Raw genomic sequence first — 115,343 nt, forward strand, 5'->3', positions numbered from 1 at the left:
GCTATTAAATCCCCCTCAAATGAGGGGGATTTTCTTTTTGGCGACCTGATAATTAGCAAGAATAATGACATTTTGTAAGGCGATACAAGCTTCTAAACTGCTTGATTGGCGCAAAAGTCTATCGTGATCTGTAGGAGAAATTTTCCCAGACGAGTTTGGTGCAAAATTCCCGCTTGTTATTACGTTGAACGACTAAAATCTATCGAAATAACGCTGAGGGGTAAATTTTTAGTCAACAAAACTGTAGGGGTAAATGTTGGGGTAAATCTCCCAAGAAGCAAAAAGGCCAATCTGCTGATTGGCCTAAGTCCTTGATTTTATTGGTCGGGACGGCAAGATTCGAACTTGCGACCCCGTGCACCCCATGCACGTACGCTACCAGGCTGCGCTACGCCCCGACGAGCCAAATATTATAGTGTATTAAAGCCATTTTTGCTATGGTTGGGTATTAAGCTTACAAGACTTTTCTGCGTTGAAAATATAAATTAATTTATTTTGCAAAATATGACTAAAATATTTTCATATTCTCTCAAAAACAGTGAGAATAGTGGTTCAAGGTCGCAGCGCAAATTCAATGCTATGTAGCGTTAAAAAGCGCTGCGGTACGTACAAAATAAAATACCTTTGGATACTATGACAATTAAAATCAGTCAAAATTTCGATGCAGGTTCTATTGAGGTCGTTAAAGCAGAGCAGGCCGATGCGATCGAATTGAATTTGCGCAAAGACTCTCTCGCAGATATTTGGCAATGGTTCTATTTCCGTTTGCAAGGTGCACGTGACCAGGAAACTGTCATGCGTGTTTTGAATGCGGGTAAGGCGACTTATGCTAAAGGCTGGGAAAACTATCGTGCAGTGGCGAGTTATGACCGCGAAACGTGGTTTAGGGTTGAGACCGAATTCGATGGCGAAGTGATGACCATCCGCCATACGCCTGAATCTGATAGTGTCTATTACGCTTACTTTGAACCATATAGCTGGGAACGTCATCTGGCGTTGCTGGGCAGTGTGGAGCATTCGCCATTGGCGCGTGTGGTTGATCTGGGTAATACCGTTGACGGTCGTGATCTGAATATGGTCGTCGTGGGTGACCCGGCTGCTGAAAAGAAAGTCTGGATCATCGCGCGTCAACATCCGGGTGAAACCATGGCTGAGTGGTTGGTCGAAGGTGTGTTGGATGCATTGCTTGACCCTGCAAATCCGATCGCTCGCAGCATTCTGGATAAAGCGGTGTTGTACATTGTGCCGAATATGAATCCAGATGGCGCTTATCGCGGTAATTTGCGAACCAATGCTGCCGGTGCTAATTTGAATCGGGAATGGATGACGCCGTCATTAGAAACCAGCCCTGAAGTGTTTCATGTAAAGAATAAAATTCATGAAACTGGTTGCGATTTGTTCCTCGATATTCATGGCGATGAAGCCTTGCCTTATGTATTTGTAGCAGGTAGCGAAATGCTGGCAGGGTTTACCGAAGAGCAAGCTCGCGATCAGCAGGTTTTTGTTGATAGTTTCTGTCTCGCCAGCCCAGATTTCCAGACTAAAGTTGGCTATGCAGCGTCCAAGTACAATGAAGACGTATTGAAACTGGCATCTAAGTACATTGGTCATACCTTTAAATGCGTGTCTTTGACACTAGAATTGCCATTTAAAGATAATGACAACCTGCCTGATGCAGAAGTGGGCTGGGATGGTGCGCGTAGTGTAAAGCTGGGCGAGGCTATGTTGCAACCAATTCTGGCTTCATTGAACGCTAAGTAATTGCAATTGCAATTGCGGTTTGACTGATTGAAGGTAAGAGGGTGTCAGAAATGACATCCTCTTTTTTTCGTCATTTTTTAAGCATGTAGTTTGATCGCATGTTTATGCGAAGTATCATGTGCGTCTGATATTGGCAAAAGAAGGAATAAAGATGGGTATAGAAATAGAGCGCAAATTTTTGGTAACGAATGATGCCTGGAAGGAGTTCGCTGTTAGCAGCTACCTCAAGCAGGGATATATTAGTTCTGAGCCAGGTCGTATCGTGCGCGTGCGTATCGAAGGGCAAGCTGCAATGCTGACAATCAAAGGTCTGAACTCTGGCATATCCTGTGGGGAATGGGAATACCCAATTCCTTTAAATGATGCGCAAATGTTGCTCGATACCGTGTGTCAGAAACCACTGATAGAAAAATACCGTTACCGGCTTCCTATGGATGGTTTGACGTGGGAAATTGATGAGTTCTTAGGAGCGAATGCAGGGCTGGTCGTAGCGGAAATTGAATTGCCTTCGGAGGGTTTCGAATTCCATCGTCCGGAATGGCTGGGTGAAGAAGTCAGCCATGACCGACGTTATGCAAACGCTAATTTGCTCAAACATCCGTACAAATCTTGGTAGGGAATGGTGAAAATTGGGTCTGAGCTTCAATAAAACACAGACCCAAAAAAAGGTTACACGGCTTTTACACCACGATTGGCTGCCTTGCGGTACAAAATTAAAGTCGCAGTCAAACCACACGCAGCAGCAAACGACATCCACATTCCTGGCGCTGCTTTGTCGTGCGTTACTTCAATCAACCACGTAGCAATCGCAGGTGTAAAACCGCCAAAAATCGCCGTCGCCAAACTATAGGCTAGAGAAAAGCCAGCGGTGCGAACTTCTACCGGCATCACCTCCGTCAGCGCCACGACCATCGCACCGTTGTAGCTCGCATATAAGAACGACAACCACAATTCTGCGATCAACATCTTTTGAAAACTCGGGTCGTTAGTCAGCCAGACCATGACAGGGTAGGCTGTCAGTATCGTTAAAATGGTGAAGGTCAGCAATAAAGGCTTACGACCAATTTTATCTGACAAATTCCCCATGACTGGTAACCAAAAAAAGTTGGAAATACCAATGCATAAAGTCACGATCAGACTGTCTGTTGTAGTTAATTTAAGGACGCTTTTACCAAATGTTGGTGTGTAGACGGTAATGAGATAAAACGACACCGTCGTCATCGACACCAACAACATCCCGCAAATTACCAGTCCCCAATTTTTAATCATAGACTGGAAGATTTCGCGCGCATCTGGTCTATGTTTGCGCTGCATAAACTCTTCAGTTTCCTGCAAAGAACGGCGAATGAAAAAGAGTACTGGAACGATCATGCAACCAATAAAAAACGGAATACGCCAGCCCCAAGCAGATATTTCGTCTGGTGAAAGGAATTTATTAAGTGCATATCCCAGGGCTGCGGCAACGATAATAGCCACTTGCTGGCTCGCGGATTGCCAACTGACGTAAAAACCTTTTCGCCCTGGCGTCGCCATCTCAGCCAGATAGACCGATACGCCACCCAACTCCACGCCAGCAGAAAAACCTTGCAATAAGCGTCCAACTAACACCAGAAAAGGTGCAAGATATCCGATGGTGGCGTAACTTGGAACACAGGCAATCAGAATCGTACCCAGTGCCATTAAGGCCAACGTGACAATCAAGCCTTGACGACGCCCAACTCTATCGACATAAGCACCCAGAAAAATTGCGCCCAATGGACGCATTAAAAAGCCAGCGCCAAAGGTCATGAAGGTCAGCATTAGTGATGCAAATTCATCACCGGCTGGGAAAAAAGCTTTAGAAATGTAGGTGGCGTAAAAACCGAACAGGAAAAAATCAAACATTTCCATGAAGTTGCCACTGGTGACGCGCAGTACAGTCCCAAGTTTAGAGCTGGGTTTGGTTGGAGAGTTTGTCATATTTAAATTTATAATAATAATGAAAACTACGCTGAAAAAATGAAGGCTGCGATCATTACTTGCGCAACATTGTTCATCAGGGCGATGTCAAAAAGAACGCTTTTAAAAATCGCTGTCTTGATCACTTCTGCTTGAAATACTTGTATAGCAGATTTTTTATTTTCTCTGCCGAGATTTATTGTCCCAAGTGAATGAGTTTAGCAGCTCTTAGCTCGATTCAACAATACGCAGGAAGTAACGAAAGTTTTTGTTTTAATTTCGTGCGCCCATGGGTAACTGAAACTTGTTGCTTTCAGCCACCCAAGTTTATCTGGCGAGTAGGGTAGTCGTTAATAACAACGAGCAATAGATTCTGCAACACATACTGGTTTATCTGAACCAGCTCGTTCTATGCTGACTTCCCAGGTCATTTGGGCTCCATCCTTGATGTCTTCAATCGAAAGCAATTTCAAATGGGCGCGCAATTGGCTGCCGACCGGAACCGGCGCGGGGAAGCGAACTTTGTTCAGACCATAATTGACACCCATCTTGACATAGCTGAGATGTATAGCATTTTGCATTAAAGCTGGAAGCAAGGACAAAGTCAGAAAACCATGTGCGATAGGTGCGCCAAAAGGTGACTCACGCTTTGCCCGCTCTACGTCTATATGTATCCATTGGTGGTCGCCCGTTGCTTCGGCAAACATATTGACCCGTTCTTGAGCAACCTCTACCCAATCGGAAGTGGCAACTTGTTGCCCAACCATGTCTTTGAGCTCTTGTAAGCTATGAATTTCACGCATCATCTCTCCTTAGTCTTGTGGACGACGACCAAACATACCCATGCCGTCAATCGTGCAAACGACTTGTCCGTGCTGATTGACTGCTTTCCAGACGGTATTAACGACGCCACGGTCAGGTTTGGAGGTGGATGCTTTGGCGCCGGTCGTTTCCGCTGTGACTGTAAGTGTGTCGCCGGGGCGTACCGGTGCTGTCCAACGGATGTTATCAATACCGGGGGATCCCATACTAGAGGAATCGCCAATAAAACCATCAACCACCATACGCATCATCATGCTGCAGGTATGCCAGCCGCTGGCAATGACGTCGCCGAAGATAGATTCTTTGGCCGCGACTTTGTCGATGTGAAAGGTTTGCGGATCAAATTGCTGTGCGAAGGCGATAATTTCTTCTTCTGTCACGGTACGCTGGCCTAGCTGTATCGATTCGCCTGGGATAAAGTCTTCGAAGTACCATTTAAATCTTTTATTTGTCATCATCAATTTCCTTTCGGTTCGTCCTTCTGATTGAAGCTACATAGCTACCTTAAGACCCCAAATTTATGACCAAAAAAATCCCGGTATTAGCCGGGATAATTCAAAAAGCTTAGTTGTTATGCGCTGACTTTAAAACCAGGTTGTGTGACAAAACGAGCCAGATGATGATCCGTATCACCCAGCGACAATTCTATTGTCGTCAAACGTTTGAACATATGTGCCACCGGTAACTCATTCGTGACACCCATCCCACCATGCAATTGCACCGCTTGCTGGCCGATATAACGTGCTGCTTGCCCGATCCGTGCTTTAGCAGCTGACAGAGTACGGCGACGTTCTTCGACATTGGCTGATGACACCTTCACCGCAGCTAAGGTTGCCATCGATCGGGCTTGTTCCATTTCCATAAACATTTCAGCCATGCGATGCTGCAAGACCTGGAACTTGCCGATAGGTACGCCAAACTGTTGCCGGGTTTTTAGATAGTCCAGCGTGGCTGCGGTGATTGCTTCCATGATGCCTATGGCCTCGGAACACAATAAAGAAACGCCATAATCCGCAGTTTCATCGATGAGTTCCCAGCCATCGTTTTCTTTACCTAGCATATTGATCGGTGCAACTTGGACCTGATCAAAACGGATATCCGCGGCACGATAGCCATCAATGGTGCGGTAATCCGTTCTATGAATGCCGATGCTGTTAGCGTCAACCAGGAACACATGGATGCCGGATTTGTCGCGCTGGTTTTCATTTGAACGTGCCGATACGATCAGCATATCGGCTTGTGCACCATGCAAAACGACGATCTTGGTCCCATTGAGTACAAAGCCATCATTATTGGGAGTGGCAGTTGTTGCGATATCAAACAAGTCGTAACGGGATTGCTTCTCGGCGAGCGCAACGGCGAGTTTTTTCTCGCCAGTGGCAATTTGTTCGAGCACATCAAAATGTGCTTTCGCTTTTTTTAAAAACTCCGCCCCCAACACCGTCGCAAAATATGGCTCGACCACCAATCCTCGCCCCAGCTCTTGCATGACCACCATCATATCAACGGCGGAGCCATTAAAACCGCCTAATTCTTCAGGGATTGGTAGTGCAGTTGCACCGAGTTCAGTTAATTCAGACCATGCCTTTGAGGATGTACCTTCGGCAGAGCCAATAATGTGCTTGCGCTGCTCAAAGCCGTAATCTTTTTCTGCCCAGCGACGGATTGCTTCAGCAAATTGTTGTTGTTCTTGCGTTAAATTGAAGTCCATTGCGTTTTCCTCACAGTCCCAAAATCATTTGTGTAATGATGTTTTTCTGAATCTCGTTCGAGCCACCGTAGATGGAAGTCTTGCGGTAGTTGAAGTAATACGAGGCGAGGGCAGCAGCGTCGTCGTCACTGACGAGACTATGTTCAGTTTCACCTTCGAGAAATTGTGGATCAAACGGAAGACCGTAAGGACCGACGGTTTCCAGCATCAATTCAGTCAGTCTTTGTTGAATCTCTGTGCCTTTGATTTTAAGTAAAGACGCTTCAGGACCAGGGCGGCCGCTATCTTGTGAGATCACGCGTAAGACGGTGATTTCCAATGCCATCAATTCGATTTCCAGGCTGGCGACTTTATGGGCAAAAACAGGATCATCGATCAAGGGTTTCCCGTTCTTTTGATGCTCGCCAGCGATGCGTTTTAAGAACAATAATTCGCGCTTGGCGCGTCCCACTGCGGCGATGTTGGTGCGTTCATGGCCTAACAGGTACTTGGCATAAGTCCAACCTTTGTTTTCTTCGCCGATCAGATTTTGTACAGGTACCTTGACGTTGTCGAAGAATACTTCATTCACTTCGTGGTCTTCATCGAGCATGATAATAGGGCGCACGGTAATGCCTGGCGTTTTCATGTCGATCAGTAAAAATGAAATGCCTTCCTGCTTCCGTGCCGCTGGATCGGTGCGCACCAGGCAGAAAATCATATCAGCGTGCTGTGCTAGCGTCGTCCAGGTTTTTTGACCATTGACGATATAAAAATCACCTTCGCGTTCGGCACGGGTTTTGAGTGAGGCAAGATCGGAGCCGGAGCCAGGTTCAGAATAGCCCTGACACCACCAGTCGTCACAATTCAAGATGCGTGGCAGGTAGTAATCTTTTTGTGCCTGATTGCCGAAGGCCATAATCACAGGGGCTACCATGTTCACGCCAAATGGCAGGATCGCAGGTGTGCCAGCGCGGGCGCATTCTTCTTCAAAAATATGTCTTTGCGTTGGCGTCCAACCCGTACCGCCGTATTCCACCGGCCAGCCTGTACCAACCCAGCCTTGTTTGGCAAGAATTTTATGCCAGCGAACAAAGTCTTCTCTGTTCATGCGCTTGTGGTTGCGAACCTTGTGCTGCAAATCAGCCGGAAGGTGCGCTTCTAAGTAGCTGCGGACCTCATCACGAAAAGCCAGGTCTTCGGTGGTGTAGTTCAAATCCATGTTGTCTCCTGAGATAAATGCCCATTGATTGGCAACCTGAGAGATTCATGCAAGGTCATGCATGATGCCTTGCTATATTTTTGTATCTCTAAGGGAGTAAAACTAAAAAAGCACGACCGTTCAAATCAATTGTACAACGGATTTAAATTTTAGGCAGAGTATTCATCTCAGTTATGTGGCAATTTGAAAAAATGCCCGGATTTGGCTTCTGGGAAGAGCCAAATCCGGGCATCTCAAGCCGTTCTTCACGCTTCGATAAATCAGTGAAAATGCGCTGTACCCGGGGTAGGGGTATCCTCTGGCATTTCAGGATGGACCAATTCTGCTTCTCTGTCGGCAAATAAAGGCGTTCCACAATCGTCGCAGAATTCCATCGCAAAAATTTCTTCCAGTTGGATGATGTCGGTGATCCCGCATTCGACCAAAATATCCGGGATATCACCACTCAGGCTTCCATTTTCATCCGTGCCCATTGCAGCGTCCTGGTCCTCAGCCTGATACAAGGGCCAGACCACGCCATATATCACCTCTGGCGCCTGACGCAGGCAGAAACTAATCCTGAACTCGTCGATTTGCCCTGGCGTTTCTTGTACACCGCAAGCGGCAATGACAACACTCAACTCAGTTGGCTCTTTACCTAAGGTTTGCGTTAAGTAAAATGCTGCCGAACGTATCGATGCAGGCCGGATTTTGATATCCGCCTCACGACAAGCTGTGTAATACGCCTCTGGTAACAGCAGTTCTACACCACAACCTGGTAACAGATTCTTCACCAAAGGCTCTACCTGTTGCTGCCATTCTTCTAAAGCGGCGCTTTTGGCTTTGACGCAATCATACGGCGCATCTAAGGTTTGCCACTGAAACATAGGCGTGTTCACAGGTACAGTAACAACACCTAGCAAATAACGAATATCTGCAAGAAACGGTACGGTTTGCGCACGTTCTGCCTCTACTGGATAGGTGCTGTTTTTGAGTAACGCCATCGCGTGACGCTCCATCAAGGCATAGGTTTCACTATGATTGCGTGGCAATTGATCGATGGAGTACAGGTTCGGTAATAAGCGCAATTTGGCTTGATCGACCAACAAATGCTGATAAAGATGCTTTGAAAGTGATGCGAGTACATCGGCTGGTATTGCGCCGGAGGCGATTTCAAAACGTGTCCACGCGAGAATGGGTGCGGCAATAAATAGGGCACAATATTTCTGCCCATGAACCTCAAAAATAGCGCTGGTACTGATGGTTTCCAGTGTTTCAACCAACACCTCGTAAGCATTTGCCTGAGCAGAGAATAAATTTTCTGCGGCGGCATCTAAAATCTCCTGATGATGTTGCTTCAGGTTTTTAGCTACATATAAATCCAACTTTTCTTGCCAGGCAAGGTCTTCAAGACGGCTGGCGGACTGGGCGACGGCCAGCGAGAGATTGACCAGTCGTTGACTTTCTGCTGCCAGTTTCAGTCTATTTCGTTTTATAGGACGGCGCATAATTGTATTTGTCAGAGATTGATCAAATGTTGAGCAGAAAATTGCATCCAGCAAATAGTGTTGAAATAGTGAGAAGCTTGTCGTAAAACACCAACCAGGGCGAGCTATCTCACTATTCATTTATCCATTCGACTAGCTAATTTGTCTGATTCACTTATTTTTTGGCATATTGCGTTTTACCAAACAATACCTCTTTCGCTTTATCATCAGTCAATGGTTTGCGTAGGTCGGCCAACACGGTCACCCCACGTTGCACAGCGGATCGCGCGCTGATTTCATCAAACCAGCGTTTCGCATGGGGAAAATCAGCCCAATCGATACCCTGATTGGCAAACGAGCGTGTCCATGGGAAGGTGGCGATATCTGCGATCGTGTATTCGTCACCGGCCAGATAAGGTGTATAAGACAATTGTTTGTCGATGACGCCGTATAAACGTTTGGCTTCATTGGTGTAACGATCAATTGCGTAATCTATTTTGTCTGGTGCATAAATGCGGAAATGATGCGCCTGACCCAACATAGGACCAACGCCGCCCATTTGAAACATCAGCCACTGCAAAGTAGTGTATTTTTCACGATCTGTTTTGCCGAGGAATAAACCCGTTTTACCTGCTAGATACACAAGGATGGCGCCAGACTCAAACAAAGAGATCGGTTTGCCATCCGGTCCATCAGAATCTACGATAGCGGGGATCTTGTTATTCGGAGAAATCGCCAGAAATTCAGCAGAAAATTGGTCGCCAGCACCAATATCAATCGGAATTGCCCGATAATCCAAACCACATTCTTCGAGCATAATGTGTACTTTATGACCGTTTGGGGTAGGCCAGGAATAGACATCTATCATCGCGATCCTCTTCAAAAGGTGAATAAAAATGCAGGATCCCATTATGCAGAGATTTCGGAGATTTTGCAGGTTTTAGTCAATACAAAAAATTATTTCTGGATTTTTATCAATTACTCGACCGGACTCAACGCTTATTTCATTTCCGGGAACTCTTAAAAGACGTATGCAAACCTCTCTATTTCGCTCTTTGTTATCCTTGCATCTCGCCGTCATGTTATTCGGCGCGGCTGGAGTCATTGGCAAATATATTGCCGTGGGAGCCTTAAGTCTGGTTTTTGGTCGCACTTTATTTGCAGCGGTGTCCCTGGCGCCTTTAGTCAATTGGCGCTGTGTCAAAGCAACTAAAAATCTTGCCAGTACGTTAGGAAATGGCGCCTTATTGGCCGTGCATTGGCTTAGCTTCTTTGCCTCGTTACAATATGCAGCGGTTGCCTTTGGTTTGATGGGATTTGCGACGTATCCCATTTTTGTGGCCTTGCTAGAACCGTGGATCTTCAAATTGCCTCGCCATCGCAGAGACGCTTGGATGGCCGTGATGGTGGTTGTTGGGCTGCTAGTGATGCTCAGTGACGCGCATTGGAAAGACGGCTCGGTGAAGGCGGTAGGGATGGGCATAATATCTGGCCTGTCCTTTGCGTTACTTACCTTGAATACGCGTGATCAAGGCAAAAGCCGAGCTTCGACGCAAGTCGCGTTGATACAAAATAGCGTCGCGTGTCTCTTGTTGCTGCCATTGGTGCTATATCAAGGTGAACTGTATTCGATCAACATCAAAACCTGGTTCCTGCTGGCACTATTAGGGAGTGTCTTTACCGCTTTGTCACATAGTCTGTTCGCTTATAGTTTACAGCGGCTACCTGCAACTCTTGCCAGCCTGACTGCTTCTTTAGAGCCAGTCTATGGAATGGGGTTGGCTTATATTTTCTTGGATGAAGTTGTTCCATTCCGGGCAATATGCGGCGCGGCGATTGTGCTCTCGACTACGTCAATCGCAACCTATCTCCATGCGACTCACACTAAGGAATAGTCGCTCTGAACTTTGTCTTATTTGTGTTTGTGCTTGAAATACAACATGAGTTCCATCTAGATAAATTAATCTAGACAAGTTGATCTAGATAAAATAGTCTATATCCATCTTTTGATTTTTCGATGGGGATGAGATGAAAAAAAATGCCGCACCAAAACCAACGACTGCTGAATTGAACATGTTACGTCTGCTATGGAAGTTGGGCCCATCAACAGCAAAAGAAGCTCACCAGGCAGCATTAAAAGATAGACCGGAATTAACCTCAGCAACTGTCTTGAGGTTGCTGCAGGTGATGCATGCAAAGGGGTTGCTATTAAGGGATGAAAGCCAACGATCACACGTCTACAGCGCAGCTCAAGCACAAAAATCCTTACAAACAAATCTCTTGAAGGATTTAATTCATAAAGCTTTTTCGGGGTCAGCAAAAGACCTGGTTATGGCAGCACTGCAGGGACATGTGAGTAAGGAAGAACGCGCTGAAATTCAACGTCTGCTGAATGAGGAAAAAACATGATTATGTACTCCATTCCAATTATTGACATTATTGGCCGCACACTGATTTGTTCTCTGTGGCAAATTGCTGTCATTGGTCTTTTTTGTGTGGCTTTGCAAGCTTTTTTGCAAAAACCAACTGCACGTTACCTCGTTCATTGTATTGGATTGTGCTCCAGTTTAATTATTCCTTTCGTTTGCGGCATTATTCAAGCAAATAGGTCAGTGGTTCAATCCGGCAATATGAATGCCATCGAGGGCGGCATGTTGTCGGCAGGCACCAACAATGCCGGAGATATCTTCGCCTTCTTTCAGAAACTGTTACATGAACATCTATCGACTATCGTGATGGTGTGGACTATCGGTATTTGCTTGTTAGCGATCAGGCGATGTGCTGGGTTATTATGGATTGACTCTATCCGGTCGCCATCCATGAGCTATGTTGATATGCCGTGGCAACGTCGCCTGGATGACTTGTTGCGACACGTAAAGATCAGCTATGCGATCGAGATGCGTGTCTGCCCGAGCATATCTTCACCCATCACCATAGGTATTTTCAGACCGCTGATTTTGCTTCCGACTAGTTTGGTGTCGGGAATGCCCGTTGAGCTCGTTGAAGCCTTATTGATGCATGAATTAGCTCACGTCAAACGCTGCGATTATGCAGTCAATTTATGTCAAAGCGTAATTGAAATGCTACTGTTTTATCACCCCGTCGTCTGGATGATGTCACGTCAAATTCGCATCGCACGTGAAGAAATCGCGGATGACCTAGCTTCAAAAAGCCTTGAAGAACCACGCCGTCTGGCCCTCGCACTTGCTGAGTTAGATCAAATTCAATTTTCACACAACCATTTTGCCCAAGCAGCTCATGGAGGAAATCTGATGTCTCGCATTCAACGCCTCGTACGTCCGGAATTAAAAAAGCATGAGTGGAAGTCTGCTCTGGCGATGTTATTGCTGGCGTTGACTTTCCTTGGTTTAAATAGCGGCGTCTCAGCGATGTCTGATTCTGATTCCGCTAAACAGTTGGCGGGTGTGTCAGCCTCCGGGAATAAATGGACGCAGAGTAAAGTTGATTTTCTGAAATGTACCCCTGAATATCCACAAAGTTCATTGCAAAATCAAGAAGCTGGCACGGTCATGTTATCCGTTCTGATCGGTGCCGATGGATCCGCGAAGAAAGGAAAAATAGATCGCTCAAGTGGATATCCTGCACTCGATAATGCGGTTATCGATAAACTTTTAAGTTGCGGAAAAATGGCAACACCAGCAACTAAAAATGGTAAGGCGATTGCAAGTTGGACCAAGGTCCAATATGTCTGGAAATTAGAATAGACGTCGAAGCGGAGGGGGGACGAATGGAAGTTTCCCCAATTTTCTAATAAAAAATACCTGATAATGATTAAATTAATCCATATTTTATTTTTATTGGCGGTGCCCCACTTTGTGAACGCCAGTTCTTTACCGACGTACCCATTCATTCATGCTAATGGTGTTTCTACGTTGTCAATTGCACCGGACATAGCGGAATTAGATTTCGATATCCGCAGTCTTGCGGCAACACCACAAGAGTCGAAACAGCAATTGGAGGAGGCCTCGCAAGAGATCGTCGCGTTTTTGGCATCTAATCATATCGACAGATCAGCCATCGACGCCTATGACACGAAAAAAATAGTTAGTGAAGATGAGACGTCAGCCAATGAAAAAACACCAGTACGATACAGGTTGCTGCGTAGCTTTCATTTTTTTGTTAAGGATTTAAATCAATGGGTGACCATTACTGATTTTTTGTTGAATAAATCTTATATCGGCAATTTATCGGCCACCTTTGGCAGATCTGACCTCGATAATATTCATCGTCAATTGGTGCTGGGGGCAATCAACAATGCCAAAGATAATGCCAAAACAATGGCGAATGGGCTTACAGTCAAACTGGGGTCAGCAACCGCTATTTCGGAAAGCCCGCTTGCCAAGCTAGGAAGTGTCATAGGTTTGGCATCATCGGCGATGACTTATGTGAGCAATACTGACCAGGAAAATACGGAGCGGGGCGAGCGTACAGATTTGGCTATCCCTGGCGCATTGCGTTACCAAAAGACCGTCGATGTGATATTCAAGATCAAGTAAAAATAAAAAACGGTGATTTCTTCATCACCGTTTTTTATATCTCAGCATTTCAAAGCAAAGGTCAACTCAAGAACGGGTAATCGGAAGACCCAGATCTTCATTAAGGCTGATATGTTTTGCCAGCTCCAGTTTAGCAATGGCGTTGCGATGTACCTCGTCCGGTCCATCGGCGAGGCGTAAGGTGCGATTGCCTGCCCATTGTGCAGCGAGAGGAAAATCACCGGAGACACCACCAGCACCGTGTGCCTGAATGGCCCAGTCCAGTACTTGTTGCGTGACGTTAGGTGCCAGCACCTTGATCATCGCGATTTCGGCTTGCGCATGCTTGTTACCGACCGTGTCCATCATATACGCCGCTTTAAGCGTCAATAGGCGAGCGGTATCGATTTGTATGCGGGACTCGGCAATACGTTCGCGCCAGATGCTTTGTTCAGAGATTTTTTTACCGAAAGCAGTGCGGCTATTGAGGCGTTTGCACATTAGCTCTAAAGCGCGTTCAGCGACGCCAATCGCGCGCATACAATGGTGGATGCGACCAGGCCCTAAACGGCCTTGCGCAATTTCAAAGCCGCGACCTTCGCCTAGCAGTATATTGCTCGCTGGCACGCGCACATTCTCAAACAAAATTTCACAGTGACCGTGTGGGGCATCGTCATAGCCAAAAACTGGCAGAGGACGTTTGACCGTGATGCCGGGTGTTTTGGCATCGACCAAAATCATTGACTGTTGCGAATGGCGTGCGGCGTTGAAGTCTGTTTTTCCCATCAAAATATAAACGGCGCAACGCGGATCACCAGCGCCTGAAATCCACCATTTATGACCGTTGATCACGTAATGCGCACCATCACGATCGATTCTGGTTTCGATGTTGGTGGCATCGGACGAGGCGACGCCAGGTTCTGTCATCGCAAAAGCGGAGCGAATTTCACCGCGCAACAAGGGTTCTAACCATTGCTTTTTGTGCTCTTCGGTACCGTAACGTTCAATCGTTTCCATATTGCCGGTATCTGGTGCCGAACAGTTAAAGACTTCGGGTGCCCAACTGACACGTCCCATAATTTCGCATAAAGGAGCGTAATCCAGATTAGATAAACCTTCCGGGGCACGTGCCGATTTAGGCAAAAACAAATTCCATAAGCCTTGTTCGCGCGCTTTGGGTTTGAGGTCTTCGATGATTTGTGTGGCTAACCAACGATTGCCCTTGTCAGTACCATTGTGGTCGATTTCTTCTTTGTATGCTTTTTCGTTTGGATAAATGTGTTCATCCATAAAGCGTAATAACTTTGCTTGCAAGGTCTGGCAGCGTTCTGAGTAGTCGAATTCCATGTTGTCTCCGGTGTGTTTTTATTGCGGTGAAAATCGATTTAATGCTGTGTAAGTTTCTTTAACGCAGGGTTTTGTTTACATAACTCCAACCTAATTCGGCCATCGGTCTTGCCGCTTCGCCGGATTTCTTCGCTTGTGCGCTCGACGCTGTACCATCGACGTAGCGCTTCATAATGCCTTGCAAAATACCGGCCATACGGAACAGGTTATAGGCAAGGTAAAAATCAAAATCTTCTGGACGTATGGCTTTGCCAGTGCGCTCACAATACTTGGCGATGTATTCTGCTTCACTTGGAATGCCTAGCGCCTTGTGATCCAGACCTTTGATGCCGCGGAACTGTCCCGGCGTGACGTGCCAGCTCATACAGTGATAAGAAAAATCTGCCAATGGATGGCCCAATGTCGATAATTCCCAATCTAAAATCGCCAGAATCCGTGGCTCGGTTTTGTGGAACATCATGTTATCAAGGCGATAGTCACCATGCACGATGCTGGTATCGTCTCCAGCTGGGATATGATGCGGCAACCAGGCGATCAAGTTGTCCATTGCTTCAATTTTTTCTGTCTCCGAAGCACGGTACTGCTTTGTCCAACGATCAATTTGGCGCGCAAAGTAATTACCTGGTTTGCCGTAATCTGAGAGGCCTATGGCCGCGTAGTCTATTGTATGCAATTGCGCGATAACGCGGTTCATTTCATCGTAGATTTCGGCGCGTTGCGTCGACGTCATCTCGGGCAGCGACTGATCCCACAATACGCGGCCGTCGACAAATTCCATGATGTAGAAAGCGCGTCCAATCACATCTTCATCGCTACAGAGTGCATATTGTTTGGCGGCGGGGAAACCTGATTTACTCAAAGCGTCCATGACTTTAAATTCACGCTCGATCGCGTGTGCTGAGGGCAGTAATTTAGCAACCGGACCAGGTTTGGCACGCATGACGTAATGTTGGTCGCCTGCACTGAGTTTGAACGTCGGGTTAGATTGTCCGCCTTTAAACTGTGTGACCACCAATTTGCCAGCCATTGCTGCATCAAAACCAGCGACGTGTTGACGCATATAGTCAGCGAGTGCGCCGATATCAAATTTCTGGCGATCGGCAACTGGCATGGTGCCCATGAATTCTTCAAACATCGATGTCTCCTCGCTTTTGCGGATTTTGAGTAGTGTTATGTTGAGTAATCTTAACGTGGCCTTGACCTGCCGAATCAAGAAGGCTTCAAAAGTATTTTAACTCAATAAATCGAACGTCCGTACTATTTTATTTTTTCGTGCTTTTTCTGCTTAACATTACTCATCATTCCTGACGATGCGTAAAAAAACGGCATCAGAGCTAAGTCAAGATGCCGTTTTTTAAACATTGATTTATAGAGTCTACTGCAAAATATTTAAGATGCCGTCTAATCCGACAAAATTCAGCGCCACGTTCGCCTGTGCTCTGACCACAGGTTTGGCGCGAAACGCCACAGACATACCGGCAACGCTCATCATTTTTAAATCATTTGCCCCGTCGCCCATGACAATGGCTTGCTGAGGTGTGATTTGCAATTCCTGGCAAATACGTTGTACCGTTCTTTGTTTTTCGTCGGCATCGACGATCGTTCCTATGACTTTACCAGTCAGTTTACCATTATCAATTTCTAAGACATTCGAATGACTGTAATCGAGATTGAGCATGTCTTTCATCCGATCAGTAAAGAACGTAAATCCGCCAGAAACCAATAAAGTCTTTAACCCCGCCTCCTGAATTGCCTTGAGCATCGGTGCTGCGCCGAGCGACAATTGCAGGCGTTCGTCAAAAACACGTTGCAAGGCGGAGGCATCCAAGCCTTTTAACAAAGCGACGCGGCGGATCAGGCTCTCCTGAAACTCAAGTTCACCACGCATGGCGGCTTCTGTAATCTCAGCAACTTGCGGCTTCAAGCCATGCATATCAGCGATCTCATCTATGCATTCGATGGTGATCAGCGTCGAATCCATGTCCATTGCGACCAGTTTAAAGTCGCTTAAGGAACGTGGCGTCTCAATTGCCGTAACATCCCATGCATTAGAAAAGCACTGTTGCTGAATTTCGTTGAAAGTTTGCGGCGCAGTGCCGACTCCTTCCAATCGTACAGCATGACTGTTAATGGATGTAATAGCGGCTGCTTGTGTCAGTGCGACGATGGTTTGCAGTTGCGGATGCTGGAGATTAATCTCTTGCAAAGACTGAATAATGAGGCTGGTAGTTGTCATGGGTAAAGGCAAGCGAATTATTGTAAGGCTTTTAAAGTACTCTTAATTTGGGCCACGCGGCTCGCAAGATCTGGCATGTTTGCAGTGATGCGCAATTTGTCCTGACCATTGAGTTTGATGTGCTTATTTTTTTGGATCAACTCAATAATCCGCATGGCATCGATAGGTGGTTGCGGTTCAAATTGCAGATTTGCTGCTTCGCTATGCACATCAATTTTGATGATGCCCAAAGGTTTAGCTGCCACGCGTAAGCGATGTGTCTCAAGCAAAGACTGTACTTGTTCAGGTAACTTGCCAAAACGGTCTATCATTTCTTCTTGCATATCATCAATGGCACTGGCTTTGCTGCAATTCGCCAGACGCTTGTAGATAGAAAGACGTTCATGCACGTCGCCGCAAAAGTCATTCGGCAACAGGGCAGGGATATGCAAATTAATTTCCGTCGTTGTCGACAAAGGTGCTGCCAGATCAGGTTCTTTACCGTTTTTCAATGCACGTACAGCCTCGCTGAGCATGTCGGAATACATCTGAAATCCGATTTCGTGCATTTCGCCAGACTGGTTATCACCCAGAACCTCACCAGCACCGCGGATTTCAAGGTCATGCATTGCCAGATAAAAGCCGCTACCCAGCTCTTCCATCTGTTGAATCGCTTCCAGACGACGATTCGCTTGTTTCGTCAAGCCTTGCACGTCATGTACCAACAGATAAGCATACGCCTGATGATGAGAGCGACCCACACGACCACGCAATTGGTGCAACTGTGCCAGGCCAAATTTATCCGCTCTATGCATGATAATCGTATTGGCAGTCGGGACGTCAATACCGGTTTCGATGATCGTCGTGCACAACAGAATATTATGGCGCTGGGCGACGAAGTCACGCATGACTTTTTCCAGATCACGTTCGTGCATCTGACCATGCGCCACCACCACACGTGCCTCTGGGAGCAGGGCTTCCAGCATGGCTTTGCGGTTTTCAATGGTTTCTACTTCGTTGTGTAAGAAATAGACTTGACCACCGCGCTTGAGTTCGCGCAAACAAGCCTCGCGAATCACTGAATTATCTTCGCTGCGCACAAACGTCTTGATCGCCAGACGTTTTTGTGGGGCGGTCGCGATAATGGAAAAATCGCGCAGGCCTTCCAGCGCCATGCCCAAAGTACGTGGAATCGGCGTTGCAGTGAGGGTCAGGACATCAACTTCCGCACGAAGTGACTTGAGTGCCTCTTTTTGACGCACTCCAAAACGATGTTCTTCGTCGATAATAACGAGACCTAATCGGGAGAATTTCACATCGTCAGATAAAAGCTTATGCGTGCCGATAACGATATCCACTGTGCCATCGCCCATGCCTTTGATGGCCTGATTGATCTCTTTGCCGGAGCGGAAGCGGGATAATTCAGCGATTTTGACTGGCCAATTGGCAAAGCGATCGGCAAAAGTTTGCGCGTGTTGCTCCGCCAGCAGCGTCGTCGGAGCAAGGATGGCGACTTGTTTGCCGCCCATGACCGCCACAAACGCGGCACGTAATGCGACTTCAGTCTTACCAAAGCCAACGTCACCGCAGATCAAACGATCCATAGGCTTGCCAGATGTCATATCGCCAATGACGGCAGTAATCGCAGCCGCCTGATCGGGAGTTTCGTCAAAGCCAAAACTTTCCGCAAAGGCTTCATAGTCTTTGCTGGAATATTCAAAGGCATGCCCTTGGCGCAAGGCGCGTCGCGCATACAAATTCAGCAACTCAGCCGCGGTGTCGCGGATTTGTTGAGCAGCTTTTTTCTTGGCTTTTTCCCACTGACCTGAACCCAGGCTATGCAAAGGTGCATCGTCCGGAGACGCGCCGGAATAGCGTGAGATAACATGCAATTGCGCCACCGGCACATAGAGCTTGGTTTCTTTTGCATATTCCAGATGCAAAAATTCGGTATCGCCTTCGCCCAAATCCATGCTGATCAAGCCCATATAGCGGCCGATACCATGATTACTATGCACGACAGGGTCACCAATTTTGAGTTCCGACAAGTCGCGTACCATGTGTTCGACTTGTGTGACTGCTTCTTGTTTCTTCCGACCTATACGTTTGCCGCTGCCTGCATATAATTCCGCTTCCGTCACAAACGCGATACCATCAGCCAGAATAAAACCAGCGTGCAGCGGTGCGACACCCAGCATCAATTTGGCATTCGCAGTTACAAAATCGGTGTAGCCATCGCATAAATTCAGCGAAATTGCATATTCATTGAAGTATTGTTGCAGCGTTTCACGACGACCTAAAGTTTCAGCACAGATCATCACCCGCTTATCGGTTTGCAACAAAAACGAGCGCAAATTGGTCAGTGGGTCATCGGCTCTGCGGTTAACCGCGATATCCGGCAGAAAGCTGGAGACTTCGGACGCGCTAGCGGCTTTATCTGCATTCGCAATCACCCAACGTGCCTGAGTTTTTAAAGCGCCGAAAAAGTCTTCATCGCGCAAAAATACGGTTTCAGGCGCTAAAACCGGACGTTCTCTGTCAGATTTTAAGAACTGGTAACGTGAGCGCGTATCCGTCCAGAAGCGTTGTATCGCTTCATCAATATTGCCGACTAACGCGAAATGCGCAGCTGGCGGTAGGTAATCAAACAGAGTCGCAGATTGTTCAAAAAACAGTGGCAAGTAATACTCAATACCAGCCGAAGCAATCCCATTACCTATGTCTTTGTAAATAGAAGAACGGGACGGATCGCCTTCAAAGGTCTCGCGCCAACGGCTACGAAAAGCTGCACGCGCTGGCTCGTCCATAGGAAATTCGCGCCCCGGCAACAAACGAACCTCTGGCACCGGATACAAAGAGCGCTGCGTATCGGCATCAAACGTACGTATGGTTTCTATCGTGTCGCCGAATAAATCAAGACGATACGGTAATGCCGACCCCATCGGGAACAAATCGATCAGACCGCCACGCACCGAATATTCACCTGGTGACATGACTTGATTGACATGGCTGTAGCCCGCCAAAGTCAGTTGCGATTTGAGCTTGGCTTCATCCAGTGTATCGCCTTTTTTGAAGAAAAAGGTATAGGCGGCCAGAAATGACGGCGGTGCCATGCGGAGCAAGGCAGTGGTTGCTGGCGCCAGCAGCACATCACAATTACCGTTTTGAATCTCATGCAAACTCGCCAGACGTTCTGAGACCAGATCCTGATGCGGAGAAAAAGCATCGTAAGGCAATGTTTCCCAATCCGGCAGCAAATGGCAGCGTAACTCTGGGTTAAACCAGGGAATTTCGTCACGTAATCTTTGGGCATCGCCGGGATTGGCGACAAACACCGTTAACATACGTTTTTCAGATTTCAGTGCCGTCGCCGCTTGCGCTAGTGCAAACGCATCGGCAGAGCCGTGCAGAGAAGGAAGTGCCAGTCTATGGCCGGGTTTTGCTAAAGATTTGTTGAAATCGAATGACATTGCGGCTGAAAATTGAAGATACCGTAAAAGCAGCTTAAGGAACCGCGTACAGAATGAAATACGCGGTTAAAATGAAGCCTTATTATAAACGAATGGGCAGTTTGGCATCAGGCAGCCTAATAAAGATGCATGAAAGATGTATGCAAGAAGAAATTAAACAACAATTGGAACCCCAAAAGAACGCGCAAAAGGGTGCGCCAAAATACGTCGCTTTAATCCCCGCTGCCGGTGTCGGTAGCCGTATGGGTAAGAATACACCCAAGCAATATTTAACGATTGCAGGACAGTCGATTTTGCAGCATACCGTCAACGCCTTCTTGAATTTTGATGGGGTTTCACATACCTATGTGGTGGTGAGTCCTGAGGATGCTTATGTGGATGATTTTTTACAGCCGTCGCCGCGCTTAAGCGTATTGCGTTGCGGGGGAGATACCCGACGCGATTCCGTGCGTAATGGTCTGGCCGCCATCGCAAAGGAAGCCCAAGGCGATGATTGGGTCATGGTGCACGACGCCGCCAGACCTGGCCTGAATGCCGGATTATTGAGCAAATTATTAAGCGAAGTTGGAACGAGCACGGTTGGTGGATTGCTCGCCTTGCCAGTTGTTGACACGGTTAAGCGCGTCGTTGACGGTAAAGTGCAAACGATATCCCGTGATGGAATGTGGCTGGCACAGACGCCGCAGATGTTTCGCTTCCAACTCTTGTGCGACGCCTTGGACGCGGCTGATCAGGTGACCGATGAGGCCAGTGCGGTTGAAGCGGCCGGGAATATTCCATTGCTCATTGAAGGACACGTCTGCAATTTAAAAGTGACCTTACCAGCCGATTTGGAACAGGTCAGCCAGTATTTGAAGTAATTTAAAATTACATAATAAAAGTATATAAAAGAAAGAAAATTTGATGAAAAATAATGTTCCTCCTTTCAGAATCGGGCAAGGTTACGACTGTCACGCTTTGGTGCCAGGCCGAAAATTGATTATTGGCGGTGTTGACATTCCGCATAAAACGGGCTTGCTAGGGCATTCGGACGCTGATGTCTTATTGCATGCGATCACAGATGCGATTTTTGGATCGGCTGGTTTGGGGGATATCGGACGCCACTTTCCAGATACGGACGCTAAATTTTCAGGAGCTGATTCACGTGTGTTATTACGTGAATCAGTGAAGCGCCTCAATGATGCAGGCTACGCAATCGGGAATTTGGATGCAACCATCATTGCGCAAGCGCCAAAGATGGCGCCGCATATTCCAAGCATGGTGCAACATGTGGCTGCCGATTTGCAAGTCGATGTATCGCAAGTCAACATCAAGGCAAAAACCAACGAAAAACTTGGTTACCTGGGCAGGGAAGAGGGTATTGCTGCCGAAGCAGTGGTGCTGGTGTATAAGCTAGACAATCAATAAGCAAAGATAGCGACATCAAACAGCGTAAGTTGGTGTGCGTCACTTTACGTCAATTTTGACATCTACAAAAAACGGAGAAATAAATGAACCAAGAACACGTCAAACAATTGCTGACACAATTGCATACTGAATTAGCAGGTACCGAAGAAGTTGATGGTGAATTGAAGTCTTTGCTACAAAATTTAAACAAAGACATTCACCAGGTATTGAATGGCGATCAGCAGCACGATGATCCAGTCTACGCGGCATTGAGTGAGCGCTCTGTGTCTCTGTCAGCCAAATTCGCAGCGGAACACCCTAAGCTCGAACCAGTGTTGCGTGAACTGGCGTCTATGTTGGCAAAGATTGGCGTTTGATATTTGGCGCTTAAATCAATTTAAAAAGTAAAACGAGATCATTGAAGGTGCCCGACACGGATGCAAGGTGATCGCTTCATGATTTCGTGACGGTTTTGTCTAACTCAAAAAATCAAATCTGAACGATTAATGATGCGCTTACTTACAATGCCATCTCTTGGCAATTCGGGATTCCTACTCAGGCCGATAGAATTGACGGATGTTCAAGCGTGGTATTGCTATTTGTCGATGCCACACGTCATTGAACATACGAGTTGGAATCTGAGTTCTGTAGATGACCTGAAGGCGATCATTACATCATCGAACACAGATGATGCCTATTCACCGCTACGTCTTGCTATCGTTGAAACGGCAACGAATAATTTTGTCGGGACAATCGGCTTTCCTCTTATTTCATCGGTCAATCGTACCGCGGAACTGGCTTATGACTTGCACCCCAACTATTGGGGTAAAGGGATTGCCAGCTTATGCGCAAAAGCTCTAGTACATTGGGCATTAACCGAAGGAAAGTTCGTACGTGTACAGGCGACAGTGCTCGATACCAATCTTGCATCGGCCAACGTATTGAAAAAAATCGGATTTGTATTTGAAGGGAAGCTGAAAAACTACCGCATTGTGCGTGGTCAGCCACGCGACTATGCTATGTTTTCAGCGACCTCTTAAAAATCGCCCCAGGTGTAAGTCGTGTTCAAAACGCATGTGTGCCGATGATGTCCATATGAATGTTTACATGCTTATTAAAGTATTGGAGTAGCAGCGGCTTTTGGCATGATCAATGTCATGTGGCTAGAGGTAAATCGCATGAATAATTGAATGCCAAAAAGACGACATAGCAGGCGTTTTTAAGCGCCAGTAGCTTAAAATACGGTCACGTCTGATTTTACGATGGCGTCTTGCTTGTCGGCGAGCTATTCAGTACAAGAAAAACCGCAATGTTTGTGCTGTTTTTTGATTGATAGTCGTTTTGGCAAAATATCACTTTTCAAAAGGAAATATCTTGGGCGACCATCACGATCACAAAACGCATGATCATTCGCATGACCACGAACACGATCATAGCGAAGGTCACGGTCATGAGCATGGAAACCATGGTCACTCGCACGCACCCAAAGACTTCGGCAAGATCTTTTTCTTCGGCGTTATCCTCAATTCTGGCTTTGTATTGGCTGAATTCTTCTTCGGTATTCTCAGTAATTCAGCCGCTTTGCTGGCAGATGCCGGCCATAACCTGAGTGATGTGCTAGGTCTCTTGCTTGCTTGGGGCGCCAGTATTTTGGTCAAAAAGCAGCCTTCAGGACGTTTTACTTATGGCCTGCGCAGTACTTCAATCTTGGCGGCGCTTGCAAATGCCGTAGTCTTGCTAGTAGTGACTGGTGGTATCGCCTGGGAAGCGATTTTACGTCTACAACATCCTGAACATGTAACTGGCATGACCGTCATTATCGTTGCCGCTATTGGTGTCGTCGTTAATTTGAGTACCGCATTGCTGTTTGTCTCTGGCAGACATGATGATCTGAACTTACGTGCTGCATTTTTGCATATGGCGGGTGATGCTGCGATTTCTCTGGGCGTGGTGATTGCTGGTTTTGTGATGATTTATAGCGGCTGGGATTGGTTAGATCCTGCGGTGAGTCTGGTGATTTCTATATTTGTCGTTGTAGGTACATGGGGTTTATTAAGAGATTCCATCAATTTGGCATTGCATGCGGTTCCTGCCAGTATTAATTCGGTCGAAGTTCATGCGTTTTTGACTAAACTGCCTGATGTGACAGAAGTACATGACTTGCATATCTGGGGCATGAGCACGACCGAAGTCGCGTTGACTGCGCACCTAGTTGTTTCTGGCACGTATCCTGGCGATGCATTCAGAAAAATGGTCACCGATGAATTATTAAAGCGTTTCAAAATCGGCCATGCGACTCTACAAATAGAACTAAATGATTCGGGCATCCCATGCGACTTAGCGCCAACTGACGTTGTTTAACGTATGACAATCTGTAGTGCGGGTACAATCCACAATACAGATTTACGCTACCGGCAAGGTGAACCAGAAGGTACTGCCTTTTCCAAAGGCTGACTCAAATCCAATATTCCCTTGCATTTGCTGTATTAATTTTTTACTGATATTCAATCCCAGACCCGTACCACCTTGTTGGCGGGTATTGGAATTATTCGCCTGAGCAAAAGCTTCGAAGATACGGCTGTGAAAATGTTCTGGTATCCCTTCACCCATATCAATCACCGCCACTTTAAAGCAGCTTTCTTCCTTAATCAGGCGAATTTTCACGACATCATCGTTATGAGAAAATTTTGCCGCATTCGATAAAAGATTTGCCAACACTTGTTTGATACGTTCAGGATCGCCTTTAACTAAAGCTACGGCCGACGACCCTGCGTATTCAAAACTAACGTTAAAGGTCGATGCAAAATCTTTATTCTCATCGACCGCTTGTTCAATAATATTACTTACGTTTACGGTCTGAATATCCATCAACATCTTGCCGGACATAAGCTTTTCCATGTCCAGAATATCATTGAGCAAGACAATCAAGCGTTGGCTATTTCTATGCGCCACTTTAATTAAATTCAAGGCTTGATCTGGTAGTTTGCCAAGCAACTCACTTTCAAGTAAACCGAGTGCCCCACGGATCGAAGTGACTGGCGTTCGTAATTCGTGGCTAACCGTAGACACAAATTCCGCTTTGAGTTGTTCGATGTTTTTGCGGTCTGAAATATCCGTGTGCGTGCCAACCATACGCACAGGCCTACCGTTGTCATCACGTTTAACGACCATCGCGCGATCATGGATCCAGATATAGCTACCATCCTTGCATCTGAACCGGTATTCGTGCGAAAAAGTGTTCGTCATTCCTTGAAAATTTGCTTCCACTGCAGCCATTAACTCTGCTTCATCTTCTGGATGAATACGGTCAGACCATTCCTTGATGCTATCGCTAATCTCGCTATCATCGTGGCCTAGCATCTTTTTCCATTGCGTTGAATAGATACATTTCTCTGCTGGAATGTCCCAATCCCAGACCCCGTCACCACTTCCTTCTAAGGCAAACTCCCAACGTTCTTCGCTAATTTTCAGCGAGGCCAGGGCTTTTGCCATTTCCTGTTCCAGACGAATTTTTTGAGTTATATCCATGCCGACACCACAAGTGCCTATAATTTCTCCATTAGCATCAAACAGGGGAGAGCGAATCACCAGATAAATGTGTGGACCATCGTCTCTTTGAACAATGTTTTCAGTGCGTCGCGGGGCACCTGAGGCAATCATCTCGCTTTCAACTTGATAGACATCATCCGCTAATTCTGGCGGCAAAACCTCGCGATAATGCGTGCCGAAAATCTCATCGTTTCTACACTTAAAAACAGTTTCATACTCTTTATTGACATACAGATAACGGCCGTTTAAGTCGCGGACATGAACGTAAGAAGCGGTACAGTCAATGACGGTTTTAAGTAAACTATTATTTTCTATCGCATAACGACTATCGTGCGCCTGATTTTGAATTTCAGGTACGATCGATTTTGGTTGCTGGTATTGAGTAACGATTGGCGAAGACAGTCGCAGTGTCTGGAGCAAACTGGCAGTAAGAGAAATACAGCCTCTAGTTTGGCTAACGTGTTTCAGAATTTCCGCTTCAGTCCAACTTGCAAAAGCAAGTAACTGTTGATTATCTGTTTCATTTTGAGTCAATTGCCCAGGGCAATGGATAATAAGGGCGCCAAGAATTTCACCATCTACCCATTTAATTGGAACGCCAGAAAATGACCCCGTTCCTTTTTCTTTTTGCGTTAATTTTGCAGGAATCACAGACGGACGAGTGCGCCATAGAGAGTGACAAAGTTCAATAATCTCTCTTGTCTGATGTTGCGCCCGCAAGCCTAGACATTCACTCACATCAATAGCGAGGTCGGGACGAAAAACAATCAGCACGCGGCAATTGCCAAACACTTTTTCTGCCGTTTGCAGTATCAGCACAAAGCACGATAAAGAAGACAGGCAAACAGAACCGGAGACGGGTAATTCAACGGCAGTCTGACTACCTTGCAAGGAAATGCTTTTTTCCATACGCGTTTATCCAAAGGTAGGTGGGCACGTTTGCGTACATTGATAATAAAACATCAATGAAAATAAATATTCACTGACATTTTATATGAGAAACATTTTTATGCGCGACAAATATAATTTCTTAAATTTGGCTGATTTTCATATGGGAAGTAATTTCCGAACATGTCTGCAAAACTCAAATGTTCGGAAAATTACTGCCAGGTGCTGAGCGCTCGGGTCGCAACACTCCACAAAGTACCAGTCCTTCGCATAATTTATATTATGTTAAATTGAAGGAAAAATAAGCGTCAAAAATAGCGCGCATGTTGCAGACATTCCGTGGGGGTTTTTACACTGATTAAACAGTGTGCGATATCTTACGGCTCTACGAGTCACCGCTTATACGCTTCTTAAACTTAAAAATCCCAAAACGCTTAAGTTTAACTTGTGGCCTCATAAGAATTGCTTTTGATAAATTCTTACGTTGCATAGCCATTTGTAACTCAGAAACAGAAGAAATCTGATATCTACGTGAATGACGATTTTTAAAATACAAATATATAAACGATAAAAACAAGAATAAACCAATACAAACGCTACCAGCTAAAAAAGAATAAATAACACCACCACCAACTTTAACACCCCATATATTTACAAAATCTCCATGCTTGTAAGTAACCAAAGAAAAAAGCTTTTTCGGTTGTGGAACAGGTTTTAAATCCATAGGATGACTTGGAGGATTAACGACGAGCTGTTGAGGTATAGACGACGAACTTGATGAGAAATTTTGAAGCGGAGACTGCACACGCTGACGGTCAATGTTCTGCGAACCAGGATTACAAGGAAGATCGCTATAAGTCTTCTTACCATCAACATCAACGCATAAATGAATTTCAGCGCGGGCAGATATTGAAAATAATAAATACAACAAAAAAAGCCAACGCATAAATATCAATTAGTAAACCTTGGGAATGAGACGTTAAGGCATTGATTGCATGTAAGTCAAGTATTCAGGGGCGGTTCTGGCAAGATGCAATTCTTCCGCGTGAGCCCTCATATAATAAATCCAGTTTTACTACTTATATTGAGCCCATCACGCGCTTGTGATGTCAACGCTCCGGCGGATAATGTGCCTCTGAACACTGATCCGAATCTTCGGGGTGTTGCCGTCTTCTTGCCCTCATTGCTAGAACGGGATGATCAAGGGCCGTTTGTTGATTTGATCAAGGTAATTAATAAGTATTACCCTGAGGGCAAGATCAGCATCACCATTGAGCCAGTAAAAAGAATTTATTCGGATATCAATAACCGGCGCGCGGATTTTGGTATGCCGACAATGAAATTAAATGATGCACAAGAAGCGACGCTGCCCACGCAATTTTCCCATGAATCGTTGGGAAAGGTGACTTTTGTCCTCTACAGCAATAAAAAGAGACCCGTTAGTAAATTGGATATGTCCGCGCGTTCAGTCAATACGTTGAACATTGAAGCGCCGCGGGTCGATTGGGACTTTCCGGTCCAAACTGTGGTCGATCTTGAGTTGTCAATGAAAAAGCTCAATGCGGGTCGTATAGACGCGGTTTTATGGGCGCAAGAGGAAGCGGATTACGAAATTAAAAAGCTTCATCTTAATAATATACAACGAGCCTATTTTAATGATTATCCCGATATGTTCTTTATGCCCTGCAGTAAACGAGGTGATTTTGTCAATCAAGCTATCAGTAATGCAATAAAAGCTGCTGCACTCAGCGTTGAATTACAAAAAGCCCATGACAAGGTGCATCATTCATATGTTGATTGGCAACCGTAAGGCAAACAGGCGCCGATCTAAAGCAGGACAAAAAAGATATTCGAACTCCCCTCCTCGCTTTGATGTGCAACTAAACATTTCGCTGGTATTTATTAACCACACCTTCGTATTTCGCATGTTTTTTTACAACAGCGTTTTTTTTGGTCTGGCGAGAAATTCTTGCCACCGCCAATACATTGCGTTACGGTAAGTCACTTAACGTTGCAAAAGATGGTGACGAAGACTATTCTCGCTTTTACTTTTCCGCAGAGTTAAACGAACTAGATTACCGACGCCCACGCCTGCATACGACACCCCGATGCCGGCCTTCAACGTCGGCCTTCCACACGATGGTAGTGCTTATTTGAGGAGACATTATTATGCAAATTAGTCTGGATTACAGTATGAAAGAATTAGAATCCATCCTTCAGAAAACAAACGAAATTATTTTGAATCAGTATAAACAAATTAAAGAGCAGCCTGGTTTTCGCTGTGCTAAACAAAAAGAAGTAGAAGCGTGGTTTGATGAACCATTACCCAAACTGGGAATGGATCCGATAAAACTTCTTGAGAAGGTCAAAGAAAAGGTTCTGGAGAATGCGAACGGAAATTTCGGTCCAAATATGTATGGCTACGTGATTTCCGGAGGCAATCAAATATCGACGATTGCAGATTTTTTAGCGTCGACCATCAATCAAAATGTCGCTAAATGGCACATGTCTCCTGTCATGACTGAGATTGAAAAGCGGGTCGTTGCATGGACAGCAGAAATGGTAGGTTTCGTCCCTGAGGCCGGTGGAGTCATGGTTAGCGGTGGCTCAGCGGCTACGCTCACAGGTCTTACAGTGGCGCGGAATATTTTTTTCAGACAGAAAAATATCAATAAACACGGACTCTTTGGTATCAAGCCCTTCACCGTCTATTGCTCAACCGAAACCCACAATTGTACCGACAAAAGTGTCGCCTTGTTAGGCTTGGGTACCGATCATTTGCAGCGCATTCCCGTCAAAGATGATTTCACTATTGATCTCTCCGCATTAGAGTCGAAGATTCTTGCGGATATTGCTGCAGGATATACCCCCTTTTGCGTCATCGGAAATGCGGGAACAGTGAATACGGGGGCGGTTGATGATCTGGTTGGACTTTCCGCCATTGCAAAAAAATATGGACTTTGGTTTCACGTCGATGGTGCGTATGGCGGGTTGGTTGCTTCCCTTCCGGGTTTGAAACATAAATATAACGGAATGCAACTCGCAGACTCTATTGGCGTGGATTATCACAAATGGCTGTATCAGCCGTTCGAGGTTGGTTGTACGTTGGTGAGAAACTGGGGTTTGTTACGGGAGGCGTATTTTAAACAGGCAGATTATCTAGACACTTCCTTTGAAAAAGAAGAACAAAGAGTTGAATTTAACGAGCATTATTTTCAACTTTCCAGAAACGCGAAAGCTTTTAAAGTCTGGATGTCACTCAAAGCCTACGGCTTCTCAAAGATACAGGCAATGATGCAAAAAGACATTAACCTCGCCCGCTATCTTGAAAACCTGATTAACACGTCCGATGACTTTGAACTGAAATCTAAGAGCGATTTAGGCATTGTATGCTTCCGCTACATCGGTTCACGGCTGACATCGGCTGAGATAACGGAAATTAATCAAAAACTTATCATCGCGCTCGAGTCGGACGGAAGGATTTTTATCACTGGTACCAGGCTGAACGATGAATTTGTCTTGCGCGCGTGCATTATTAATCACCGCAAATCAGAGGCTTCGATCGAGTATATGCTTGACACGATTCGTGATGTGGCTAAGAGCTTGGTGGGTTCAGAAACACAAGAGTGCTATGCGTGATTTTTTGTACCATTGATAAAAAAAAGCGAGATAGTTTGAACCATCTCGCTTTTCATTTTAAACATATAATTTTTGTGAAAATTCAGTACAACTCAGTACAACCTCAGTACGATGAAGCTCGACAAAAATTAACTGGCCCGCAGCCTAATTATTTACTAACTGCCGCCAGTTTTTGCCATGTATCAACAACAGAGTCAGGATTTAACGAAATTGACTCAATGCCCTCTTTCATCAACCATTCTGCAAAGTCAGGATGATCAGAAGGACCTTGCCCACAAATACCAACGTATTTATTCAACTTAGTACATGCCGCTATAACCTTAGACAACAAAGCACGCACAGCAGGATCGCGCTCATCAAAGTCAGCTGCCAGTAATTCCATGCCGGAATCACGATCCAGACCCAGCGTCAATTGAGTCAGATCATTAGAGCCAATTGAGAAACCATCAAAGAATTGCAAGAACTCTTCTGCCAGAATCGCATTGGATGGCACTTCGCACATCATAATCAGACGCAGGCCATTTTCGCCACGTTTCAAACCATTTTTCGCAAGTAAATTGACGACTTTTTCTGCCTGACCAAGTGTACGAACGAAAGGAACCATGATTTCGACGTTAGTCAGCCCCATGTCGTTACGAACACGCTTCATTGCCTGGCATTCCATTTCGAACGATTCAGCAAAGTCGGCTGCAAGATAACGCGCCGCACCGCGGAAGCCCAGCATTGGGTTTTCTTCGTCAGGTTCGTAGCGAGACCCGCCAATCAGTTTTTTGTATTCATTCGATTTGAAATCAGATAAACGAACGATCACTTTCTTCGGCCAGAAAGCAGCCGCAATCGTTGCGATGCCTTCAGCCAATTTGTCGACGTAGAAAGCACGTGGTGAAGCATGCCCGCGAGCTACGGATTCAACTGCCTTCTTCAAATCAGGATCAATATTTGGGTATTCCAGAATTGCTTTTGGATGCACGCCAATGTTGTTATTGATGATGAATTCCAGACGTGCCAGACCAACGCCATCATTTGGTACCGATTGGAAATCAAATGCCAATTGCGGGTTACCGACATTGAGCATGACTTTCAATGGCAACTTAGGCAATTCACCGCGCAGTTCTTCGGTGACTTCTGTTTCCAGCAAGCCGTCATAGATCTTACCTTCGTCGCCTTCGGCACAGGACACAGTCACCAATGTACCGTCCTTCAGCATATCAGTGGCATCACCGCAGCCAACGACGGCAGGCACGCCCAGTTCACGCGCAATAATCGCAGCGTGGCAAGTACGACCACCTCGGTTAGTCACAATCGCTGCAGCACGTTTCATGACTGGTTCCCAGTTGGGATCGGTCATATCAGCAACCAATACGTCACCCGGTTGTACGCGTTCCATTTCGGACGGATCGTGAATTACACGAACACGACCAGCACCGATTTTTTGACCGATGGCGCGGCCAGACGCCAACACTGTGCCGCTACCTTTGAGTTTGAAACGCTGTTGCGCATCAGTGGACTTTTGTTGAGACTTAACCGTTTCTGGACGTGCTTGCAAGATGTAGAGTTTACCGTCGCGACCGTCTTTGCCCCATTCAATGTCCATAGGGCGGCCATAATGCTTCTCGATAATAACGGCGTATTTAGCCAATTCCACGACTTCAGTATCGGTCAAAGAATAACGGTTACGCATTTCTACTGGCACATCAACCGTTTTAACTGAGCGCCCTGCTTTGGCTTCACCAGTAAATTCCATCTTGATCAGCTTTGAGCCAATGTTACGGCGAATAACTGGCAATTTACCCAGTTCCAGCATCGGTTTGTGGACGTAAAATTCGTCAGGATTTACCGCACCCTGCACCACTGTTTCGCCCAAACCGTAGCTGGAGGTAATAAATACGACGTCTTTAAAGCCAGACTCCGTATCAATCGTGAACATCACACCAGCTGCGCCCAGATCTGAGCGCACCATGCGCTGTACACCAGCAGACAAAGCAACTTCGGCGTGAGTAAAGCCTTTGTGAACACGGTAGGAAATCGCGCGATCATTGTACAAAGAAGCAAACACGTGCTTCATTGCTTCGAGAACGTTATCAATACCAACCACGTTCAAAAAGGTTTCTTGTTGACCAGCAAAAGATGCATCTGGCAAATCTTCCGCCGTTGCAGAGGAACGCACTGCGAACGACATTTCAGCGCTGGAGTCTGCAACCAGCTTGTTGTAGAACTCTTCGATTTCTTTTTGCAAACGTGGCTGGAACGGTGTGTCGATAATCCATTGACGGATTTCGGCACCGGCTTTTGCCAATTCTTTGACGTCGTCAATATTTAAATCGGCAAGACGATCTGCGATACGCTGCGCCAAAGGCAAGCCGCCATTTTCGCTATACGATAAAAAATCACGGAATGCTTGTGCTGTTGTGGCAAAGCCACCTGGAACACGAACACCTGCAGTGGCGAGCTGACTAATCATTTCGCCTAAAGATGCATTTTTTCCGCCGACGGATTCAACATCCGTCATTCGTAGATGCTCAAATGAGGCAACGTAAGTTGCTTCAGTATTTGCTGCGTTGGACATAACAACCTCTTTTTGATGGTAAGAAATCTTTGCTATTGACTGCGGTACTGCTTCGTCTATCGCTATTTTTTTGTTATTCTTGGTACGAATGACGTGCGTCGTGCTCTTGCAGCATTTTACATTGTGTCCTGCAGAATTTATCTATGCCAAAGAAGAATTTCCCTTCTTTTTTATTTGTTCGTTATACAAAAATTTTTCACTTGTATGTTTGTGCTGTGTTAAGAAAACGACATGCGGGCTACAAACAAGCAGGAATTGAAGTAAAACAAAGGAAATGGCTCTCGAATTATTTGATTTCCCTTTTTATTTCCTATTTTATTTCCGACTTTACTAATTACCACAAAGCAAAATAAAAAATGCCAGAATCCCAATCACATGCACTGCCAAAAGCTAATCGTACCGTGTTTTTTGTCTCCGACGGCACAGGTATTACCGCTGAAACCTTCGGACATTCGGTGCTGACCCAGTTTGATCTGAAATTTCGACAAATCCGATTACCATTTATTGATACTCTGGATAAGGCACATGATGCGGTCAGACGAATAAATGACGCCTTCACGCAAGACGGAGTGCGGCCTATTGTTTTTTCTACGCTGGTCAAAGCCGATCTGGCGGGCGTTGTTTTTAAATCCAAAGGATTGCATATGGATTTAATTCAAACATTTGTCTCACCACTTGAACAAGAGTTAGGCGTCAAATCAACGCACACGATAGGTCGTAGCCATAATATTGCAGATTCGGAAGAATACAAGAATCGTATTGAGGCGATTAATTTCTCACTGGCACATGACGATGGTCAATCAAACAAAAACTTGTCGACCGCCGATGTGATTTTGGTTGGTGTCTCGCGCTCTGGTAAAACACCAACCAGCCTGTATCTGGCGATGCAATATGGGATTAAGGCGGCAAATTATCCGTTGATTCCAGACGATTTTGAACGTGGCAAGCTGCCATCTGTACTACCAGAGTTTAAAAGCAAGATGTTCGGCTTGAGTATCGCGCCTGAACGCTTATCGGAAATTCGGAATGAACGCCGTCCAGGTAGTAAATATGCATCAATAGAAAATTGCCGTTATGAAATTAATGAGGCTGAAGCGATGATGAAACGCGAAGGAATTCGCTGGTTATCGTCAACCGCTAAATCTATTGAGGAAATCTCAACCACGATTTTGCAAGAAATTAAAGCGGACATAAAAGTGTATTAAACGACTCGCCATTCAAAGCATTGTTGTAGGGCAGGTGCAACCAGCGCTATCCTTTTGAGTAAAACGAATAGTGGATTGCACCTGCCCTACGAAATATCGTCACTGGCTTGAAATCAGGAGATGTTTATTTAAGTTGTTGACGCACTTGCTCAAAAAAACAAATCGCGGCACTGGCCGCCACATTTAAAGACTCGATAGCAGCTTGCTGGGGAATTGTCACTGTGTGTGTTGCCTTTGCCATCAAATTATCAGACACGCCCTGCCCTTCATGTCCAAATAGCCAGACTACTGCTTGGCTCAAATCTGCCTGATAGATCGTTTTAGTTGTGTGCGAACTAGTCGCTAAAACAGGGATATTCGATTTCGAAAGCACTTCTTCGAGGTCAATATTTTCAAAAATGTTCAACAGGAAATGTGCTCCCATTCCCGCACGCATAACTTTTGGTGACCATGCAAATGCAGTCCCGGGGCTACAAAACACGTTTTTGACACCCGCAGCTGCAGCACTGCGCAAAATTGAACCCAGATTACCAGGATCTTGCAAATTATCCAGAGCAACCGATGTTTCGCTAATCGCGTTTGGTAATACAGGTTCTGGTGTAGCGATTAAAAACATGATGCCCACACCGTTCTCAACCTGACTAATGGCTTGATACAACGCCTCAGGCAAACTAATGCAGCGCACATTCTTTTGTTCGCATTGGGCAAGGAGTGGGCTCACCTCATGATCATCGGTCGCGACTTCAGACACAATGCATAACTCTGGTTGTCCAAGATGCTGCAAATACGCCTCACACAAATGGACGCCATCAAGTAAAGTCCGGCCCGCTTTGCGGCGCGCCTGCGCGCTAGTGGCAATTAATTTAAGTTCTTTGTACTGCGGGTTATCGCGGGAAGTAATTGATTTCATTTCAACAAAGCCTTCACAGGCGCATAGGACTTACGGTGAAATGGCGCAACACCATGTTCACGTAATCGTTCAAGATGTAAAGCAGTCGGATAGCCCTTATGCTGATCCAACGCGTATTGCGGATATTGTTTGTGCAGCTCGTAGAGCGCATGATCACGTGCGGTTTTGGCTAAAATCGATGCAGCGGAAATCGCAGCCACCTTATCGTCGCCTTTAACTATCGCTTCTGAGCGTATCGCCATGACTGGACAACGATTTCCGTCAATCAAAGCCAGGCTTGGGGTTACCGACAACGCCTCAACAGCACGGCGCATGGCCAGCATAGTCGCTTGCAAAATATTGAGTTCATCAATCTCTTGTTCAGAACACTCAGCAACAGCCCAAGCCAGCGCATGCCGCTTAATTTCTATGGCTAAGGCATCACGTTTTGCTTCGGATAATTTTTTTGAATCTCGCAGACCCGCTATCGGGTGTTTTGGATCAAGTATTACAGCGGCGGCCATCACGGGCCCAGCCAATGGCCCACGACCAGCCTCATCTACGCCACAAATGACTTCACCTTCATAATCAAACAAATTTAAGCTTTCTTGCATATCAACCCTGAAAAAATGCCTTCAAGGCAGTGGTATCTAAATAGTAATGGCAAATTTTTCGGCTTGGTTGCCCCGGCTTGTTTCCAACCAAAACCGGAACCAATTCATCATAAAGACTCACCAGTTCGGCATCAGAATCAATGTCAATGACTTCTACCGTAAATTGAAAATCCGGAGTATGCGCTTGCAATTGCTCCAACATATCGTCGCAAAGGTGGCAGTAACTACGAGAATATAGGGTAAAAGATATCATGATTAACACCAATAAAATTTGCAGGGCTCGCACGAAGATGTTTGAGTAGCGGCACGGCTAGATCAACAACTTAAATACTGCCTGTTTCACATTGGCTTTTCAGCATAGCGTGAACGAATCGCAGCGGATGTGTTCATTATAAGTCCTGTGCCGCGCTACAACAAAATTTGTAGACGATAAAAAACCGTATCAGTAAAAACATTACTGATACGGTTCGTTTTGCAACCTATTCCTGAACGGTATGCAAATACCTACAAGTTTATTGCGCCTGAGGTTTGACCAAAATAAATTGAGACAGATTGCCACGACGAACAAGCAATGCAACGGCTTTTTTTCCATCCAATTTAGCAACCATTGCACTAAATTGTTTGACGTCTTTTACATCAACATTGTTCAGCGTCAAAATGACATCGCCCGGGAGTAAGCCAGCAGCAGCCGCTGCGCCATCTACTGTCTCAATGACGACACCCCCACCAGGAAAGTCCTTTTTCTGGGCATCGCTCAACTCGGAAGCGTAGACACCTAACACATTGGCCTGGTCTTTCTTGCTCTTCTTATCGGCCTTTTGCGCAGTTTTCTCCGCTTCGATCTCAGCGATGCTCACTCCCAGCTCACGCAGAGCACCTTTGCGCCAAATTGTGACAACGGCTTTTGATCCAGGCTTAATTGCACCAACAATACGTGGCAAATCTGATGACTTGCTAATTGGTTGGCCATTGAACTTCAAAATCACGTCACCATCCTGAATACCGGCTTTTTCAGCGGGTGAGCCTGCCTCGATATGAACGACCAACGCACCTTCTGCTTTGCTCAGACCGATAGATTCAGCAACATCTTTTGACACTTCGCCAATCTGCACGCCAATGCGTCCACGCGTGACTTTACCTGAAGTTTTTAACTGATCAGCTACCCGCATAGCTTCATCGATGGGCACTGCAAACGAGATGCCCATGTAACCGCCAGAGCGGCTATAAATTTGCGAGTTAATACCGATCACCTCGCCACGCATGTTAATCAGCGGACCGCCTGAGTTACCTGGATTGACGGCAACGTCGGTCTGAATTAATGGCAGATATTCGCCGGTATCACGTGCTTTCGCAGAAATAATACCCGCAGTGACAGTATTGTCTAACTCGAATGGTGAGCCGATCGCGATCACCCATTCGCCAGCGCGGATCTTATCGGAATCTCCGATTATCGCTTTTGGTAACTTGGTGCCTTCGATTTTAATCAAAGCAACATCAGTACGTTTATCGATACCAATCACTTTGGCTTTGAATTCGCGCTTATCAGTCAGCTTGACATAAATATCCGATGCACCATCCACCACGTGGGCATTGGTCAGCACAAAACCGTCCTGCGAAATGATAAAGCCGGAGCCAACGCCTCTTGGGATTTCTTCTTGTTGCTGTGGAACTTGTTTGCGCCCCCGAGGTGCTGGTGCCTGTTTAGGCATGGGCATTCCAAAAAAACGCTGAAAAAACTCTTGCATTTGCTGATCGTCAGCGCCCAGTTCACCCTGCGATTGTTGCGCTTTCTCAGTGGTACGAATATTCACAACAGCAGGTCCCACTTTATCGACCAAATCAGTAAAGTCAGGCAATCCTGTAACCACGGGTGCGGCTTGCGGCGCAGACGTGGCACTGAGTGCCACGGGACTAGCCATCGATACACAAAGACCAATAATCAACCCAGATAAAATTTTTTCAGTAGGAAAATATTTTTTTTTATTCATGGACTTACTCACTTTTATTGCGTGGACAAAATAAATTCAAGTTTTTACTATCGGCGCTGCATCAATCGATTTATTTGGATTTGAGTTCAATCGAATTGATCACTTGACGAATTGCTGTTACTGGCACCTCACCTATCACAGTCAGCCAGTAATTTCCTTGTCGTTTAGTCATAATCGCCATCGCTCCTTGTTGCAAACTTCCTTCATTACGGCGCTCCAGATCAGGTTCAATAAACACCGAGATAGTCGCCATGCCGTCGGAAAAGATCATTTGAATCACTTGATGCGATGGGACTGCCTTTTTGTCACTCAAGCTTGACGCAGGAGAGGAAATCACACGCTTCATTTCTTTGATCTTGATAAAACCCACAGGCAAGGACTTGACTACCCAGCCTGATACAATATTGGATTGAACCGTCAGATTTTCAATATTCCATTGATTCAGATTTTGAAAACTCGGCTTTAACTTGTTCTTATCAACGTCACCCAATTTCAATTGAGTAAAAGCAATTTGCTCAATCACCTCATCACGACTATTAACAGTCTGGACACGCAATAACAATCCCGATTGTTTTTCTGCGCAGAGCTTGTATCCGTAGCGACTCCCGTCTTTAGGAGTCAATGAATAGGTCTGACACTCAAGACCAGCAACCCGGTTTGGCTCGCCCTTCTTGAAGCTATAGACATCCGGTAATGATTGCGCGTTATGCGAGAACAAAGCAGGGAACACTTCCTGGGTCACGTTCTTTTCTACTTGTATGGTTTTACTATCAGGCAAATAACAGGATACTTCATCATTTTTGCGGATATATTCACGAGAATTGCCATCGAGAATTTCAAGCTTTTCCAATTCACCATTCGCGTCAGCATGGTGGGTAATCTTCGATGTTCTAATCTGGTTTGCTTGTTGATAAACGAACGTCCCAGAATAGTTCAATTTCTGCGGCGATGATTGAATCATACGTATAAGACCTTGCACTTCCAGCTTCTCATCTGCTGCGCTAGTTTGCGTGCCTGCCCAAGCTACACTTACCCCAATGCTAAGATACACCAGCAATAATGAAAATTGAACACGATTAAACCGCATAATGATTATTTCTCCGATGCGGATTTACTGCTATTCGGCCGATTTACGTATTGCGCTGCATTGCTAATGGCGGGAGAAAACCGTTGATGCGCCAGGAGATAACTGTCAATTCTCGGATCGCGAACCATGTCAATCTGATTCTGCGCATCCGCATCTTGAGCAACAGTTACGAAACGTGGCATATCGTCTGCCGAGGCGACTTCAGTAGATTCAGATCCAACTGACGCCGAGACGAGTTGAATCTGACGCGCAGAACTATCTGCCTTACTTACCTGTACCGATGAAAAACTATCGCGACCAAAATGGGATAACTGTGGGCCAAATGCGAATGCAAACACCGCTGCTGCAGTCGCACTGGCAATTGCCATATAAGAACGGAAGAACTGGCGTTTGCCTGTAGTCGACTGCTCCGCCTGATACTTAGCGTGCGCTTCCGGAACGAGTAAAACGGGTTCAGATGCAAAACGATCTGCAAAGCGTTGGCTAAAATCGCTACTCATCTTTACTGCCAGATCATCTGAATGCAGAACATCCGCGATCAAATGATAGGTATCCCATGCATCTTTTTCATGCTGAGATAAACTTTGTTTCAGCATGTGTTGCAGTTCGGCGTCGCTTATTTCGCCGTCTTGCATTGCTGATAGGCTTTCGTATTTTGAGATGTCGTTGTTCATTTTATTTGCCATGGTACTGCGAATTCTAATCAATATTTTTGGTGTGACGCGATTACCAGCGATTATCCAAAGTCGTTCCTAAAACTGGCCGCAATCGTTCTGCAATTGCCTCACGCGCTCGAAAAATTCTGCTGCGCACAGTGCCGATCGGACACAGCATCACTTCTGCAATTTCATCGTAGCTCAAACCTTCAATTTCCCTGAGGGTGATGGCATTTCGTAATTCTTCTGGCAATGCAGACATTGCAGCATTCACTGTTGCAGCAATTTGTTTGCTTGCCAATAAAGATTCCGGCGTATTGATATCTCTTAGTCCATCCGCATCGGAAAAAGTTTCGGCTTCTTCTACATCACTTTCCGTCGAAGTGGGCGCTCTACGACCTTGCGTCACCAAGTAATTCTTGGCCGTGTTAATACCAATTCGGTACAGCCAGGTATAAAACGCAGCATCTCCACGAAAATTCGGTAAGGCACGGTACGCCTTAATGAATGCTTCCTGCACCACATCTTCGGCCTCAGCCTGATCATAGACGAGCCTAGACACGAGCCGCAGTAATTTCCGTTGATACTTGGAAACCAGAAGCTCAAATGCCTTTTTATCACCACGCTGCACGCGCTCGACCAAAATTTGATCTATCTCGCGCTCTGTCGTCACTCAATCATCCTGTTTTTTTGCAAATAACTATTCTATAAAAAATTATTCTGCCTTCAAAGCACAATTCATACAAACCATAGAGTCATGTATAAACTTAAAAGTTCCCGCCTATTTGATTTTTCTGGTTACTCCCGCTCAAATGATGCTGACGCGCCCAAAGCAGACTAACACGCAAATGTTGAAAGCTCAGGGCATCAAGTGAATCCCTCATCACTATCAACGTTCGTCTAGATAAATCATTTTCCAGCATATGCAATACCATCAAATCATTCCAGATGACGGCACTAGCACTCAAACTCACTGCGATACTAGCTTTGGAGTGATTTTCTTTAGTGATCTGGCGCAGCACCATAGCGCCATCCGAGGCAATATCTAAACGCCAAAATCCAATAAGACGCCACTTGCGCAAAACGTAACCACAAAGGAGGCTAAAAAACAGAATAACGAACACTGGAAGGAATACGGGATTTGAAAAGAATGTTAGCTGCTGGTTGAATAGCAATAAGTAGAGAGCAAGACTCGCTAGTGCGCACATGCATAAACTTAACACCAATACAATGCGCGACGGTTTAATAACAACATTGAGGGCAATCGACATACATAGCAAAAAAGGCACTTCGATTCAAAAGAAACGAAGTGCCTTCTCTTTAATGCCAATGACTTATACTTTGGCGAAAATCAAAGTACCGTTCGTTCCGCCGAAACCGAACGAATTTTTCATCGCATAATCAATCCTCATATCTCTGGCAGTGTTTGCACAATAGTCCAGATCACATTCAGGATCTTGATTAAAGATGTTCATCGTCGGTGGAGAAACTTGATTATACACAGCCAACACTGTAAATAGTGATTCCAGACCACCTGCACCACCGAGCAAGTGCCCGGTCATGGATTTGGTTGAATTCACCGTTAACTTGTATGCATAATCACCAAATGCGGCTTTAATTGCATCAGTTTCATTTTTATCACCGAGTGGCGTTGATGTACCATGGGCATTCAAATATTGAATCTGATCAGCATTAATACCCGCATCTTTCAACGCATTGACCATGCTGCGACGTGGGCCATCCATACTTGGTGAAGTAATGTGATAAGCGTCTCCACTCATCCCAAAACCAAGCACTTCAGCATAAATTCTGGCACCGCGCGCTTTAGCATGCTCATACTCTTCCAGTACCATCACACCAGCACCTTCGCCCAGAACAAAACCGTCACGGTCTTTATCCCAAGGGCGAGAAGCGGTAGCCGGATCATCGTTACGAGAAGATAAGGCACGAGCTGAAGCAAAACCACCCAGACCCAAAGGAGAAATCGTCGACTCAGCACCACCAGCAATCATGACATCAGCATCACCGTACTCAATCATCCGGGCGGCAGAGCCCAAACAATGTAAGCCTGTAGTACAGGCAGTCACGATCGCCAGATTCGGCCCTTTCAGACCAAATTTAATCGATAAGTGACCAGAAATCATGTTGATAATCGATGCCGGAACAAAGAAAGGGCTGATGCGACGCGGACCGCGCTCCATCAGCGTCTCTTTCGTTTCCTCGATCAGTGGCAAGCCACCAATACCAGAACCGACGATAACACCGATACGTTCGGAATTTTCTTCGGTAACAGTCAAACCACTATCGTGAAACGCCTGCATCCCGGCAGCGATGCCATAGTGGATGAAGGTATCCATGTTACGAGCTTCTTTTGCCGGCAAGTATTCTTCGACATTAAAGCCCTTCACTTCCCCAGCAAAATGCGTGGAAAAAGAAGTTGCGTCAAATTTGGTGATCGTTGCAATACCAGACTGCCCGGCCTTAATTGCTTCCCATGCAGCAGCAACTGTATTGCCAACTGGTGAAATGCAACCTAATCCGGTTACGACAACACGACGTTTAAGCGAACGACTCAAGCGTTTCTCCTGGATTTGAAAACAAGGTAACTGAATTATGCCTTAACGTGCGCAGTAGCGTAGTCAATCGCTTGTTGCACAGTGGTGATTTTTTCAGCTTGATCGTCAGGGATTTCCATTTCGAATTCGTCTTCGAGAGCCATCACTAATTCAACGGTATCTAAAGAATCTGCACCTAAATCATCAACGAAAGAGGATTCAATTTTGATGTCTGCTTCAGCAACACCCAGTTGTTCAGCAACAATTTTCTTAACGCGTTGTTCGATATCGGACATTTGTATCTCCAGTGAAAAAATCAAAAATAAGGGCCTACAGAAAGTGCGCGCATTTTAGCAGGTTTGTACCTAAAAAAAGCAAGCTCTAAATTTTCAGCGATAACTCCGGCTAATTTCGGCGAAATCACTGACAATTAACAACAAAATAAATTATGCCAAATACATCCCGCCATTGACATGCAATGTAGTACCAGTAATATAACCTGCATCTGGCGAAGCTAAAAACACGGTAGCGGCAGCAATATCTTCCGGACGACCTAGTTTAGCCATAGGAATTTGCGCCAAAATTACCGCTTTTTGTTCATCAGTTAATGCTTTGGTCATATCAGTATCAATAAAGCCAGGTGCAATACAGTTGACAGTGATATTGCGGCTACCGATTTCACGTGCCAGCGCACGACTCATACCAGCGACACCCGCTTTAGCTGCTGCATAGTTCATCTGCCCCGGATTGCCCGACGATCCAACCACGGACGTAATATTGATGATGCGGCCATGCTTTGCTTTCATCATGCCACGCAATACTGCGCGTGATAAGCGTGCTACTGAATTCAGATTGGTAGAAATGACATTATCCCACTCATCTTCTTTCATGCGCATCGCCAATTGATCTTGCGTAATCCCGGCATTATTGACAAGAATAGACAGGCTTCCAAATTCCTTTTGAATTTCTTCAACCAGAGCACTGCAACGCTCAACATCGTTGACGTTAAATGCAACGCCTTTACCAGCATCGGCACCAACTTCGGATAAATAAGCCGAAATCGCCTCTGCGCCTGATTCTGTTGTTGCTGTGCCAATTACTTTTGCACCTGCATTTGCCAGAGCAACAGCAATTGCCTTGCCGATACCGCGCGATGCTCCAGTGACCAGCGCTACCTGATTTGCTAATGGTTTCGTCATTTTAAGATTTCCAGTACTTTTTCCAAACTTGCTGCATCAAAAATCGCATCACCCAACAGATCACCATGAATACGCTTCGTCAAACCGGACAATACTTTACCTGGCCCGCATTCAATCAAGTGCGTAATACCGCTCGCCTGCATTTCTTTTACAGTCTCAACCCAACGCACCGGACTGGCTGCCTGACGAACCAAGGCGTCTTTGATAGAGGCAGGATCCATCACGATTGCCACATCGACATTGTTAATCAATGGAATTGATGGTGCAGAAAAACTCACGCCTGCGAGATACTCGCGCAACTTATCTGATGCTGGCTTCAGTAATGAAGAATGGAAAGGAGCGGATACAGGCAAAACTAATGCACGTTTTGCACCTTTAGCCTTAGCCAATTCACACGCGCGCTCAACGGCTGCTTTCGTTCCGGCGATAACAACTTGAGCTGGCGCATTAAAATTCACAGCCTCCACAACACCCACAACAGAAGCCTCGTGGCAGACGGCAGCAACATCTTCATCGGACAAGCCTAGAATTGCTGCCATACCACCCTGCCCGACAGGAACTGCCTCTTGCATAGCCTGAGCACGGAAGCGGACTAAAGGAACCGCGTCTTTAAATGCGATAACGCCAGCGGCGACGAGTGCTGAGTATTCACCCAGACTATGTCCAGCAACAACTTTAGGGGCAGCACCACCAGCAGCAATCCAGGCCCGGTAGCATGCAACCGCTGCCGTTAACATTACTGGCTGCGTGTTAGTGGTCAAATCGAGGTCTTCTTTTGGACCTTCGGCAATTAATTTACCAAGGTCAAATTGCAACGCATCAGAAGCTTCGGCAACAGTTTGCTGAACGACGGCATTATCAGCAAAACCATTCAGCATCCCTATCGCCTGCGAACCTTGGCCGGGAAAAACAAATGCAAATTGGGTCATGTTTTATATGTCTCTCTTGGGTTATTTTGATAACTACATTTGAACGATGGCAGCACCCCAGGTAAATCCACCACCGACACCTTCCAACAAAATTTTGTGACCAGGCTGCACGCGCCCGTCACGCACAGCAGCATCTAAAGCAAGAGGAATGGATGCTGCCGATGTATTACCATGTTGATCAACCGTGACAACCAACTTCTCCATAGGCAAACGCATCTTTTTTGCAGTGCTTTGCATAATGCGGATATTTGCCTGATGAGGAATCAGCCAGTCGATATCTGCCGCTTTCAGTCCAGCAGCGTCTAAAGCTTCGTTTGCTACTTTGTCCAGCACTGATACTGCCAACTTAAAAACCGCCTGACCGTCCATATGCAAATAGCCGCTACCAGCGATCGCATCATTCTGTACCTGCCCTGGCACGCACAATATGTCGGCATAACTACCATCAGCATGAAGTTTGGTTGCCAAAACGCCCGGCACTTCTGAGCGAGACATGACGACTGCTCCTGCACCATCACCGAATAAGACGCAAGTTGTGCGATCTTCAAAATTCAAAATACGCGAGAAAACTTCAGCACCGATAACCAGAACATTTTTATGTGAGCCCGACTTGATCATGCTATCTGCAATCGACATCGCATACATAAAGCCGCTACATACCGCCTGCACATCCATTGCTGCAGCACCATTTTTAATGCCTAGCTTATTTTGTACGATGCAAGCAGTGCTTGGAAAGCCACCAATAAAATCCGGCGTCGAGGTCGCCAAGATAATCATATCAATATCATTTGGCTGCATCTTGGCTGCGTCCAGCGCTTGCTTTGCTGCAGCGACCGCGAGGTCACTTGAATTGACGCCCTCTTCAGCATAATGACGAAAAGAAATCCCGCTGCGAGAAACAATCCACTCATCAGAGGTCTCAATTCCCTTCGCAGCAAGCTGATCTGTCAAATCTTGATTACTAACTTTTCTGGATGGCAAGTAGCTACCGGTACCAATAATTTTGCTAAAAAATGTCATGCGATCTTCTGTGCCGTTTGGTCATTGTTATCTGGCGTCGCCGGGTCTGCCACCGGCATCAGTATTGCCATTGAAGTTGAAATACGCGTTAAAACATCATTTTTTGCAGCATCAAATGCGCGCTGTATCGCCCATTCGTAGCTGTATTTATCAGCGCTACCATGACTCTTAAACACGATGCCACGCAGACCAAGTAAGCTGCCGCCATTGTAGTTAGATGGATTCATGGTGCGGGAGATAGACTTCAAAGCGCCACGGGCAATAATTGCGCCCAGAATATTGAGTGGACTACTTTTAAATGCCTCGGTCAAGGTCGTTTTTACAAAGCGCCCCATACCTTCTGCAGCTTTTAAAGTGACATTCCCAACAAAACCATCGCACACAACGATATCTGTCGTGCCTTTGAAAATATCATTACCTTCTACGTTGCCATAAAAGTTCAATAGGCCGCGCTCATGATCAGCGCGCAATAATTGCGCCGTTTTTTTAACGACGTCGTTACCTTTGATATCTTCTTCACCGACATTAAGTAAACCTATGCTTGGTTTTTCTCTACCCTCGAGCGCCGAGACCAGAACCGATCCCATAATTGCAAATTGATGTAAATGCAAAGGTTCGCAATCGACGTTTGCGCCAAGATCGAGCATGTATGTTGGCTTATTTTTTTGATTTGGCAACATCCCGAAGATGGCCGGTCTATCGACGCCCTGCATTGTTTTTAATACGTAGCGCGAAACTGCCATCAGCGCGCCGGTATTGCCAGCCGATACGCAAGCTTGTGCGTTTCCTTCTTTTACCTGGGTGACGGCAACGCGCATGGAAGAATCCTTTTTGCGCCGCAACGCCACTTCGATAGGGTCATCCATTTCCACGGTTTCAGATGCGTGAATAACTTTAATTCTTGGATGCTGGCTAGCGTGATTCTTTTTTAGTTCAGCGTGAATATTTTCCTCAAGCCCAACCAATAGAAATTCGACGTCGGGCTCACGCTTTGCGAAGGCAACCGCCGCCGCCACGGTAACTGCAGGTCCGTGATCGCCGCCCATGCAGTCTATGGAAATTTTTATTGTCATGTGGTGTTACGAAACTTCTATGCGAAACAGCTAGTGTACCAAATTAGAGGAGTATTTCAGTTATTTTCATTGCCATTTAGTAATGAAATAAGAAAAAAACTGAAATTCTTTAGGTTTAGAACGGAAAATTTCCCCTCTACGAACCGCGATTTACAAATAAAAACCGCTTAAAGACATCTCCCAGCGAAACTTAAAGACGTAAAAAAAGCGGCGCCAAGTCTAAGACTCGTTACGCCGCTTTTTTACTAAAAAACGAGATTACTCGTCGTTTTTAGTTTTCAATACTTTACGACCACGGTAAAAGCCGTTAGGGCTGATGTGGTGACGCAGATGTGTTTCACCAGTTGTTGGCTCGATACCTAACTGTGGTGCAGTCAGGAAATCGTGGGAACGGTGCATGCCACGTTTGGATGGGGATTTTTTATTTTGCTGAACTGCCATGATAACTCCTAATACTTCAAAAAATGTTTCTAAAAATTTACACACCTGGCTGAAGAGTGCGAACATCACCAACCAAGAATCCCTAACAATACTTCGACCTGAGTGTTTTTTCAGAATAATGCCACTAGGTACGCCCACTTATCTTCTTCAGCACAGCAAAAGGAGATACTTTTTCACTGCTTTCTGCGTCAACCCGTGCAGTAGAATCTGCTGAAGCCAATGTTACATCTGGGCATACTGCATGTTTGGGCGATTGGGGTATTGCGAGTAGCGCTTCATCCTCTATCAATGCAAAGACATCGAATGTTTTGCTACCTACTACAACATCGACCTCGTCATCTTCAAGCAATGCGTCTATTTCATCGGCATTTTCTTCGTTTTTGGCGAGTATCAATACTGATTCTGAGTCTATTTCAAATTCAAACGGCGTCAGGCAACGCTGACACATCAAATTCACACTACCTGTCACCGTCAATACCAGCTCTGCGTGACCTAATTTGTCTTTTCCACCTGACAAAGTCCAGTTCAACACACCTGCAGTGTTGGCACTTTCCTCTGTAAGACGCGGAAAATCTGCTACCGGAATGCTACCGGACCGCTGCTCTTCGAGCCGACAAAACGTGAAGGCGTCAATCACAAAAGCTTGCATAGGATTATTTGAACCCAGAAAACCTGCGATAATAACAGCACTTGCCATTATTAGTCAAAGGCTTAGACTCACTTTTTAGGCTAAAACAAGGCAAAATCGCAATTTAAAGCAAAATTAACACGATGACTACGCATCTATCTACGCAACAAGCCAATATCAACAGCAATCCAAGCCTCATTTTAGCATCTAGTTCAGCCTATCGCCGCGAGCTGCTAAGCCGCTTGCAACTGCCATTTGCATCCATGTCGCCAGACATCGATGAAACACCTCTGGCCGCCGAAACACCACCAGCGACGGCACTGCGACTGGCTCGACAAAAAGCAGAAGCCATTGCCACGCAACTCAATCAACATGAGCCAACTCTGATCATAGGCTCAGATCAGGTCGCAACCTTGGATAACTTGCAAATTGGCAAACCAGGTAATCACGACAACGCGCTAAAGCAGTTGCAACTCATGCGCGGGCGCGAAGTGGTCTTTCATACCGCACTTTGCTTACTCGACACTCGCACCAACGCTACGAACCCACTGCAGATTCGCGATATCGAAACGGTCGTTCGCTTCCGCGATCTGAGCGATGCCGAGCTGGATGCGTATTTACGGATAGAGCAACCGTACGATTGTGCAGGAAGTGCCAAAAATGAAGCACTGGGAATCACCATTTTGTCTTCGATAAAAAGCGACGATCCGAGCGCATTAACTGGTCTGCCATTGATTGCCTTAACAGATATGCTGCGCAACGCTGGTGTTAGCTTTTACAAATAGTGGGGGAGTATCCTTATTTTTCACCAAATTCTCATAAGAAAATAGAAGCCGTTGAAAAATACTCCCTACCAGTACTTTAAAATATCACGAATAAACAATAACACAAACGAAAAATACACCATGACCGGCACACTTTTCCTCATTCCAAATACATTGGGATACTCCGAAGGCCAGCAAGAAGGCTTATTGGCAAAAATTATCCCCGATACAGTGCAAGCGATGACTGCACAACTCAACTATTTTGTCGCTGAAAACGCAAAAACCACCCGTGCTTATTTAAAGTTGTTGGGTCAGCACCATCCACTAAAACTTGCAATGCAAGAAATCCAGATTAGCGAATTAAACGTTAATACGCCAACTCAAGCATTAGAAGGCTTGCTTCAGCCTTTATTGCAAGGTCACGATGTCGGTTTGATCTCTGAGGCCGGCGTTCCAGCCGTTGCAGATCCTGGCGCAAACCTGGTGCGATTAGCGCATCAAAACGACATCACTGTTCGTCCGCTTGTTGGCCCCTCCTCTCTTTTATTGGGTCTGATGGGCAGCGGCTTGAATGGCCAGAGCTTTGCATTCCATGGCTATCTTCCTACGGATGCTGCCTTACGTGCGAAACGTATCAAAGAATTGGAAGATCGCTCCAAAAAAGAAAAACAAACGCAATTACTGATTGAAACACCTTATCGCAACACTGCCATGCTGGAAGCCTTAGCAACACATTGCAATCCCAGCAGCCTGATCTGTGTTGCAACAGACCTGAGCCTACCTACCGAATCAATCATGACACTTAATGCCGCGGATTGGAAAAAGCGCATCTCAAGCAGTCAATTACCGGATTTTCATAAAAAACCAACGGTTTTTTTATTCCTGGCAAATTAAACAACAACCCTCCGAAAATAACAAAAATCGAACGAACGGTTTGTTTTTTCGATTTGCGCTACTATGTCTTTTTTCGGAGGAAATACCCATGTTGAATTTTGATTTCTACAATCCCACCCACATTCTTTTTGGCAAGGGGCGTATTGCCGATTTGAACAAGGTCATCCCAGAGAACGCCAAAGTACTTTTACTCTACGGTGGCGGCAGCATTAAGCAAAACGGCGTTTTTGACGAGGTCATTGCAGCATTAGGCACACGTTCTGTTACCGAATTTACTGGAATAGAACCAAATCCCAGTTACGAAACGCTCATGCAAGCGGTGGAAGTCATCAAAAATGGACAAATTGACTTCCTGCTAGCAGTGGGCGGCGGCTCAGTCATTGACGGCACCAAGTTCATCGCTGCAGCGGCCTTATTTGAGGGCGGCGACCCATGGTCAATTCTGGAAAAACGCGGCAGCAACATCACAAAAGCCTTGCCTTTCGGCAGTGTTCTGACCCTACCAGCAACGGGATCGGAAATGAATGCGGGAGCTGTGGTAACACGCAAATCAATCAAAGCAAAAATGGCCTTCTCCAGCCCACATTGCTACCCGAAATTTTCAGTACTCGATCCAACCAAAACCTACACCCTGCCTGTTCGCCAGATTGGCAATGGTGCGGTCGATGCTTTTGTACACGTCATGGAACAGTACATGACCTACCCGGTAAACTCACCAGTCCAGGACAGATTTGCTGAAGGTTTATTAAAGACCTTAATCGAAGAAGGCCCGAAAGCACTGAAAAATCCTGAAGATTACGACGTCCGTGCCAACCTGATGTGGTGCGCCACGATGGCACTCAATGGATTGATCTCAGCAGGCGTTCCGCAAGACTGGGCGACCCATATGATTGGCCACGAACTAACCGCATTGCATGGCATTGACCATGCACAAACTCTGGCGATCGTATTGCCAAGCATGCTCAGAGTACGTAAAGAATCAAAACGTGCCAAACTCTTGCAATACGCTGAACGTATCTGGGATTTGCGCGATGGCGATGAAGACACACGCATTGAAACAGCAATTAGCCGCACGCAAGATTTCTTTGAGCAAATGGGCGTCAAAACACGCTTAAGCGATTACGCACTCAATGCAAGCAACATCGATCCTATCGTCGCCGCTCTGGAAACGCATCGCATGGTTGCCTTAGGTGAAAAACGCGATGTGACGTTAGACATCAGTCGTCAGGTGTTAGAACTAAGCCTTTAAACAGCATCCAGAAAAAATCCGGCACTTTTGCAATGCCGGATTTTATATATAGGGCGAGTGCAACCCGCTCGGTTAGGTAGTGAATTAGGGATCAGCAAGGAATCGGGATGTTGCAGCCACCTGCCTTGATTACTTGCTACCTGCTTTTTGCACATGACAATGTAAAGCAAGAAACCGCATTGCGCCGCTGTACGTCGTATCCCAATCATCAAGCAAGTAATTATTGGCTTCTTCGATAAAGTTAACCCAATCTTCCAATAAACCCTCTTGCTTTTCATGTGGCGCAGAGTCTGTAATCCACGCCGTCGCCAACTCATGCGGAAAACCATCGTTTCTGAATTGCTTAACAATAGACTTCGCAATTTTTTCCGATATGCTGGTTTTTGGCGTAATCCCCGCAGAAATACAAACGAACAGTGTCATCAGCGAATCAACGTCAGTCTTCCCCTTGGTTAATCGGCTCCATTCTTTCGAAACCAGCGCATCATATTCTGACGTATCTTCAATCTCGTGATCACCGAGGTAGTATTTATCTTTTAAATTAAAAACAAGACGATCAAGAGATGACTTCTTATCTTGCATCACCAGGATGTCATGCGTCTTAATTTCTTCGATTATGCGCAGTACGACAGGCAAAAACTGCTCTGGAATTTCGGACAAATCAACATTAGCAATCGCCTTATTACGTTTTGCCGCCGGCATCGCTCGTATAGATTCAATCAAAGTCGCAAACTCAAGTTGATTGGCCAGATTATCATCAGGACCACCAAACATCATCACCAACAAAGCAGAACGAACAACACTAACCGCTTCGACATCTTCATCTTTCAAATTCTCGGCAGACAGTCCAAGATATTCTCCAAACCAATAGCCAGCCGCGATCTCTAAGGCATTTAACTGACGATGCTCTAAGGTGTTGCGGTATTCATGCGGCTTTTCTTTGAGCGACCACGCTTCGAGAAAATCCTCCACCCGACCTTTCGCCTCGCGACCGAGCAATGCGTACTCTGGCAGCGCAAATAAAGTTTTCAGCAGGCAAGAGCCGCCGCGGGATAAGCTCAAAAACGTATTATCGCGGATAAGCTTTGCGGCAATTTCTAAATCGCCCCTGGAACTTTCAATCAGATAAAGACTGGCAAGGTTGACGATGCGTTTGCGCGCAGCTTCAATTTCCGGGCGCAAATATTTACTACCGAACGTATCAGCAATCTGCACCAAGCCTTTTGGCGCTTCGGCCTCGATAGCAGCGATTTTACTGCTGGAAATAATCGCCCGCTGCACACCGAAACGCAAGGCGGATTCAAAAAATGGACGGTTATCGATCAGGGCAATATCGTAGGGTGTATCAGACATGGGATCTTTACTCGTTTAAATTTTCAAGGGAGACAAGCAAAAAATGCAGAACGCTACACGCGTCCTGCATTTCGACCAGCAATCAAAAGCAAGCACTACAACGCCGACTCTTCGTCATCATCCTTATCGTCGCCATCATCATTATTTTTTGGACGATCATCTTCCTCTTCGGATTCAGCTTCGCCACCTTCAAGCTCATCCGATTGAAGATTAGCCAGGTAAGCCTTATAACGCGCCCGCAATTTCATTAACACTTCACGGAAAATCTCTGGCAACTCATAGCGTAAGATGTAAGTCACTTGCATCCAGTCGCGATCTTCCAGATTTGCCATATCCAGAGGCGATGCCAGACTTTCGGTATCGCGATCCAGATTCATCAAATCATCTTCTTGCGCCTGCGTTTTAGCACCATCACCATACTCATACAGATCAAACGTAGCATAGCGATAGAAATGCTCGACCATTTGCGTACGATCCAGCAAATAATCGACCAAAGCATCGTAGCCGCCGTCGACTTCGGCGATTTCATACAAAAATTCCGCCGGATCAGCACCTTCACGGAAGATCACAGAATTGATCATGCCGCGCAATTGTTCATGGGTCTGGTCGCCATAACGACGCTCCAACACCACCGCTTGGGCAAATTGCTCTGGCGTTACCAACAAGTTCACCAATGACTCTTTTGAGGCATCGTATTCGCGAATAATCGCTAACAAATCCTTCGATGGAAAATCATCCAGCGCGGCTACCAGCGCCTTATCCCCCTGAGTTTCTGCGATATTTGCCAATGCAAATTCAGCACCGGCAATATCGCCCGCCAGAATCAGATTTTGCGCTTCAATTAATGCAGGTAATGTCATAACTATCCTTAATCTTTGCGATCAAAACCTTGCTCAGCAAGCCAATCAGCACCAGCTTCATCAAGATCATAATCATCGCCATCATCACCGTCGTCGCGACCGTGGCGGCCGTAATTGCCATCGAGGTCACCGTTTTCTTTCAGTTCTTCTGCTTCCTCGTTGGCTTCGCTATCCTCATCATCCTCAAGGGTATTAGTCGAACTATGTTTACGTGCTTGCTGACCACGATTCAAATATTCAAGTGCAGCAGCAATCACCATAAAACGCTCTCCGCCTTCTGCATTAAGAACAATTTTACTTAATGGCTCAGCCCAAGGTTCAAGCTTGACCGCTGTAGACAAACTTTTCCAGGTTGGCAGCTTAGACTCTTCTTTGGTACTTAAGGTTTCCATGACCAGTGGATTCATAAAAATGAAACCAGAATGAAAAGCCGACGCCAGCATCTCTGGATTACTTCCCATCATTGGCAATAACAAAGGTAATTGCTCTGCTTTTTCGCGCAATCTGGTCTTGAGTATGTTCTTACCCTCGGAATCTGACTTTAAATCTTCAATTTCTGCATTGTAAACCGAGGTCAAGTCTTCAAAAAAACGTGACAATTTCACTTCAATACTCCTGATAAATAGTGCTTCCAGATTTCTGTCGCCGTTTCTAGTGGCGAATCCAGCAAATTCCGGCGACGATTCTCGTCGTAAGCAGTGCGCGCCGCATCGTCCGACAGAATGTCGTAGGCTTCTTTCACTGCATGGAATTTTTCCGGTGCCAATTCCGACGTGTTACGGTCGGGATGAAATTCGGCAGCTTTTTGACGGAAGGCTTTCTTAATATCGGCCAGTGTTGCATTCGGCGCGATACCCAGAATGACGTAGTAATCTTTCATAGACTCTTTGAAAAAATTAACGGAATTCTGCGCTACATTGCCGCATTCGCCGCATGTTGAAACAAAAACATTCACGCAAAAAGCGCGACTGTTTTTGCCAGGCTTTGGACTGCATCAACACTTAAATGTCAGCGTTGGGTCAGATGTAACGATATGGATATTTTTTTAGCAATACATCACTCCGGCGGCGTATTCGCGGCTCACAACTTCATTCAACACCTGAAACCGCAAAAACAAAGGCCGGAGCTATCAAACCATAAATTAATGTTGATGACCGTGCTCATCATGCACATGGCCATGTACGATTTCTTCATCAGATGCTTCACGAATTTCTAATACTTCAGCATCAAAACGGATTGTCATACCAGCTAAAGGATGGTTGCCGTCAACAGTAACCACGCCAGCATCGATCGCTGTTACGCGGAATTGCATGGTTTCTTCTGTTTCTGGATCGCGAGTTTCAAACATCATTCCAACTTCGATATCCGGTGGAAACAAGCCGACATCTTCTTGACGAACATACTGTGCGTCGAATTCACCAAAACCTTCTTCCGGTGTCAAAGTGACAGAAACTTTATCCCCTACGGATTTGCCATCCAATGCAGCTTCAACTGCTGGCAAAATATTATCGTAGCCACCATGCAAATAAACGATAGGGTCGTGATTTTGATCGATGATGTTGCCCTCAGCATTAAACATAGTGTAGTTCAGGCTGACAACAGAATTTGGAGTAATTTGCATAATGATAAATAAGAGATAAAAATAGGTAAATGAAAGAGATCATTGAAATTGAAGCACAAACAAGGCATCAAGTGTTCATGGACAGCGTACAGCAATGCAGCATTTACTTCTTTTTGCAAGCAGAACAAATTACTAATCTGGTGCTTCTCAGGAAATCACATTCATAACTGGGGGTGTATTGTAGCAGAGCGCGCCGTTTCTCTCAGCTTTAGCAACGCAAAGGTGAAATAATTCAGCAGATTCAGTAAGCCACGGAAAAAAGACTAAGCATTAATGGCTAAAACAGAGTATATTCCGCAGCCTTCATAAAATCCTCGAAAGAGACTTTCTCCATGCTAATCATTACAATTAAACAAGGTAAAGAAAAAGCACTCCTGGCGGGAGAACCCTGGGTTTATCTTTCAGCAATATCCAGAATCGATGGTAAGTTTGAAGAACGATTAAAATCCGGTGCGACCACCCTCATCCGATCTTCTTCCGGTCAGTTCTTGGCTCGCGGCGGCTGGAGCCCTAAATCGCAAATTCGGGCAAGAATTTGGACTCTAGATGAAAAAGAGGCAGTTGATCACGCCATGATCAAACGCAGAATCCACCATGCCCTTGCAAAACCACGTTCAGTTAAAAATTCAAAGACAGCAGCACAGCGATTGATCAACGCTGAAGCAGATCAATTACCTGGTCTTGTGGTCGATTATTACGGTGAAAATCCAGGTTATCTGGTTTGCCAGTTTCAAGCTGCTTGTGTCGACGCCTGGAAAGTAACCATCGTTAAAGCGTTGATCGCTGAAACCGGATGCCCGAACGTTTATGAGCATGCTGACGAATTGATACGTGCCGGCGAAGGCCTTCCGGCAAATTCCGGCTCACTTGCAGGTAATGAGCCGCCAATAGAATTTCAGTTTGAATAACGCACGTTATCAGCGACACCAACAATTTTGGGTGGATCGGAAGAAGCAGAGGTAAGTAATATTCGAGTTATAGCTCTTTTATGGACTTGATTTAGTGAGCAAGCCAGACATGGCATTTTCGGCAAACTGATCGGCCTCCTCAATATATCCCTGAACCGTGCCATCAAACCGCCAACCACCTTGTCGCTTGATATCGCGAAAATTCGCTCCCGCCCGGTATGCACTGGTTGCCATGCCGCGTCGCAAACTATGACTACTTAATTTTAATAGGTGATCCACGCCTGCCTGTTCGGCGCAATCGCTCAAAATGGCATTGACAGATGCAGCATTTAAGCCAGTGTTTGCGACTTGCCCCCATTTATTGATGCCACGAAATAGATAACCATCTCTAATTTCGGCGGAGTCCAGCCATTTTTTCAAAGCTGCGCAGGGACAACAGACACCTTTTCCATACGGTATTGCTTTGCTGATCCCCGCACCAGTTTGGTCAGTTTTAGATTTAGGAAGCAGAATAAGAACACCGTCACGCTCCCACTTAAGATTTTCTAGCTTAAGATTAACCAACTCGGAGCGGCGAAAACCCCCAAAAAAGCCAATTTGCAACAAGGCATTATCACGCAGGCTTTTCAGAGAATTGGCCGTCTGCAAAAACAGCACGATTTTCTCAAGATCTTCATGAAGCAAAGCACTCGCCTTCTGTTTTGGCCGTCCACACTTGCGTTCAATCCCCAATAATATCTTTCTGAGCTGCGGACTGACGCAAGGATCATTAAACCCCTGATGTTTATGCCACTGCGAGATAGCGGTTATTTTCAAGCTCAATGTGCGCGGATTGAGTGTCCCAGAGAATTCAATCAAGTAGTCAATTATGGTTTCTTGATCCGAAGGTAGATGACCTCCCCAATTCAAAAAATGCCGCACCGCGGAGCGATATGCGCGACGTGTGTTGTCTGACGTAGCCGCAGCAATAAACTCGCTCTGTAATTCCCGCCTAACGCCAATAGCAGCACGAGACATAACGATATTAGCCTCCTCGCTTGCCACCTCTTTGCTATGGACTTCTATCAGATTTTGCTTTGCCATGGTTTTTCACGCTTTTTTAAAACTGTAATGCTTATTTGAAAGGATAAGCTCAATACCAATTTATAACCTTCGATAATATACATTATCACATGTTATCTACTCACTTTATTTTTAGACCTTATTTAATATTTATAGTGTAATATTACGTAATACGTTTCACGTTACCTAATTGGAGTAAGTCATGGCCCGTTCTGGAGTTTTGTTTTCCGATGTATGTAGAGCAGCCCAAAAAATTCACCAGTCTGGCGCCATTCCAACCGTGGATAGCGTACGTCAGGCAATGGGCAATACCGGCAGCAAAAGTACGATCAGTCCCATGCTAAAGCGCTGGAAAGAAGAAAACCAAGAAGAACTCATGGCCGTCAGCTCTGGGCTACCTGAAGCAATCCTCAACGCCGTGCGCGGCGTCTATGAACTCACTCAAGCCGAAGCGGCTAATGAAATAAGCGAGATGAGGATTCAACACCAGAAAGAATTGGAAGATGCAAGAACAAACCTCGCCCAACTAAAAGCTGAGGCCGATGATTTATCAAATTGCAATAAGAATCTGGCTCAACAGTTAAAAGATATAGGCGCAGAAAAAAACAAGTTAACAGTAGAGCGCCAAAATCTCCAACTCCAACTTGCAACAATGCAAAGTGACAATGTTGGTATGCAGGGCCGCGTCTCTGATAGCGAAAATCAACTTAAAGCACTACATCAACAGCTTCACTCCTCCCGCGCACAGTTTGAACATTATCAACAGGCAAGTACAAACCAGCGAAATGAAGAACGCGAGGCCTTTAATTTACGCATCAATCGCTTAGAGCAAGATTTAAAACTCGCAAGAATGAGCAATGCCGAATTGCAAAATCACAATACCAAGCAAACAGCAGAGATCCAACAACTCCTTACCAGCCAGTCCCGGATGAAAGAAATCGCTCAGGTGCAACTGGAAGAATTAAGCAGGATAGAAAATTTGCAGAACAAGACTCAGTTCATGCTCGAAGAAATGCAAGCCGTCAACAGCAAATTAGCGCAAACATTAGAGACCAGTCAGTCAAACCTGCATGAAACACAGATCTCGCTTGCGATCTCGATCGAAAAGCAAGAATTACTCAAGCAGCAATTGCACGAGATTCAACTGAAAGATAATAAATCGGAACGAGAACAACTCGAACTGCTTAAAACGATCGTACTTCAGCAACAAATTGCCGCAAACAATAGCAAGCCACAAACAATGAATCAAACAGAAGTTAAATAGAAATGACGATGAACATGCTGGACGATCGATCAATTAGACCGAGTCGCAACAAGCTAACTCAGGCTTAAGCTAAATCAACTTAATGACTCAAAATCAAGGATATCAATTGAATGCCGACCCATATTGATATATATTCTCATTATCATTTAGAATCACAAAAATCAATATAGTCTGGCGCCATGAGTAGTCAATCCGCAAACTTTTCCCTCGATACCACACTGAATTGCCTTAAGGTTGGCGAAACAGCATTGGTTAATCATGTCACACCCCAATTCCAAGGTGAATCAGGAGGCGTGAGCGATATTTCGCGTCGATTGAAAGAGCTCGGCTTCGTGCAAGGCGAACAGGTACAGATCTTGCACAAGGGCTATTTTGGCGGTGAGCCACTAGCAGTGCGGGTTGGACAATCAACTTTTGCATTACGTAACTTTGAGGCAGCTTTAATAGGTGTTACAAAGATAAGCGCAACTGCGATGGGTGCAACGAAGCTTGGATCAATTTAATGACTGTCAATACACTTTTTTCACCTCGCATTGCGCTGGTTGGCAACCCCAACTGTGGTAAAACCGCCCTTTTTAATCGCTTAACGGGCGCCAGACAAAAAGTTGCCAATTACGCTGGTGTAACAATAGAACGCAAAGAGGGAAAATTTACGTCGGCAAGTGGAAGGCACTGGCACGTGCTCGATCTTCCTGGCACCTATAGCCTTCAAGCAATTACGCCAGACGAAAAAATTACGGAAGAAGTGATCACCGGCCAAAGGGCAAATGAAGCCTTACCCGATGCCATTCTTTGCGTCGTGGATGCTACAAACCTAAAACGCGGCTTACGTCTTGCCTTAGAGTTAAAAAATCTAGGCTTACCGTTGGTTCTTGCAATCAATATGATGGACGTCGCCAGAAAACGCGCTATTCATATCGATGTTCAGGCTATGCAAGCAGCCTTAGGCATTCCCGTGGTCGAGACCGTTGCGGTCGACACCAAAGGCGTGGACACGTTACTGTCTGAACTTGAATCTCTGGCGAAAACACTCAAGCAAAGCAATGACACCCATACCATCGAGCTACCCCAACATTCGCCCGAGGAAATTCAGGCTGCAGCAAATGCGATTTTAAAAGCCTGCGTGCAATCAACCATTTCTGACGGCGATCAATTGCCGTTAAGTTTTCGCATCGATAACTGGGTTTTACATCCAGTTATCGGACCATTAATTTTTGCCAGTTTAATGTTTCTCGTGTTTCAGGCGGTATTTGCCTGGGCTCAACCACCGATGGACTTTATTAAAGGCTCAATAGAGTATATCGGCGCGCTGGTCGAGAGTTCACTGCCAGAAGGTATGCTGCAGGGCTTACTGGTGAAGGGTGTCATTGGCGGCGCGGGCAGTGTGCTGGTGTTTTTACCGCAAATTGTTATTTTATTTTTCTTTATCCTAGTGATGGAAGATTCAGGCTATTTGCCGCGTGCGGCGTTTTTACTGGATCGCATAATGGGAAAAGTTGGATTATCTGGCCGAGCATTCATTCCGCTACTGTCTAGTTTCGCCTGTGCGATTCCTGGCATTATGGCGACCCGGACGATACAAAATCCGCGCGACCGCCTGGTCACAATTATGATTGCTCCGCTGATGACCTGCTCAGCCCGTCTGCCAGTGTATGCACTAATTATTGCCGCTTTTATTCCGGAACGTACCGTATTTGGCATCCTGAGTTTACAAGGCGTGGTGCTGTTTGTTCTATATGTTGCTGGTATTGTTTCAGCAATGCTGGTGGCACTCGTGTTTAAGCGCTTGTGGGGCAAGGCTGAACAACATCCTTTAATGCTGGAACTGCCTGATTACCGCTGGCCTAACTTGCGCAATCTGACAATCGGCTTATGGGAACGAATTAAAATTTTTACCACCAGGGTTGGCACAATTATTCTGGCACTAATGATATTGCTATGGTTTTTGAGCAGTTTCCCAGGAGCGCCAGAAAATGCCCCTCACCCGCCAATTTACTACAGTTTTGCAGGCTACCTTGGTCGCCTGCTTGAATATCTGTTCGCGCCGATTGGTTTTAACTGGCAGATTTGCATCGCTCTGGTACCTGGTTTGGCAGCACGTGAAGTGGCGGTTGCCGCTCTGGGAACTGTCTATGCACTATCCCAAACTGGTGAAGAATTAAGTCACTCACTAGAACCACTAATCTCGCACTCATGGAGCCTGCCAACCGCCCTCTCTCTATTAGCTTGGTATGTCTTTGCACCACAGTGCATCGCAACGCTCAGTGTAGTTAAACGAGAAACCAATACGCTACGTTACCCAGTTTTGATGGCAGCTTATTTATTTGGTCTGGCTTACTTTGCCTCACTAATTACTTACCAGGTAGCGAAGCTTTTTACAGGAGTTTAAATATGCAAACAGCCATCACTATTGCTATTCTATTGCTCGCAACAGTTTATCTATTTTTCAAATGGATACCCGCCTCTTTACGCAAAAAAATACATGCAGGATTAGCAGAGCGCCACCCACAATTAGCAAACCAGTTTGACAGCACTATAAAAAAATGTGCGAGTGGCTGCTCTTCGTCGTGCAACAGCTGTGAAACGTCAACAATTGTTAAGTCCAGTCTTGATGTAAAACCAATTAATTTCATTCGTAAATAGCAAGTAAAATACCAACAAGACTACGATTTAATACAAATTAAGCTATAGCTTACAATGATAAGCTCATGTATCCTTTTGCCGTATTAACAAAAGCCCATTCTGGCTCAGAGATCATTTTCAGGAACGCGCAAAAACATGCTTAGCTGTGCATATGATAAGACCGAAAAAGGCCGCGAAGAAATCGCAACCAGGAAACATCAATTAGCGAATCGATTACGCACTTTACTAGTCATGATTGATGGAAAAAAAAGTGCTGCGGATTTACTTAAAAAGTTGGCTGCAATAGGTTTAGATGAAAACAGTATTCAGGAGCTGATTGATCTGGAAATGATTGCTCCCACGCCTGAGCTTGAGCTTGAGCCTGCACCTGCATCAGAAAGCGACGAGTCAGACGTGGTATTCAAGGAGGAAGATCAGCCCCCCATCGCCCAATCAGATAACGCCTCTACTGAGGAAACAGAAGCCGAACAATTCCAGGCAATTTACAATTTCTTTAACGAAACCATCAAGAGCGCTTTAGGATTTCGCGGCTTCACTTTACAGCTTAAAGTCGAGCGAGCAAAATCGATCGATGACTTTAAAAACCTGCGTCACGCATACCTTGAGGCAATACTAAAAGTCAAAGGCCGTGAGATGGCGCGCAGTTTACGGGATAGGCTTGATCTCTTGCTGCATGAGAGTGAAAAAATTAAGCGAGATAGTCTGAGTACGGATACCATCTTCGATTACAAGTAAGTAGTGATTAATGAAAAAAGCCCGGAAAATTATCCGGGCTTTTTCGTATCACAAAAAGCTTATCACTCTTATTCGATGCCTTGGCTAGCCAGATATTCTTCATAGCTACCTCGGAAATCAATGATTTCGTTTTCTTTAATTTCCAGAATACGGTTCGCCAAAGAAGAAACGAATTCTCGGTCATGTGAAACGAAAATCAAAGTTCCAGCGTATTTTTCAAGCGCAATATTGAGAGACTCAATTGATTCCATATCCATGTGATTGGTTGGCTCATCCATTAACAATACATTGTGACGACCCAACATCAATTTACCGTACATCATGCGGCCTTTTTCACCACCAGATAATACTTTGACGGATTTTTTCACATCATCGCCGCCAAACAATAAACGACCCAGGATAGAACGTACCGCCTGATCATCATCACCTTCTTGCGTCCATTGACCGATCCAGTCCGTCAGATTTTTATCTGTTGCAAATTCTTCGGTCGGATCTTGCGGCATGTAGCCGACATTTGCGTTCTCCGCCCATTTAACGGTACCGCGATCCGCATCTAAGCCTGCGATTTCCTTGCCACCGATGCAGCGCAGCAAAGTGGTTTTACCGACACCATTGGAGCCGATAATTGCGATGCGCTCACCAGCCTCAACCATGAGCTCAACATTTTTGAACAAGGTACGATCGTAAGCTTTGGTAATTCCCTGCACTTCAACGGCAAGGCGATGCAATTTCTTCTCACCATCAAAACGCACAAATGGATTTTGGCGACTAGATGGTTTAAATTCTTCAATTTTGATCTTATCAATCTGTTTCGCGCGTGAAGTTGCTTGACGCGCCTTCGACTTGTTTGCAGAGAAGCGACGGACGAAGTCTTGTAATTCAGCGACTTTGTCTTTTGCCTTGGCATTATTGGCCAACTGTTGAGCGCGCGCTTGGGATGATGCGAGCATGTAATCATCGTAATTGCCTGGATAGATTTTCAACGTGCCGTAATCCATATCTGCCATGTGCGTACATACCTGATTCAGGAAGTGACGATCATGGGAAATGATAATCATGGTCGAATTACGCTGATTCAAAATATCTTCTAACCAGCGAATCGTGTTGATATCGAGGTTATTGGTCGGTTCATCAAGCAGCAAAATGTCTGGATTTGAGAACAGCGCCTGCGCCAATAAAACGCGCAATTTCCAGCCAGGTGCAACTGAACTCATCGTCCCCTGATGTTGGTCTGTCGGAATGCCTACGCCCAGCAATAACTCGCCTGCGCGAGCTTCTGCAGTATAGCCGTCATATTCAGCGAACTTCGCCTCTAAATCGGCCGCCTTCATGTAATCGTCGTCAGTTGCTTCTGGGTTGGCGTAAATCGCGTCGCGTTCAGCCATAGCAGCCCACATTTCAGTATGGCCCATCATGACGACATCAAGCACACGCATATCTTCAAATGCAAACTGATCCTGGCGCAATTTACCGAGACGTTCGTTTTGATCCAGCATGACGGTACCAGAGGATTGCTCGAGGTCACCACCCAGAATTTTCATGAAAGTCGATTTGCCGCAACCATTGGCACCAATTAAGCCATAACGGTTGCCTTCGCCAAACTTGACGGAGATGTTTTCAAACAGCGGCTTAGGGCCGAACTGCATGGTAATGTTAGCGGTAGATAGCACAGAAAACCTTTTGCGATAAAGATATGAATTAACCTTAAATTATAACATCGCTTGCAGCCAGGATTTTAGTCCCCCAAAGGAGAGTGGCAAAATAAAGCCGTGATTTGAAATCGCTCAACGTTTTATCTTAAGTGAAGTCGACTCAAATTCAAGTATCGACAGGAAAACACTGAGACCCTGCCGCAATGCTCAAGCAATCCGTGGATTTACTACAAAAATATTATCTAAATTGCAGTTAAAAACCTCATCACCAGTTTGATTCGAGCGTTGCCTGATGCTTTGCCTGAGCTTTTCTTTGAGCGCGATAAATTCCTGTATCGCCAGAAAATAAATAACTAACAACACAAGCCAAGGCGGCGTAAACGCCAATATCAGCACCAAATAGTTCTATCGCCATAAATGTGGATGCAATTGGCGTATTCGCAGCACCAGCAAAAACCGCCACAAACCCCAAACCAGCCAGTAAGGCAAACGGTAAATGCAGGAAAGGCGCCAGAATATTTCCCAAGCTAGCACCAATGTAGAATAAAGGCGTCACCTCACCACCTTTAAAACCGGTTCCAAGAGAGGCGATGGTAAATAAACCTTTAACCGCAAAATCGTACGAGGCAAGCGGATGCGCAAACGCATCAACAATGCCCGGTATTCCAAGACCAATAAACCGATCAGCGTTAAAAAAAAAAGCTACGCTGGCAACAACGATACCGCCAAGAAACGGTCGCAATGGCGCATAACCGATTGAGTCTTTCATCAAGGCACTCAGACCATGCGTCAGCGTAGCAAACACGCGTCCAGTCAAACCAAACACCGCTCCGGCAAATAATATTGCCAAAACAATCCAGGCGTTAAAGCCAGGAATATTAGCGATATGATAATGCGTATGATGAACACCCCATAATAAACCTACCTGGTCGGCGACCACGGCAGCGATCAGACAAGGCAACAAAGAATCAAATCGCAATCTGCCAATCGCCAACACCTCAAGTCCGAAAATCGCACCGGCCAGTGGCGTACCGAAAACCGAAGCAAAACCTGCACTAATCCCAGCCATTAACAAAATTCGCCTGTCCTCGGACTTGAGCTTAAATACATGCGTCAGCTGATCTGCTAATGCGCCGCCCATTTGCACGGCGGTTCCCTCACGCCCAACTGATGCCCCAAACAAATGAGAAATCACGGTACCTGCGAGCACCAAGGGTGCCATGCGCAAAGGAATCACTTTTTTGGGGTCATGGATTTCATCGATCAATAAATTATTCCCTGCCTCCACTTGCTGACCAAAACGCAGATACAGCCAACCGACAAAAAAACCAGCAAGAGGCAAAGCCAGCATCAATTCACGATGCGCAATGCGCGTGGCAGTCGCCCATTCCAGCGCAAACAAGAAAAACGCAGAAGCGGTGCCCGCCAACAAGGCAACCAAGGCTGCCATTGGTAGCCACTTAATTAAATAAATCAATAAATGGTGACGCTCAAAAGCTTCTGAATTTTCCATGTAATTTCTACAGACGATAAGGACTCACTGGCAGCAGCCTTGGTAGCCTTGATTAAGATTGAAGTATCACAGCCAAAGCGGTCGCAACAGATAAAAGCAACGCTAATTCCTTTTCAATAAACATATTTTTTGAAAAAGCTTCGGAATCAATAATACCTATCACACTACCATCATCGGCCAATAGCGGCAAACAAGCTTCTGACTGCACTTTGGGATCGCAAGTGTAATACTCGCCCCCTGCAGCCAGATAAACGCCAACGTCGTTAATAATCCGTGCTGTTCCTGTCATACCAACTGTGCTGTTATTACTCATTGCTGCAAACTCTGGCGTCAAAGGAAATTCAGCACGTGAAGCTGCTCCGAAATAAGCCAGCTTCACCAAGACCGTGTCACCTTGTTGGTTCTGACGCTTCTGGTAAACACCAAACCATTGACTTGCACTTTGCTGCTGATAGAAATCGACGATACTTTGCAATTGACCAAGCATCTGGACGTTGGCTGCTGTTTTACCGCCGAGTATCACTGACAAATCATAAGGCTCCGCTGCCAATTGATCGAAGATAGAACAAGAACCGCCCTCACCCAATTCTGGCACCTGGTATTGCCATTTGATGTTCTCTGGCGACGCTTGAGCCAAGTTATTTAATTGACTCTGGTATCCGGCAAATAGCGTAGAAAAATCTGAAGGCAAGTCTTGTTTTTGAATCCCGCTCCGGGAGAGGTATTGGTCGATTAACATAGGGGTTCCGGCAACTAAAATGCGAGTCAGTTTAGCAGATAGACGCAACGCCGTCAGAACATCTCGCGCGATGCGTAGTTGGATAAAAAAACGCGGTACTAAGACCGCGCTTTTTAAGGCAACACATCAATATATCAGGGGGCGACTTGAAAAACTCGCTCATCTCGCCAGATCAGTTAAACGTTTTCCCTTCCTCCGCCAGCCTTGCCAGTAATGGCGCAGGCTTCCAGGCGTCACCATGGCGTCCTTTGGCATATTTCGCCATTGCCATCACCACATTTGGCAAGCCAACTGTATCGGCATAGAACATTGGACCACCAGTATGCAATGGGAAACCATAACCAGTCAGGTACACCATATCGATATCAGAAGCGCGTGTTGCAATACCCTCTTCCAATATATACGCAGCTTCATTAACGAGTGAATAAATCAAGCGTTCAACGATTTCCTGGTCAGAGATTTTTCTGCGCGTAATTCCCAGATCTGCTGAGTGTTTGACGATCATATCATTCACGACTGATGATGGATAAGCCTTACGGTCACCGGGTTTATAGTCATACCAACCGGCGCCAGTTTTTTGCCCGAAACGCCCCATCTCACACAATAAGTCGGCCGTTTTGGAATAAGTTATTTGTGGCTTTTCGACATAGCGACGTTTACGGATATACCAGCCGATATCGTTACCAGCCAGATCACCCATGCGGAAAGGACCCATAGCGAAACCGAGTTTTTCAACTGCCTTATCAACTTGTTCAGGCGTACATCCTTCTTCCAACAAGAAGCCCGCCTGGCGGCTGTACTGTTCTATCATGCGATTGCCAATGAAGCCGTCACAGACACCAGACACCACCCCCGTTTTTTTGATTTTCTTGGAAATGCCCAAGATAGTCGCCAGAACGTCATTTGCAGTTTTTTTGCCGCGGACGATTTCCAGCAATTTCATCACATTCGCCGGACTGAAAAAGTGGGTGCCGATGACATCCTGAGGACGCTTAGTGAAATCAGCGATTTTATCCAGGTCCAAGGTTGATGTATTGGAGGCCAGAATCGCGCCCTGCTTCATAACTTCATCGAGTTTTTTAAAGACTTGCTCTTTGACGCCCATGTCTTCGAACACCGCTTCAATCACTAAATCGGCTTGAGCGATTTCTTCATACGAAAGCGTGCCGGTGATCAAGCCCACGCGCTGCTCGAATTTTTCCTGCGTGAGTTTGCCTTTTTTGAGGGTGTTTTCGTAATTCTTGCGTATCGTTGCCAGACCTTTATCCAAGGCCTCTTGCTTCATTTCCAAAATTTGCACCGGAATGCCCGCATTAGCGAAGTTCATTGCAATACCGCCGCCCATGGTACCAGCACCAATGACTGCGACTGATTTAATCGGGCGAACCGGTGTATCGTCCGGTACGTCAGGCAGCTTACTAGCGGCACGCTCACCAAAAAACGCGTGACGCAACGCCTTGGATTCCGTCGATTGCACCAGCTCCAGGAACAAATCACGTTCCAGCTTCATACCGTCGTCAAACTTCTTGGTAACGGCAGCGGCAACGGCTTCGACACATTTCAGAGGTGCGGGGAAAGGCCCTGACATGGCGCGCACGGTATTGCGAGAAAATTGCAAAAAGGCTTCGTAATTTGGATAATCGACTTTGATGTCGCGCACCTTCGGTAACGGACGAACTGCCGCAATTTTATTCGCGAATGCAAAAGCGGCTTGCATCAGATCGCCCTCAACCACCTCATTAAAGAGCGCGGTTTTTGCCAGCTTCTCGGAAACTATTGGCGTACCGGAAACAATCATATTGAGTGCCAGCTCCAAGCCAACAACCCGTGGCAAACGCTGCGTACCGCCAGCGCCCGGCAAAATGCCTAATTTCACTTCTGGTAAAGCGATTTGCGCACCCGGGCTGGCAACCCGATAATGGCAACCTAACGCCAATTCCAGACCGCCGCCCATACAAACGCTATGAATCGCCGCAATCACCGGCTTTTCGGATGATTCCAGCACGTTAATCACCGTGTGTAAACTTGGCTCAGCAAATGCTTTCGGAGAGTTAAATTCTTTGATATCAGCCCCACCAGAGAAGGCTTTTCCTGCACCGGTAATAACGATCGCTGTAATCGCATCATCGTTCAATGCCAGCTTCATGCCTTCAACGATCGCATGTCTGGTCGCAAAACCTAGTCCGTTGACCGGAGGATTAGTTAGGGTAATGACGGCAATATTGCCTTCTGCTTTGTATTCTGCGCTCATGTCTCTTCCTAAATATATGCAGTTTGAATACCGTGTTTGTCAGTCTAAAAACACATAAAGACGGTGATCAAACATGGCGGTGTACGCAAATCAGGTTTTACTATAACTCAAAATAGTACGATCGTATTATTTTTATTTGAAATCTGTTAAAAACGAGCAAATCTCTACGCAAAGATCCACTAAACTTCCAGCCACTCCTGCCGGATTTTGTCATTCGCCATCAGCTCTTCGGGAGTTCCTTCAAAAACAATAGTACCGTGCCCCATAACGTAGACGCGCTGGGAAATCTGTAAAGCGATGGCCAATTTTTGTTCCACCAGTAAAACAGAAATGCCCCGGCGACGCAGCTCCTCAAGATATTCAGCCACCAATTTGACGATCATCGGCGCCAGGCCTTCGGTAGGCTCGTCGATCATGATCAAATCAGGGTCACCCATCAATGTACGACACAAGGTCAACATTTGTTGCTCGCCGCCAGACATGACCCCCGCCACCGTATTTCTACGTTCTTTAAGGCGTGGAAACATCTGGTACATATCGTCGATACACCACCGCGCCGGTGTACGGGCAAGCTTACCGGTCTTCTGTCCAAGTAACAGGTTCTGTTCTACCGTCAGTGTAGGAAAAATATCGCGGTTTTCCGGTACATAGCCTATACCTTTATGCGCAATCTGAAATGCTTTAAAGCCGTTGATCTGCTCCGACTTAAAATGAATTGCACCTTGCGTTTGCACCTGTCCCATAATCGATTTAACGGTCGTCGAACGGCCGACACCATTACGGCCCAGCAAGCTAACGATTTCGTTTTCATTAACCTGTAATTTAACGCCATGCAAAACGTGACTTTTCCCATAAAACGCGTGTAAATCTTTGACTTCGAGCAGTGCACTCATGCGGCATTCTCCATCGGCGCGTGCCCGCCCAAATAAGCATCTTTCACTTGCTGATTTTGACGAATATTTTGCGGCGTATCGCAAGCAATGACCTCACCATAAACTACAACCGCGATTTTGTCGGCCAGACCAAATACCACGCTCATGTCATGCTCTACCATTAATAATGTCTTGCCTACTGTCATTTTACGAATTAACTCAACGGCGGCATCGGACTCTGAACGACTCATCCCAGCCGTTGGTTCATCAAGTAAAATAACCTCTGCGCCACCGGCGACAGTAATGCCGATTTCCAGTGCCCGCTGTTCAGCATACGTCAGCGACCCGGCAGTAACATTGCTGCGGGCTTGCAAACCAATTTGCGCCATCACATGCAATGCCAACTCATGCACATCTTTCAAACCGTTTAAACGTTGCCAAAATGAGTACTTGTAGCCCAAAGACCATAAAACGGCGCAGCGCAAATTTTCATACACACTGAGCCGATGGAAGATATTGGTGATCTGAAAGCTACGAGACAGACCACGCCGATTGATTTGATATGGCGCTAAACCATCGATGCTATTTCCATTGAGCAAAATCTCACCAGATGTAATGCCAAAACGCCCCGAAATCAAGTTAAACAAGGTCGATTTTCCGGCGCCGTTCGGACCTATTATCGCTACTCGCTCGCCTTTAACAACCTGCAAGCTTGCACCCCGAATAATTTCGGCCGAACCGAAGCTTTTGCGAACATCCTTTAATTCCAGCGCAAACTGACTCATTCATCCCCCTTTGAGGTAGCCACTTCTATTTCAGCGAGCGCGGTATTCCATGCAAACAGGAACCTGGATTGTGTATAGAGAAATCCCAGTCCTCCCATCAAACAAAAAAATGCAGCGATGAACCATGATCTACTTTCAAATGCGTTAAATGCGACTCCTGCGATCTTCACAACTGGATCCTGATCGCCTCCGAGTGAGCGTTGATACAACATCTCAATCGCCAGAATGCTGCCTGTAGTAATCAATAGCACAGCAGAAAATATCTTCCAGAACGAAGGCCAGATTTGTCGTAACTTCCCAAATTTAAACATGCGATAGTAAGACGCACAAATACCAGCAATACCGCCTGGCGCAAACATCACAATCAAAATGAAAAAGATTCCCAAATATAATTGCCAGGCTTTAGTAAAATCAGACAGCATCACCGTTAAGAAGACACCGACCACTGCGCCTATCATTGGTCCAAAAAAATAACCGATCCCGCCGATAAAGCTAAATAACAAAACGGCACCAGAGCGTAGAGCGCTGACATTCTCAGCCGTCACTATTTCGAAATTAATCGCCGACAATCCACCCGCAATACCAGCAAAAAAAGCGGAAAGTATCAAGGTAAGGTAACGCACCCATTGCGTATCGTAGCCAATAAATTCAGCCCGCTCCGGGTTATCTCTGACAGCGTTAATCATTCTCCCCAGTGGCGTATGGGTAAACGCATACATTGCCACCGTACTGATGAATAGCCAGAACGCGATTAAATAGTAGACCTCGATTTGTGGCCCGAAAGTAATCCCAAGAAAAGCATCGCCCATTACCCTATTCGTTGTGATTCCGCCTTCCCCTCCAAAAAATTTAGGGAACATCAAAGAGCAGGCAAATACCAACTCCACCATGCCAAGCGTGATCATAGAAAATGTCGTACCAGATTTTTTGGTCGTAACGTAGCCAAATAACACGCCAAAAAACAATCCCGCGACACCACCAATAAGAGGAATAAGACTTACTGGAATAGTCACCACACCGGCGGCCGCGAAATTCATCGCATGAATAGCGAAGAAAGCGCCTAAACCAGAATACACGGCATGCCCGAACGACAGCATGCCGCCTTGCCCCAATAACATATTGAAGGACAAACCAAAAATCATCAACGTACCCATCTGCGATAACAAGGACAGCGATGCCCCCTGATTAAATATTTTTGGGGCAAGGACCAGCAAAACTGCGAAACTAAACCACACCAACAACGTCCCGCCTACGCGAGAAAGTATGTGTTGTTTCATGATCTACCCCTCTCTCGTACCCAATAAACCACGTGGCCTGAAAATCAGGATCAGTACCAGCAACAGATAAGGCATTACTGGCGCTACCTGAGAAATGGTTAAACTTAAAAGGGAATACCATGGTGAAGTCATTTGCACCGCGACACCAATGACTTTCAGGACACTAGCGAGAGAATAGTCAAGAGCGACGGCAAAGGTTTGCAATATGCCGATGAGCAGAGATGCAATAAAAGCGCCACCCAAGGAGCCCATCCCACCAACGACGACCACAACAAAGATGATGCTACCCAGCGTTGCGGCCATGCCAGGTTCAGTCACAAACGCATTTCCGCCAACCACACCCGCCAACCCCGCCAACGCGCAACCACCGCCGAACACCAGCATAAAAACGCGCGGGACGTTATGACCGAGCGCCTCGACTGCATCTGGATGCGTCAGGGCCGCTTGAATAATTAAACCGATTCGGGTTTTAGTCAGCAATAGATAGATCGCAAGTAACATCACCATCGCAACCAACATCATAAATGCACGGTATTTAGGAAAGGTCGTTGTATAGAGCGTAAAAAGAGGACCATCGAGTTCAGCCGGAATCGCATATGGGATACTAGCTCTACCCCAGATGAGCTGTACGACCTCAAGAATCACGTATGACAAACCAAAAGTAAATAAAAGCTCCGGAATGTGCCCATATTGATGGACTTTACGCAATCCAAAACGCTCGACCAAACTCCCCAATATGCCGACGGCAACTGGCGCCAGGATTAATGCAGACCAGAACCCGAAATGCGCACTCAGCATTGCAGCAAAATAAGCACCCAGCATATAAAAACTGGCATGGGCAAAATTAAGCACCCCCATCATGCTAAAGATTAAAGTCAAACCCGAGGACAACATAAACAATAGCAGCCCATAGCTCACGCCGTTGAGCAAAGTAATCAGAGTAAATTCCAAGGTACACAATCCTCTTTAATGAACGTATCGCACATCGTCCGGAAACCGTCTGCACAATTGCAGCATCGACTGACAAAAAAAAGAGCGGCATTTTACTTCTGACGCCACCCTTTTTAGAATTGGACTTAGCCTGGTCGCTTCATCTGACAAGACGAAGGCTGTGAGGCAACATAGGAATCGATTTTAATATCTGTCTTCCACCCAAGGCCGGTATTTTCCTGATCAAACAAAACGTCTTTGCCGTTGGTTTTCACCCAGGTTGCGATGTACAAAGGTTGCTGCAATTGGTGATCCATTTTGCGCATGCTGACATCGCCATTGAGGCTCTTGAAATTTGCTCCCTCCAAGGCAAATGCTACTTTCACCGGATCGATTGATTTTGCTTGCTTTACCGCTTGCGACATGGCGGTCAGGATTGAATAGGTTGCCATCGAATAGTAGTCGTCTTTGTATTTGGCTTTGAAACCTTGAACAATATCCTTACCTACAAAGCCTTCGTTGTTGGTGTTCCAGTAGGCGACATATTTGACGCGATCAATACCCGCCGGACCCATTGCAGTAGGGACGCCAGTTGTGGATGCGTAATAAGTAAAAAAGTTGGCTTTTAGATCGGCATCTTTTGCAGCCTTAATCAGCAAAGCCAAGTCTGCGCCCCAATTGCCGGTAATAACAGTATCAGCGCCAGAGGCTTTAATTTTGGCGATGTAGGGAGAAAAATCCTTGACCTGCCCAATAGGATGCAGATCATCCCCAACTACTTGAATGTCAGGGCGTTTGCGAGCCAAATATTCTTTTGCAGCACGACTCACTTGCTGTCCAAAAGAGTAATTTTGCCCGATAACATAGACTTTCTTTACGTTTTTATCGTTGACCAGATAACTGGTTAAGGCTTCCATCTTCATATCAGAATTGGCATCAAAACGGAAATGCCAGAAACTGCATTTGCTGTTTGTCATGTCCGGATCAACGGCGGCGTGGTTCAGGTACACAATTTCTTTACCAGGATTTCGCTCATTATATTTATTCACTGCGTCCATTAAAGCCAGCCCTGCGCCCGATCCATTACCTTGAGTGATGTAGCGAAAGCCCTTGTCAATCACCGTTTTAAGCACGTTTAAGGATTCTTGCGGGCTAGCCTTATTGTCAAAGCCAACCACTTCAAATGTATTGTTACCAGCCCACTTTTCGGCATTCGCTTTATCAGCAACGTACTGGAATGAGTTCAGAATATTTTGACCAACTGGAGCAAACGGGCCAGATAAAGGATCGATATAAGCGATTTTGATCGTTTCGGCCATTGATACCGGGGCTATCAAGGTCAATGCAACTGCAACAATTGAAACACGAAGTGGGAAGGCCATTTGTTTCTCTCCAATGATGGTATTGTGGAAAACGATATTCACCCTGCTGTACTACTGACATCTACGATCTTCTATTCGCTACACTCCTGAAACTGAACATACAAACATACAAAAAAACAGGCGTTGCTGAAAAAAATGTAATTTTCTTGCAGCAACGCCTTTCAACCTTATGCCGTGGGCAATCGATGATCTTTAAATTGTTCCCTGAGTTTATTTTTTAAAATCTTCCCTGTCGCCCCCATAGGCAAAGCGTCGATGAACACCACATCGTCAGGTGTCCACCATTTCGCGACACGTCCCTCAAAAAATTCAAGTAAAGTTTCTTTCGTCAGTTCGGCACCAGATTTTTTGACGACCAATAACAAAGGCCTCTCGTCCCATTTTGGGTGAAACACACCAATACACGCCGCCTGCAATACGGCAGGATGTGAAACGGCCACATTCTCCAGATCAATTGTACCGATCCATTCGCCCCCGGATTTGATCACGTCTTTGCTTCTATCTGTGATTTGCATATAACCATCAACGTCGATGGTAGCGACATCCCCAGTCGGAAACCATCCGTCTTGCAATACATTTCCGCCCTCGCCTTTAAAATAAGAAGAAATAATCCACGGCCCCTTGACGAGCAAATTGCCGTAAGTCTTTCCATCCCAAGGCAATTCTTTACCGGCGTCGTCGACGATTTTCATATCTACGCCATAAAGGACGTGCCCTTGCTTTGCCAATATTACTTCTTTTTCCTCTTCACTCAGATCACTGTGTCGGGAGAGTAAAGTACATGCGGTCCCCAGCGGCGACATTTCGGTCATTCCCCAAGCATGCACAACTTCCACGCCATAAGTGTGGCGCAAAGTTTTCATCATGGCTGGCGGGCAAGCAGAGCCGCCAATAACGGTCCGTTTGAAACTAGAAAATTTCAAATCATTTTGACCGACATAGGTCAACAAGCCCAACCACACGGTTGGAACACCTGCTGAAAAAGTCACCTGCTCTTGCTCGAATAATTCGTAGAGCGATTTACCATCGAGATGTGGCCCGGGGAAAACAAGCTTAGCGCCGGTGAGTGGCCCGGAATAAGGCAATCCCCATGCGTTAACATGGAACATTGGCACCACTGGCAAAATTGAATCACGCGCTGATACGTTAAGGCCATCTGGCAACGCCGAGGCATAAGAATGCAAGATCGTTGATCGGTGCGAGTACAAAGCGCCTTTTGGGTGCCCCGTTGTTCCAGAGGTATAACAAAGACTGGATGCAGAATTTTCATCAAACATCGGCCAGACAAAATCATCATTATTGTCATTAATCAAGTCTTCATAGCACAAGAGATTCGCGATTTTGCCATCCGTTGGCATACGATCGCGATCACACATCATGACAAATGCTTTGACGTTTGGACAAAGCGGTGCGATGGCGTGAATAATGGGTAAAAAAGTCAAATCAAAAAATAGATACTGATCTTCTGCATGATTGACGATGTAAGAAATTTGTTCTGGATGCAGACGTGGATTCACGGTATGCAAAACCGCCCCAGAGCCAGAGACGGCATAATAAATTTCCAGGTGACGGTAGCCATTCCAGGCCAAAGTTGCGATGCGATCGCCGAGATGTACTTGTAATTTTTTTAGTGCATTAGCCAACTTTTTTGTACGCTGGTGACATTGCGTGTAGTTGTAGCGGTGTATGTCCCCTTCCACTCGCCGCGATACAATCTCATTTTTTCCAAAGTATCGATCTGCATGTTCGATAATGCTGGAGATCAGCATAGGTTTGTTCATCATCTGACCCAATACCGGACTCATTGCATGCACTGACATTTGCGCTCCTCAAAAAAAATGCTGCTGGTCTTTCACTCGTCTTTTTATCACGTTCCGCCATCATTCAAACCGTTCTCACAGCGCACCCACTGCAAAAGCCATATCAGCCATGGTATAAGTCAGAACGACTTACCGATTTTTGTACGACCGTTCTAATTCGTCAATCACTATTTTTGCCGCGCAGCAGCATTTCCAACTATAAAACACGCCACATACTGCAATTACCTCATTCAAACAATGATCATAACGATATTGCAACGCGCAAAAAAGCGTCTCAAAAAGTGCTCAAAAATGTCACATTCAGTTTAATAAAAGGTAAAAAGGCGAGAATAAAACGATATCGTATCGCTCTACCTCGCCTTTCTTAACGCAAAGATGACTTCACGCCTTTATCTGAATTTTAAGTGCGTTTCGGCCGCAAATTGGTGCCAGCGCCGGTGACTGGTGCCCCAGACTCCAATACAAAATTCGCCTCCTTATCTGTTCCTAAAGCCGCAACCAGATATGGCATGACTTCTTTCAAAGTCGCCATCAAGGTCCATGGTGGATTCAAAATGAACATGCCACTACTATGCAAGCCAAAACCATCTGGCGTAGGGCCACTGATGGATAAAGTAACGTTTAACCAATCCTTGCTTGGCAGGCGTTTTAATTTATCCGGCAATTGACGGGATTCCTGACGATTTAAGGATGGATACCAGATTGCATAGGTGCCCGAAGGGAAACGCTTTAATGCGTCTTCAAGTGCTACCTTGACGCGGCGATAGTCATCTTTGACTTCATATGGCGGATCAATTAACACCAAACCGCGGCGAGATGGTGGTGGCAATAAAGCTTTCAAACACTCAAATCCATCACCGTCAGAAATAATGACGCGTTTACCGCGCACCGTTGGACGACGGCCCTGCTCTGCAGCGTGCGCATCGAGTTTTCTGAAATTTTCACTCAGAATTTTGATTTCACTCGGATGCAATTCAAATAAACGTAAGCGATCCTGCTCACGCATGACTTTGTCGGCGCAGTAAGGTGAACCCGGGTAATACCGCATCTTGCCACTAGGATTTAAGGCTTTCACTAAATCCATATAGTCAGCCAAAGCAGGTGGCAAATCTTTTTTATCCCATAGCGGGGCAATACCGGTTTCAAATTCCGCGTTTTTGCTTGCATACCCGCTGTCGAGGGCATACAAGCCTGCACCTGAATGCGTATCCACATAGGTATACGCTGCATCCTTCTGATTCATATATTGAAGTAGTTGGATCAACACAAAGTGTTTGAGCACGTCGGCATGATTGCCAGCATGAAACCCATGGCGATAGCTGAGCATGATGAAATTCCTATAAAAAAATGAAAGGCAACTTGCTGCTGCGAGTTGCCGTGATAATAACGACTAAGATTTTTAAGAACTCAAACAAAATTGCAGCAAAGAAAGCTAAAAGACATAAAAAAATCTAGCTGCGGAGCTGCGTATTGGCGAGAGTTCTCCTTATTTTTATTGTTAAAAATGAAGTCAATCGACGCGTTTTCCAAGAATAATTAAATCTCGTTCAATACCATCCAGCGTTGCAACACGAGGCATATTTGCCCATGTGCCGAAGCCAAATGTTTCAAACAATTTAAGACTGGGAGTGTTGTGGCCAAAAATAAAGCCTAATAAAGTATGCACACCTATTGTGGGCGCATGAGCTATCGCCTGCGTCAGAAAGCGTCGCCCTAATCCCTGGCCACGCGCATCCTCATGCAAATAGATCGATAACTCAGCCGTTCCTGCATACGCTGGACGACCATAAAAATTGGAAAAAGAAAGCCACCCGGCGATTTTACCATCTCGCTCGCTCACCCAGAGCGGACGTCGGTCTGGCGTATGTTCATAAAACCAGGTGTGCCGGGATTCGACAGACACAGGTTCAGTATCAGCAGTCACCTGCCGCGATGCAATCGTGGAGTTATAGATTGCAACAATTGCGGGTAAATCCTCGAATCTGGCGATCCGGTAAGCAAATTCTTCAGACATCATGCATTAAATGGTATGTGTGGCCCGACTGGAACGCAAAGCACCGCCAAGGGCATCTTCAACACGCAAGCGTATACGTTTACCACTTTCGTCATCCGGAAAGTGAACACCGATACCTTGTGACTTGTTATTACCAGCACCTGCCGGCGTAATCCAAGCGACCTTACCAGCAATCGGGTACTTGGCTGGATCATCCAGCAAAGTCAGAATAAGGTAAATTTCTTCACCAATTCTGTAATTCTTGTTGGTTGGCACGAAAATCCCACCATTTTTCAGGAAGGGCATGTACGCGGCAAACAAAGCAGCTTTTTCTTTAATCGCCAGCGATAACACCGATGGGCGATTGGGAGCATTAGGGATACCTGAATCTGATGATAAATCGGACATTTTGTGCTTCCGCGGGGTTTAAGCGAAGAGTGCAGAATACTCCAGCAACATATCTTCTAAAAATAACTTGGCTGACAAAGGATGACTAGCAATTGCCTGGCGTTCATTTGTATTCTTGATGATTTTCAATAAAGAATCCGTATCAATCCTTGCTGCCAAGGCCTTTAATTCTCTTTCATAGCGAGGATAATACCGGATTCTGCCACTTTGTTTAAAAGAAAATATATCGTAAAGCCAACGCTGCATCCAGGCAATCGTGATTGGCATCTCCATTTTTTGCATTTTATCAGCCAATTTGAGACTATTGTCTGCACCTGGTTTGCTCAGTTGCCGCAAAAACTCATCTAACTCTGCACGATTATCAGATTGCGACATCTCCAGCGCAGCAAGTGGTGCTCCACCTTGCTGTGCCAGCCACATATCTGCATCTTTTGCGCCTTGCGCTTGCATCCACGCCAGCGCCTCCCCACGCTCGGGCATGCCCAAGGCAAATTTATGGCAACGAGACAGTATTGTCGGTAGCAACTTATCCAAACTATTGGAAACAAGAATAAATACAGTATCGGTACTTGGTTCTTCCAACGATTTCAATAATGCATTCGCAGCGGGAATATTCAACGCCTCTGCAGGATACAAAACGATGACGCGCTTGCCTTGCCTGTGAGTGGAAATATTCATAAAATCAGACAGACCTCGTATCTGATTAATGACGATTTCTTTTGAGGGTGTTTTACTCGTCTTGGTAGTCTTACTCGTCGTTTCGGATTCAGCTTCGTTTGATGATGCTTCTTCTTCATCCATTAACTCGGGACGAACCCGTCTGTAATCTGGATGGCTATACTGGCTAAACCAGCCGCAAGACCCGCATGTTTGGCAAGCATGGCCGTCAGTATCAGGATGATCACACAATAAAGACTGCGCCATGTGCTCAGCGAACAAGGTCTTACCTATACCCTGCGGTCCATACAGCAAAAAAGCATGCGGCATACGTGCGCGCAAGGACTGGAAATAATCCCATGCCTGATTTTGCCAGGTAAATAACGGGTTACTCATGCGACCTTCATGGAAGAAGCTAACAGAACATCGATCAGCACATCTAGCTGCTGGCGAATCTCAGCTATCGTTTGCGTCGAATCAATAATACGAAAGCGGTCAGGAAATTCTGCCGCACGGCGCAAATACTCATTGCGGGTATCTGCAAAGAAATCAGCCTTTTCTTGCTCAAATTTATCCAACTGACGCGTCGCATCCAAACGAGCACGCGCCACATCCAACGGCACATCAAACAACAAGGTTAAATCGGGCTGCAAATGCGGATGCACCCATTGCTCCAACGCGTTGAGTTTATCAAGGGACAAATGTCGACCACCGCCTTGATAAGCAAAACTAGCATCGGTAAAACGATCAGAAATCACCCAATCGCCGCGGGACAATGCGGGCTCTATCAATTGCGCAATATGTTCACGGCGCACGGCAAACATCAATAAAGCTTCTGTTTCCAGATGCATTTTTTGTTGCAGTAAAACTTCGCGTAGGGTTTCGCCTAGAGGTGTGCCACCCGGTTCACGAGAACTGAACACCTTCACATCATGCACTGCCAGGGCTTGTTGCAAACGTTCAGCGACGTAGGCAATATGAGTCGATTTTCCAGCACCGTCAATGCCTTCAAAGCTGATAAATTTTGCGGTAGGTTTCATTCTTGCATTCTATTTTTAGCGTTGATACTTGTTTACTGCCCGATTATGCTCACTCAGATTATCCGAAAATACACTAGTGCCATCACCACGTGCGACAAAATATAGCGCTTCACTTTGTGCTGGATTTAAAGCAGCAGTTAAGGAAGCCAGTCCAGGCAAAGCAATTGGCGTCGGTGGCAAGCCAGCTCGTGTGTAAGTGTTATAAGGTGTATCGGTCAATAAATCTTTTTTGTAAATTTTTCCTTGATAGCGCTCACCCATACCGTAAATCACGGTGGGATCAGTTTGTAACAACATGCCGCTTTTCAGGCGATTAGCAAATACTGCGGAAATCATACAACGTTCCGACTTTTGCCCGGTTTCTTTTTCTATAATGGAAGCCATGATCAAAGCTTCATATTTATTTTTATAAGGCAATCCAGCGGAACGTGCTTCCCATGCATCATCGAGGTGCTTCGATTGTGCCGCGTATGCTTGTTGATATACCTGAAGATCGCTGGTACCTTTTGCAAATAAATAGGTATCAGGAAAAAATAAGCCTTCGGGAAGCGCATAGTCGGCGTTGAGTTTTTTCATCAGATCACGGTCAGACCACGATTTGGTGTCATGCTTTAAGTCTGGACTTGCATCAATCGCTTTTCGCATTTGCGCAAAAGTCCAGCCTTCGATCACCGCTACTGCGCCCTGTGAAAACTCTCCATTGACGATTTTATCGAGCAGTTGCAGCGGTGTTTTTCCTGGATCCAATTCATACGAACCGGCCTTAAGTTTGCTTGCTTTACCACTCGCACGAGCTAACAACTCAAAAAAAATGGCAGGGACCGGAACGCCAGCTTCCTGTATTTGTCTTGATGCGCTACGCACACCGCTACCGGCTTTGATTGTAAATTCTACGGTTTTGCCATCTGTATCTAAGGCCTGACCTGACCAGTAGATCAAACCACTAACCATAGCCGCAAGCAACAACACCAGCAAAATAAAAAGATTTTTAATCAGACTCATAGAGCGTATTGAGGAGGGTTGTCGTTAATTATCGATATGCACGTTAATTTTTTACGAGCTGCGTACTAAATATTGCATATTTAAGCATCTTCTTTCGCGCTGACGGGATCAACTGTCCACGTTTAATTTTTTGAAAATAAACTAAAAGCAACGAAACATACTCACTAAATGATATATTTAAAAACAAAAGAAGCTGGCTTCAGCTAACTTTTCGGCGGGCTACTATAATTCACCTATCCTGGCGCGAGCGCTATTGTAAAGCCAACACATGATTAAGTTAAAGCACTTACGAAAAAGTGCACATTCTTATTATGGCCGTAAGTAATTATTGTCTTGTTGGTCTTAAGTTAATTCGAAAGTACTGCATTTATGTCGCAAAATTTTTTTACCGAACAACAGATTGAGCTGATTAACGGCAAAATCACTGGATTGACATCGATCTGGAACACGCCAACGTTTGCTAGTGGATACATCACGATTGTGGCCGATTCAGGCCTCATACTCGCGACAGGAGACGATGCAGCGAGCTTTTTACATAATCAATTAAGCAATGACTTTGAACATCTGAACACAGAAATAGTGCGACGCGCAGCCTATTGCACGGCAAAAGGCCGGATGCTGGCAAGCCTGCTTTACTGGAAGACGGAAGACGGTATTACATTGCAATTACCAAAAGAATTGCAACCAGCGATTCAAAGGCGCCTGACCATGTTCATCCTTCGTGCGAAAGCGAAACTGGCAGATGTCAGCGATCAGTCGATTTGCTTCGGGATTGGTGGTGCGCAAGCTAACGCAAGTTTGCACAAATACTTCCCGACTTTACCAGCACTGCCTAATACGAAAATCAGCAATCAGTTTGGCACATTGATACGTTTTCACAATGACGGTCAAAATCCTCGTTACGAATGGATATGCCCAATTGCGCTCGCCTCAGGGATTTGGCTGGAATTAAAATCTCTTTTACAAGTCACCAATACCGACGATTGGTATCTGGCGGAAATTGAAGCGGGCGTTCCACACATTACAGCGCGCACACAAGAAAAATTTGTACCTCAAATGATCAATTTCGAATTGATTGGTGGTGTCAATTTCAGAAAAGGATGCTACCCAGGCCAGGAAATCGTCGCGCGTAGTCAATATCTCGGCAAACTGAAACGTCGCATGGCGCTGGCAGAAATTGCCAGTTCAGAGTTAACAGAAGGCACTGAAGTGTTCAATGAAACAGATTCAGAACAATCGTGCGGCCTAGTCGTCAATATTGCCAGCATTGATGCACATCGCAGTCTTGCCTTGGTCGAGATGACATTAGCGGATCAGGAACAAGGAGGCATACATTACGGCAGCCCTGATGGTCCTGTCGTCAAATTGTTACCCTTGCCCTACGAAATAACAGACATTACACGCTAATCAGTCGATTATTTTCAACCGTGCCGTTGGCACGGAATTTTTGTGATGCTATTCGCATCCTGAATTTATCCAACGCCACAATCTTCACGATGAAGTTAAGCACATGAATTGTTACGTCTATTTCAAAGCAAAAATAGAGCACGAGGCTGCAATTATCATTGAAGAACGCAAGTTAAATGAAATTTTGCGTCAGCGTTTTAACTATATGCCGCGTTTAGAAAGAAGGCCGGATACCACGAATGGCTTACATACGTGGATGGAGGTTTATGAGGACATATCTGATACATTTGAGCAAGATCTGAAATTAGCTCTGATGCAAACAGATTTGCCCAATTTGCAGTACAGTGAACGCCATGTAGAATTTTTTTTGAATGTAGATGTATGTGCCTGATTGTTTTTGCCTGGAAATTACTCCCTTGCAGCCCATTGGTCGTGGCGGCTAATCGTGACGAGTTCTATGACCGACCCGCAAGTCCTGCAGAATGGTGGTCAGATGCGCCGCAGATTTTTGCCGGCCGCGACCTGCAATCCGGTGGCACGTGGCTAGGGATTCAAAGCGACCAAGATGGCAATCCAGCGAAAAAATTTGCAGCAATAACGAATATACGTGCACCATCAGAAAAACGCGATGATGCCCCTTCGCGAGGAGAATTAGTATCCAATTTTCTGCGCTCTGATTTATCAGCACAGGAATATATTGCACGCCTTCAAGGCAAAGTCGACGACTACAATGGATTTAATCTTTTAGTTGGCGATCAGAATGATTTGATCTGGTTTTCCAATCGACATCTCGACAACCCAAAAAATGGCGTACCATTACCGCCTGGCATTTACGGCATCTCCAACGCGGCCTTGGATACATGCTGGCATAAGGTAGTTCGTACCAAAGCAGAATTTGCCAGCCTGATTTGCCAGCTCGCACCTGAAGACGCGTTCTTTGAAATGCTGGCCAATACGACCCAAGCACCCGATTGTCGCTTACCAGACACGGGAATTTCATTTGAAATGGAGCGACTGCTCTCGTCGCCGTGTATCGTCTCAGATGGTTATGGCACCCGCGTTTCTACACTGGTGAAAATTCACGCTCATCACCCGGCAGAATTTCATGAGAAAATTCTGCGTTAGTTGAAGCTCTTCGTTTCTACAATTAAAACGATCTGATTGCCGATCGCCATAAGCGCAAGGCGGCGAGGCACTTCAATGCGCATGGCAAGATTGCATAAGCAGAAGATAAAGCGTGCAGTCCCTCGGGTGAAGTAGTTCCGGGCTCATAACCCAATACCTGCAAAAGGGGCAAAGCCAAACCTGCCGCTAATGCCAGATTCATTTTATTCGCCCAACTCCAGGCTCCAAAATAGCTTCCCTCATAGCGTTCGCTGTGCCCTGCTCTATGAATTACCGCAGCCAACAAAGCGGGGGGCAACGCCAAATCAGCCCCCAAAGAAAAACCAGTAAAGACGCAAATCACCGCGAATGGGATTAGATCGTATGAGGACAGGTTATATGCCCAGATAAAACTCCCTATGGTAATCAGCATCGACAACAACCATGCATCTCGTTCATGTGTTCGTTTAGCAAACGCGCTCCAAAAAGGCATAGAAATCGCCGCCGAAATGAAATAAATCAGCAGAAGATAGCCAGACTGCTCAGCAAGATGTAACTGATCTTTGGTATAAAACAAAAATAGTGTCGCGGGTATGGCAGCAGCGATACCATTGAGGACAAAAACGCTAAACAAATTACGAAAATCGGAATTTTTGAACATCACACGCCAGCTCAATGATGCGCTCACCACATCCTGACGATGTACAACAGCAGGTATCCATCTGAACAAACTAGCCGCGCCTATCAACAAGCTCAGACCTAGCAACAAAGATAGCCAGGTGAAACTAACTAGCTGCCCAAGCACAGCAACACTCAGAACGCCGAGCAAACCGCAGCATTCACGCACCGCACTCAAACGCATACGCTCGCCGGGCAACTGTGTCAAAGCCGCACCCCAGGCCTGATAAGCAATACTAGCAAGGCTAAATCCAGCGTAGACGACTATTAAAGAAACAAAAAACCAACTAAATATTGCCGCCCCCTGCTCTTCTGGTGGGTGAAATAAGGCAAAGAAGCCGATCAATAAAAGTGGAATCGCATACAAAATATAGCGTCCATAGCCCTGTCCTTGTGACCGCTTATCAATCAGCGAACCGATATACGGATCAAAAAAAGCGTCAGCAATACGCGAAATTAACAGCGCTGTTCCAACCGCACTTAAAGAAACGCCAAAACGTTCCGCATAAAACTGCGGGACATACACATAAATCGGCAAGGCAATAAAAGCCAAAGGATAGGCAAGCAAACCATAGGCTAATAGTCGTGAAAACGGCAAAGTCATCATTGGTCAGTGCTTTCTGAGAAGCCCTCATATACATTGCACAAAAAAATAAAAATTAAATGAAGGGGTAAATAATTGGAGATTATTTTTTGTTGAATAAACAAACGTTGAATAAAAAAAGCGCGTTCATTATTTCATGAACACGCTTTTTTTGTCGCTAAACGATTTTTGAGAAAATCTACCGCATAGGCACTGCGGCTTTAACCGCTAACTAAGCTCTTCCAATCGCAACTTAGTCACCTGTCCAAACACCGTCGACAACTGTTCAATCTTCTGTATCGCTGCAACGATATTTTTCTCTTTGGTCTGATGCGTTAGGATAATGATATCCGTGCGTGTTTCGCCATCACCAGGTTCTTTTTGCAGCATTGCGTCGATTGAAATACTCAGGTCCGCCAGGATGCGAGTTACGTCCGCTAGTACTCCAGGGCGGTCCTCTACATGCATGCGCAAGTAATAGCTAGTCACGATTTCTGACATCGGCAAAATTGGCAGATTGCTGATAGAACCCGGTTGGAAAGCCATGTGGGGAACTCTGTGTTCAGGATCAGCCGTTGCCAGCCGCGTTATATCGACCAGATCGGCAATCACTGCGGAAGCTGTTGGTTCAGAACCTGCGCCTTTACCAGAATACAACGTCGCACCGACAGCATCGCCTTGTACCAGAACGGCATTCATCGCACCTTCGACATTGGCAATCAAACGTTTTGCAGGAATCAAAGTTGGATGCGTACGCAGCTCAATACCATCGACCGTGCGCTTAGTAATACCTAGCAGTTTAATGCGGTAGCCCAATTCTTCCGCATAACGGATATCAACCGCTTGTAAGTTTGAGATACCTTCAACATGCGTAGCATCAAACTGCATAGGCACGCCAAATGCAATCGAAGCCATAATACTTGCCTTATGTCCAGCGTCGATACCCTCAATATCAAAAGTCGGATCCGCCTCAGCGTAACCCAATGCCTGCGCTTGTTTTAACACGGTATCAAAATCCAGGCCTTTATCGCGCATCTCTGACAGGATAAAGTTAGTGGTGCCATTGATGATGCCAGCGATCCATTCAATACGATTGGCAGTCAGCCCTTCGCGCAGCGCCTTGATGATAGGAATACCACCAGCGACAGCAGCCTCAAATGCGACCATCACGCCCTTTTGATGAGCGGCTGAGAAGATTTCGTTACCGTGAATGGCAAGCAGTGCTTTATTGGCAGTGATAACGTGCTTACCATTGGCAATCGCTTGCAGTACCAAATCTTTAGCAATACCGCAGCCGCCAATGACTTCAACGACGATATCAATATCCGGATGATTGACGACCAAAGCTGGATCATTCACTACCTCAACCGCATCACCGACTATCGCGCGAGCGCGTTCAACGTTGCGGGCTGCTACCATAATAATTTCAATCGGACGTCCGGCGCGGCGAATAATTTCTTCTTGATTTCGCTTCAATACATGGAATGTGCCGGTACCGACGGTACCTATGCCTAGCAGACCTACTTTGATGGGTTTCATATAGTTTAAACAGTCGAGTTAAATTAATTTGTTCCGTGACGCTTTCGATACGTTTCGAGAAAATGTTCGATGCGTCCAAATGCTTCAGTTAAATCATCCGTGTTCGGCAAGAATACCACCCGGAAGTGGTCAGGTTTGATCCAATTGAAACCTGTTCCCTGCACCAACAACACGCGCTGCTCGGTCAGCAGTTCGTGAATAAACTCCTGGTCATCCTTGATCGGGTAAATCTCAGGATCCAGTTTCGGAAACATATACAACGCAGCTTTAGGTTTGACGCAAGTCACGCCGGGGATTGCAGTCAATAATTTGTGGGCCAGATCACGTTGTTTTAACAAGCGCCCGCCAGGCCCCACCAGATCCTGAATACTCTGGTAACCACCTAAAGCAGTTTGAATCGCAAATTGTCCCGGCGCGTTTGCGCACAGACGCATAGAGGCCAGCATATTTAAGCCTTCTATATAATCTTTGGCGTGGCGTTTTTCTCCGGAAATCACCATCCAACCTGCGCGATAACCGCAAGAACGATAATTTTTTGATAGCCCATTCAAGGTCAAAAACAGCACATCATCTGCAAGCGAAGCGATAGAAACGTGTTCTGCCTCATCATACAGAGTCTTATCGTAGATCTCATCCGCAAATACAATTAATTGATGCTGGCGCGCCAGATCAACAATTTGCTGCAATACAGGCACAGGATACAAGGCACCGGTAGGATTGTTCGGGTTAATGACGACGATTGCCTTGGTATTCGGGGTAATTTTGCTCTTGATATCGTCAATATCAGGCATCCAGTCTGCGCTTTCATCACAGACGTAATGTACTGGCTTACCACCCGACAAGCTGACCGCTGCAGTCCACAACGGATAATCCGGCGCCGGGACTAATACTTCATCGCCGTTATTGAGTAAAGCATTCATACCCATCACGATGAGTTCAGACGCCCCATTACCGATGTAAATATCTTCTATCGTTACACCATGAATTTTCTTTTCCTGGGTGTAATGCATAATCGCTTTACGCGGTGCAAACATACCCTTGGAATCGGTATAACCAGCGGCATTGTGCATATTGCGTATCATGTCCTGCACGATCTCGTCAGGCGGATCAAAGTTAAATACCGCCAGATTACCGATATTTAATTTAATGATTTTGTGCCCCTCGTCCTCCATCTGCTTGGCTTTTTCCAGCACCGGACCACGAATGTCATAACAAACGTCAGCTAATTTTTGTGATTTTTGTATAGGTCGCACTAGCAGATTCCTTTGTATCATTGAGCATGCATATTGCCAGCGAGCATGAGATAACACGACCATAAGCCACCGTGTTTGCTGCACTGCCGAACGAAGCATTTTGCCCAAGGAATGCTGTTTAATCAAATTGTTTTAGGAAAATTTGTCTTTCGCTGACAAATTCAGTGATTTGCCTGATATTTCGGATATAAGCTTATAACCATAAACCTACATATACGTATCCGGTATCGATGGAATGCAATAAATTTGTGCATTTCTTGGAATTCGGTGAAAAAAAGTTACAATGCCGCACTCACAAGGCAGATTAATTAGCATAGAGCCATAATATGAAGTTGCATTCCACTCAAACCCAACAATATCAGACGATCACTGGTTACGAGCTTGATAGCGTAGAAATTAACGCGATCACTTATAAGCATAGCCTGATCGTTTTACCTGAGACCAAGCCAGTTGAATGGCCTGTCAGTCATTTTGACGCCATTACCGTCGACAATTTCGCTCAGATTGAAGCCAATCAGCCTGATGTGGTAATACTTGGCACGGGCAATAAACAGCGTTTTATTCATCCACGTCTGATTGCAGCACTGACAGCGCGCCGAATCGGGGTTGAATGCATGGACAATCAAGCAGCCTGCCGTACCTATAATATTTTAATGGCCGAAGGTCGCAAAGTCGCGTTGGCCTTAGTCATGGAAGACGCATGAGTCAAATCGATCAATCAGAAAAACTTCCCTTAGAATCGCCACGCGTACTGTGGGCGCTCGCGATTAGTTTTTTGTGCATCTGGTTTTACATGCTTGGTGCCAGAACGCTGGTACCCACCGACGAAGGCCGCTATGCAGAAATGGCGCGCGAAATGCTGGCTACCGGTGATTGGATTACATTGCGCTTGAATGGCATCAAATACTTTGAAAAGCCGCCACTACAAAACTGGATGAACGCGTTGACTTTTGCTGTGTTTGGGCTTGGTGATTGGCAAGCGCGTTTATGGACGGGCATCAGTGCTCTGATTGGCATCGTAGCGGTCGGCTACACAGGACGTAAGATTTTTAGCCCACGCGTTGGCACGATCGCAGCAATCGTGCTGGCTTCAAGTTTCTATTGGGCTGGATTAGGACACATTAACTCACTGGATATGGGGTTGTCCGGAATGTTTGCCATTGCCATGTGTGGCCTGCTACTCGGTCAACACGAAGCATCAAGCGACAAAGAACGGCGCATTGCCATGCTCGCATGCTGGATAGGCATGGCGTTAGCAACGATGTCAAAAGGTTTGATAGGCTTTGTCCTGCCTGGTGCGGTCTTAGTCATCTACACCTTATTGACGCGCGATTGGACTCTATGGACACGGTTGCACATTGGCAAAGGCTTGATTCTATTTTTTGCAATTACTGCACCGTGGTTTATCCTGATTGCCATACGCAATCCTGAACACCCTCACTTCTTTTTTATTCACGAACACTTTCAACGTTTTACCAGCGATGTACATAAACGCGAAGGCAGTTGGTATTACTTTTTCCCTTTGCTCGCGCTGGGAATTATTCCATGGATAGGATTGTTGATACAAGGGATGCGGACAGGTATTCAAGAGAAGAAGCGCGGCTTTCAGCCGTTGAAGATGTTATTAATATGGTCTGTGTTTTTCTTTTTCTTTTTCAGTATTTCGCATTCCAAATTACCAGGTTATATATTGCCAATTTTCCCTGCACTTGCATTGATGATTGCTGTGTACCTTGAAGAATCCAAACCAGATGCATTGAAAATAGCCAGCGTTTTGTTTGGTCTGTTAGGCGTAGTCGGTCTTGCCTTTATCAATACCATTGCTCATTTTGGCAAAGACCCCTACGACGCTCCGTTATACGCAGACTATGCAAAATGGATTGCCGCAGCGAGTGCTATTGTTATCGTTGGCAGTGCCGCAGCGTGGGCTTTTGCTACCAAAGGCAAGCGCGGAAAAGATATTGCAATCATCTCACTCGCCAGCGCCGGTTTTATCGCAGGCCAAGTCGCCTTCCTGGGGCACGATCCTTACGGTAAATATATGGCTGGCACGGCACATGTTGCGGCGATTGAGGCTGAATTAAAAACACCAACGACACCCATTTATGCGGTCGGTCGTTATGAACAGGCTCTGCCCTTCTATCTGCAACGCACAATGATACTAGTGGAGTTTCCTGACGAACTGGCGTTTGGGCTGGAACAGCAACCAGAATTATGGATTCCTAAGCGGGAAGAGTTCGTAAAACAATGGTTAAAACATGAACAAAATGACGAGCCAGCTGTTGCCATTTTGCGGACTGACATCTATGAAGATTTTCAGAAACAAAAAATCCCTATGCGAGTCATTGGTCAAGATCCAAGGCGGGTCATCATTGCAACCATCAATCTGCAAAAAACACCTAATTAACAATAATAAATAAACTTTTAAATAAGCAAAAACTACTATGAATCTCGCAACTTTTGGCTTCATCATCACCGGCATCTTGCTTAATGCAATGGCACAAATTCTGCTCAAAGCTGGCACAAAGGCAGTTGGGGCAATTCATCTGAATGCTGAAAACTGGTTTTCAATAGGCTTAAAATTGGCGACACAATTGCCCATCATTGGCGGCTTAACCTGCTATGTCGTTTCGGTGGTGGTCTGGATTATCGCTTTGTCACGGGTAGATGTTTCGATTGCCTACCCAATGTTATCGATTGGCTATATCGTTGCTGCAGTCGGGGCATGGTACTTCTTAGGCGAAGTCATCTCCATGCAAAGAATTCTGGCGATTTGCGTCATCATTGCTGGCGTAGTGTTACTTGTAAAAAGTTAAATTGACAATAATTAGAGGGAGTATGTCAGTTGATTCCTGGTTAAATCAAGATCAATAAAGCATCTTCCAGATATACTTGACGATACTCGGGACAGTATATAAAAACACCAGATTAATAATTTTAATCAGTTTTAATCAGTTCAGACGGTGACACCATCCCGTACTGAACCTCAGCAAAAAAAGGATAGTCATGAGCGATTCATTAGCATTTTTGCCGTTCACCAAACCAACCATGGATGAAGAAACCATCGCCGCCGTCGCCGATGTAATGCGCTCCGGTTGGATGACCAGCGGACCGAAGGTTCAGGCTCTCGAAGCACAGTTATCAGAGTATTTCGGCGGCCGTCCCGTTCGCACCTTTAACTCCGGCACTTGCACAATGGAGATCGCATTGCGCATCGCAGGCATCGGCGCAGGCGACGAAGTCATTACAACGCCAAACTCGTGGGTGGCAACCGCCAACGTCATTATTGAAACCGGTGCCACTCCAGTTTTCGCTGATATCGACCCTAAGACGCATAACATTGACCTAGCTAAGGTGGAAGCGGCCATTACGCCTCGCACCAAAGCCATCATTCCGGTTCACATGTGCGGCTTACCTTGCGACATGGACAAATTGTATGAAATTGCTGAGAAATACAAGCTGCGTGTAATTGAAGATGCGGCGCAAGCCATTGGCTCCAGCTGGAAAGGCAAACGCATTGGCTCTTTTGGCGATTTTGCATCGTTTAGTTTTCAGGTTAACAAAAACATCATGACTGGCGAAGGTGGCTGCCTGGTGTTAAACAATACTGAAGAAGCGCGTCTGGCTGAAAAATACCGACTGCAAGGGGTCACCCGAAGTGGATTAGACGGCATTGACGTTGACGTATTGGGCGGCAAATTCAATATGACTGATATCGCAGGTGCGATCGGCTTGGGCCAAATGAAGCACCTGGCTGAATTTAATGCCAAACGTTTAGACCTGGCGAAATACTATTTTGAGCAATTTGGCACTGATTTTGAAGCGCAAACTGGCGCTGAGTTACCGGTTGCCGATTTTGAAAACTCTAACTGGCACATGTTCCATCTGGTGCTACCAGAACGTATCAACCGTGCGACTTTCATGCAGCAAATGATGGATGTTAAGATTGGCCTCGGCTATCACTATCGCGCGATCCATTTGTTCACTTACTACCGTGAACGTGGCTTTACGGATGGCATGTTCCCGATCGCAGAACGTATAGGCAAACAGATCGTGACATTGCCTTTATTCCCGACGATGACAAAAGCTGATGTCGAAAGAGTCGTGTCTGCGGTAAAATCCCGCCTTCTTTGAAATTTGCACGTTCATATAATGAAACCCGAACTCTCCGTCGTCATTCCTGTCTACAACGAAGAAGCTGGCCTCGCCAAGCTTTTTGAGCGTCTTTATCCGGCCCTGGATACCTTAGCAGCGCGTGGTGTGAGCTATGAGGTGGTATTTGTTAATGATGGCAGCCGCGATAATACGGCCGTCATTTTGTCAGACCAGTTCCGCTTACGTCCGGATGTCACCCGCGTCGTTCTGTTCAATGGCAATTACGGCCAACACATGGCGATTCTGGCTGGTTTTGAGGCTACGCGAGGCGACATCGTTGTAACACTCGATGCAGACTTGCAAAATCCGCCAGAAGAAATCGGTGCATTGGTAGACAAAATGCGTGAGGGCTATGATTACGTCGGCTCTATCCGTCGCAAACGCCAGGATAGCGCGTGGCGCACGTACGCGTCGAAAGCAATGAATCGCTTCCGTGAAAAGATCACTCGTATCAAGATCACCGATCAGGGCAATATGTTGCGTGCCTATGGTCGCAATGTAATTGATCTGATGAATCAATGTAGCGAAGTCAACACCTTCGTTCCTGCCCTCGCCTACACATTTTCGCGCAAACCAACAGAAATCATTGTAGAGCACGAAGAACGTTCCGCAGGCGAATCAAAGTATTCGATTTATAGCTTGATCCGTCTGAATTTTGATCTGATGACCGGATTTTCTATCATGCCTCTGCAGTGGTTTTCTATGCTGGGTATGATCTTATCGGTATTATCTGGCGGCCTCGTTGGCTTACTCCTGATCCGTCGTTTTATATTCGGTGCGGAAGCTGAGGGTTTGTTTACTTTGTTTGCCATTGCCTTCTTTATGATGGGCGTAATCCTTTTTGGCATTGGGCTTCTGGGCGAGTACGTTGGACGTATCTACCAGCAAGTGCGTGGTCGTCCGCGCTACGTCGTGCAAACCATATTGCAAGATGTCAGCATAGATCAACCACAAAGCGACTAACATTCGCAGGTTTGGTTCATGACCAGACCTTTTAAACGAGAATTCGACATGACTCAAACCCCAACCACCGCCGTTGTTTTTGCCTATCACAACGTCGGTGTACGCAGCATCAAAACCTTGCTTGCGCGTGGAGTGCAAATTAAATTAGTTGTCACCCACGAAGACAATCCGGCAGAAACAATCTGGTTTGATTCCGTCGCCGCCTTATGCAAAGAACATGGCATCGAATCGATTACGCCAACAGATCCTAAAAATCCGGAACTCCGTGCACAAATTGCAGAAATAGCACCTGATTTTATTTTCAGTTTCTATTATCGTCACATGTTGCCAGTCGACCTATTGGGACTAGCAAAGCGTGGCGCCTACAATTTACACGGTTCTTTGCTGCCTAAATATCGCGGCCGCGTTCCTGTGAATTGGGCTGTGTTGCAAGGCGAAACAGAAACTGGTGCGACTTTGCATGAAATGGCAGCCAAGCCAGATGCGGGGGCCATCATTGCACAAACAGCGGTACCGATTCTTCCAGATGACACGGCCTATGAAATTTTTGGCAAGCTCACAGTTGCTGCCGAGCAAACATTGTGGCATGCTCTGCCCCGTTTGATCGATGGTAGCTTTGTTGCGCTCCCGAATAATCTGGCGGCAGGCAGCTATTTTGGAGGTCGCAAACCCGAAGATGGTCGTATAGACTGGAATCAGACTGCAAATCAGGTCTACAACCTGCATCGCGCTGTCGCCCCACCCTATCCAGGCGCATTTTTTGAACAATTTGGGCATCATTTTATTATCGAAAAAGCACGTTTATCAGATTTATCCGCTGCAAATTTGCCGACAGGCTTACATGTAGTAGATAATGTCATTTTTGGCGTGTGCGGCGATGGTCGCGCACTGCGAATAATCGAATTACGTTGCGACGGCAAGATCGTCTCGGCAGAAGAATTGCAGCATTTGACAGACACAGCCACTTAGAAGATCGGCGATAGTAAGACGGTCAAAGCACAACAGCAATCAACATTTACTTAAGAAGAACTCACCATGAAAAAAGTCCTCATTCTCGGCGTGAACGGTTTTATCGGTCACCATTTGTCCAAACGCATCCTTGAAACCACTGACTGGGAAGTCTACGGCATGGACATGCAAACCGAGCGTTTAGGCGACATGATCAACCATCCACGTATGCACTTTTTTGAAGGTGATATCACCATCAATAAAGAATGGGTTGAGTACCATGTTAAGAAGTGCGACGTGATTTTGCCTTTGGTGGCAATTGCAACGCCATCCACTTACGTCAAACAGCCATTGCGCGTGTTTGAACTTGATTTTGAAGCAAACCTGCCTATCGTTCGTTCCGCTGCAAAATACGGCAAACATCTGGTTTTCCCGTCCACCTCTGAAGTCTATGGCATGTGCCACGACGACGAATTCGATCCAGAAGAATCTGAATTGATCTGTGGCCCTATCAACAAACCACGTTGGATCTACTCTTGCGCGAAGCAATTGATGGATCGCGTGATCTGGGGCTATGGCATGGAAGGCTTGAACTTCACTCTGTTCCGCCCATTCAATTGGATCGGTGCTGGCCTGGACAATATCAACACACCGAAAGAAGGCAGCTCACGTGTTGTGACCCAGTTCTTTGGTCACATTGTCCGTGGCGAGAACATCTCCCTCGTTGATGGCGGCGCACAAAAACGTGCCTTCACCTACATTGATGACGGCATTGACGCTCTGATGCGCATTATTGATAACAAAAATGGCGTTGCTTCCGGCAAAATCTACAACATCGGCAACCCAACCAACAATTACTCTATCCGTGAGTTGGCGCACATGATGCTTGACCTGGCGACAGAGTATCCAGAGTACGCAGAATCCGTCAAAAAAGTACAACTGACAGAAACAACTTCTGCTGCGTACTATGGCAAAGGCTACCAGGACGTTCAAAATCGCGTTCCAAAAATCACCAACACATGTGAAGAATTGGGCTGGAAACCAGTAACAACGATGAAAGACACCATGCGCAATATTTTTGATGCCTATCGCTCACAAGTAGCGGAAGCACGCGCATTGATGGATTAATTTGTAGCCAAGTCAAAAAGCAGCCAAAAAAGCATACATGCCTTCTCTTGTTCTTAAGATAGACGTTGATACATTCCGCGGCACTAAAGAAGGCGTCCCAAATCTGGTGCGCCTTTTAAAGAAACACCAAGCCGGTGCCACTTTTCTGTTTTCATTGGGTAAAGACCACACTGGATGGGCGCTCCGCCGCGCTTTCCGTCCAGGCTTTTTCCAAAAAGTTTCCCGCACTTCGGTCGTCGAGCATTATGGATTTAAAACCCTGATGTATGGCGTACTCTTGCCTGCACCAGACATCGGTGCTTGCAGGAGTGAGATGCGTGCTGTTCAGGAAGCGGGCTTTGAATGCGGGATTCATACCTGGGATCATGTAGTCTGGCAGGACAACGTACGTCAACGTGGCAAGGATTGGACGCAACACCAGTTGCAACAGGCTCACCATCGCTTTAAAGAAATTTTTGGCGTTGCTCCTGATACGCATGGTGCAGCTGGCTGGCAGATGAATACTTATGCGTTCCAGCAATTGGATCAATTCGGCATGCGTTATGCTTCCGACGGACGAGCAATGCTCAACGAGGACGGTAGTCTGGCAAACACAGCATACGGCCCATATCGTCTGAAAATCGACAACGAGGTCGCCACCTGCGTACAGATGCCCACAACACTGCCAACTCTGGACGAATTATTGGGACGTACTATTAATGGTACAGAAATTACGACCTCCAATATTGCAAGTCACATTCTGAGTTTAAGTAAAGACCCTAGGGATCATGTGTTTACTCTGCATGCGGAGCTTGAAGGGCAAAAACTTGCCCCCATATTTGAGGAATTGCTGATTGGTTGGCAAAAGCAAGGCTATCACTGCGTTTCTATGGCCTCCTATTTTGCAACCCTTCAAAACACCGATTTACCTGTATACCCGCTGTCTTGGGCTAGCTTGCCAGGACGCTCCGGAGAACTGGTCGCTCAGGTTTAAACTGTCAGCGACTATTTCTTCTACCCTTAACCTAGGAGATCACAGTGGCTGACACCCCTTCTGCACTGAATTGCTTAGTACCTGATTTTTTTGCCGTGATGACGGGCGAAAAAGCGTTTCATTTACAAGATTACGCAGGCAAGAATATCATTTTTTATTTTTACCCAAAAGACAACACTCCGGGCTGCACCACAGAAAGTATTGCATTCCGTGATTTGCATTCACAATTTCAGGCAAATAATACCGAGGTTTTCGGCATAAGCCGCGACAGCCTTCGCTCTCACGAGGGTTTCAAAAATAAACTGGCGCTGCCATTTCAGCTTATTTCCGATCCAGACGAGACACTTTGCAACATGTTTAACGTCATGAAAATGAAGAATATGTACGGAAAACAAGCACGGGGCATAGAACGTAGTACTTTTGTGATTGACGCCAGTGGTAAATTAGTGAAAGAATGGAGAGGCGTCAAAGTAGCAGGACACGTCGATGATGTACTTGAATTTGTGAGCGCCCAAACCTAATTGAACTCGCCAGAATTTATATTGAATAAAGCCGCCCATGGCAAAGCCAGATTCCCGCTGGCAATGCCATAGCGGCTTTTAATTTTTTTAGCTCTCACTTTTTGATTGAGGTTTTCATGCCATTGCCAAAAATGCCGACAAAACCAGCCGCTCTGCTATCACCTAAGGAATATCCAAAGGCAGATAACACTAAGCCCGCAAAAGCGCTGAAAGCTGCACCTACAGAAAAAGCCAAGCCCGCAGTCGCTGTTACGCAGAATCGAAAGAAAGTCAGCGTTTCTGAGTCTGGCGGCGCATCTAACGTCAGCACTATAGTTAGCCAGGTAAGCAGCCCAGCAGTTAGTCCTGCTGTCGCAAAAAAAGCAACCCCAGCTCCACGCATTACTCCAGATCATCTCGTTGCGGCTAAAGCAAAAGCCGCCCAGAATCCCAACAAATCCGGTACCAGCCGTGCCGCCGATAAAGCCGGTGTTACCAAGCTGTTCGTTTTAGATACCAACGTATTGATGCACGACCCAACGTCCCTGTTCCGCTTTGAAGAGCACGACGTCTATTTGCCAATGATCACGCTTGAAGAGCTTGATGACCATAAGAAGGGCATGTCTGAAGTCGCACGCAATGCGCGCCAGGTTTCACGCTCGCTCGACGCCTTGGTTGGTGATATCGATCACCACGAGATAGAAAAAGGTATTGCCCTTTCCAAATTAGGCAATAAAGACGCCGGTGGGCACTTGTATTTCCAGACCAAGTTACAAATTGGCGCCCTGCCACCTGGTCTTCCACAAGGCAAAGCCGATAATCAGATCCTCGGCGTCGTACGTGCATTGGAACAAGAGTTTCCCGGACGCCCGATTGTATTGGTGTCAAAAGATATCAATATGCGCATTAAAGCCCGTGCTATGGGCTTGCCTGCCGAAGACTACTTCAATGATCACGTTTTAGAAGATTCCGACTTGCTGTACTCGGGCATCGTACAATTGCCTGATGATTTCTGGAATAAGCACGGCAAAGGTATAGAGACCTGGCAAGAAAATAAAAATGGCCTCAGCAGCACCTTTTATCGCATTACCGGCCCGGTTATCCCTAGCCTGCTGGTGAATCAATTTGTCTACCTGGAACCTAAGAACGGTGAAGCATCGTTCTACGGGCAAGTACGTCAGATCAATGGCAAAACCGCAGTTCTGCAAACGCTACGTGATTACGGTCACATTAAACACAGCGTCTGGGGCATTACTTCCCGTAACCGTGAACAAAACTTTGCGCTCAATCTGTTAATGGATCCAGAATGCGATTTTGTCACTCTGCTTGGTCAGGCTGGTACTGGTAAGACCTTGCTGGCATTGGCCGCTGGCCTCGCACAGGTTCTGGAAACCAAAACCTACAATGAAATTATCGTAACACGTGTAACAGTACCTGTAGGCGAGGATATTGGTTTCTTGCCTGGTACGGAGGAAGAGAAAATGTCGCCATGGATGGGCGCGTTTGATGACAATCTGGAAGTGCTCAACAAGTCTGATAATGATGCCGGTGATTGGGGACGTGCGGCAACCCAGGATTTAATTCGCTCTAAAATCAAAATTAAATCATTGAATTTTATGCGCGGCCGTACGTTCGTGAATAAATTCCTGATCATCGACGAGGCGCAGAATCTGACGCCCAAACAGGTAAAGACTTTGGTAACACGAGCAGGCCCTGGCACCAAGATTATCTGCTTGGGCAACATTGCTCAGATCGATACGCCGTATCTGACTGAGGGTTCAAGTGGCTTGACCTACGTAGTTGATCGTTTCAAAGGATGGGCGCACAGCGGCCATGTTACGCTAGCAAGAGGCGAACGCTCCCGCCTTGCTGATCATGCGAGTGAAATTTTGTAATTGCCTTTTCACTACTCATCTATGCTCAAAGCGCTGCCAGGCAGCGCTTTTTTTATGCTCAGCAAAAAAATTTTACTTGTTGTAGACTATTGCCTAGGCAACGATTAATTGCGATCATGAACGACGAAATACCCTCTTTACAATTCGATCCGACCCAAGTAGAAGATAGCGTTGGCTATCTATTAGCGAGGGCAAGAACGATGATATCAAGAGGCGTAGACGAATCTCTACGCTCTCTCGACATTACACATTCTCAGGGAAGCGTGTTTTTGATGCTTTTTATGGGTAAATGCAATACCGCTGCCGAGTTATCTCGTGATTTATTCATCGACTCTGCAGCGATGAAGCGAACGCTGGATAAGTTAGAGTCAAAAGGGTTAATTAAACGGGTTGCAGACCCCGATGACAAGCGTTTGTTTAAGCTTGAATTAACGGCCGAGGGAAATACTTTGGCGCAGAAGCTTCCACCAATTTATAAGGAAGTGCTCGACCTTGGATTTACTGGTTTTACCCAGGAAGAAATTGGTTTTCTTAAGTGTTTATTAAGAAAATTATTAGCAAATCGTCCGTTGTTAGAAACTCGTTAACATCATTGCCCCAACAATTAATTTAAATTCAACATTCAACATCTGAATGTAACGCTATGAAGCCCATACATAAATACAAACTTAATCCAGGCGGCACGCTACGCCTTGCCGTCGCCAGCAGCATACTTTCGCTGCTTTCGGCTTGCGTTAGCTACTCGGGAATCGAAAGCCATTCCCAACTCAAAACCTTGTCCGGCAATACCAGCGTGGATATCTATGGTCAGCAGAATGGACAATGGCCTGATACGAGTTGGGCAAAAAATATCGGCGGTCAAGAGTTGCAAGATCTGATTGACCAAGCACTAGTAAATAGCCCTACCCTACAAGTTGCAGCAGCGCGTATCAATGCTGCCAGAGCTGCAAGTGACTATGTTAGCGCCGATAGATTACCAAAGGTGAATGGCGTTTTTGAGAACACCTACCAACGATTTACTGAAAATGGTATTTACCCGCCGCCGCTAGCAGGTAACTATTATTCAGCAAACGAGCTTGCTCTACGGGCATCCTATGATGTTGATTTCTGGGGCAAGAACGAAGCAGAAATGCGTAGCGTGCTTTCTCAAGAACAAGTGGCAACCGCAGAACAACAATCTGCCAGATTAATGCTGAGCAGTTCTGTAGCACGCACATGGTTGCAACTCGCACGCCAATATGCGCAACTTGATTTGAGTAAACGCCAACTGGAAATCCGCGAAAACTTCGACAAACTCATTGCACAACGGGTCCAAGCAGGACTCGACACGAAATCAGATATTCAACAAGGACTGGTTCAGGCTTCAGCACTCAAAAATGAGATCTCATCATGGGAATCTGCGATTGCCTTATCCCGAAACCAGTTAGCAGCACTGTTAGGCCAGGAACCTGTACGTGGTTTGCAAATTTCACGACCACAATATGAAATTAAACAAGGTTCCGGATTGCCAGGTAAGCTGCCTTTGGAACTATTGAGTCGCCGCCCTGATATCGTCGCTGCGCGCTGGCGCGTGGAAGCCAGTCAAGGTGAAATTGATGCCGCTAAGATGCAATTTTATCCAAATATTAACATTATCGGCTTTGCTGGCTTGTCAGATATCGGTTCTGGTGCTGGCCTGGACCGTTTATTCAAGAGTGGTAGTTTAGCTATTGGTGTTGGCCCTTCAATTCATTTGCCGGTTTTTGAAGGTGGACGTTTGCGCGCGCAATTAAAGAACAAGGTCGCAGGATACGATATCGCTGTTGCAAGCTACAACCAAAGTCTGACCGATGCATTGCACGATGTTGCCGACCAAATTCAGACCATAAAGACCAGTGAAATCCAATTAAACGAACAAGCTAAAGCTGAACAAGCAACCAAGATTAGCTTGCAGCTTGCCCAACAACGTCAAAAAGCTGGAACAGCAAACATGTTGCCCGTCCTCACGGCAGAGAGCGCCTTACTGACGCAGCAAAAGCAATCATTGGACATCACCTTCCGTCAGGCTGAAAGTCAGATCAATCTGATTAAAGCGCTCGGTGGTGGCTATAACAGCAAAGCCGACTCAAGCAATTCCACAACATCTTCAGCAACCCAAGTATCTAACAAAGCGGAGGCAGCGTAATGAACGCTCCATCTCAAAACTCATCAAATACATCCCCTACTTCTCAATCAACCGTTGAAGTTGCTCCTGACTCTGGCAAACGTCGTGGTTTATTGATTATTGTAACAACCCTGCTAGTCCTTGCTATCGCCGCTTATGGCGTATGGTGGACATTGGTTGGTAGCCATTATGAGCATACTGAAGATGCATATGCTGCAGGCAATGTAGTTCAGGTCACGTCGCAAGTTGCAGGGACCGTCTTAGCCATCCATGCCGACGACACTGACTTGGTGCAAGCTGGCAAACCACTGGTAGAACTGGACAAGACCGATGCTAAAGTAGCACTTGATCAAGCGGAAGCACAACTCGCACAAACTGTACGTGAAGTCAAAGTTCTGTTTGCGAACAATGCAAGTTTACAAGCCAATATTGATGTGCGCAGCACCGATGTTGAACGCGCAAAATCCGATCTGGCACGTCGTCAGCAATTAGTCAGCACTGGTGCTATTTCTACTGAAGAATTAGAACATGCACGCAATAGCCTCAAGACGGCGGAAGCAGCATTGATCGCGGCGCGTGAGCAATTGGCATCGAACCATGCGTTAACTGAAAATACCAATGTAACTCAACACCCGAATGTTTTACGTGCTGCATCAAAGGTTCGTGAAACGATGCTGGCCTATAGCCGCGCTACTTTACCAGCCCCGGTGACTGGCTATGTTGCAAAGCGTGCAGTACAAGTGGGGCAGCGTATTGCAGCCGGCTCACCATTGCTGTCTATTGTTCCTTTGAATTCTTTGTGGGTCGATGCGAACTTTAAAGAAGTCCAACTCGCCCATATGCGCATTGGTCAAGACGTCGTTTTACATTCCGATATATACGGTAGCGATGTGGCGTTTCATGGCAAAGTTTTAGGCATGTCGGCCGGCACAGGTTCCGCTTTTGCTTTACTGCCAGCACAAAATGCCAGCGGCAATTGGATCAAGGTTGTTCAACGCGTTCCAGTCCGTATCTCATTGGATCCAAAAGAATTGGCAGAACATCCTTTGCGTATCGGCGTTTCTATGCAAGTCGAAGTCAATATCTCACAAGAGCAAGGTGCACCCATTGCGGCCAACCCGAACGTGAGTACAAAACCGGTCTATCAGACATCAGTGTTCGAACACGCTGCAAAAGATGCTGACGAGCGTATTACACAAATCATCAACGCGAATTTGGCGACGACAGCAACAAGTCAGACAAAATCAACCGTCACACCTAAGGCGAAGTAATGAGCTCGGCAACTAGCGCACCTCACGTGCCGCATCCGCCTTTGCAGGGTGCCAAACTGGCGATGGGGACTTTGGTCCTCTCTCTGGCAACGTTTATGAACGTGTTGGACTCTTCCATTGCGAATGTTTCTATTCCGGCGATTTCAGGCAATCTGGGCGTCTCACCACAACAAGGCACCTGGGTTATCACCTCGTTTGCGGTTGCCAATGCGATTTCTGTGCCTCTCACTGGATGGCTAACCACGCAATTTGGCCAGGTAAAACTGTTCATGACTTCGATCTTGCTCTTTGTGATTTCGTCGTGGTTATGTGGGATGGCTCCAAATATAGAGACGCTGATTGCAGCCCGAATTTTGCAAGGCGCAGTTGCAGGCCCCATGATTCCTTTATCTCAGGCGCTTTTATTAGGCAGTTATAAGCCGTCCAAAAGTTCTATGGCGCTCGCGCTGTGGGGCATGACAACGCTGGTTGCACCGATTATGGGGCCCCTGCTGGGCGGATGGATCTCGGATAATTATTCATGGCCATGGATCTTTTACATCAACGTTCCCGTCGGCTTGTTTACAGCGTATGCGACATGGTCACTATATAAAACCCGTGAATCACAAATCAAATCTTTGCCTATCGATAAAGTAGGTTTGTTCTTGCTGGTGGTTTGGGTCGGCGCCTTACAGATTATGTTAGATAAGGGTAAAGAGTTGGATTGGTTTAACTCTGGTGAAATTATTTTATTAACGGTAATCGCTGCGGTTGGTCTGATCTATTTCATTATTTGGGAGCGCGGACAACAACATCCTGTCGTTGATCTGACGCTCTTTGCTGGAAGAAATTTTTCTGCAGGTGTATTAGCAATTTCTATTGGCTACGGCTTGTTCTTCGGCAGTCTGGTGATTATGCCGCTTTGGTTGCAAACACAGCTGTCGTACACTGCTACAGAGGCTGGCAAGATCATGGCGCCGGTTGGAATTTTTGCGATTATTTTGTCACCGATTATTGGCAAAATTCTGCCAAAAGTTGATGCCAGAAGAGTCGCTTCCATCGCTTTTCTGTTATTCGCCTTAGTATTTTTCTTGCGTGCCAGGTTTACCACAGATGTCGATACAATGACCTTGCTGATTCCTACCCTGATTCAGGGCGCAGCGATGTCGATGTTCTTCATCCCGCTGACATCGATTATTTTATCAGGACTGAAGCCAGAAAAAATCCCTGCCGCGTCCGGCTTATCGAACTTTGTACGGATTATGTGCGGTGGCATGGGCGCCTCGATTATGACCACCCTATGGGATAGCCGCAGTACTTTGCACCACGCACAAATCGCTGAAAATACAGGCAGTAGTTTCCCGGTATTTGTACAAAGCGTACAGTCACTGGGGCAACATGGGATCCCTGAAACAGGCGCTTATGCAGTCATAGACCGGATCATTTCTATACAAGCCAGTACCATGGCAGCAACCGATCTTTTCTATCTTGCTGCATTTATGTTTTTAGGTCTGATTGGTTTTGTCTGGCTCACCAAGCCTAAAAAATCGTCGGCACCTATCGACGCAGGTGGTGCACACTAAGCAGACAAGCATTAATACATGGGCCAACCGATGTTTAAGGTTGGCCTTTTTTTTCAACAGCGCCACGTACCTCAAAGCGTACCTGATCCAACAGTTCACCTTGGTGATTCAACAAACTCAAGGCATGTCTACCGGGCCATGGAAACCATTCGTAGTTCAGATCACTAATATTATTTGATCTCTTGGTGATGAGCGCAGGAACAACATGACCATCCAATACCAAGAACGTCTTAGCCTGCACCCCGACAGCATTCAGGCGCATTCTTTGGCGTGGAAATGGTATATCTGGATCAAGTGCAACGACCATACCTGCTTTAGGGTAAACGATCGTCGGTAAAATTTGATCAGACTGTGCGGAAAAAATTTCAGTCTGCTCAGTACCTCTGAGGAACAACTCTGTTCGTCCGGGTTCGGCACCATCACGATATTGAATTTTACTTGCGACCACATTTGGCGGTAAAGCATGTTTCGACAGTTTTTGCGAAAGGCGATCTCGGGTATCTAGATAGTGCATGATTTCTTGCCAGACAGGCGCCGCACCTGTCACTCCAGACACGTCCCACATCGGTGCTCCTGACGCATTGCCGACCCAGACACCTACCGTGTAACGGTCAGAAAAGCCTATGCACCAATTGTCGCGCATATCTTTGGATGTGCCTGTCTTTACCGCTGACCACATACGCGTTGATAGCGCATTTTCGAGGCCAAAAGTAACGGATCTCGCAGCCCGGTCACTCAGCATATCATTCACAATGTAGCTAGCTCCAGGATCCATCACTGACCAAGATTTTGGCAAAGCATCGTTTAAGCGGAATCTCGGAGGACTATATCGGCCAGCATTGGCGAGGCTACGATAAGCGTTGCTAAGATTGAGTAAACTCACATCGGCGCTACCAAGCGCCAAGCTGTAGCCATAGTAGCCACCTGTCTCACGCAACTGAAACCCGAGGTTTTGCAAGCGCTGAAAGAAAACATCATCACTCACACCAACTAAAATTCTCACAGCTGGGATATTGAGCGAAGATGCAAGTGCTGTTCTGGCACTGATCAGGCCTTTAAAATGTTTATCGTAATTCTGCGGCACATACAGTCCACCGGAAGTACTGATATTGACTGGCGTATCATCGAGCAAAGATGCCGCGGTAATCAATCTCTTTTCTAACGCCAATTCATACAAAAACGGCTTTAAAGTAGAGCCTGCCTGACGCAAAGCACTTACGCCATCGACCTGAGCTGCATCGGATAAATTTCCACTTGAGCCTACCCACGCAAGAATATCGCCACTGGCATTATCTAATGCAATAATTGCACCGTCTTCGACATTTCGATCGACCAGGGCAGACAATTGCCGGACCAGACTATCTTTGGCAAATGCCTGGAGTTTGCCATCAATGGTGGAAGTTACTGCGCGGTTTTCAGTATTTAACAGCTTGCGGGCAAAATGCGGCGCGAGATGAACTGTCGAGCCACCGGGATTACTCTCGCTCAAGGGCGTTGCTTTGGCGCTAAGGTGAGAAAAAGCCAATACCGTTTGCCCTTCCAGATTGGCGCAAAACTCGGGCCTCTGTTGGTCTTTTAAAATACGGCAAGCACGTTCGCTGACTTTCAACGCTGTTGCGTTAGGGGCGCGGATCAGAGCAACTGCAATAGCAGCCTCTACCTGATCCAGACCGCTTGGGTGTTTATTAAATATGACGCGGGAAAGTGCATGCACGCCGATCAATTCGCCACGAAAAGGCACCAAATTAAGATAGGCTTCTAAAATTTGATCTTTGCGCCAACCTTGTTCGAGTCGTTGCGCGATATAGGCCTGAGAAATTTTTTGACCCAGGCTACGTCCACCAGAGCGGCGCTTGAGATCATCTTCCAACAAACCAGCCAACTGCATGGTGATGGTGGATGCGCCGCGTGTTTTGGTATTCCAAAAATTGCCCCATGCTGCGGCTGAAACGGCACTCCAGTCGATACCAGAATGTTGAAAAAAGTGCTTATCTTCTGAAGCAATTAAGGCATTGCGTAATGCAGGCGAGATATCTTCCAGATTCACCCATGGCAATTTTCGCTCTTTCAAATCAACTCGAAGTTGATCGATAACGACACCATGACGATCAAATAAAATGGCATCCGAAGTAGCAAACTGTTGCTTTACCTCTTTAAAACTGGCAACCGCATAGGCCGGTCCAGTGATCAAAACTAAACCGACCATCACACCAAAAACGTAAATCGAAAATCTTCTCACTTGACGGTTATTTTCGCATTTGGTGCTTCGCCAAACATCTCTGGCGCATACATCGCTTCTACGCGCGTAGATGGCAAATGGAATTCACCAGGGTTGTTCAAGCGCATCGTATACGACATACTAAATTTACCTTTGGGAACAAATTGATAATAGCTGCGGAAAGCCTCGAAGCTTCTTTCTTCATAAGCGACCCAAGCCCCATCATTTTTGCGCTCAGAACTGGTTGCAATCAGCGAATCACGTCCTAAACCAGACCCCAACAAACTGGCGCCCGTCGGAATCGGATCAGTGACAACAACCCAGCTCATATCGGTTTGCGCATCGATATCGACATTGATTCGCAAGATGTCGCCGCGACTATAACTACCGGACACTTTTTGCTCTACTGGCGCAATCGTTTTGGAAATTCTATAACCGCTGGAAAACGCCTTTGTCAGAGGAACTGCCGCAAGACTCTGCAAACTAACCCAGGGTTTACCTTTGCCGTCGTGCGTGAGCTTTAAGGTCAATGGGTTAGTTGATTTATCTGACCATGGCAGCATCAAACTGGAACTACCAGGCGGCGTCCAGGTATAAGTCTGTTCGGCAATGGCACTACCAGTGGGTGTTTGTAACGCAGCTTTACTGATACCACTCACTTTTTCGGATTCGAATTTAGCGGCAAACTTTTCCAATGCAAGCATTCCCCAGACGTTAGCTGTCGTTGTCATCCAATGACCACGCACCTGCCGCTGAATAGAGCCATTCAAAATCTTTGGTAAATCGTCACGCCACTGAGGATTATCCAACATGACCAGCAATAAGCGGTTGGCGTCGACATCACCATTTCCCATTAGCCACCACCAATAGTCATCACGCTCCGTCGAAAATCCCATCCGTGTACCTTGGTAATTCAAGCGACTTCTTAAAATTTGATTCGCTTCCTTAAGAGCACTATCCCGTTGCGGTAGACCTTGTGTGCGAGTCAAGACAGAATACCAATCCAACACTGCATTGGTAGGCCACAAGTTAGGATTAATCTGGATTGAACCCAACATGCGAGGCTGCACCAAATGGTACCGGGATAACGCTTCAAGTGCGGCAAGCTTACGTACATCAAGATCTTTTCTCGGCGACCAAAAATCGCGGGTAATTTTTCCTTCGACGAATGCAGTAAGTCCCTGCAGCATTTTTTCACGAACCGTATCTGGAATGGCGTAACCCGCGTCTTGCGTTGCCGCCAATATATAGGCCGTCAATGTATCACTACCATAATTACCTCCACCGGAAGACGGTGGATAGTAATAGGCAAGGCCATCTGCATCGAGATAGGTAGGTAATTCAGTGACGATTGTTTTCCACATAGCTGGATCACGCAGACCAATCGCCCGCGATGCTTTTTGTTCCAGGCAAGAATACGGATATGATTCAAAATAACGACGGATGCCGTCACTGCCGTTAAGCAGGCTAGAAGCCAAAGAAACTTTAATGCCACCGCGACCCGGCAAACTTTCCGCAGGTTGATTGACAGCCAATGCATAAGTTTTATCCAATTGCAGCAGATTTGCTTGTTGCACGGTCACCGGAATGGCTGGGATTAATTTTTGACTCAGTTTGAGCCCGTCTTTAGCCCCCGTTCCATTCACGTTACCGGTCTCTTGTGCCTGTATTTCCCATTGCAATTGTTGACCTGGCAAATCACCATTGAGGTTAGGTACCTGGACAGCAATGTTTAACTCGCGTGATTCCCCGGCGGGGATGTGCACTTGTTGGTCAGACAGTTTATTGAGTGCACCGTTTGTTTTCAGTTGCACAGCAATATTCATGACACGCGTAGATGTATTGCGCAAAGTGAACATCGCCGTATAGCTATCTCCCTCTCTGACCAGCGGCGGCAAACCTGACACGATTTGTAAATCTTGCGCCGTTCTAATGCTGGTGCTGCCTGTGCCGAACAAGCTAGCGCCACTCTGCGCTACCGCAACGATTTTAAAACTGCTCAATGCATCATTGAGCGGCACCTCAATTTGAGCACGACCATTTGCGTCCAGCATCACGACTGGCTTCCACAACAACAAAGTATCGAGCAATTCACGTGTCGGCGACTTGCCACCGCCACCACCTGCTGCAACTGCCTTACGCCCATAGTGACGCTTACCGATCACTTGCATTTGCGCCGTGGCGGTATCAATGCCATATGAGCGTCTTTGTAACAATACTGGCAACACATTCCAGGTTTCATTTGGCTGGAGTTCTAACAGCGCTTCATCGACTGCGGCCACAGCAATCTCCGCACCAGCGGCCGGCTTACCGTCTGGTAAATTAACCTGGATATCGACCTTTGCCGTTCCGCGTATCGGGTAATTGGTTTTATCTGCACTGACTTTTACTGCTAATTGATTACCAATAGTACCGACAGAAATCTCTGCAATGCCCAATTTGTAAGCAGGCTTAGCCAAATCAACGGTAGCAGTTGGTGCCTGATATTCACGGAACTCAGTCCACCAATTGATAGGCTCGCGCCATCCCCAGGTAAAGAATGAATACCACGGCACTGCACGCATACGGCCCCGTACCGCTAACACGGAAACGAAGACATTCGGACCATAGGAACTCTTGATCGGGACTCTGACGGTCGGATCACGGCCATTCAATTCCATCACCATGGTATCAATTACACCCTCACGTTCGATAGAGACGAGTGCAGTTGCTGAGCGGAATGGCATGCGTACCTGGAAGCTGGCAGTCTCACCAGCTTGATATTGCTTCTTCTCGGGCAAGACATCCATACGGTCTTGATTCTCACCATCAAACCAAATCTCGCCGCGTCCGGTAGACCAGAAAGAAGATTTAGCCAGGGCGCTTTTACCACTGCGATCTGTGGCACGTGCCGTCAATTCGATATTGCCGGACACCTTTATATCTATTTCGCAAATCAGCAAACCACGCGCATCAGATTTACCGCTACAAACCTGCCCCAAATCTTGATTTAGTTCTTCGTTTTCATAGGCATAGAAACCGCCGACCAAGCGTTTTCTATGGGAATTGGTATTCTTTGCCACAGCACTCACAGACAAAGGAACATCTGCTAAGGGTTTACCATCAGTATCAAGACTGACTAGCGTAAAACTGGTTTTATCTTTTACCGAAACCCATCGCTCACTTTTAATACCAACCACGACTGCCGCTGGCCATAAGGGCGTGACATTACTTACAGTCTGAATTTCGCCATTTGGATCAGCAAAACTCATTTCGGTAACCAATTCTTTTGATCGTGTCACTGCAGGTAAATTGCTAATGATGGTCTTTCCAGCACCAGCTTTATCGAGAGTGACCGGAATTTTATTAGCAACGATTTTTTGATCATCATCGTCATTATCATTGATATAAAAACTAAACTGGTCGTAATTAGGAAAACTCAACTGACGATTTCTCATCATACTGGTGATTTGCACTGGCAAGCCCGATGCTCCACCACCATTGAGATAATTCAGTTGCACACTTACAGGTAGTTCTTTCGGCGTGATCTGCGCACCTTTAGGCGGTGTTATGCGGCCTTGCAACAGCGGCAAGCGGAACTCTTCAACCCGGAAACTACTGGTGTAATAAGTATGTTCGCCGTAGCGATCGTTCTCATTTACGTCGTTACCGTTCCCGTTATTGACATCGTTGGCATCGCTAGATGTTTTCTTCGCTTTGCCGCTATCTAGCACAATCTCATACCGTCCAAGCTTCGCCTGCTGTGGAATCGCGAACGTACTCTCCGCAGCAATTTGCCCGCGCCATGTGAGAGGATATTGAAACTCTTGGTTACTACCCTGATGAATGATGCGCAAACGTGTAGGTAATTGATTTGGTTTTACCATCGCCAAACCGTGCATGGTTTCAAGACGTATCAAGTGCTTCATTGATACCGTCTCACCCGCTCTGAATAAACTACGATCTAACACTGTATGAGCACGTATCGTCGCCTGCTGGTTGTAATCCATGGGGAGGTTGAAACGATACGACTCAATGCCTGCATTCCAGGAAGAAAGAGCAAACGCCATATCGGCTCTTCCCTTTTCGTCGGTTTTACGTGCGCTGACAAAATAACCATTGATTTTAGTCCGGCCATTACTTTCATAACCGTAACCAGTGCAAACTCCTTTGAGATCGCCGGGCAGATTTGCAATTCCAATCGCGTTTGTTTTGCCACTCCAAACTGGTTTCCCCATGCAGTCTGAGACATGGATTTCAGCATCAGCAACCGGCTTAGCGTTATCGAGTCTGGTCACCCACACGGCGCCGTTCTCGCGTCCCAATTTAATATGAACCGCTAGATTGGTGACCAACGCACTGGTGCGCACATACATAGGAACAGGCTTCCCTAACAAGGATGCACCAAGTTTTTGCGATTCCAACTCTAATACGTAAAACCCTGGCGCCTTAAATGGGATACCAATCACTTCAAACGGTCTGACCAAAGGATCGCTACTCGGGGGCAAATTGACCTTTTGCGCATTTGGCTCATGCTCCAGCAAACCAATGCTTCTTGTTTCAATAGCTTTACCACCCTCTTCTACTGTGGTCTCGTGATAGAGATTTAGCTTACTCAGCCACTCTATGATAGCACCGTCCTCTGAGACTCTTAAATTCGCTAACTGGGCGGGAACACGTTTCCCGTCCGCACTACGAATTAACATGGAATTTTCGACATTCCTTAAGGTCACTGGCAAAGTAGCATCTGCGTTCAGTTCGACTATCCCAAACGGTGCTGCCGGAAATTTAGCTAGTGGCGGATAAGCTGCCGTGACGAATTTCAGAGGAAATTGGGCTGCATTTGACAGCGTCCTCCCGCTTTCATCTGCGATCCCAGAAGGCAAACTAATGGTCAGTTCTGTTTTCTCGGCGAACGGTGGCTTGAAGCTGATATCGCTGATCCACTCAGCCTTTTCATCGTGCCCCAATTCAGGTTTGACATTGCCGTTATTACTTTTGAGGACGATTTTTTCCGCTTGTTTGCGACTAATTGGCGCCGTAAAAAAAAGGCGGACAGGTAAAATCGGGGTGCAGGCTGCATTGGCGTTTTCGCGCTCACAGCTCATCCTGGCGGTAAAGACGTCACGCGTCTTGAAGCTAAAACTCTGCACATGTAGATTAGGCACACCATTAAGCGTAGTGACGCCTTTATCAAAGACGATCTTAACAGCAGCTTTAGGAGGGAATTTTTGCTGACATTGCAAAGTACTTACCTTGCTCTGATCAAAATTTTGAGCAAAATGCCTTATCAGCGCGTTACGCGCTTCACCATTAATTAAATGCACTGGCACCCGTTCATGGATGCCTTCAATTTCGCAGTAAACATGCTGAACCAGAGTGGCTTGATTGACTGCTGCATTCTGGAAAAACATAAACGCCTGATCTTCTTCAATTTCTCCGGGTGAATACGGCATCACCTGGGTGACACTGGGCCCGCCAGTATTGAATTGGAAACTGGATTTTCCAGTTAGCGCTGCACCGGAGAGAGTTGTATAATCTGGTTTCAGACTAAAACTACATTGCTCGCCCGGGGCTAAATCCTGAGTGAAATCATACACCCAGGTTTTTTCATCCGCCCACCGTCCGCTACCGGTAGCCGAACACTTAATATCAAATGGCGCGGCGGCTTTGGGATCACCAAAAACCACCGAGGCTTCTGAAAACCTCGCTTTGACTTGTCTGACCTGTGCAATTTCGCCTTGAGGAGAAAATTGCACAACGTTGGCTGCCTTAGCTTCATTAGACGTATATGAAGTACTGATTGCAACGATAAAACCAAACAACCTAAGCATAGTTTTCAAAGCAGACTTCATTTTTATCTCCAGTCGCCGCGCAATTCTTTCACTTTTTCTTGCAAAATAATTGGTGTTACCTGATCTGCTGACATTACATCACCAACCACCAATTCCAGTTTTGAAAACGGGCCACGACTAAACGCACGTTCAAACGGATTAGACCTGCCACGAGAAAAAATACTTCCCCACAGACCGCGTAATGCCATCGGGTAGACGGGAACCGGTGAGCGGTCAAGAATTTTCATTATGCCTCCTTTAAACTCATTCATATCACCAGTATTGGTCAACTTACCTTCAGGGAAAATACACAGCAACTCCCCTTCATGCAAAGCCTGGGCGATGTCAACATAGGCTTTTTCCATAACCCACTGATCCTCTTTAGCAGGTGCGATGGGAATCGCTTTTGCCGTACGGAATATCCAGGACAAAAACGGAATTTTAAAAATACGATGGTCCATCACAAAACGAATTGGACGCGGACTACATGCCATGATCACGATCGCATCCATGTAACTGACATGATTACAAACCAAAACCCCCGCACCATTTTCCGGAATGATTGAGGCGTTCACCGTTTTCACTTTATAGACGGTCTGTATCAGCAACCACGCAATAAAGCGCATCAAAAACTCAGGAACAAGACTAAAAATGTAGATCGCAACAAAAGCGTTCAGTACCGCAGTCGCCATAAAAATTTGCGGGATAGTGAAGCCTTTGACCAGCATCGCAGACGCCGTTAAAGATGCCACCACCATAAACAAGGCATTCAGAATGTTCATTCCAGCGATCGTACGGGACAAATGTTGCGGATCACAGCGGGTTTGAATGACCGCAAATAATGGAACGATGTAGAAGCCGCCAAAAACGCCAAGCATCAGAATATCAAACAAAATTCGAAGACTTCCGGTTTGCTCAACAAAATGCCAGATATCAACTGCACCAGAATTTGTATAAGACGTGCTGGCAAGAAATAACTCAAACCCAAACACGGAAAGACCAATAGCACCAAAAGGCACCAGACCAATTTCCACCTTATGGCCAGACAATTTTTCACACAATAAAGAACCTGAGCCAATGCCAAAAGAGAACACCGTCAACAACAGCACGAAGACGCTGTGATCGCCGTGCAAGTAGTTTTTTGCATAGAGCGGAAATTGTGCCAATACAATCGCACCGTAAAACCAGAACCACGAATTTCCTAACAGAGACAAGAAAACCGGTCGGTTTTGTTTGCTGAATGCAATATTCCTTATCGTTTCGCTGATAGGATTTAAGTTGATCGGCAATTCAGGCGCAGGCGCAGGAGAATACGGAATGCTCAAACTAGTCAGATAGCCCAGAATCGCAATAGCGACAGTACCAAACGCGACGAGCTCGATGCCCCAAGATTGATGAACCACCAACATGGCACCTAAAATCTCACCTAACAAGATGCCGACGAACGTTCCCATCTCGATCAGACCATTACCACCAATGAGCTCATCGGTAGACAAATGTTGCGGCAAATACGCATACTTGACTGGACCAAATAATGTCGAGTGAATACCCATACCTGCGATACCCGCGATCAACACCCACAGACTATGAGTCATCCAACCATAAGCGGCTAGGCACATAATGAAAATTTCCAGCAATTTAACCTTACGCGCCATTCCTCCTTTTTCAAACTTATCCGCCAATTGACCGGAAGTCGCTGAAAATAAAACGAAAGGTAGAATAAATAACCCAGGAATTAATTGATTCAGTAAACCAACATCTAATTTGGTCCAATTTAATGCATCAAAGGTCAAAATGGTTAGCAAAGCCGTTTTAAATACATTGTCATTAAATGCACCTAAAAATTGGGTCCAGAAAAAAGGGGCGAAGCGGCGTTGCGTCAGCAGCGAAAACTGGCTATGTTGACTCATAATTTACCTAATCAAATGAAACTTAAAGTGAAACAAATTCTAACGTAACTCACATCTTATAGGGCGATTCAATTGCAATATAGCCAAGCTATAAAAACATGGAGAATTGGCGCATTAAAGCGTAGCGTGGAACGCACAGATACTCACGGAAACTGAAAAAACGCGATCGCATGCTGCACCGGTAAAATCTCACAGGACAACTGCTTTGCAATCCGAAGCGCAGATTCAAGTTGCTCAGGCGTGGTACCCCACGGCCCCGGATTTGTCGTCACTTCATGTGAATAGAAAATCAACCAACCACCTTTGGATGCGGTTTGTTGTATTAGTTCAAAAATAGTGTCGGCGTCAGTGCTTTGTGCGTAAAGTGCCTGAGCACGTAAGGCATTCAAATCCGCTGTGCCGATTTGAGTACCGCCGCCGGTGATACGACTATAAGAAAAACGACGAGAAGCAGCGATTTTACTTGGCAAGTCATATGCGCCAAACGGAAAAGCAAAACCGACTTGTGGTAACCGATGCTGAGAAAAAAATTCTTGATTGCGCTGCCAATCGGCTTCTAGCGCAGCCAAACCCGTATTGGCGCAATTTGCATGAGAAAACGTATGACAAGCAATTTCATGGCCTCTTACCACCAGGTTCTGCAAATCCTGGACGGTGTGACAGGAATGCGATTGCTCTACGCCATCGGTTAATCCACCACACACATAAAAAGTACCAGTTGCCTGATAACGCTCTAAGATTTCTGCGCCCAAATGACATGCACTCGCTGGGACGTCGTCAAAAGAAAAACTGACGACACCACGTGACTTACCTAAGTTCAGATAGCGCTTGGCAACGTGCCGAGCAGCAAAGCGACTCAACTTTTTATACAAGAGCATCATCTGGCAATGGCAGGCGACGAACTCAGGTAATCCTGATACCTTTGCAAATTCATGCGGGCAGCACTTCCTGGTAAATTTTCATAGGTGTATTCGACACCTATTTTGATGACCGACTGACTAACATTTAACGTAGCAACATCACCGCGATTTCGTTCAAAATAACTATCGGCAAACAGACGAAAACCACGATCTATTTGATAACTGGCACCCAACCCAACCCGTTTCATTCTGGCTACCTGCGACGCGTTGCCAGTCAAGTTCACAATACCAGGAATATACACCTGAGAGCTATTTTGCATGACAGCAGATGCGTTAAACTGCAATTTATCTGAATACAACCACAATGCATCGAAGCGTACACCTTTGGTTACCACGTAAGAAATCGTCGGATCAACAATCGGAAATGGTTGATCAAATATTTGCGCATCGAGTCGCAATTGCGGTGTGTAACGGTAAGTACCTCGAACAATCGCGTTGGATAAATTGGTGTCGAGATTGCTGTACGTACTATAGCGACGACGTATCACCCCGATATGAGCACTGGTCGTTGTTTTAACACTGTACTGCCACTCGCCATCAAGATACAACTCAGTTTCTTTAAATTGTGTATCGTATTCAGGCTTGATCGCGCTGTTCACATAGGGAATATCGTAGATTTTCTCTATTTGATCCTGACTGCGATCAGTGTAGTTTGTAGTGGAGAAACGCATTCCACCCTCAACGCTTGAACCTGTCGGTGACATATAGCGTAAGCCTAATTGACGTCCGTCCTGCTTGTAATCATAAAGCTTATTGATAGGCAAATCGTAATACAGTTGAGTATAGAAAAGCTTAGGCATCAACCACCAGCTATCCGTCACTTTGATATTGACATCAAAACCAGCGATTCTATCGTGCTCGATATCTTTCTGCGACAAACTACCGTTGATGTAGTTAAACAAATGCTGGCCAGCACCCGCATTAATGCGACCGCTCAATAATTTACTCGCGACCCACTGAAAATCAGCATCTGCGCCACCTTGCAAGTGGTTGAGTGTGTCATCATGGATGTAGCGTCTGCCACCTAAGGAGCCGGTAAGCATCAATTTGGTATCGTTCGACAAGACCGGGATAATCACTCCGACTCGGATGTCCGCGCCCTCGACTGTATCGGTCTGATGGTGAATGATTTGCGCGCCATCCGACTGTCCGTCATAGTAACGAAACGGATTTTGGCTCTGGCTCAGCGAGGTCTCCATCTGCAACACTAATTCGTTGGTCGCATGCGCACTCAGGCTAAACAAAGCCACCAAGAGTAATGCAGCACTCTTTTTAAGCTCGAATTTATTTTGATGATGAACCAAAAGTTTCAATGCGCGCATCTGGCGTTTCCTATTCCGCTTGAACTACTGCGTTCTGGACTTGATTAGGAGCTAGACCTTGCGGGGTAAGACGAAATACCCTATCACAGCGTTTCGCTAATTCCGCATCATGTGTAACGATCACAAAGGCGGTACCTAGCGTCTCTGAAAGCTCCAACATCAATTCAAAAACCTGATTTGCCGTACTGCCATCAAGATTACCTGTAGGCTCATCAGCGAGCACACAGGCAGGTTGCGTCACCAATGCGCGCGCCAAAGCAACACGTTGGCGTTCGCCACCTGACAATTCGCCTGGCACATGCTTAACACGATGCCCTAGTCCTACTCTGTTTAAAATCGCCAGTGCTTGCTGCTGCGCTTCCTGGCGTGGTATCCGGCGGATCATCAATGGCATTGCAACATTATCAAGCGCAGAGAATTCTGGCAACAGATGATGAAACTGATAAACAAAACCCAAAGAACGATTACGCATCGTACCCCTTACGGACTCACTCATCGCGGCCAGATTTTCACCCAATAAATTGACCGTTCCAGCCGTTGGTGTATCAAGCCCACCCAACAAATGCAGCAAGGTTGACTTACCCGATCCCGAAGCGCCAATAATCGCTACCCGTTCGCCTTCATGCACACTAAGTTCAATATTCTTGAGCACTTGTACGGCTTCTACTCCTTCATTGAAGGTTTTACCTAAATTCGAACAACTTAAAACCGCTTTGCGATTTTGCAGATTGAAATTATTCATAACGCAAAGCCTCCACTGGTTTTACACGCGCCGCACGCCAGCTAGGATAAATCGTCGCAGCAAATGCCAGGACGATCGCCATGACACTGATTTGTATCACATCATTCCAGCGTAAATCAGATGGCAAGGCGCTAATAAAATATAAGTCTTTAGGCAATAAGTCGACCCCAAGCATGCGCTCAATGAAAGGAACGATCACGTCAATATTAAGGGATACCAACACGCCAAAGCCGATACCCAGAGCCGTTCCGACTAAACCAACTATGCCACCCTGTATCATAAAAATTTTCATGATTGAAGACGGCGATGCACCCAACGTACGGAGGATAGCGATATCCGCTTGCTTATCCGTCACTGTCATCACCAAGGTTGACACCAGGTTAAATGCGGCAACGGCGACGATCAAAGTAAGAATAATGAACATCATCGTTTTCTCAGTTTTGACAGCAGTAAAATAATTGCGATTTTGTTGCGACCAATCGCGGATCAACAAATCGCCGGTCAAAGTACGCGACAATTCCAGTGCGACCTTGGGTGCTGCCAACATATCTTTAATTTTCAGGCGCAAACCCGATGGTGATGCGAGGCGGAAAAATTTTTGCGCATCATCGATCTGCAAAAATGCCATACCCGAATCATATTCGTAATGACCAGCTTCAAATATACCCACCACGTTGAATGCCTTGATTCTTGGCAGCGTGCCAGCTGGCGTTATTTGTCCGTCAGGAGCTGCGAGACGTATTTTATCGCCGACATTGACGTGTAAGGCTGCGGCCAAAGCTGAACCTAAAATAATATTAAATTTACCCGCTTGCAGGTCAGACCATTTACCGACTTTGATCTTCTCAGCGACTTCAGACACTTTAGATTCCTGATCGGGCAAAACCCCGCGCAAGATAACGCCACGCATTGCATCGTCACCGATAATCATCGCCTGACCATCAACATAGGGTGCAGAAGCCAGTACGGATGAATTTTTCTGCGCTTGCAAAGCTGTTGCTTTCCAATCAGGAATAGCACCACTTGCATCAAAAACTTCTATATGCGCTAAAACAGATAACATCCGGTCGCGTACTTCTTTTTGAAAGCCGTTCATCACCGATAGGACGATAATCAACGCTGCCACGCCTAAAGCGATTCCAGCCATGGAGATCATGGAAATAAACGAGATAAAACTGTTTCGGCCACTACGTCGCCCCGCACGGGTATAGCGCAGGCCAACCAACCATTCAAAAGAGAGATTTTTCACTACAAATTTCATTTCAAAAATTAAAGCAGCCAGCAGTTTGCCACACAAAAGTTGATCATGATAGACATTTATTCAATGAAATCATGAGCTTAAACACTGCCTTTTTTACACCAGTAAAATGAGTGCCTCGTTTAAAGAGTAATCTCTATGTAACACAAATGCATCCGCAGCCCGGCTATCAACCTTGATTACTGAACTGCGGCAACGAAGCTTGTGGCATCGCTCTCAAGAAACGGAGAAGGATTAAATCATCTTATTCAAATAACTTTTGAACGCTCATTCAAATTGCATCTTTTTTTATCTTTGAAAAATCGAATCTGACTGATTCGACATATTCAGGCAAGAGTGTCACATTGCCGACGTCTCCACTCGTCGACAACATCACCCATACTTTTAATTTGATCGTTTCGTATCCAAAGCATAAAAGGACGATCAAACTTAAATTCCGCCCCACATTCGGAAAGTAAAAAACGCCGGACGTTTTGCGTGTTTCTATAGTCCTGATCTACCATAGTTTCTCTGCTAATTTGACCGCCATGCCAATCGAATTTCATTTGCGACTCCTTGACAATTTTGAAAAACACAAACAATCAGCTCACCCCCATCCTCATTATGATGGCACAACAACATAGCATAATAGCAAGCCAGTCATTT

Annotated in this window: 103 protein-coding genes and 1 tRNA gene; 40 read left to right on the forward strand and 64 right to left on the reverse strand. The window is 46.1% G+C overall.

The features are described 5' to 3' along the window. Window positions 1-321: 321 nt before the first annotated feature. Window positions 322-398: transfer RNA gene (locus tag ACO0KY_RS06175), tRNA-Pro, on the reverse strand. A 235-nt stretch (window positions 399-633) separates the two neighbouring features. Here ACO0KY_RS06175 and ACO0KY_RS06180 point away from each other — a divergent pair. Further along, window positions 634-1,761 carry a M14 family metallopeptidase gene (locus tag ACO0KY_RS06180; RefSeq protein ID WP_423044879.1) on the forward strand — a complete coding sequence of 376 codons (1,128 nt, stop codon included), beginning with the start codon at window positions 634-636 and terminating at the stop codon, window positions 1,759-1,761. 151 nt (window positions 1,762-1,912) lie between these two features. Next, complete coding sequence (locus tag ACO0KY_RS06185; RefSeq protein WP_423044880.1) at window positions 1,913-2,377, forward strand: CYTH domain-containing protein; 465 nt, start codon at window positions 1,913-1,915, stop codon at window positions 2,375-2,377. A gap of 53 nt (window positions 2,378-2,430) precedes the next feature. Here ACO0KY_RS06185 and ACO0KY_RS06190 read toward each other — a convergent pair whose 3' ends face one another. From ACO0KY_RS06190 to ACO0KY_RS06220, 7 genes are all read right to left on the reverse strand, one after another. Continuing rightward, window positions 2,431-3,720, reverse strand: a complete 1,290-nt coding sequence (locus tag ACO0KY_RS06190; protein WP_423044881.1) for an MFS transporter — start codon at window positions 3,718-3,720, stop codon at window positions 2,431-2,433. A 329-nt stretch (window positions 3,721-4,049) separates the two neighbouring features. After that, window positions 4,050-4,502: a MaoC family dehydratase gene (locus ACO0KY_RS06195; RefSeq protein ID WP_422988489.1), complete on the reverse strand. Its 453-nt coding sequence runs from the start codon at window positions 4,500-4,502 to the stop codon at window positions 4,050-4,052. A gap of 9 nt (window positions 4,503-4,511) precedes the next feature. Further along, window positions 4,512-4,976: a MaoC family dehydratase gene (locus tag ACO0KY_RS06200; RefSeq protein WP_422988491.1), complete on the reverse strand. Its 465-nt coding sequence runs from the start codon at window positions 4,974-4,976 to the stop codon at window positions 4,512-4,514. Between the two features lie 116 nt (window positions 4,977-5,092). Beyond that, entirely contained in the window at window positions 5,093-6,232 is a 1,140-nt protein-coding gene (locus tag ACO0KY_RS06205; RefSeq protein WP_423044882.1) for an acyl-CoA dehydrogenase family protein, read from the reverse strand. A gap of 10 nt (window positions 6,233-6,242) precedes the next feature. After that, window positions 6,243-7,433, reverse strand: coding sequence for an acyl-CoA dehydrogenase family protein (locus tag ACO0KY_RS06210; protein WP_423044883.1), 1,191 nt, complete (start codon window positions 7,431-7,433; stop codon window positions 6,243-6,245). 260 nt (window positions 7,434-7,693) lie between these two features. After that, window positions 7,694-8,920 carry a DUF2863 family protein gene (locus ACO0KY_RS06215; protein WP_423044884.1) on the reverse strand — a complete coding sequence of 409 codons (1,227 nt, stop codon included), beginning with the start codon at window positions 8,918-8,920 and terminating at the stop codon, window positions 7,694-7,696. A 154-nt stretch (window positions 8,921-9,074) separates the two neighbouring features. Beyond that, the gene (locus ACO0KY_RS06220) at window positions 9,075-9,767 is read right to left on the reverse strand and encodes a glutathione binding-like protein (protein WP_423044885.1); all 693 of its coding nucleotides are present in this window, start codon (window positions 9,765-9,767) and stop codon (window positions 9,075-9,077) included. A 163-nt stretch (window positions 9,768-9,930) separates the two neighbouring features. On the opposite strand from ACO0KY_RS06220, the gene ACO0KY_RS06225 reads away from it, so the two are divergent. The 4 genes from ACO0KY_RS06225 to ACO0KY_RS06240 all read left to right on the forward strand — a co-directional run bounded on the left by ACO0KY_RS06225 (window position 9,931) and on the right by ACO0KY_RS06240 (window position 13,416). Beyond that, complete coding sequence (locus ACO0KY_RS06225) at window positions 9,931-10,794, forward strand: DMT family transporter (protein ID WP_423044886.1); 864 nt, start codon at window positions 9,931-9,933, stop codon at window positions 10,792-10,794. A 133-nt stretch (window positions 10,795-10,927) separates the two neighbouring features. Then, window positions 10,928-11,308, forward strand: coding sequence for a BlaI/MecI/CopY family transcriptional regulator (locus tag ACO0KY_RS06230; protein ID WP_423044887.1), 381 nt, complete (start codon window positions 10,928-10,930; stop codon window positions 11,306-11,308). Further along, window positions 11,305-12,624 (forward strand): TonB family protein, encoded by a 1,320-nt coding sequence (locus ACO0KY_RS06235; protein ID WP_423044888.1) that lies wholly within the window; start codon window positions 11,305-11,307, stop codon window positions 12,622-12,624. Before ACO0KY_RS06230 ends, ACO0KY_RS06235 begins: the two co-directional genes overlap by 4 nt. 63 nt (window positions 12,625-12,687) lie before the next feature. After that, window positions 12,688-13,416, forward strand: a complete 729-nt coding sequence (locus tag ACO0KY_RS06240; protein WP_423044889.1) for an SIMPL domain-containing protein — start codon at window positions 12,688-12,690, stop codon at window positions 13,414-13,416. Between the two features lie 66 nt (window positions 13,417-13,482). Here ACO0KY_RS06240 and ACO0KY_RS06245 read toward each other — a convergent pair whose 3' ends face one another. From ACO0KY_RS06245 to mfd, 4 genes are all read right to left on the reverse strand, one after another. Continuing rightward, entirely contained in the window at window positions 13,483-14,742 is a 1,260-nt protein-coding gene (locus tag ACO0KY_RS06245) for an acyl-CoA dehydrogenase family protein (protein ID WP_423044890.1), read from the reverse strand. A gap of 58 nt (window positions 14,743-14,800) precedes the next feature. Beyond that, the gene (locus ACO0KY_RS06250; protein WP_423044891.1) at window positions 14,801-15,877 is read right to left on the reverse strand and encodes a phosphotransferase family protein; all 1,077 of its coding nucleotides are present in this window, start codon (window positions 15,875-15,877) and stop codon (window positions 14,801-14,803) included. A 240-nt stretch (window positions 15,878-16,117) separates the two neighbouring features. Continuing rightward, the gene (serB, locus tag ACO0KY_RS06255; protein WP_423044892.1) at window positions 16,118-16,978 is read right to left on the reverse strand and encodes a phosphoserine phosphatase SerB; all 861 of its coding nucleotides are present in this window, start codon (window positions 16,976-16,978) and stop codon (window positions 16,118-16,120) included. 17 nt (window positions 16,979-16,995) lie between these two features. Beyond that, complete coding sequence (gene mfd, locus ACO0KY_RS06260; protein WP_423044893.1) at window positions 16,996-20,427, reverse strand: transcription-repair coupling factor; 3,432 nt, start codon at window positions 20,425-20,427, stop codon at window positions 16,996-16,998. Between the two features lie 140 nt (window positions 20,428-20,567). Here mfd and ispD point away from each other — a divergent pair, with 140 nt between their 5' ends. The 5 genes from ispD (at window position 20,568) to ACO0KY_RS06285 (ending at window position 24,174) form a co-directional block, all read left to right on the forward strand. After that, window positions 20,568-21,287, forward strand: a complete 720-nt coding sequence (gene ispD / locus ACO0KY_RS06265) for a 2-C-methyl-D-erythritol 4-phosphate cytidylyltransferase (RefSeq protein ID WP_423044894.1) — start codon at window positions 20,568-20,570, stop codon at window positions 21,285-21,287. Between the two features lie 43 nt (window positions 21,288-21,330). Then, window positions 21,331-21,834 (forward strand): 2-C-methyl-D-erythritol 2,4-cyclodiphosphate synthase, encoded by a 504-nt coding sequence (gene ispF / locus ACO0KY_RS06270; RefSeq protein WP_423044895.1) that lies wholly within the window; start codon window positions 21,331-21,333, stop codon window positions 21,832-21,834. Window positions 21,835-21,917: 83 nt separating this feature from the next. Beyond that, window positions 21,918-22,190 carry a DUF4404 family protein gene (locus tag ACO0KY_RS06275; protein WP_423044896.1) on the forward strand — a complete coding sequence of 91 codons (273 nt, stop codon included), beginning with the start codon at window positions 21,918-21,920 and terminating at the stop codon, window positions 22,188-22,190. A 132-nt stretch (window positions 22,191-22,322) separates the two neighbouring features. Further along, on the forward strand, window positions 22,323-22,853 hold the full coding sequence (locus tag ACO0KY_RS06280) for a GNAT family N-acetyltransferase (protein WP_423044897.1): 531 nt from the start codon (window positions 22,323-22,325) through the stop codon (window positions 22,851-22,853). Between the two features lie 334 nt (window positions 22,854-23,187). After that, window positions 23,188-24,174, forward strand: a complete 987-nt coding sequence (locus tag ACO0KY_RS06285; RefSeq protein WP_423044898.1) for a cation diffusion facilitator family transporter — start codon at window positions 23,188-23,190, stop codon at window positions 24,172-24,174. A gap of 42 nt (window positions 24,175-24,216) precedes the next feature. On the opposite strand, the gene ACO0KY_RS06290 is transcribed toward ACO0KY_RS06285, so the two are convergent. Continuing rightward, window positions 24,217-26,271 (reverse strand): PAS domain-containing sensor histidine kinase, encoded by a 2,055-nt coding sequence (locus ACO0KY_RS06290; protein WP_423044899.1) that lies wholly within the window; start codon window positions 26,269-26,271, stop codon window positions 24,217-24,219. A 364-nt stretch (window positions 26,272-26,635) separates the two neighbouring features. After that, the gene (locus ACO0KY_RS06295) at window positions 26,636-27,196 is read right to left on the reverse strand and encodes a DUF4124 domain-containing protein (RefSeq protein ID WP_423044900.1); all 561 of its coding nucleotides are present in this window, start codon (window positions 27,194-27,196) and stop codon (window positions 26,636-26,638) included. 138 nt (window positions 27,197-27,334) lie between these two features. Here ACO0KY_RS06295 and ACO0KY_RS06300 point away from each other — a divergent pair, with 138 nt between their 5' ends. After that, on the forward strand, window positions 27,335-28,060 hold the full coding sequence (locus ACO0KY_RS06300) for a hypothetical protein (protein WP_423044901.1): 726 nt from the start codon (window positions 27,335-27,337) through the stop codon (window positions 28,058-28,060). 383 nt (window positions 28,061-28,443) lie between these two features. After that, a complete protein-coding gene (locus ACO0KY_RS06305) occupies window positions 28,444-29,889 on the forward strand; it encodes a pyridoxal phosphate-dependent decarboxylase family protein (protein WP_423044902.1) in 1,446 nt (481 codons plus the stop codon). A 148-nt stretch (window positions 29,890-30,037) separates the two neighbouring features. On the opposite strand, the gene ppsA is transcribed toward ACO0KY_RS06305, so the two are convergent. Continuing rightward, window positions 30,038-32,455: a phosphoenolpyruvate synthase gene (ppsA, locus tag ACO0KY_RS06310; protein WP_423044903.1), complete on the reverse strand. Its 2,418-nt coding sequence runs from the start codon at window positions 32,453-32,455 to the stop codon at window positions 30,038-30,040. Window positions 32,456-32,811: 356 nt separating this feature from the next. Between ppsA and ppsR the strand changes: the two genes are divergently transcribed. Continuing rightward, window positions 32,812-33,660, forward strand: a complete 849-nt coding sequence (ppsR, locus tag ACO0KY_RS06315; RefSeq protein WP_422988586.1) for a posphoenolpyruvate synthetase regulatory kinase/phosphorylase PpsR — start codon at window positions 32,812-32,814, stop codon at window positions 33,658-33,660. 124 nt (window positions 33,661-33,784) lie between these two features. On the opposite strand, the gene ACO0KY_RS06320 is transcribed toward ppsR, so the two are convergent. The 16 genes from ACO0KY_RS06320 to ACO0KY_RS06395 form a co-directional block, all read right to left on the reverse strand. Beyond that, complete coding sequence (locus ACO0KY_RS06320) at window positions 33,785-34,570, reverse strand: TrmH family RNA methyltransferase (protein ID WP_423044904.1); 786 nt, start codon at window positions 34,568-34,570, stop codon at window positions 33,785-33,787. Continuing rightward, window positions 34,567-35,163, reverse strand: a complete 597-nt coding sequence (rnhB, locus tag ACO0KY_RS06325; protein ID WP_423044905.1) for a ribonuclease HII — start codon at window positions 35,161-35,163, stop codon at window positions 34,567-34,569. The genes ACO0KY_RS06320 and rnhB overlap by 4 nt, the downstream gene beginning before the upstream one ends. 1 nt (window position 35,164) lies before the next feature. Further along, a complete protein-coding gene (locus tag ACO0KY_RS06330) occupies window positions 35,165-35,416 on the reverse strand; it encodes a glutaredoxin family protein (protein WP_423044906.1) in 252 nt (83 codons plus the stop codon). Between the two features lie 259 nt (window positions 35,417-35,675). Further along, window positions 35,676-37,151, reverse strand: a complete 1,476-nt coding sequence (locus tag ACO0KY_RS06335; protein WP_423044907.1) for a DegQ family serine endoprotease — start codon at window positions 37,149-37,151, stop codon at window positions 35,676-35,678. A gap of 70 nt (window positions 37,152-37,221) precedes the next feature. Further along, window positions 37,222-38,238, reverse strand: coding sequence for a MucB/RseB C-terminal domain-containing protein (locus ACO0KY_RS06340; protein WP_423044908.1), 1,017 nt, complete (start codon window positions 38,236-38,238; stop codon window positions 37,222-37,224). Between the two features lie 5 nt (window positions 38,239-38,243). Next, on the reverse strand, window positions 38,244-38,924 hold the full coding sequence (locus tag ACO0KY_RS06345; protein ID WP_423044909.1) for a sigma-E factor negative regulatory protein: 681 nt from the start codon (window positions 38,922-38,924) through the stop codon (window positions 38,244-38,246). Window positions 38,925-38,964: 40 nt separating this feature from the next. Further along, entirely contained in the window at window positions 38,965-39,567 is a 603-nt protein-coding gene (rpoE, locus tag ACO0KY_RS06350; RefSeq protein WP_186912135.1) for an RNA polymerase sigma factor RpoE, read from the reverse strand. 94 nt (window positions 39,568-39,661) lie between these two features. After that, entirely contained in the window at window positions 39,662-40,165 is a 504-nt protein-coding gene (locus ACO0KY_RS06355) for a protein YgfX (protein ID WP_423044910.1), read from the reverse strand. A 63-nt stretch (window positions 40,166-40,228) separates the two neighbouring features. Further along, the gene (fabF, locus tag ACO0KY_RS06360; protein WP_423044911.1) at window positions 40,229-41,470 is read right to left on the reverse strand and encodes a beta-ketoacyl-ACP synthase II; all 1,242 of its coding nucleotides are present in this window, start codon (window positions 41,468-41,470) and stop codon (window positions 40,229-40,231) included. A 35-nt stretch (window positions 41,471-41,505) separates the two neighbouring features. Then, window positions 41,506-41,745: an acyl carrier protein gene (acpP, locus tag ACO0KY_RS06365; protein WP_186912138.1), complete on the reverse strand. Its 240-nt coding sequence runs from the start codon at window positions 41,743-41,745 to the stop codon at window positions 41,506-41,508. Window positions 41,746-41,895: 150 nt separating this feature from the next. Further along, window positions 41,896-42,648: a 3-oxoacyl-ACP reductase FabG gene (gene fabG, locus ACO0KY_RS06370; protein WP_186912139.1), complete on the reverse strand. Its 753-nt coding sequence runs from the start codon at window positions 42,646-42,648 to the stop codon at window positions 41,896-41,898. Then, the gene (gene fabD, locus ACO0KY_RS06375) at window positions 42,645-43,577 is read right to left on the reverse strand and encodes an ACP S-malonyltransferase (protein ID WP_423044912.1); all 933 of its coding nucleotides are present in this window, start codon (window positions 43,575-43,577) and stop codon (window positions 42,645-42,647) included. The genes fabG and fabD overlap by 4 nt, the downstream gene beginning before the upstream one ends. 33 nt (window positions 43,578-43,610) lie before the next feature. After that, entirely contained in the window at window positions 43,611-44,597 is a 987-nt protein-coding gene (locus tag ACO0KY_RS06380) for a beta-ketoacyl-ACP synthase III (RefSeq protein ID WP_423044913.1), read from the reverse strand. Continuing rightward, window positions 44,594-45,670, reverse strand: a complete 1,077-nt coding sequence (gene plsX, locus ACO0KY_RS06385; RefSeq protein ID WP_186912142.1) for a phosphate acyltransferase PlsX — start codon at window positions 45,668-45,670, stop codon at window positions 44,594-44,596. Before plsX ends, ACO0KY_RS06380 begins: the two co-directional genes overlap by 4 nt. A gap of 258 nt (window positions 45,671-45,928) precedes the next feature. Beyond that, on the reverse strand, window positions 45,929-46,111 hold the full coding sequence (gene rpmF / locus ACO0KY_RS06390; protein ID WP_162018712.1) for a 50S ribosomal protein L32: 183 nt from the start codon (window positions 46,109-46,111) through the stop codon (window positions 45,929-45,931). 124 nt (window positions 46,112-46,235) lie between these two features. Continuing rightward, window positions 46,236-46,808 (reverse strand): YceD family protein, encoded by a 573-nt coding sequence (locus ACO0KY_RS06395; protein WP_423044914.1) that lies wholly within the window; start codon window positions 46,806-46,808, stop codon window positions 46,236-46,238. Window positions 46,809-46,882: 74 nt separating this feature from the next. On the opposite strand from ACO0KY_RS06395, the gene ACO0KY_RS06400 reads away from it, so the two are divergent. The 3 genes from ACO0KY_RS06400 to ACO0KY_RS06410 all read left to right on the forward strand — a co-directional run bounded on the left by ACO0KY_RS06400 (window position 46,883) and on the right by ACO0KY_RS06410 (window position 49,646). Then, a complete protein-coding gene (locus ACO0KY_RS06400; RefSeq protein WP_423044915.1) occupies window positions 46,883-47,524 on the forward strand; it encodes a Maf-like protein in 642 nt (213 codons plus the stop codon). A gap of 120 nt (window positions 47,525-47,644) precedes the next feature. Further along, entirely contained in the window at window positions 47,645-48,397 is a 753-nt protein-coding gene (locus tag ACO0KY_RS06405) for an SAM-dependent methyltransferase (RefSeq protein ID WP_423044916.1), read from the forward strand. Window positions 48,398-48,485: 88 nt separating this feature from the next. Beyond that, window positions 48,486-49,646: an iron-containing alcohol dehydrogenase gene (locus tag ACO0KY_RS06410; RefSeq protein WP_423044917.1), complete on the forward strand. Its 1,161-nt coding sequence runs from the start codon at window positions 48,486-48,488 to the stop codon at window positions 49,644-49,646. A 129-nt stretch (window positions 49,647-49,775) separates the two neighbouring features. Here the strand turns inward: ACO0KY_RS06410 and ACO0KY_RS06415 are convergent, their stop codons facing one another. From ACO0KY_RS06415 to ACO0KY_RS06435, 5 genes are all read right to left on the reverse strand, one after another. Next, a complete protein-coding gene (locus ACO0KY_RS06415) occupies window positions 49,776-50,999 on the reverse strand; it encodes a hypothetical protein (RefSeq protein WP_423044918.1) in 1,224 nt (407 codons plus the stop codon). Window positions 51,000-51,094: 95 nt separating this feature from the next. Continuing rightward, window positions 51,095-51,859 (reverse strand): hypothetical protein, encoded by a 765-nt coding sequence (locus tag ACO0KY_RS06420; RefSeq protein WP_186912147.1) that lies wholly within the window; start codon window positions 51,857-51,859, stop codon window positions 51,095-51,097. Between the two features lie 8 nt (window positions 51,860-51,867). Beyond that, on the reverse strand, window positions 51,868-52,464 hold the full coding sequence (locus ACO0KY_RS06425) for a hypothetical protein (protein ID WP_423044919.1): 597 nt from the start codon (window positions 52,462-52,464) through the stop codon (window positions 51,868-51,870). Further along, complete coding sequence (locus tag ACO0KY_RS06430) at window positions 52,461-52,739, reverse strand: DnaJ domain-containing protein (protein ID WP_422998658.1); 279 nt, start codon at window positions 52,737-52,739, stop codon at window positions 52,461-52,463. The genes ACO0KY_RS06425 and ACO0KY_RS06430 overlap by 4 nt, the downstream gene beginning before the upstream one ends. A gap of 261 nt (window positions 52,740-53,000) precedes the next feature. After that, window positions 53,001-53,480, reverse strand: coding sequence for an FKBP-type peptidyl-prolyl cis-trans isomerase (locus tag ACO0KY_RS06435; protein ID WP_423044920.1), 480 nt, complete (start codon window positions 53,478-53,480; stop codon window positions 53,001-53,003). Between the two features lie 332 nt (window positions 53,481-53,812). Here ACO0KY_RS06435 and ACO0KY_RS06440 point away from each other — a divergent pair, with 332 nt between their 5' ends. Next, window positions 53,813-54,388, forward strand: coding sequence for an SAM-dependent methyltransferase (locus tag ACO0KY_RS06440; protein WP_423044921.1), 576 nt, complete (start codon window positions 53,813-53,815; stop codon window positions 54,386-54,388). A 78-nt stretch (window positions 54,389-54,466) separates the two neighbouring features. On the opposite strand, the gene ACO0KY_RS06445 is transcribed toward ACO0KY_RS06440, so the two are convergent. After that, a complete protein-coding gene (locus ACO0KY_RS06445) occupies window positions 54,467-55,471 on the reverse strand; it encodes a site-specific integrase (protein WP_423044922.1) in 1,005 nt (334 codons plus the stop codon). A 199-nt stretch (window positions 55,472-55,670) separates the two neighbouring features. Between ACO0KY_RS06445 and ACO0KY_RS06450 the strand changes: the two genes are divergently transcribed. The 5 genes from ACO0KY_RS06450 (at window position 55,671) to ACO0KY_RS06470 (ending at window position 60,092) form a co-directional block, all read left to right on the forward strand. After that, on the forward strand, window positions 55,671-56,714 hold the full coding sequence (locus ACO0KY_RS06450) for a DNA-binding protein (RefSeq protein WP_423044923.1): 1,044 nt from the start codon (window positions 55,671-55,673) through the stop codon (window positions 56,712-56,714). A 179-nt stretch (window positions 56,715-56,893) separates the two neighbouring features. Further along, the gene (locus tag ACO0KY_RS06455) at window positions 56,894-57,217 is read left to right on the forward strand and encodes a FeoA family protein (protein ID WP_423044924.1); all 324 of its coding nucleotides are present in this window, start codon (window positions 56,894-56,896) and stop codon (window positions 57,215-57,217) included. After that, window positions 57,217-59,103: a ferrous iron transport protein B gene (gene feoB, locus ACO0KY_RS06460; protein ID WP_423044925.1), complete on the forward strand. Its 1,887-nt coding sequence runs from the start codon at window positions 57,217-57,219 to the stop codon at window positions 59,101-59,103. Before ACO0KY_RS06455 ends, feoB begins: the two co-directional genes overlap by 1 nt. A gap of 2 nt (window positions 59,104-59,105) precedes the next feature. After that, the gene (locus ACO0KY_RS06465) at window positions 59,106-59,357 is read left to right on the forward strand and encodes a hypothetical protein (RefSeq protein WP_423044926.1); all 252 of its coding nucleotides are present in this window, start codon (window positions 59,106-59,108) and stop codon (window positions 59,355-59,357) included. Window positions 59,358-59,588: 231 nt separating this feature from the next. After that, the gene (locus ACO0KY_RS06470; protein WP_423044927.1) at window positions 59,589-60,092 is read left to right on the forward strand and encodes a hypothetical protein; all 504 of its coding nucleotides are present in this window, start codon (window positions 59,589-59,591) and stop codon (window positions 60,090-60,092) included. Between the two features lie 68 nt (window positions 60,093-60,160). Here ACO0KY_RS06470 and ACO0KY_RS06475 read toward each other — a convergent pair whose 3' ends face one another. The 16 genes from ACO0KY_RS06475 to mltG form a co-directional block, all read right to left on the reverse strand. After that, the gene (locus tag ACO0KY_RS06475; RefSeq protein WP_186912157.1) at window positions 60,161-61,762 is read right to left on the reverse strand and encodes an ABC-F family ATPase; all 1,602 of its coding nucleotides are present in this window, start codon (window positions 61,760-61,762) and stop codon (window positions 60,161-60,163) included. A 247-nt stretch (window positions 61,763-62,009) separates the two neighbouring features. Next, on the reverse strand, window positions 62,010-63,257 hold the full coding sequence (locus tag ACO0KY_RS06480) for a voltage-gated chloride channel family protein (protein WP_423044928.1): 1,248 nt from the start codon (window positions 63,255-63,257) through the stop codon (window positions 62,010-62,012). 52 nt (window positions 63,258-63,309) lie between these two features. After that, on the reverse strand, window positions 63,310-63,996 hold the full coding sequence (locus ACO0KY_RS06485; RefSeq protein ID WP_423044929.1) for a GAF domain-containing protein: 687 nt from the start codon (window positions 63,994-63,996) through the stop codon (window positions 63,310-63,312). 172 nt (window positions 63,997-64,168) lie between these two features. After that, on the reverse strand, window positions 64,169-66,247 hold the full coding sequence (locus ACO0KY_RS06490) for a 3-hydroxyacyl-CoA dehydrogenase NAD-binding domain-containing protein (protein ID WP_423044930.1): 2,079 nt from the start codon (window positions 66,245-66,247) through the stop codon (window positions 64,169-64,171). Between the two features lie 179 nt (window positions 66,248-66,426). Next, window positions 66,427-67,140: an ABC transporter ATP-binding protein gene (locus ACO0KY_RS06495; protein WP_423044931.1), complete on the reverse strand. Its 714-nt coding sequence runs from the start codon at window positions 67,138-67,140 to the stop codon at window positions 66,427-66,429. After that, window positions 67,137-67,904, reverse strand: coding sequence for an ABC transporter ATP-binding protein (locus ACO0KY_RS06500; protein WP_423044932.1), 768 nt, complete (start codon window positions 67,902-67,904; stop codon window positions 67,137-67,139). The genes ACO0KY_RS06495 and ACO0KY_RS06500 overlap by 4 nt, the downstream gene beginning before the upstream one ends. Next, on the reverse strand, window positions 67,901-69,181 hold the full coding sequence (locus tag ACO0KY_RS06505; RefSeq protein ID WP_423044933.1) for a branched-chain amino acid ABC transporter permease: 1,281 nt from the start codon (window positions 69,179-69,181) through the stop codon (window positions 67,901-67,903). The genes ACO0KY_RS06500 and ACO0KY_RS06505 overlap by 4 nt, the downstream gene beginning before the upstream one ends. A 3-nt stretch (window positions 69,182-69,184) precedes the next feature. Beyond that, window positions 69,185-70,132, reverse strand: a complete 948-nt coding sequence (locus ACO0KY_RS06510) for a branched-chain amino acid ABC transporter permease (protein ID WP_423044934.1) — start codon at window positions 70,130-70,132, stop codon at window positions 69,185-69,187. A gap of 125 nt (window positions 70,133-70,257) precedes the next feature. Further along, window positions 70,258-71,430, reverse strand: a complete 1,173-nt coding sequence (locus tag ACO0KY_RS06515) for a branched-chain amino acid ABC transporter substrate-binding protein (protein WP_423045086.1) — start codon at window positions 71,428-71,430, stop codon at window positions 70,258-70,260. Between the two features lie 230 nt (window positions 71,431-71,660). Further along, entirely contained in the window at window positions 71,661-73,313 is a 1,653-nt protein-coding gene (locus tag ACO0KY_RS06520) for a 3-(methylthio)propionyl-CoA ligase (protein ID WP_423044935.1), read from the reverse strand. Between the two features lie 400 nt (window positions 73,314-73,713). Beyond that, on the reverse strand, window positions 73,714-74,640 hold the full coding sequence (locus ACO0KY_RS06525; protein WP_423044936.1) for a 23S rRNA (adenine(2030)-N(6))-methyltransferase RlmJ: 927 nt from the start codon (window positions 74,638-74,640) through the stop codon (window positions 73,714-73,716). 183 nt (window positions 74,641-74,823) lie between these two features. After that, window positions 74,824-75,327: a GNAT family N-acetyltransferase gene (locus ACO0KY_RS06530; protein WP_423044937.1), complete on the reverse strand. Its 504-nt coding sequence runs from the start codon at window positions 75,325-75,327 to the stop codon at window positions 74,824-74,826. Between the two features lie 6 nt (window positions 75,328-75,333). Further along, on the reverse strand, window positions 75,334-75,714 hold the full coding sequence (locus ACO0KY_RS06535; protein WP_186912169.1) for a PilZ domain-containing protein: 381 nt from the start codon (window positions 75,712-75,714) through the stop codon (window positions 75,334-75,336). An 18-nt stretch (window positions 75,715-75,732) separates the two neighbouring features. After that, window positions 75,733-76,767 carry a DNA polymerase III subunit delta' gene (holB, locus tag ACO0KY_RS06540; RefSeq protein WP_423044938.1) on the reverse strand — a complete coding sequence of 345 codons (1,035 nt, stop codon included), beginning with the start codon at window positions 76,765-76,767 and terminating at the stop codon, window positions 75,733-75,735. Next, the gene (tmk, locus tag ACO0KY_RS06545; RefSeq protein ID WP_186912171.1) at window positions 76,764-77,411 is read right to left on the reverse strand and encodes a dTMP kinase; all 648 of its coding nucleotides are present in this window, start codon (window positions 77,409-77,411) and stop codon (window positions 76,764-76,766) included. The genes holB and tmk overlap by 4 nt, the downstream gene beginning before the upstream one ends. Window positions 77,412-77,426: 15 nt before the next feature. After that, window positions 77,427-78,413 (reverse strand): endolytic transglycosylase MltG, encoded by a 987-nt coding sequence (gene mltG, locus ACO0KY_RS06550; RefSeq protein WP_423044939.1) that lies wholly within the window; start codon window positions 78,411-78,413, stop codon window positions 77,427-77,429. 369 nt (window positions 78,414-78,782) lie between these two features. On the opposite strand from mltG, the gene ACO0KY_RS06555 reads away from it, so the two are divergent. From ACO0KY_RS06555 to ACO0KY_RS06565, 3 genes are all read left to right on the forward strand, one after another. After that, window positions 78,783-79,820, forward strand: a complete 1,038-nt coding sequence (locus ACO0KY_RS06555) for a YgfZ/GcvT domain-containing protein (RefSeq protein ID WP_423044940.1) — start codon at window positions 78,783-78,785, stop codon at window positions 79,818-79,820. Window positions 79,821-79,923: 103 nt separating this feature from the next. Next, window positions 79,924-80,211 carry a DUF4936 family protein gene (locus ACO0KY_RS06560; protein ID WP_186912174.1) on the forward strand — a complete coding sequence of 96 codons (288 nt, stop codon included), beginning with the start codon at window positions 79,924-79,926 and terminating at the stop codon, window positions 80,209-80,211. Further along, complete coding sequence (locus tag ACO0KY_RS06565; RefSeq protein ID WP_423044941.1) at window positions 80,202-80,945, forward strand: NRDE family protein; 744 nt, start codon at window positions 80,202-80,204, stop codon at window positions 80,943-80,945. Before ACO0KY_RS06560 ends, ACO0KY_RS06565 begins: the two co-directional genes overlap by 10 nt. A 22-nt stretch (window positions 80,946-80,967) precedes the next feature. Here ACO0KY_RS06565 and ACO0KY_RS06570 read toward each other — a convergent pair whose 3' ends face one another. The 3 genes from ACO0KY_RS06570 to ACO0KY_RS06580 all read right to left on the reverse strand — a co-directional run bounded on the left by ACO0KY_RS06570 (window position 80,968) and on the right by ACO0KY_RS06580 (window position 84,977). Further along, complete coding sequence (locus ACO0KY_RS06570) at window positions 80,968-82,209, reverse strand: MFS transporter (RefSeq protein ID WP_423044942.1); 1,242 nt, start codon at window positions 82,207-82,209, stop codon at window positions 80,968-80,970. A gap of 204 nt (window positions 82,210-82,413) precedes the next feature. Next, on the reverse strand, window positions 82,414-83,724 hold the full coding sequence (locus tag ACO0KY_RS06575) for a homoserine dehydrogenase (RefSeq protein ID WP_423044943.1): 1,311 nt from the start codon (window positions 83,722-83,724) through the stop codon (window positions 82,414-82,416). 23 nt (window positions 83,725-83,747) lie between these two features. Further along, window positions 83,748-84,977: a pyridoxal phosphate-dependent aminotransferase gene (locus tag ACO0KY_RS06580; protein WP_422995529.1), complete on the reverse strand. Its 1,230-nt coding sequence runs from the start codon at window positions 84,975-84,977 to the stop codon at window positions 83,748-83,750. Between the two features lie 326 nt (window positions 84,978-85,303). On the opposite strand from ACO0KY_RS06580, the gene ACO0KY_RS06585 reads away from it, so the two are divergent. From ACO0KY_RS06585 to ACO0KY_RS06650, 14 genes are all read left to right on the forward strand, one after another. After that, entirely contained in the window at window positions 85,304-85,681 is a 378-nt protein-coding gene (locus ACO0KY_RS06585) for an Mth938-like domain-containing protein (protein WP_423044944.1), read from the forward strand. Continuing rightward, complete coding sequence (locus ACO0KY_RS06590) at window positions 85,678-87,384, forward strand: glycosyltransferase family 39 protein (protein ID WP_423044945.1); 1,707 nt, start codon at window positions 85,678-85,680, stop codon at window positions 87,382-87,384. The genes ACO0KY_RS06585 and ACO0KY_RS06590 overlap by 4 nt, the downstream gene beginning before the upstream one ends. 37 nt (window positions 87,385-87,421) lie before the next feature. Continuing rightward, window positions 87,422-87,793 carry a DMT family transporter gene (locus tag ACO0KY_RS06595; protein ID WP_423044946.1) on the forward strand — a complete coding sequence of 124 codons (372 nt, stop codon included), beginning with the start codon at window positions 87,422-87,424 and terminating at the stop codon, window positions 87,791-87,793. Between the two features lie 190 nt (window positions 87,794-87,983). Then, on the forward strand, window positions 87,984-89,111 hold the full coding sequence (locus ACO0KY_RS06600) for a DegT/DnrJ/EryC1/StrS family aminotransferase (RefSeq protein WP_423044947.1): 1,128 nt from the start codon (window positions 87,984-87,986) through the stop codon (window positions 89,109-89,111). Between the two features lie 18 nt (window positions 89,112-89,129). Continuing rightward, window positions 89,130-90,095: a glycosyltransferase gene (locus tag ACO0KY_RS06605; protein WP_423044948.1), complete on the forward strand. Its 966-nt coding sequence runs from the start codon at window positions 89,130-89,132 to the stop codon at window positions 90,093-90,095. Window positions 90,096-90,143: 48 nt separating this feature from the next. Then, window positions 90,144-91,064, forward strand: a complete 921-nt coding sequence (locus tag ACO0KY_RS06610) for a formyltransferase (protein ID WP_423044949.1) — start codon at window positions 90,144-90,146, stop codon at window positions 91,062-91,064. A gap of 66 nt (window positions 91,065-91,130) precedes the next feature. Next, window positions 91,131-92,171 (forward strand): bifunctional UDP-4-keto-pentose/UDP-xylose synthase, encoded by a 1,041-nt coding sequence (locus ACO0KY_RS06615; protein WP_186912184.1) that lies wholly within the window; start codon window positions 91,131-91,133, stop codon window positions 92,169-92,171. Between the two features lie 37 nt (window positions 92,172-92,208). Then, window positions 92,209-93,144, forward strand: coding sequence for a polysaccharide deacetylase family protein (locus ACO0KY_RS06620; RefSeq protein ID WP_423044950.1), 936 nt, complete (start codon window positions 92,209-92,211; stop codon window positions 93,142-93,144). A gap of 44 nt (window positions 93,145-93,188) precedes the next feature. Then, window positions 93,189-93,665: a peroxiredoxin gene (locus ACO0KY_RS06625; protein WP_423044951.1), complete on the forward strand. Its 477-nt coding sequence runs from the start codon at window positions 93,189-93,191 to the stop codon at window positions 93,663-93,665. Window positions 93,666-93,781: 116 nt separating this feature from the next. After that, the gene (locus ACO0KY_RS06630; protein ID WP_423044952.1) at window positions 93,782-95,539 is read left to right on the forward strand and encodes a PhoH family protein; all 1,758 of its coding nucleotides are present in this window, start codon (window positions 93,782-93,784) and stop codon (window positions 95,537-95,539) included. 116 nt (window positions 95,540-95,655) lie between these two features. Beyond that, window positions 95,656-96,126: a MarR family winged helix-turn-helix transcriptional regulator gene (locus ACO0KY_RS06635; protein WP_186912188.1), complete on the forward strand. Its 471-nt coding sequence runs from the start codon at window positions 95,656-95,658 to the stop codon at window positions 96,124-96,126. Between the two features lie 56 nt (window positions 96,127-96,182). Beyond that, the gene (locus tag ACO0KY_RS06640) at window positions 96,183-97,703 is read left to right on the forward strand and encodes an efflux transporter outer membrane subunit (RefSeq protein ID WP_423044953.1); all 1,521 of its coding nucleotides are present in this window, start codon (window positions 96,183-96,185) and stop codon (window positions 97,701-97,703) included. Next, window positions 97,703-98,953 (forward strand): HlyD family efflux transporter periplasmic adaptor subunit, encoded by a 1,251-nt coding sequence (locus tag ACO0KY_RS06645; protein WP_423044954.1) that lies wholly within the window; start codon window positions 97,703-97,705, stop codon window positions 98,951-98,953. Before ACO0KY_RS06640 ends, ACO0KY_RS06645 begins: the two co-directional genes overlap by 1 nt. Continuing rightward, on the forward strand, window positions 98,953-100,515 hold the full coding sequence (locus ACO0KY_RS06650; RefSeq protein WP_423044955.1) for a DHA2 family efflux MFS transporter permease subunit: 1,563 nt from the start codon (window positions 98,953-98,955) through the stop codon (window positions 100,513-100,515). The genes ACO0KY_RS06645 and ACO0KY_RS06650 overlap by 1 nt, the downstream gene beginning before the upstream one ends. Before the next feature lie 34 nt (window positions 100,516-100,549). Here the strand turns inward: ACO0KY_RS06650 and pbpC are convergent, their stop codons facing one another. The 8 genes from pbpC to ACO0KY_RS06690 form a co-directional block, all read right to left on the reverse strand. After that, window positions 100,550-102,721 (reverse strand): penicillin-binding protein 1C, encoded by a 2,172-nt coding sequence (pbpC, locus tag ACO0KY_RS06655; RefSeq protein ID WP_423045087.1) that lies wholly within the window; start codon window positions 102,719-102,721, stop codon window positions 100,550-100,552. 29 nt (window positions 102,722-102,750) lie between these two features. Next, complete coding sequence (locus ACO0KY_RS06660) at window positions 102,751-108,567, reverse strand: alpha-2-macroglobulin family protein (protein WP_423044956.1); 5,817 nt, start codon at window positions 108,565-108,567, stop codon at window positions 102,751-102,753. A 2-nt stretch (window positions 108,568-108,569) separates the two neighbouring features. After that, a complete protein-coding gene (locus ACO0KY_RS06665) occupies window positions 108,570-110,456 on the reverse strand; it encodes an MFS transporter (protein ID WP_423044957.1) in 1,887 nt (628 codons plus the stop codon). A 143-nt stretch (window positions 110,457-110,599) separates the two neighbouring features. After that, entirely contained in the window at window positions 110,600-111,334 is a 735-nt protein-coding gene (locus ACO0KY_RS06670; protein WP_423044958.1) for a polysaccharide deacetylase family protein, read from the reverse strand. Next, window positions 111,334-112,698 carry a hypothetical protein gene (locus tag ACO0KY_RS06675; RefSeq protein WP_423044959.1) on the reverse strand — a complete coding sequence of 455 codons (1,365 nt, stop codon included), beginning with the start codon at window positions 112,696-112,698 and terminating at the stop codon, window positions 111,334-111,336. The genes ACO0KY_RS06670 and ACO0KY_RS06675 overlap by 1 nt, the downstream gene beginning before the upstream one ends. A 10-nt stretch (window positions 112,699-112,708) precedes the next feature. Next, window positions 112,709-113,440 carry a lipoprotein-releasing ABC transporter ATP-binding protein LolD gene (gene lolD, locus ACO0KY_RS06680; protein WP_423044960.1) on the reverse strand — a complete coding sequence of 244 codons (732 nt, stop codon included), beginning with the start codon at window positions 113,438-113,440 and terminating at the stop codon, window positions 112,709-112,711. Continuing rightward, the gene (locus ACO0KY_RS06685; protein WP_423044961.1) at window positions 113,433-114,701 is read right to left on the reverse strand and encodes a lipoprotein-releasing ABC transporter permease subunit; all 1,269 of its coding nucleotides are present in this window, start codon (window positions 114,699-114,701) and stop codon (window positions 113,433-113,435) included. The genes lolD and ACO0KY_RS06685 overlap by 8 nt, the downstream gene beginning before the upstream one ends. A 323-nt stretch (window positions 114,702-115,024) precedes the next feature. Further along, on the reverse strand, window positions 115,025-115,243 hold the full coding sequence (locus tag ACO0KY_RS06690) for a DUF6434 domain-containing protein (RefSeq protein WP_423044962.1): 219 nt from the start codon (window positions 115,241-115,243) through the stop codon (window positions 115,025-115,027). Window positions 115,244-115,343 lie beyond the last annotated feature (100 nt).

It is taken from the genome of Undibacterium sp. Dicai25W (assembly GCF_049340505.1).
GTDB lineage: Bacteria > Pseudomonadota > Gammaproteobacteria > Burkholderiales > Burkholderiaceae_D > Undibacterium > Undibacterium jejuense.

Bases quoted from the DNA above. Each gene is read 5' to 3' on its own strand.
- ACO0KY_RS06180 (WP_423044879.1), top strand. From the start codon at position 634: ATGACAATTAAAATCAGTCAAAATTTCGATGCAGGTTCTATTGAGGTC.
- ACO0KY_RS06670 (WP_423044958.1), bottom strand. From the start codon at position 111,334: ATGCTCTTGTATAAAAAGTTGAGTCGCTTTGCTGCTCGGCACGTTGCC.
- ACO0KY_RS06235 (WP_423044888.1), top strand. From the start codon at position 11,305: ATGATTATGTACTCCATTCCAATTATTGACATTATTGGCCGCACACTG.
- ACO0KY_RS06485 (WP_423044929.1), bottom strand. From the start codon at position 63,996: ATGTTAATCGACCAATACCTCTCCCGGAGCGGGATTCAAAAACAAGAC.
- holB (WP_423044938.1), bottom strand. From the start codon at position 76,767: ATGAGTAACCCGTTATTTACCTGGCAAAATCAGGCATGGGATTATTTC.
- ACO0KY_RS06245 (WP_423044890.1), bottom strand. From the start codon at position 14,742: ATGGAATTCGACTACTCAGAACGCTGCCAGACCTTGCAAGCAAAGTTA.
- ACO0KY_RS06630 (WP_423044952.1), top strand. From the start codon at position 93,782: ATGCCATTGCCAAAAATGCCGACAAAACCAGCCGCTCTGCTATCACCT.
- ACO0KY_RS06395 (WP_423044914.1), bottom strand. From the start codon at position 46,808: ATGGCAAGTGCTGTTATTATCGCAGGTTTTCTGGGTTCAAATAATCCT.
- ACO0KY_RS06200 (WP_422988491.1), bottom strand. From the start codon at position 4,976: ATGACAAATAAAAGATTTAAATGGTACTTCGAAGACTTTATCCCAGGC.
- ACO0KY_RS06280 (WP_423044897.1), top strand. From the start codon at position 22,323: ATGCGCTTACTTACAATGCCATCTCTTGGCAATTCGGGATTCCTACTC.
- ACO0KY_RS06525 (WP_423044936.1), bottom strand. From the start codon at position 74,640: ATGCTCAGCTATCGCCATGGGTTTCATGCTGGCAATCATGCCGACGTG.
- ACO0KY_RS06400 (WP_423044915.1), top strand. From the start codon at position 46,883: ATGACTACGCATCTATCTACGCAACAAGCCAATATCAACAGCAATCCA.
- ACO0KY_RS06675 (WP_423044959.1), bottom strand. From the start codon at position 112,698: ATGCGCGCATTGAAACTTTTGGTTCATCATCAAAATAAATTCGAGCTT.
- ACO0KY_RS06660 (WP_423044956.1), bottom strand. From the start codon at position 108,567: ATGAAGTCTGCTTTGAAAACTATGCTTAGGTTGTTTGGTTTTATCGTT.
- ACO0KY_RS06435 (WP_423044920.1), bottom strand. From the start codon at position 53,480: ATGCAAATTACTCCAAATTCTGTTGTCAGCCTGAACTACACTATGTTT.
- ACO0KY_RS06220 (WP_423044885.1), bottom strand. From the start codon at position 9,767: ATGATAGATGTCTATTCCTGGCCTACCCCAAACGGTCATAAAGTACAC.
- ACO0KY_RS06605 (WP_423044948.1), top strand. From the start codon at position 89,130: ATGAAACCCGAACTCTCCGTCGTCATTCCTGTCTACAACGAAGAAGCT.
- ACO0KY_RS06380 (WP_423044913.1), bottom strand. From the start codon at position 44,597: ATGACATTTTTTAGCAAAATTATTGGTACCGGTAGCTACTTGCCATCC.
- ACO0KY_RS06465 (WP_423044926.1), top strand. From the start codon at position 59,106: ATGCAAACAGCCATCACTATTGCTATTCTATTGCTCGCAACAGTTTAT.
- ACO0KY_RS06615 (WP_186912184.1), top strand. From the start codon at position 91,131: ATGAAAAAAGTCCTCATTCTCGGCGTGAACGGTTTTATCGGTCACCAT.
- fabG (WP_186912139.1), bottom strand. From the start codon at position 42,648: ATGACGAAACCATTAGCAAATCAGGTAGCGCTGGTCACTGGAGCATCG.
- ACO0KY_RS06345 (WP_423044909.1), bottom strand. From the start codon at position 38,924: ATGGCAAATAAAATGAACAACGACATCTCAAAATACGAAAGCCTATCA.
- ACO0KY_RS06320 (WP_423044904.1), bottom strand. From the start codon at position 34,570: ATGAAATCAATTACTTCCCGCGATAACCCGCAGTACAAAGAACTTAAA.
- tmk (WP_186912171.1), bottom strand. From the start codon at position 77,411: ATGAAACCTACCGCAAAATTTATCAGCTTTGAAGGCATTGACGGTGCT.
- ACO0KY_RS06610 (WP_423044949.1), top strand. From the start codon at position 90,144: ATGACTCAAACCCCAACCACCGCCGTTGTTTTTGCCTATCACAACGTC.
- ACO0KY_RS06685 (WP_423044961.1), bottom strand. From the start codon at position 114,701: ATGAAATTTGTAGTGAAAAATCTCTCTTTTGAATGGTTGGTTGGCCTG.
- ACO0KY_RS06595 (WP_423044946.1), top strand. From the start codon at position 87,422: ATGAATCTCGCAACTTTTGGCTTCATCATCACCGGCATCTTGCTTAAT.
- ACO0KY_RS06340 (WP_423044908.1), bottom strand. From the start codon at position 38,238: ATGCGGTTTAATCGTGTTCAATTTTCATTATTGCTGGTGTATCTTAGC.
- ACO0KY_RS06250 (WP_423044891.1), bottom strand. From the start codon at position 15,877: ATGTTTGAAGAATTCATGGGCACCATGCCAGTTGCCGATCGCCAGAAA.
- pbpC (WP_423045087.1), bottom strand. From the start codon at position 102,721: ATGGTCGGTTTAGTTTTGATCACTGGACCGGCCTATGCGGTTGCCAGT.
- ppsA (WP_423044903.1), bottom strand. From the start codon at position 32,455: ATGTCCAACGCAGCAAATACTGAAGCAACTTACGTTGCCTCATTTGAG.
- ispF (WP_423044895.1), top strand. From the start codon at position 21,331: ATGAAAAATAATGTTCCTCCTTTCAGAATCGGGCAAGGTTACGACTGT.
- rpmF (WP_162018712.1), bottom strand. From the start codon at position 46,111: ATGGCAGTTCAGCAAAATAAAAAATCCCCATCCAAACGTGGCATGCAC.
- ACO0KY_RS06495 (WP_423044931.1), bottom strand. From the start codon at position 67,140: ATGAGTGCACTGCTCGAAGTCAAAGATTTACACGCGTTTTATGGGAAA.
- ACO0KY_RS06415 (WP_423044918.1), bottom strand. From the start codon at position 50,999: ATGTCTGATACACCCTACGATATTGCCCTGATCGATAACCGTCCATTT.
- ACO0KY_RS06440 (WP_423044921.1), top strand. From the start codon at position 53,813: ATGCTAATCATTACAATTAAACAAGGTAAAGAAAAAGCACTCCTGGCG.
- ACO0KY_RS06405 (WP_423044916.1), top strand. From the start codon at position 47,645: ATGACCGGCACACTTTTCCTCATTCCAAATACATTGGGATACTCCGAA.
- ACO0KY_RS06355 (WP_423044910.1), bottom strand. From the start codon at position 40,165: ATGTCGATTGCCCTCAATGTTGTTATTAAACCGTCGCGCATTGTATTG.
- ACO0KY_RS06445 (WP_423044922.1), bottom strand. From the start codon at position 55,471: ATGGCAAAGCAAAATCTGATAGAAGTCCATAGCAAAGAGGTGGCAAGC.
- ACO0KY_RS06210 (WP_423044883.1), bottom strand. From the start codon at position 7,433: ATGGATTTGAACTACACCACCGAAGACCTGGCTTTTCGTGATGAGGTC.
- ACO0KY_RS06305 (WP_423044902.1), top strand. From the start codon at position 28,444: ATGAAAGAATTAGAATCCATCCTTCAGAAAACAAACGAAATTATTTTG.
- ACO0KY_RS06430 (WP_422998658.1), bottom strand. From the start codon at position 52,739: ATGAAAGATTACTACGTCATTCTGGGTATCGCGCCGAATGCAACACTG.
- fabD (WP_423044912.1), bottom strand. From the start codon at position 43,577: ATGACCCAATTTGCATTTGTTTTTCCCGGCCAAGGTTCGCAGGCGATA.
- ACO0KY_RS06530 (WP_423044937.1), bottom strand. From the start codon at position 75,327: ATGTCTGAAGAATTTGCTTACCGGATCGCCAGATTCGAGGATTTACCC.
- ACO0KY_RS06690 (WP_423044962.1), bottom strand. From the start codon at position 115,243: ATGAAATTCGATTGGCATGGCGGTCAAATTAGCAGAGAAACTATGGTA.
- ACO0KY_RS06480 (WP_423044928.1), bottom strand. From the start codon at position 63,257: ATGGAAAATTCAGAAGCTTTTGAGCGTCACCATTTATTGATTTATTTA.
- ACO0KY_RS06665 (WP_423044957.1), bottom strand. From the start codon at position 110,456: ATGAGTCAACATAGCCAGTTTTCGCTGCTGACGCAACGCCGCTTCGCC.
- ACO0KY_RS06335 (WP_423044907.1), bottom strand. From the start codon at position 37,151: ATGAATAAAAAAAAATATTTTCCTACTGAAAAAATTTTATCTGGGTTG.
- ACO0KY_RS06570 (WP_423044942.1), bottom strand. From the start codon at position 82,209: ATGATGACTTTGCCGTTTTCACGACTATTAGCCTATGGTTTGCTTGCC.
- ACO0KY_RS06330 (WP_423044906.1), bottom strand. From the start codon at position 35,416: ATGATATCTTTTACCCTATATTCTCGTAGTTACTGCCACCTTTGCGAC.
- ACO0KY_RS06650 (WP_423044955.1), top strand. From the start codon at position 98,953: ATGAGCTCGGCAACTAGCGCACCTCACGTGCCGCATCCGCCTTTGCAG.
- ACO0KY_RS06230 (WP_423044887.1), top strand. From the start codon at position 10,928: ATGAAAAAAAATGCCGCACCAAAACCAACGACTGCTGAATTGAACATG.
- ACO0KY_RS06490 (WP_423044930.1), bottom strand. From the start codon at position 66,247: ATGAGCGCAGAATACAAAGCAGAAGGCAATATTGCCGTCATTACCCTA.
- ACO0KY_RS06565 (WP_423044941.1), top strand. From the start codon at position 80,202: ATGTGCCTGATTGTTTTTGCCTGGAAATTACTCCCTTGCAGCCCATTG.
- ACO0KY_RS06290 (WP_423044899.1), bottom strand. From the start codon at position 26,271: ATGGAAAAAAGCATTTCCTTGCAAGGTAGTCAGACTGCCGTTGAATTA.
- ACO0KY_RS06620 (WP_423044950.1), top strand. From the start codon at position 92,209: ATGCCTTCTCTTGTTCTTAAGATAGACGTTGATACATTCCGCGGCACT.
- ACO0KY_RS06575 (WP_423044943.1), bottom strand. From the start codon at position 83,724: ATGAAACCCATCAAAGTAGGTCTGCTAGGCATAGGTACCGTCGGTACC.
- ACO0KY_RS06505 (WP_423044933.1), bottom strand. From the start codon at position 69,181: ATGAAACAACACATACTTTCTCGCGTAGGCGGGACGTTGTTGGTGTGG.
- feoB (WP_423044925.1), top strand. From the start codon at position 57,217: ATGACTGTCAATACACTTTTTTCACCTCGCATTGCGCTGGTTGGCAAC.
- ACO0KY_RS06215 (WP_423044884.1), bottom strand. From the start codon at position 8,920: ATGCGCCGTCCTATAAAACGAAATAGACTGAAACTGGCAGCAGAAAGT.
- ispD (WP_423044894.1), top strand. From the start codon at position 20,568: ATGCAAGAAGAAATTAAACAACAATTGGAACCCCAAAAGAACGCGCAA.
- ACO0KY_RS06295 (WP_423044900.1), bottom strand. From the start codon at position 27,196: ATGCGTTGGCTTTTTTTGTTGTATTTATTATTTTCAATATCTGCCCGC.
- ACO0KY_RS06470 (WP_423044927.1), top strand. From the start codon at position 59,589: ATGATTGATGGAAAAAAAAGTGCTGCGGATTTACTTAAAAAGTTGGCT.
- ACO0KY_RS06500 (WP_423044932.1), bottom strand. From the start codon at position 67,904: ATGAGTCAGTTTGCGCTGGAATTAAAGGATGTTCGCAAAAGCTTCGGT.
- serB (WP_423044892.1), bottom strand. From the start codon at position 16,978: ATGACAACTACCAGCCTCATTATTCAGTCTTTGCAAGAGATTAATCTC.
- ACO0KY_RS06535 (WP_186912169.1), bottom strand. From the start codon at position 75,714: ATGTCCGATTTATCATCAGATTCAGGTATCCCTAATGCTCCCAATCGC.
- ACO0KY_RS06420 (WP_186912147.1), bottom strand. From the start codon at position 51,859: ATGACATTACCTGCATTAATTGAAGCGCAAAATCTGATTCTGGCGGGC.
- ACO0KY_RS06635 (WP_186912188.1), top strand. From the start codon at position 95,656: ATGAACGACGAAATACCCTCTTTACAATTCGATCCGACCCAAGTAGAA.
- ACO0KY_RS06520 (WP_423044935.1), bottom strand. From the start codon at position 73,313: ATGTCAGTGCATGCAATGAGTCCGGTATTGGGTCAGATGATGAACAAA.
- ppsR (WP_422988586.1), top strand. From the start codon at position 32,812: ATGCCAGAATCCCAATCACATGCACTGCCAAAAGCTAATCGTACCGTG.
- ACO0KY_RS06240 (WP_423044889.1), top strand. From the start codon at position 12,688: ATGATTAAATTAATCCATATTTTATTTTTATTGGCGGTGCCCCACTTT.
- ACO0KY_RS06585 (WP_423044944.1), top strand. From the start codon at position 85,304: ATGAAGTTGCATTCCACTCAAACCCAACAATATCAGACGATCACTGGT.
- ACO0KY_RS06560 (WP_186912174.1), top strand. From the start codon at position 79,924: ATGAATTGTTACGTCTATTTCAAAGCAAAAATAGAGCACGAGGCTGCA.
- ACO0KY_RS06275 (WP_423044896.1), top strand. From the start codon at position 21,918: ATGAACCAAGAACACGTCAAACAATTGCTGACACAATTGCATACTGAA.
- mfd (WP_423044893.1), bottom strand. From the start codon at position 20,427: ATGTCATTCGATTTCAACAAATCTTTAGCAAAACCCGGCCATAGACTG.
- ACO0KY_RS06645 (WP_423044954.1), top strand. From the start codon at position 97,703: ATGAACGCTCCATCTCAAAACTCATCAAATACATCCCCTACTTCTCAA.
- ACO0KY_RS06600 (WP_423044947.1), top strand. From the start codon at position 87,984: ATGAGCGATTCATTAGCATTTTTGCCGTTCACCAAACCAACCATGGAT.
- ACO0KY_RS06190 (WP_423044881.1), bottom strand. From the start codon at position 3,720: ATGACAAACTCTCCAACCAAACCCAGCTCTAAACTTGGGACTGTACTG.
- acpP (WP_186912138.1), bottom strand. From the start codon at position 41,745: ATGTCCGATATCGAACAACGCGTTAAGAAAATTGTTGCTGAACAACTG.
- ACO0KY_RS06205 (WP_423044882.1), bottom strand. From the start codon at position 6,232: ATGGACTTCAATTTAACGCAAGAACAACAACAATTTGCTGAAGCAATC.
- ACO0KY_RS06410 (WP_423044917.1), top strand. From the start codon at position 48,486: ATGTTGAATTTTGATTTCTACAATCCCACCCACATTCTTTTTGGCAAG.
- lolD (WP_423044960.1), bottom strand. From the start codon at position 113,440: ATGAATAATTTCAATCTGCAAAATCGCAAAGCGGTTTTAAGTTGTTCG.
- ACO0KY_RS06225 (WP_423044886.1), top strand. From the start codon at position 9,931: ATGCAAACCTCTCTATTTCGCTCTTTGTTATCCTTGCATCTCGCCGTC.
- plsX (WP_186912142.1), bottom strand. From the start codon at position 45,670: ATGACAATAAAAATTTCCATAGACTGCATGGGCGGCGATCACGGACCT.
- ACO0KY_RS06195 (WP_422988489.1), bottom strand. From the start codon at position 4,502: ATGCGTGAAATTCATAGCTTACAAGAGCTCAAAGACATGGTTGGGCAA.
- ACO0KY_RS06640 (WP_423044953.1), top strand. From the start codon at position 96,183: ATGAAGCCCATACATAAATACAAACTTAATCCAGGCGGCACGCTACGC.
- ACO0KY_RS06185 (WP_423044880.1), top strand. From the start codon at position 1,913: ATGGGTATAGAAATAGAGCGCAAATTTTTGGTAACGAATGATGCCTGG.
- ACO0KY_RS06555 (WP_423044940.1), top strand. From the start codon at position 78,783: ATGTCGCAAAATTTTTTTACCGAACAACAGATTGAGCTGATTAACGGC.
- ACO0KY_RS06515 (WP_423045086.1), bottom strand. From the start codon at position 71,430: ATGGCCGAAACGATCAAAATCGCTTATATCGATCCTTTATCTGGCCCG.
- ACO0KY_RS06590 (WP_423044945.1), top strand. From the start codon at position 85,678: ATGAGTCAAATCGATCAATCAGAAAAACTTCCCTTAGAATCGCCACGC.
- rnhB (WP_423044905.1), bottom strand. From the start codon at position 35,163: ATGCAAGAAAGCTTAAATTTGTTTGATTATGAAGGTGAAGTCATTTGT.
- mltG (WP_423044939.1), bottom strand. From the start codon at position 78,413: ATGAGTCTGATTAAAAATCTTTTTATTTTGCTGGTGTTGTTGCTTGCG.
- ACO0KY_RS06455 (WP_423044924.1), top strand. From the start codon at position 56,894: ATGAGTAGTCAATCCGCAAACTTTTCCCTCGATACCACACTGAATTGC.